At 38.6% G+C, this 115,343-nt stretch carries 103 protein-coding genes, 2 rRNA genes and 3 riboswitches (1 of these 108 running past the window's edge); of the genes, 82 read left to right on the forward strand and 23 right to left on the reverse strand.

Going from position 1 to position 115,343, the window contains the following annotated elements; translation table 11 throughout:
• From LJC66_RS01205 to purD, 15 genes are all read left to right on the forward strand, one after another.
• Window positions 1-99 (forward strand): 23S ribosomal RNA (locus LJC66_RS01205); the annotation flags it as partial.
• A 63-nt stretch (window positions 100-162) separates the two neighbouring features.
• A 5S ribosomal RNA gene (gene rrf, locus LJC66_RS01210) occupies window positions 163-278 on the forward strand.
• Window positions 279-445: 167 nt separating this feature from the next.
• Complete coding sequence (locus tag LJC66_RS01215; RefSeq protein WP_230931665.1) at window positions 446-646, forward strand: NETI motif-containing protein; 201 nt, start codon at window positions 446-448, stop codon at window positions 644-646.
• A gap of 84 nt (window positions 647-730) precedes the next feature.
• A riboswitch (purine riboswitch) is annotated at window positions 731-832 on the forward strand.
• A gap of 128 nt (window positions 833-960) precedes the next feature.
• A complete protein-coding gene (purE, locus tag LJC66_RS01220) occupies window positions 961-1,449 on the forward strand; it encodes a 5-(carboxyamino)imidazole ribonucleotide mutase (RefSeq protein WP_013055034.1) in 489 nt (162 codons plus the stop codon).
• A complete protein-coding gene (gene purK, locus LJC66_RS01225; RefSeq protein ID WP_013081438.1) occupies window positions 1,442-2,587 on the forward strand; it encodes a 5-(carboxyamino)imidazole ribonucleotide synthase in 1,146 nt (381 codons plus the stop codon). Before purE ends, purK begins: the two co-directional genes overlap by 8 nt.
• Window positions 2,584-3,876 (forward strand): adenylosuccinate lyase, encoded by a 1,293-nt coding sequence (gene purB, locus LJC66_RS01230; protein WP_013055036.1) that lies wholly within the window; start codon window positions 2,584-2,586, stop codon window positions 3,874-3,876. Before purK ends, purB begins: the two co-directional genes overlap by 4 nt.
• Before the next feature lie 74 nt (window positions 3,877-3,950).
• A complete protein-coding gene (gene purC / locus LJC66_RS01235; RefSeq protein ID WP_013055037.1) occupies window positions 3,951-4,658 on the forward strand; it encodes a phosphoribosylaminoimidazolesuccinocarboxamide synthase in 708 nt (235 codons plus the stop codon).
• 7 nt (window positions 4,659-4,665) lie between these two features.
• Window positions 4,666-4,917 (forward strand): phosphoribosylformylglycinamidine synthase subunit PurS, encoded by a 252-nt coding sequence (purS, locus tag LJC66_RS01240; RefSeq protein ID WP_013055038.1) that lies wholly within the window; start codon window positions 4,666-4,668, stop codon window positions 4,915-4,917.
• A complete protein-coding gene (gene purQ, locus LJC66_RS01245; RefSeq protein ID WP_013055039.1) occupies window positions 4,914-5,600 on the forward strand; it encodes a phosphoribosylformylglycinamidine synthase subunit PurQ in 687 nt (228 codons plus the stop codon). Before purS ends, purQ begins: the two co-directional genes overlap by 4 nt.
• On the forward strand, window positions 5,584-7,815 hold the full coding sequence (gene purL, locus LJC66_RS01250) for a phosphoribosylformylglycinamidine synthase subunit PurL (RefSeq protein ID WP_195695580.1): 2,232 nt from the start codon (window positions 5,584-5,586) through the stop codon (window positions 7,813-7,815). The genes purQ and purL overlap by 17 nt, the downstream gene beginning before the upstream one ends.
• Window positions 7,791-9,206 (forward strand): amidophosphoribosyltransferase, encoded by a 1,416-nt coding sequence (gene purF / locus LJC66_RS01255; RefSeq protein ID WP_013055041.1) that lies wholly within the window; start codon window positions 7,791-7,793, stop codon window positions 9,204-9,206. The genes purL and purF overlap by 25 nt, the downstream gene beginning before the upstream one ends.
• A gap of 26 nt (window positions 9,207-9,232) precedes the next feature.
• On the forward strand, window positions 9,233-10,270 hold the full coding sequence (purM, locus tag LJC66_RS01260) for a phosphoribosylformylglycinamidine cyclo-ligase (RefSeq protein ID WP_013081441.1): 1,038 nt from the start codon (window positions 9,233-9,235) through the stop codon (window positions 10,268-10,270).
• Window positions 10,267-10,845 carry a phosphoribosylglycinamide formyltransferase gene (gene purN / locus LJC66_RS01265; RefSeq protein ID WP_014461934.1) on the forward strand — a complete coding sequence of 193 codons (579 nt, stop codon included), beginning with the start codon at window positions 10,267-10,269 and terminating at the stop codon, window positions 10,843-10,845. The genes purM and purN overlap by 4 nt, the downstream gene beginning before the upstream one ends.
• Window positions 10,846-10,948: 103 nt before the next feature.
• Window positions 10,949-12,487 carry a bifunctional phosphoribosylaminoimidazolecarboxamide formyltransferase/IMP cyclohydrolase gene (gene purH / locus LJC66_RS01270; RefSeq protein ID WP_230931666.1) on the forward strand — a complete coding sequence of 513 codons (1,539 nt, stop codon included), beginning with the start codon at window positions 10,949-10,951 and terminating at the stop codon, window positions 12,485-12,487.
• Between the two features lie 13 nt (window positions 12,488-12,500).
• Window positions 12,501-13,775: a phosphoribosylamine--glycine ligase gene (gene purD / locus LJC66_RS01275; RefSeq protein ID WP_230931667.1), complete on the forward strand. Its 1,275-nt coding sequence runs from the start codon at window positions 12,501-12,503 to the stop codon at window positions 13,773-13,775.
• 30 nt (window positions 13,776-13,805) lie between these two features.
• Here purD and LJC66_RS01280 read toward each other — a convergent pair whose 3' ends face one another.
• Window positions 13,806-14,063 carry a YgaP family membrane protein gene (locus LJC66_RS01280; protein WP_016762773.1) on the reverse strand — a complete coding sequence of 86 codons (258 nt, stop codon included), beginning with the start codon at window positions 14,061-14,063 and terminating at the stop codon, window positions 13,806-13,808.
• Window positions 14,064-14,165: 102 nt separating this feature from the next.
• Here LJC66_RS01280 and LJC66_RS01285 point away from each other — a divergent pair, with 102 nt between their 5' ends.
• Together LJC66_RS01285 and LJC66_RS01290 are read left to right on the forward strand one after the other, a co-directional pair.
• Complete coding sequence (locus LJC66_RS01285) at window positions 14,166-15,914, forward strand: adenine deaminase C-terminal domain-containing protein (protein WP_230931668.1); 1,749 nt, start codon at window positions 14,166-14,168, stop codon at window positions 15,912-15,914.
• A 147-nt stretch (window positions 15,915-16,061) separates the two neighbouring features.
• Complete coding sequence (locus tag LJC66_RS01290; protein ID WP_013055048.1) at window positions 16,062-16,367, forward strand: YerC/YecD family TrpR-related protein; 306 nt, start codon at window positions 16,062-16,064, stop codon at window positions 16,365-16,367.
• 38 nt (window positions 16,368-16,405) lie between these two features.
• Here the strand turns inward: LJC66_RS01290 and LJC66_RS01295 are convergent, their stop codons facing one another.
• Window positions 16,406-17,788, reverse strand: coding sequence for a glycine--tRNA ligase (locus LJC66_RS01295; protein WP_230931669.1), 1,383 nt, complete (start codon window positions 17,786-17,788; stop codon window positions 16,406-16,408).
• 512 nt (window positions 17,789-18,300) lie between these two features.
• Here LJC66_RS01295 and pcrB point away from each other — a divergent pair.
• From pcrB to LJC66_RS01315, 4 genes are read left to right on the forward strand one after another with little or no spacing between them, the layout of a single operon-like run.
• Complete coding sequence (gene pcrB, locus LJC66_RS01300) at window positions 18,301-18,999, forward strand: heptaprenylglyceryl phosphate synthase (RefSeq protein WP_230931670.1); 699 nt, start codon at window positions 18,301-18,303, stop codon at window positions 18,997-18,999.
• A 28-nt stretch (window positions 19,000-19,027) separates the two neighbouring features.
• Complete coding sequence (pcrA, locus tag LJC66_RS01305; protein WP_269067360.1) at window positions 19,028-21,277, forward strand: DNA helicase PcrA; 2,250 nt, start codon at window positions 19,028-19,030, stop codon at window positions 21,275-21,277.
• 20 nt (window positions 21,278-21,297) lie between these two features.
• The gene (gene ligA, locus LJC66_RS01310) at window positions 21,298-23,304 is read left to right on the forward strand and encodes an NAD-dependent DNA ligase LigA (RefSeq protein ID WP_230931671.1); all 2,007 of its coding nucleotides are present in this window, start codon (window positions 21,298-21,300) and stop codon (window positions 23,302-23,304) included.
• 13 nt (window positions 23,305-23,317) lie between these two features.
• Window positions 23,318-24,511: a CamS family sex pheromone protein gene (locus LJC66_RS01315; RefSeq protein ID WP_098248760.1), complete on the forward strand. Its 1,194-nt coding sequence runs from the start codon at window positions 23,318-23,320 to the stop codon at window positions 24,509-24,511.
• A gap of 54 nt (window positions 24,512-24,565) precedes the next feature.
• On the opposite strand, the gene LJC66_RS01320 is transcribed toward LJC66_RS01315, so the two are convergent.
• Window positions 24,566-25,051: a DUF3920 family protein gene (locus LJC66_RS01320; RefSeq protein WP_050688434.1), complete on the reverse strand. Its 486-nt coding sequence runs from the start codon at window positions 25,049-25,051 to the stop codon at window positions 24,566-24,568.
• Between the two features lie 365 nt (window positions 25,052-25,416).
• On the opposite strand from LJC66_RS01320, the gene gatC reads away from it, so the two are divergent.
• The 10 genes from gatC to LJC66_RS01370 all read left to right on the forward strand — a co-directional run bounded on the left by gatC (window position 25,417) and on the right by LJC66_RS01370 (window position 38,495).
• Complete coding sequence (gene gatC / locus LJC66_RS01325) at window positions 25,417-25,707, forward strand: Asp-tRNA(Asn)/Glu-tRNA(Gln) amidotransferase subunit GatC (RefSeq protein ID WP_013055055.1); 291 nt, start codon at window positions 25,417-25,419, stop codon at window positions 25,705-25,707.
• A gap of 16 nt (window positions 25,708-25,723) precedes the next feature.
• Window positions 25,724-27,181, forward strand: coding sequence for an Asp-tRNA(Asn)/Glu-tRNA(Gln) amidotransferase subunit GatA (gene gatA, locus LJC66_RS01330; RefSeq protein WP_013055056.1), 1,458 nt, complete (start codon window positions 25,724-25,726; stop codon window positions 27,179-27,181).
• Between the two features lie 14 nt (window positions 27,182-27,195).
• Window positions 27,196-28,626, forward strand: a complete 1,431-nt coding sequence (gene gatB / locus LJC66_RS01335; RefSeq protein WP_013055057.1) for an Asp-tRNA(Asn)/Glu-tRNA(Gln) amidotransferase subunit GatB — start codon at window positions 27,196-27,198, stop codon at window positions 28,624-28,626.
• Window positions 28,627-28,860: 234 nt separating this feature from the next.
• Window positions 28,861-29,793 carry a diacylglycerol kinase gene (locus LJC66_RS01340; protein ID WP_016762783.1) on the forward strand — a complete coding sequence of 311 codons (933 nt, stop codon included), beginning with the start codon at window positions 28,861-28,863 and terminating at the stop codon, window positions 29,791-29,793.
• A gap of 95 nt (window positions 29,794-29,888) precedes the next feature.
• A complete protein-coding gene (gene rlmD, locus LJC66_RS01345; RefSeq protein ID WP_195695575.1) occupies window positions 29,889-31,262 on the forward strand; it encodes a 23S rRNA (uracil(1939)-C(5))-methyltransferase RlmD in 1,374 nt (457 codons plus the stop codon).
• A 254-nt stretch (window positions 31,263-31,516) separates the two neighbouring features.
• Window positions 31,517-32,332, forward strand: a complete 816-nt coding sequence (locus LJC66_RS01350) for a YitT family protein (protein WP_013055060.1) — start codon at window positions 31,517-31,519, stop codon at window positions 32,330-32,332.
• A gap of 195 nt (window positions 32,333-32,527) precedes the next feature.
• Complete coding sequence (locus tag LJC66_RS01355; RefSeq protein WP_230931672.1) at window positions 32,528-35,266, forward strand: GTPase domain-containing protein; 2,739 nt, start codon at window positions 32,528-32,530, stop codon at window positions 35,264-35,266.
• Between the two features lie 13 nt (window positions 35,267-35,279).
• A complete protein-coding gene (locus LJC66_RS01360; RefSeq protein ID WP_013055062.1) occupies window positions 35,280-35,510 on the forward strand; it encodes a helix-turn-helix domain-containing protein in 231 nt (76 codons plus the stop codon).
• A 172-nt stretch (window positions 35,511-35,682) separates the two neighbouring features.
• Window positions 35,683-36,666 carry a BMP family ABC transporter substrate-binding protein gene (locus LJC66_RS01365; protein ID WP_230931673.1) on the forward strand — a complete coding sequence of 328 codons (984 nt, stop codon included), beginning with the start codon at window positions 35,683-35,685 and terminating at the stop codon, window positions 36,664-36,666.
• Between the two features lie 23 nt (window positions 36,667-36,689).
• On the forward strand, window positions 36,690-38,495 hold the full coding sequence (locus tag LJC66_RS01370; RefSeq protein WP_230931674.1) for an ATP-binding protein: 1,806 nt from the start codon (window positions 36,690-36,692) through the stop codon (window positions 38,493-38,495).
• Window positions 38,496-38,522: 27 nt separating this feature from the next.
• Here LJC66_RS01370 and map read toward each other — a convergent pair whose 3' ends face one another.
• A complete protein-coding gene (gene map / locus LJC66_RS01375) occupies window positions 38,523-39,269 on the reverse strand; it encodes a type I methionyl aminopeptidase (protein WP_195695572.1) in 747 nt (248 codons plus the stop codon).
• Between the two features lie 333 nt (window positions 39,270-39,602).
• Here map and LJC66_RS01380 point away from each other — a divergent pair, with 333 nt between their 5' ends.
• The 4 genes from LJC66_RS01380 (at window position 39,603) to LJC66_RS01395 (ending at window position 44,124) form a co-directional block, all read left to right on the forward strand.
• Window positions 39,603-40,667 (forward strand): lactonase family protein, encoded by a 1,065-nt coding sequence (locus LJC66_RS01380; protein ID WP_230931675.1) that lies wholly within the window; start codon window positions 39,603-39,605, stop codon window positions 40,665-40,667.
• Window positions 40,668-40,938: 271 nt separating this feature from the next.
• Window positions 40,939-41,955 carry a nitronate monooxygenase gene (locus LJC66_RS01385; protein ID WP_230931676.1) on the forward strand — a complete coding sequence of 339 codons (1,017 nt, stop codon included), beginning with the start codon at window positions 40,939-40,941 and terminating at the stop codon, window positions 41,953-41,955.
• Between the two features lie 59 nt (window positions 41,956-42,014).
• The gene (locus LJC66_RS01390) at window positions 42,015-42,836 is read left to right on the forward strand and encodes a MerR family transcriptional regulator (RefSeq protein ID WP_043975788.1); all 822 of its coding nucleotides are present in this window, start codon (window positions 42,015-42,017) and stop codon (window positions 42,834-42,836) included.
• A gap of 67 nt (window positions 42,837-42,903) precedes the next feature.
• Entirely contained in the window at window positions 42,904-44,124 is a 1,221-nt protein-coding gene (locus LJC66_RS01395; protein WP_195695570.1) for a multidrug effflux MFS transporter, read from the forward strand.
• A 40-nt stretch (window positions 44,125-44,164) separates the two neighbouring features.
• Here LJC66_RS01395 and LJC66_RS01400 read toward each other — a convergent pair whose 3' ends face one another.
• Window positions 44,165-44,959, reverse strand: a complete 795-nt coding sequence (locus LJC66_RS01400) for a hypothetical protein (protein WP_230931677.1) — start codon at window positions 44,957-44,959, stop codon at window positions 44,165-44,167.
• Between the two features lie 214 nt (window positions 44,960-45,173).
• Between LJC66_RS01400 and LJC66_RS01405 the strand changes: the two genes are divergently transcribed.
• The 7 genes from LJC66_RS01405 (at window position 45,174) to LJC66_RS01435 (ending at window position 52,100) form a co-directional block, all read left to right on the forward strand.
• The gene (locus tag LJC66_RS01405; protein WP_195695568.1) at window positions 45,174-45,695 is read left to right on the forward strand and encodes a M15 family metallopeptidase; all 522 of its coding nucleotides are present in this window, start codon (window positions 45,174-45,176) and stop codon (window positions 45,693-45,695) included.
• 476 nt (window positions 45,696-46,171) lie between these two features.
• Complete coding sequence (locus LJC66_RS01410; protein WP_013055072.1) at window positions 46,172-46,900, forward strand: amino acid ABC transporter ATP-binding protein; 729 nt, start codon at window positions 46,172-46,174, stop codon at window positions 46,898-46,900.
• Window positions 46,901-46,921: 21 nt separating this feature from the next.
• The gene (locus LJC66_RS01415; RefSeq protein ID WP_230931678.1) at window positions 46,922-47,737 is read left to right on the forward strand and encodes a transporter substrate-binding domain-containing protein; all 816 of its coding nucleotides are present in this window, start codon (window positions 46,922-46,924) and stop codon (window positions 47,735-47,737) included.
• Window positions 47,738-47,811: 74 nt separating this feature from the next.
• On the forward strand, window positions 47,812-48,450 hold the full coding sequence (locus LJC66_RS01420; RefSeq protein WP_195695565.1) for an amino acid ABC transporter permease: 639 nt from the start codon (window positions 47,812-47,814) through the stop codon (window positions 48,448-48,450).
• 14 nt (window positions 48,451-48,464) lie between these two features.
• The gene (locus LJC66_RS01425; protein ID WP_230931679.1) at window positions 48,465-49,115 is read left to right on the forward strand and encodes an amino acid ABC transporter permease; all 651 of its coding nucleotides are present in this window, start codon (window positions 48,465-48,467) and stop codon (window positions 49,113-49,115) included.
• Window positions 49,116-49,338: 223 nt separating this feature from the next.
• Complete coding sequence (locus tag LJC66_RS01430; protein ID WP_230184672.1) at window positions 49,339-50,694, forward strand: amino acid permease; 1,356 nt, start codon at window positions 49,339-49,341, stop codon at window positions 50,692-50,694.
• A 128-nt stretch (window positions 50,695-50,822) separates the two neighbouring features.
• The gene (locus tag LJC66_RS01435; protein WP_230931680.1) at window positions 50,823-52,100 is read left to right on the forward strand and encodes a DUF445 domain-containing protein; all 1,278 of its coding nucleotides are present in this window, start codon (window positions 50,823-50,825) and stop codon (window positions 52,098-52,100) included.
• A gap of 38 nt (window positions 52,101-52,138) precedes the next feature.
• On the opposite strand, the gene LJC66_RS01440 is transcribed toward LJC66_RS01435, so the two are convergent.
• From LJC66_RS01440 to LJC66_RS01465, 6 genes are all read right to left on the reverse strand, one after another.
• A complete protein-coding gene (locus tag LJC66_RS01440) occupies window positions 52,139-52,678 on the reverse strand; it encodes a PepSY domain-containing protein (RefSeq protein WP_230931681.1) in 540 nt (179 codons plus the stop codon).
• Window positions 52,679-52,811: 133 nt separating this feature from the next.
• Window positions 52,812-53,387 (reverse strand): PepSY domain-containing protein, encoded by a 576-nt coding sequence (locus LJC66_RS01445; RefSeq protein WP_098334534.1) that lies wholly within the window; start codon window positions 53,385-53,387, stop codon window positions 52,812-52,814.
• 72 nt (window positions 53,388-53,459) lie between these two features.
• A complete protein-coding gene (locus LJC66_RS01450; protein WP_195695561.1) occupies window positions 53,460-54,806 on the reverse strand; it encodes a HAMP domain-containing sensor histidine kinase in 1,347 nt (448 codons plus the stop codon).
• A 3-nt stretch (window positions 54,807-54,809) separates the two neighbouring features.
• On the reverse strand, window positions 54,810-55,502 hold the full coding sequence (locus tag LJC66_RS01455; RefSeq protein WP_230931682.1) for a response regulator transcription factor: 693 nt from the start codon (window positions 55,500-55,502) through the stop codon (window positions 54,810-54,812).
• Window positions 55,503-55,583: 81 nt separating this feature from the next.
• Entirely contained in the window at window positions 55,584-57,338 is a 1,755-nt protein-coding gene (locus tag LJC66_RS01460; RefSeq protein ID WP_230931683.1) for a sensor histidine kinase, read from the reverse strand.
• Window positions 57,335-58,060, reverse strand: a complete 726-nt coding sequence (locus LJC66_RS01465) for a response regulator transcription factor (RefSeq protein ID WP_230931684.1) — start codon at window positions 58,058-58,060, stop codon at window positions 57,335-57,337. The genes LJC66_RS01460 and LJC66_RS01465 overlap by 4 nt, the downstream gene beginning before the upstream one ends.
• A gap of 170 nt (window positions 58,061-58,230) precedes the next feature.
• Here LJC66_RS01465 and LJC66_RS01470 point away from each other — a divergent pair, with 170 nt between their 5' ends.
• From LJC66_RS01470 to LJC66_RS01500, 7 genes are all read left to right on the forward strand, one after another.
• The gene (locus LJC66_RS01470; RefSeq protein WP_195695557.1) at window positions 58,231-59,445 is read left to right on the forward strand and encodes a DUF418 domain-containing protein; all 1,215 of its coding nucleotides are present in this window, start codon (window positions 58,231-58,233) and stop codon (window positions 59,443-59,445) included.
• Window positions 59,446-59,472: 27 nt separating this feature from the next.
• Window positions 59,473-60,165: an ABC transporter permease gene (locus LJC66_RS01475; protein WP_308280717.1), complete on the forward strand. Its 693-nt coding sequence runs from the start codon at window positions 59,473-59,475 to the stop codon at window positions 60,163-60,165.
• Between the two features lies 1 nt (window position 60,166).
• Window positions 60,167-61,099 carry an ABC transporter ATP-binding protein gene (locus LJC66_RS01480; RefSeq protein WP_230931686.1) on the forward strand — a complete coding sequence of 311 codons (933 nt, stop codon included), beginning with the start codon at window positions 60,167-60,169 and terminating at the stop codon, window positions 61,097-61,099.
• Between the two features lie 146 nt (window positions 61,100-61,245).
• Entirely contained in the window at window positions 61,246-61,839 is a 594-nt protein-coding gene (locus tag LJC66_RS01485) for an undecaprenyl-diphosphatase (RefSeq protein ID WP_195695555.1), read from the forward strand.
• 152 nt (window positions 61,840-61,991) lie between these two features.
• On the forward strand, window positions 61,992-62,411 hold the full coding sequence (locus LJC66_RS01490; protein ID WP_195695554.1) for an organic hydroperoxide resistance protein: 420 nt from the start codon (window positions 61,992-61,994) through the stop codon (window positions 62,409-62,411).
• Window positions 62,412-62,516: 105 nt separating this feature from the next.
• Window positions 62,517-62,699: riboswitch (cobalamin riboswitch) on the forward strand.
• Between the two features lie 133 nt (window positions 62,700-62,832).
• Window positions 62,833-63,630: a HoxN/HupN/NixA family nickel/cobalt transporter gene (locus LJC66_RS01495; protein ID WP_013055084.1), complete on the forward strand. Its 798-nt coding sequence runs from the start codon at window positions 62,833-62,835 to the stop codon at window positions 63,628-63,630.
• 229 nt (window positions 63,631-63,859) lie between these two features.
• The gene (locus tag LJC66_RS01500) at window positions 63,860-65,023 is read left to right on the forward strand and encodes a M20 family metallopeptidase (protein ID WP_230931687.1); all 1,164 of its coding nucleotides are present in this window, start codon (window positions 63,860-63,862) and stop codon (window positions 65,021-65,023) included.
• Window positions 65,024-65,093: 70 nt separating this feature from the next.
• On the opposite strand, the gene LJC66_RS01505 is transcribed toward LJC66_RS01500, so the two are convergent.
• Window positions 65,094-65,516, reverse strand: coding sequence for a DoxX family protein (locus LJC66_RS01505; protein ID WP_230931688.1), 423 nt, complete (start codon window positions 65,514-65,516; stop codon window positions 65,094-65,096).
• A gap of 306 nt (window positions 65,517-65,822) precedes the next feature.
• Here LJC66_RS01505 and LJC66_RS01510 point away from each other — a divergent pair, with 306 nt between their 5' ends.
• Together LJC66_RS01510 and LJC66_RS01515 are read left to right on the forward strand one after the other, a co-directional pair.
• The gene (locus LJC66_RS01510; protein WP_013055087.1) at window positions 65,823-66,347 is read left to right on the forward strand and encodes a type 1 glutamine amidotransferase domain-containing protein; all 525 of its coding nucleotides are present in this window, start codon (window positions 65,823-65,825) and stop codon (window positions 66,345-66,347) included.
• 796 nt (window positions 66,348-67,143) lie between these two features.
• A complete protein-coding gene (locus tag LJC66_RS01515; RefSeq protein WP_050688463.1) occupies window positions 67,144-67,632 on the forward strand; it encodes a DinB family protein in 489 nt (162 codons plus the stop codon).
• Window positions 67,633-67,658: 26 nt separating this feature from the next.
• Here LJC66_RS01515 and LJC66_RS01520 read toward each other — a convergent pair whose 3' ends face one another.
• Window positions 67,659-68,411 carry a lipase family protein gene (locus tag LJC66_RS01520; protein ID WP_013081488.1) on the reverse strand — a complete coding sequence of 251 codons (753 nt, stop codon included), beginning with the start codon at window positions 68,409-68,411 and terminating at the stop codon, window positions 67,659-67,661.
• Window positions 68,412-68,666: 255 nt separating this feature from the next.
• Here LJC66_RS01520 and LJC66_RS01525 point away from each other — a divergent pair, with 255 nt between their 5' ends.
• Window positions 68,667-70,121: an alanine/glycine:cation symporter family protein gene (locus tag LJC66_RS01525; protein ID WP_028412486.1), complete on the forward strand. Its 1,455-nt coding sequence runs from the start codon at window positions 68,667-68,669 to the stop codon at window positions 70,119-70,121.
• Between the two features lie 32 nt (window positions 70,122-70,153).
• Here LJC66_RS01525 and LJC66_RS01530 read toward each other — a convergent pair whose 3' ends face one another.
• Window positions 70,154-71,209 (reverse strand): aromatic acid exporter family protein, encoded by a 1,056-nt coding sequence (locus LJC66_RS01530; protein WP_230931689.1) that lies wholly within the window; start codon window positions 71,207-71,209, stop codon window positions 70,154-70,156.
• A gap of 143 nt (window positions 71,210-71,352) precedes the next feature.
• Between LJC66_RS01530 and LJC66_RS01535 the strand changes: the two genes are divergently transcribed.
• Window positions 71,353-72,519: a M20 family metallopeptidase gene (locus LJC66_RS01535; protein WP_230931690.1), complete on the forward strand. Its 1,167-nt coding sequence runs from the start codon at window positions 71,353-71,355 to the stop codon at window positions 72,517-72,519.
• A gap of 54 nt (window positions 72,520-72,573) precedes the next feature.
• On the opposite strand, the gene LJC66_RS01540 is transcribed toward LJC66_RS01535, so the two are convergent.
• Entirely contained in the window at window positions 72,574-73,029 is a 456-nt protein-coding gene (locus LJC66_RS01540) for a ferritin-like domain-containing protein (RefSeq protein ID WP_050688467.1), read from the reverse strand.
• A gap of 151 nt (window positions 73,030-73,180) precedes the next feature.
• Here LJC66_RS01540 and corA point away from each other — a divergent pair, with 151 nt between their 5' ends.
• The 16 genes from corA (at window position 73,181) to essA (ending at window position 93,292) form a co-directional block, all read left to right on the forward strand.
• Window positions 73,181-74,146: a magnesium/cobalt transporter CorA gene (corA, locus tag LJC66_RS01545; protein WP_013055095.1), complete on the forward strand. Its 966-nt coding sequence runs from the start codon at window positions 73,181-73,183 to the stop codon at window positions 74,144-74,146.
• Between the two features lie 154 nt (window positions 74,147-74,300).
• Entirely contained in the window at window positions 74,301-75,887 is a 1,587-nt protein-coding gene (gene dcuS, locus LJC66_RS01550; RefSeq protein WP_195697133.1) for a DcuS/MalK family sensor histidine kinase, read from the forward strand.
• Window positions 75,880-76,605, forward strand: coding sequence for a response regulator (locus tag LJC66_RS01555; protein ID WP_230931691.1), 726 nt, complete (start codon window positions 75,880-75,882; stop codon window positions 76,603-76,605). Before dcuS ends, LJC66_RS01555 begins: the two co-directional genes overlap by 8 nt.
• A 142-nt stretch (window positions 76,606-76,747) precedes the next feature.
• Entirely contained in the window at window positions 76,748-77,407 is a 660-nt protein-coding gene (locus tag LJC66_RS01560) for a cobalamin B12-binding domain-containing protein (protein WP_050688468.1), read from the forward strand.
• Window positions 77,394-78,146, forward strand: coding sequence for an STAS domain-containing protein (locus tag LJC66_RS01565; protein ID WP_230931692.1), 753 nt, complete (start codon window positions 77,394-77,396; stop codon window positions 78,144-78,146). Before LJC66_RS01560 ends, LJC66_RS01565 begins: the two co-directional genes overlap by 14 nt.
• Before the next feature lie 293 nt (window positions 78,147-78,439).
• Entirely contained in the window at window positions 78,440-79,534 is a 1,095-nt protein-coding gene (locus tag LJC66_RS01570) for an ATP-binding protein (RefSeq protein WP_225049871.1), read from the forward strand.
• Window positions 79,535-79,899: 365 nt separating this feature from the next.
• Entirely contained in the window at window positions 79,900-81,105 is a 1,206-nt protein-coding gene (locus LJC66_RS01575) for a DEAD/DEAH box helicase (protein WP_230931693.1), read from the forward strand.
• Window positions 81,106-81,357: 252 nt separating this feature from the next.
• Window positions 81,358-81,675, forward strand: coding sequence for a hypothetical protein (locus LJC66_RS01580; protein ID WP_013055102.1), 318 nt, complete (start codon window positions 81,358-81,360; stop codon window positions 81,673-81,675).
• Between the two features lie 109 nt (window positions 81,676-81,784).
• The gene (locus tag LJC66_RS01585; RefSeq protein ID WP_013055103.1) at window positions 81,785-82,384 is read left to right on the forward strand and encodes a WXG100 family type VII secretion target; all 600 of its coding nucleotides are present in this window, start codon (window positions 81,785-81,787) and stop codon (window positions 82,382-82,384) included.
• 61 nt (window positions 82,385-82,445) lie between these two features.
• A complete protein-coding gene (locus LJC66_RS01590) occupies window positions 82,446-82,838 on the forward strand; it encodes an SseB family protein (RefSeq protein ID WP_013055104.1) in 393 nt (130 codons plus the stop codon).
• 372 nt (window positions 82,839-83,210) lie between these two features.
• Entirely contained in the window at window positions 83,211-83,504 is a 294-nt protein-coding gene (locus tag LJC66_RS01595; RefSeq protein WP_028412473.1) for a WXG100 family type VII secretion target, read from the forward strand.
• A gap of 93 nt (window positions 83,505-83,597) precedes the next feature.
• Window positions 83,598-83,837, forward strand: coding sequence for an ESX secretion system protein YukD (gene yukD, locus LJC66_RS01600; RefSeq protein WP_013055106.1), 240 nt, complete (start codon window positions 83,598-83,600; stop codon window positions 83,835-83,837).
• Between the two features lie 14 nt (window positions 83,838-83,851).
• A complete protein-coding gene (essB, locus tag LJC66_RS01605; protein ID WP_230931694.1) occupies window positions 83,852-85,156 on the forward strand; it encodes a type VII secretion protein EssB in 1,305 nt (434 codons plus the stop codon).
• Between the two features lie 12 nt (window positions 85,157-85,168).
• Window positions 85,169-89,647, forward strand: a complete 4,479-nt coding sequence (essC, locus tag LJC66_RS01610; RefSeq protein ID WP_230931695.1) for a type VII secretion protein EssC — start codon at window positions 85,169-85,171, stop codon at window positions 89,645-89,647.
• Window positions 89,644-92,817 carry a type VII secretion protein EsaA gene (esaA, locus tag LJC66_RS01615; protein WP_230931696.1) on the forward strand — a complete coding sequence of 1,058 codons (3,174 nt, stop codon included), beginning with the start codon at window positions 89,644-89,646 and terminating at the stop codon, window positions 92,815-92,817. The genes essC and esaA overlap by 4 nt, the downstream gene beginning before the upstream one ends.
• Window positions 92,795-93,292 carry a type VII secretion protein EssA gene (gene essA, locus LJC66_RS01620; protein WP_230931697.1) on the forward strand — a complete coding sequence of 166 codons (498 nt, stop codon included), beginning with the start codon at window positions 92,795-92,797 and terminating at the stop codon, window positions 93,290-93,292. Before esaA ends, essA begins: the two co-directional genes overlap by 23 nt.
• Before the next feature lie 50 nt (window positions 93,293-93,342).
• Here essA and LJC66_RS01625 read toward each other — a convergent pair whose 3' ends face one another.
• Window positions 93,343-93,819 (reverse strand): hypothetical protein, encoded by a 477-nt coding sequence (locus LJC66_RS01625; RefSeq protein WP_013055111.1) that lies wholly within the window; start codon window positions 93,817-93,819, stop codon window positions 93,343-93,345.
• Between the two features lie 287 nt (window positions 93,820-94,106).
• Between LJC66_RS01625 and LJC66_RS01630 the strand changes: the two genes are divergently transcribed.
• The gene (locus tag LJC66_RS01630; protein ID WP_195695544.1) at window positions 94,107-95,261 is read left to right on the forward strand and encodes an endonuclease; all 1,155 of its coding nucleotides are present in this window, start codon (window positions 94,107-94,109) and stop codon (window positions 95,259-95,261) included.
• Between the two features lie 105 nt (window positions 95,262-95,366).
• A complete protein-coding gene (locus tag LJC66_RS01635) occupies window positions 95,367-97,004 on the forward strand; it encodes a family 14 glycosylhydrolase (protein WP_230931698.1) in 1,638 nt (545 codons plus the stop codon).
• Window positions 97,005-97,053: 49 nt separating this feature from the next.
• On the opposite strand, the gene msrA is transcribed toward LJC66_RS01635, so the two are convergent.
• Window positions 97,054-97,569 carry a peptide-methionine (S)-S-oxide reductase MsrA gene (msrA, locus tag LJC66_RS01640; RefSeq protein ID WP_153252085.1) on the reverse strand — a complete coding sequence of 172 codons (516 nt, stop codon included), beginning with the start codon at window positions 97,567-97,569 and terminating at the stop codon, window positions 97,054-97,056.
• 368 nt (window positions 97,570-97,937) lie between these two features.
• On the opposite strand from msrA, the gene LJC66_RS01645 reads away from it, so the two are divergent.
• On the forward strand, window positions 97,938-99,254 hold the full coding sequence (locus tag LJC66_RS01645) for an ATP-binding protein (RefSeq protein ID WP_230931699.1): 1,317 nt from the start codon (window positions 97,938-97,940) through the stop codon (window positions 99,252-99,254).
• A gap of 163 nt (window positions 99,255-99,417) precedes the next feature.
• Window positions 99,418-100,314, forward strand: coding sequence for an amidase (locus LJC66_RS01650; RefSeq protein WP_230931700.1), 897 nt, complete (start codon window positions 99,418-99,420; stop codon window positions 100,312-100,314).
• 194 nt (window positions 100,315-100,508) lie between these two features.
• Here LJC66_RS01650 and LJC66_RS01655 read toward each other — a convergent pair whose 3' ends face one another.
• Window positions 100,509-102,065, reverse strand: coding sequence for an ABC-F family ATP-binding cassette domain-containing protein (locus tag LJC66_RS01655; protein ID WP_013055117.1), 1,557 nt, complete (start codon window positions 102,063-102,065; stop codon window positions 100,509-100,511).
• Between the two features lie 261 nt (window positions 102,066-102,326).
• On the opposite strand from LJC66_RS01655, the gene LJC66_RS01660 reads away from it, so the two are divergent.
• Complete coding sequence (locus tag LJC66_RS01660) at window positions 102,327-103,259, forward strand: D-2-hydroxyacid dehydrogenase (RefSeq protein ID WP_230931701.1); 933 nt, start codon at window positions 102,327-102,329, stop codon at window positions 103,257-103,259.
• Window positions 103,260-103,358: 99 nt separating this feature from the next.
• Complete coding sequence (locus tag LJC66_RS01665; RefSeq protein WP_230931702.1) at window positions 103,359-104,444, forward strand: nitric oxide synthase oxygenase; 1,086 nt, start codon at window positions 103,359-103,361, stop codon at window positions 104,442-104,444.
• A gap of 48 nt (window positions 104,445-104,492) precedes the next feature.
• On the opposite strand, the gene LJC66_RS01670 is transcribed toward LJC66_RS01665, so the two are convergent.
• Window positions 104,493-104,624, reverse strand: coding sequence for a YflJ family protein (locus tag LJC66_RS01670; protein WP_016762840.1), 132 nt, complete (start codon window positions 104,622-104,624; stop codon window positions 104,493-104,495).
• A gap of 173 nt (window positions 104,625-104,797) precedes the next feature.
• Window positions 104,798-105,247, reverse strand: coding sequence for an Rrf2 family transcriptional regulator (locus tag LJC66_RS01675; RefSeq protein ID WP_028410145.1), 450 nt, complete (start codon window positions 105,245-105,247; stop codon window positions 104,798-104,800).
• Window positions 105,248-105,463: 216 nt separating this feature from the next.
• Between LJC66_RS01675 and hmpA the strand changes: the two genes are divergently transcribed.
• The 4 genes from hmpA to LJC66_RS01695 all read left to right on the forward strand — a co-directional run bounded on the left by hmpA (window position 105,464) and on the right by LJC66_RS01695 (window position 109,769).
• Entirely contained in the window at window positions 105,464-106,645 is a 1,182-nt protein-coding gene (hmpA, locus tag LJC66_RS01680; RefSeq protein WP_195695538.1) for an NO-inducible flavohemoprotein, read from the forward strand.
• 72 nt (window positions 106,646-106,717) lie between these two features.
• Window positions 106,718-108,007, forward strand: a complete 1,290-nt coding sequence (locus LJC66_RS01685) for a lysine N(6)-hydroxylase/L-ornithine N(5)-oxygenase family protein (protein ID WP_230931703.1) — start codon at window positions 106,718-106,720, stop codon at window positions 108,005-108,007.
• 143 nt (window positions 108,008-108,150) lie between these two features.
• Window positions 108,151-108,663 (forward strand): type 1 glutamine amidotransferase domain-containing protein, encoded by a 513-nt coding sequence (locus LJC66_RS01690; RefSeq protein ID WP_013081517.1) that lies wholly within the window; start codon window positions 108,151-108,153, stop codon window positions 108,661-108,663.
• A gap of 359 nt (window positions 108,664-109,022) precedes the next feature.
• Window positions 109,023-109,769, forward strand: coding sequence for a CAP domain-containing protein (locus LJC66_RS01695; protein WP_230931704.1), 747 nt, complete (start codon window positions 109,023-109,025; stop codon window positions 109,767-109,769).
• A gap of 237 nt (window positions 109,770-110,006) precedes the next feature.
• Here LJC66_RS01695 and ade read toward each other — a convergent pair whose 3' ends face one another.
• On the reverse strand, window positions 110,007-111,743 hold the full coding sequence (gene ade, locus LJC66_RS01700; protein WP_195695535.1) for an adenine deaminase: 1,737 nt from the start codon (window positions 111,741-111,743) through the stop codon (window positions 110,007-110,009).
• Window positions 111,744-111,826: 83 nt separating this feature from the next.
• A riboswitch (purine riboswitch) is annotated at window positions 111,827-111,928 on the reverse strand.
• Window positions 111,929-112,110: 182 nt separating this feature from the next.
• On the reverse strand, window positions 112,111-112,338 hold the full coding sequence (locus LJC66_RS01705) for a DUF1128 domain-containing protein (protein WP_013055127.1): 228 nt from the start codon (window positions 112,336-112,338) through the stop codon (window positions 112,111-112,113).
• A gap of 176 nt (window positions 112,339-112,514) precedes the next feature.
• Between LJC66_RS01705 and LJC66_RS01710 the strand changes: the two genes are divergently transcribed.
• From LJC66_RS01710 to LJC66_RS01720, 3 genes are read left to right on the forward strand one after another with little or no spacing between them, the layout of a single operon-like run.
• Window positions 112,515-112,988: a low molecular weight protein-tyrosine-phosphatase gene (locus LJC66_RS01710; protein WP_216143111.1), complete on the forward strand. Its 474-nt coding sequence runs from the start codon at window positions 112,515-112,517 to the stop codon at window positions 112,986-112,988.
• Between the two features lie 39 nt (window positions 112,989-113,027).
• Window positions 113,028-113,366, forward strand: coding sequence for a hypothetical protein (locus tag LJC66_RS01715; protein WP_050688488.1), 339 nt, complete (start codon window positions 113,028-113,030; stop codon window positions 113,364-113,366).
• 14 nt (window positions 113,367-113,380) lie between these two features.
• Window positions 113,381-114,220: a YihY/virulence factor BrkB family protein gene (locus LJC66_RS01720; RefSeq protein ID WP_082178431.1), complete on the forward strand. Its 840-nt coding sequence runs from the start codon at window positions 113,381-113,383 to the stop codon at window positions 114,218-114,220.
• A gap of 230 nt (window positions 114,221-114,450) precedes the next feature.
• On the opposite strand, the gene LJC66_RS01725 is transcribed toward LJC66_RS01720, so the two are convergent.
• Window positions 114,451-115,343 carry the final stretch of a heavy metal translocating P-type ATPase gene (locus LJC66_RS01725; RefSeq protein WP_230931705.1) on the reverse strand. It continues 1,027 nt past the right edge of the window, so 893 of the gene's 1,920 nt are visible here — the last part of the coding sequence; its start codon lies beyond the right edge, outside the window; its stop codon occupies window positions 114,451-114,453.

Here is a 115,343-nt window from a genome sequence, read left to right on the forward strand (position 1 = left end):
TAGTAAGATCCCTGAAAGATGATCAGGTTGATAGGTCAGAGGTGGAAGCGTGGCGACATGTGTAGCTGACTGATACTAATCGATCGAGGACTTAACCAAACTTTTAAAAGCGTAAGCTTTACTCAGCAAACTGTTATCTAGTTTTGAGAGAACAATCTCTTGTTTGGTGGCGATAGCGAAGAGGTCACACCCGTTCCCATACCGAACACGGAAGTTAAGCTCTTTAGCGCCAATGGTAGTTGGGACTTTGTCCCTGTGAGAGTAGGACGTTGCCAGGCCAATAAAAAGACTAGTCATTCAATGACTAGTCTTTTTTTGTTTCTAAAAATTACAGCGTGAATTTAACTTTTAAATTATGTTACACTATAGTGGATTCATTTAATTTTTTATTATAAAAGTTCTTTTTGACGTTGTAAGAAACTTCTTTCAAACTGGAGGCTGCATTTTGGGTAAGAAATCAAAAAAAGTACTATACGAATTACAGGAAAATGAAACAATCGCAAATTGTTTAGATCGGATGAAAAAAGATGGGTATATGCCCGTTCGACGCATGGAAAAGCCTATCTTTGAAGAAAAAGAAATAAATGGTAAAAAAGAGTATGTTCCGGTAAAGCAACAGATTGTTTTCGAAGGGAAAAGTCTCTAAATACGAACATTTTAATGATAAAAATAGTAAACATTCGATTTTTGGGTTGACTTTTTTCTGGTTTGGCTGTTATTATTAAGTTGTCAATTGAGATATCCGAAACCTCATATAATAGTGGGAATATGGCCCACGAGTTTCTACCCGATGACCGTAAATCATTGGACTATGAGGAGAGTACAATTACTAAATAGGTAAACATGATTCCTTTTCAAAAGGAATGTTGATACATGAAACCTAGGGTAGTTGTGGCTTTCCTTTAGTGAGCCATAACGTACCCTAGGTTTTTTTATAACGTGAAAAAGGAGCTTTTATTCATGAATGTAAAAGTTGCTGTTGTAATGGGCAGTCAGTCAGACTGGAGCACTATGAAATATGCGTGTGACATTTTAGATGAATTAAATATTGAATATGAAAAGAAAGTTGTATCAGCACATCGAACGCCGGATTATATGTTTGAGTACGCTGAAACTGCTAAAGAACGAGGGATTAAAGTTATTATTGCTGGCGCTGGTGGCGCTGCTCACTTACCTGGTATGATTGCTGCAAAAACAATTTTACCTGTAATAGGTGTACCGGTTAAATCAAGTAACTTAAATGGTTTAGATTCACTTTTATCGATTGTTCAAATGCCGGGCGGCGTACCGGTAGCTACAGTAGCTATTGGAAAAGCTGGTTCTACGAACGCAGGCCTGCTAGCAGCACAAATCTTAGCAACACAGGATCCAACGTTAAGTGATCAACTTGAAAATCGTAGAGAGTCTATTAAATCATCCGTGTTAGAAAGTAGTGATCAACTTGTCTAATTTACTTATACCTCCTGGTAAAACAATTGGAATCGTAGGCGGTGGACAGCTAGGAAGAATGATTGCACTATCTGCTAAAGAAATGGGTTATTACATTGCAGTGCTTGAACCAACAGAAGATTCTCCTTGCGGTCAAGTAGCAGATATTAAAGTCATTGGCAACTATGATGATAGAAAAGCGGTTGAACAGCTTGCTGAAGTGTCAGATGTCATCACCTATGAATTTGAAAACGTTGATGTTGAGATGATGAAATGGCTAGAAACAAAATGCTACGTGCCACAAGGCAGTCATTTACTAGCCGTTACACAAAATCGTCGTTTAGAAAAAGAAATGATTACAAAGCTTAATCTAGACGTTCCTGATTACGCAATCGTTACGACTGAAGAAGAACTTTTAAAAGCTGTCGAAACAATTGGTTATCCATGTGTCGTAAAAACTTGCCGAGGCGGATATGACGGTAAAGGGCAAGTTCTAGTGAAAAATGAGAATAATATTCGTGAAGCAGCTGAGCTATTAGCACAGTCGGAATGCATTGTAGAACAGTGGATGAACTTAGATAAAGAAGTATCAGTTATTGTACACCGCAATGCAAAAGGCGAAACGGTATGTTTACCAGTAGCTGAGAACATTCATAAGCATCATATTTTGCACCAAACGATTGTTCCGGCACGTATTACAGCAGATCAAGAAGCGAAAGCTCTTCAATATGCGCAAGAAATAGCAAAAGGATTAGATTTAGTTGGTACATTAGCAGTTGAGATGTTCCTAACTGAAGAAGGTCAGCTTTATATAAATGAAATGGCACCTAGACCTCATAATTCAGGTCATTATTCAATCAATGCTTGTGATCTTTCTCAATTTCAGCAGCATGTAAGAGCCATTTGTAACTGGACCCTAGCACAGCCGACTTTATTAAAACCTGCTGTTATGGTTAACCTATTAGGGGAACATATTGAGAACACAATGGCAAAAATCGAATGTTTAGATGATATGCACTTGCATTTGTACGGAAAAAAAGTTGCAAAAGAGAAGAGAAAAATGGGACATATCACGGTATTAGCTGATAAGATAGATGAGGCGATAGAAAAAGCCGAATCTCTAGGAATTTGGGAAAGAACGGAGGAAGTAACAACATGATTGAACGTTATACAAGACCAGAAATGGCAGCTATTTGGACAGAAGAAAATAAATTTAAAGCTTGGTTAGAAGTTGAAATTCTAGCTTGCGAAGCATGGTCAGAATTAGGACATATTCCGAAAGAAGATGTGAAGTTAATTCGTCAAAATGCATCTTTTGATATTAACCGCATCAATGAAATTGAATTAGAAACGCGTCATGACGTAGTAGCTTTCACTCGTGCAGTATCTGAAACGCTTGGTGAAGAGCGCAAGTGGGTACACTACGGTTTGACTTCAACTGACGTAGTTGATACAGCTCTATCTTATTTATTAAAGCAAGCTAATGAAATCTTGCTAAGTGACGTAGAGCGCTTTGTAGAAGTACTAAAGGAAAAAGCTCAAGAACATAAGTATACGGTTATGATGGGACGTACGCACGGTGTACACGCTGAGCCAACGACATTTGGTTTGAAAATGGGATTATGGTACGAAGAAATGAAGCGTAACCTAGAGCGTTTAAAACGTGCTGCAGCTGAAGTGGAATTCGGTAAAATGTCAGGAGCAGTTGGAACGTTCGCTAACATCGATCCTTTCGTTGAAAAATACGTATGTGAGAAGTTAGGAATTTCACCAGCACCAATCTCTACGCAAACATTACAGCGTGACCGTCATGCACACTATATGTCAGTACTAGCGTTGATTGCGACATCTATTGAGAAATTTGCAGTAGAAGTTCGCGGTCTTCAAAAGAGTGAAACACGTGAGGTTGAAGAGTACTTTGCAAAAGGTCAAAAAGGATCATCTGCAATGCCTCATAAACGTAATCCAATCGGTTCTGAGAACGTAACGGGACTTGCTCGCTTAATTCGCGGCTATATGGTTACAGCTTATGATAATGTACCGCTTTGGCATGAGCGTGACATCTCTCATTCATCGGCAGAGCGTGTTATCTTACCTGATGCAACGATTGCTTTAAATTACATGTTAAATCGTTTTGCAAACATTGTTAAAAACTTAACAGTATTCCCTGACAATATGAAGCGCAACATGGATCGTACACTAGGATTAATTTACTCACAGCGTGTGCTGTTAACACTAATCAATAAAGGCATGGTACGCGAAGAAGCATACGACTTAGTACAGCCAAAAGCAATGGAAGCATGGGAAACGCAAGTTCCTTTCCGTTCTTTAATTGAAGGCGAAGAGCGCATTACTCGCCACTTATCACCAGAAGAGATTGAAGATTGCTTCGATCATAAGCACCATTTAAAAAATGTAGATATGATCTTTGAACGTTTAGGTCTTTAATAAAAAAGGCAAGGCACGTCCTTGCCTTTATCTAAGATAGTGTATCTGAATATTCTGTATGTAGAGGTGACAGCATGGAAAAGCAAGAGTTACTTTATGAAGGAAAAGCGAAAAAAATTTACGCTACTGATGAGCAAGATGTATTGTGGGTTGCTTATAAAAATGAAGCTACAGCATTCAACGGTCAGAAAAAAGCGGAGATTAGCGGAAAAGCACAGTTGAACAATCAAATTAGTAGTTTACTATTTTCAATGTTACATGAGCAAGGGATTACAACTCACTTTGTGAAGCAGCTTTCAGATCATGAACAAGCGGTTAAGAAAGTAGAAATTGTCCCGCTTGAAGTTGTTGTACGAAATGCTACAGCAGGAAGCCTTGCGAAGCGAATTGGCGTAGAAGAAGGTATTCGTTTTGAACAGCCAATCGTTGAACTTTATTACAAAGACGATGCGCTTGGTGATCCGTTAATTCTTGCAGAACATGCGATTTTCCTTAAGGCTGCAACTCAAGAAGAGATTGATAGTTTAAAGGCACAAGCACTTCAAATCAACGAAATATTATCGAAATTTTTCAAAGATAAAGATATTTTCTTGGTAGATTTTAAATTAGAATTCGGCCGTACTTCTCAAGGCGACATTATTTTAGCGGATGAAATTTCACCTGACACTTGCCGCTTCTGGGATGTTCATACGAACGAAAAATTAGATAAAGATGTATTCCGCAGAGATTTAGGCGGTTTAACAGAAGCATACGAAAAAATCTTACAGCGAATCGGAGGATAACCCAACCATGTATAAAGTAAAAGTATTTGTCACATTAAGAGAAAGTGTATTAGACCCTCAAGGAGTAGCCGTTAAAAATTCATTGCACCGTATGTCTTATGAAGAAGTAGAAGAAGTACGCATCGGTAAATTTTTAGAGCTAACAATCGACAGCACAGATTCATTAGATGAACGCGTAAAAGAAATGTGTGAAAAGCTTTTAGTTAATACAGTAATTGAAGATTACCGTTACGAGGTTGAGGAGGTTGTCGTACAGTGAAATTTGCTGTAATTGTTTTTCCAGGATCAAACTGTGACGTCGATATGTATCATGCTATCAAAGATGAGCTTGGTGAAGAAGTAGATTACGTTTGGCACGATACAGAATCATTAGATCAATATGATGGTATCTTGCTTCCAGGTGGTTTCTCATATGGAGATTACCTTCGTTCAGGTGCTATCGCTCGCTTCTCAAATGTAATGGACGCTGTAAAAAAAGCAGCAAGCCAAGGAAAGCCAGTACTAGGTGTATGTAATGGATTCCAAATTTTATTAGAAGCAGGATTACTGCCAGGTGCTATGCGCCGTAATGAAAACTTAAAATTCATCTGTAAAACAGTGAATTTGAAAGTAGCTAATAACGAAACAATGTTTACAAATGCTTATGGCAAAGATGAAGTAATTGCTATTCCAGTGGCACACGGTGAAGGCAACTACTATTGTGATGAACACACGTTACAAAAATTGATTGAAAACAACCAGATTCTTTTCCAATACGCAGGTGATAATCCAAACGGAAGTCTTCAAGATATTGCAGGGATTACGAACGAAACAGGCAACGTATTAGGAATGATGCCTCACCCAGAAAGAGCGGTAAGCGATCTTTTAGGAAGCGCGGACGGACTTAAATTATTTCAATCAATCGTAAAGCAGTGGAGGGAACAAAATGTCGTTACTTCTTGAACCAAATGTAGAGCAAATTAAAGAACAAAAGTTATATCGAGACATGGGATTAACAGACGAAGAGTTTGCGAATGTAGAGCAACTGCTTGGTCGTACTCCTAATTATACAGAAACAGGTTTATTCTCCGTTATGTGGTCAGAGCACTGCAGTTATAAAAACTCTAAGCCTGTACTGAAAAAATTCCCTATCACGGGTGAAAAAGTATTACAAGGTCCTGGTGAAGGAGCTGGTATCGTTGATATTGGTGACAACCAAGCCGTTGTATTTAAAATCGAAAGTCATAACCATCCATCAGCGATTGAACCTTATCAAGGAGCAGCAACTGGTGTAGGTGGTATCATTCGTGACGTCTTTTCAATGGGAGCAAGACCGATTGCACTTTTAAACTCTTTGCGTTTTGGTGAATTAACATCTCCAAAGGTTCGTCATTTGTTTGAGGAAGTAGTAGCGGGAATCGCAGGTTACGGTAACTGTGTAGGAATCCCAACAGTAGGCGGAGAAATTCAGTTTGAAGCTTCATATGAAGGAAATCCACTTGTTAACGCTATGTGTGTGGGTTTAATTAATCACGAAGACATTCAAAAAGGTCAAGCTAAAGGCGTTGGCAACACGGTTATGTACGTAGGAGCAAAAACAGGCCGCGACGGCATCCACGGCGCAACATTTGCTTCTGAAGAATTATCTGATCAGTCAGATGAAAAACGTCCTGCTGTACAAGTAGGAGATCCATTTATGGAAAAACTTCTTCTTGAAGCTTGCTTAGAACTTATCAAGTGTGACGCTTTAGTCGGTATTCAAGATATGGGTGCTGCGGGCTTAACAAGTTCTTCAGCAGAGATGGCAAGTAAAGCAGGTTCTGGTATTGAAATGAACCTTGATCTTGTACCTCAGCGTGAAACAGGTATGACACCATATGAAATGATGCTTTCAGAATCTCAAGAGCGCATGCTCATCGTTGTTGAAAAAGGCCGTGAAAACGAAATTGTAGAAATCGTAGAAAAATACGGATTAGAAGCTGTTTCAGTTGGTCACGTAACCGACGATAAGCGCCTTCGTTTAACTCATAACGGAGAAGTAGTAGCAGATGTTCCTGTAGATGCATTAGCAGAAGATGCACCGGTATACCATAAGCCATCTCAAGAGCCAGCATACTATCGTGAGTTCCAAGAGCAGTCAGCATATGCTCCTACTGTTGAAAATCACAGTGATATGTTAGTAACACTTTTAAAACAGCCTACTATTGCAAACAAAGAGTGGGTTTACAACCAATATGACTATCAAGTACGTACAAACACAGTTGTATCTCCTGGATCTGACGCGGCGGTTGTTCGTGTACGTGATACAAATAAAGCATTAGCGATGACAACAGACTGTAACTCTCGCTATTTATACCTAGACCCAGAAGTAGGCGGCCGTATTGCAGTAGCAGAAGCTGCTCGTAACCTTGTATGTTCAGGTGCACAGCCTCTTGCAATTACAGACTGCTTAAACTTCGGTAACCCTGAAAAACCAGAAATCTTCTGGCAAATTGAAAAAGCAACAGACGGTATGAGCGACGCTTGCCGTGAGCTATCGACTCCGGTTATCGGCGGTAACGTATCTCTTTACAATGAAACAAAAGGTGAAGCAATTTACCCAACTCCTGTTATCGGAATGGTTGGTTTGATCGACGATATCAACCATATTACAACTCAATATGCGAAGCAAAAAGATGACTTAATCTATGTTATTGGTAAAGCAGAAGCAGAATTCGCAGGTACTGAGCTTCAAAAAGTACTAGAAAACGGTACGGTATTTGGGCATTCACCTAAATTAGATTTAGCAGTTGAAAAAACACGTCAAGATCAGCTTCTTCAAGCAATTCGTGAAGGTGCAGTTCAATCTGCTCACGATATTGCAGAAGGAGGATTCGCGGTAGCCCTAGCTGAAAAAGTGATGAACGGCAGCGGATTAGGTATAGACGTAACGGTAGACGGCGAAGCAACAGCAGAGCTATTCAGTGAAACACAATCGCGTTTTATCGTAACGGTTTCTCCAGAGAATAAAGAAAAATTCGAAATGCTTGTACAAGATGTAACATTAGTAGGACGCGTAACAGAAGACGCAACATTAACTGTTAAACATCAAGAAAATGTTCTTGTTCAATTATCAGTTGAAGAATTAACTACTGCTTGGAAAGGAGCGCTTCCATGCTTGCTGAAATCAAAGGCTTAAACGAAGAATGTGGCGTATTCGGTGTATGGGGACATGAAAATGCAAGCCAGATTGCTTATTACGGTTTGCATAGCTTGCAGCACCGCGGACAAGAAGGCGCTGGTATTGCTGTAACAGACGGAGAAAAAGTGACAGTAATGAAAGGCGTCGGTCTTGTTAACGAAGTATTTGGCCACGGAGAGTTAGAGCAACTAAACGGTAAAGCAGCAATTGGACACGTTCGTTATGCAACAGCTGGAGGCGGAGGGTTTGAAAATGTTCAACCCCTTCACTTCCGCTCTCATAGCGGAAGCCTTGCGTTAGCTCATAATGGAAACTTGGTTAATGCAAATGCATTAAAGCATCAGCTGGAAAACCAAGGGAGTATTTTTCAATCAACATCAGATACAGAAGTACTTGCTCATTTAATTAAACGAAGCGGCTATGAAGATATGAAAGATAAAGTAAAAAATGCTTTATCCATGGTTAAAGGCGCATACGCATTCGTTATCTTAACAGAAGATACGATGATGGTTGCACTTGACCCTCACGGATTGCGTCCGTTATCAATTGGACGATTAGGTGATGCTTATGTAGTAGCTTCTGAAACATGTGCGTTCGATATTGTTGGAGCAGTTCATGAGCGTGATGTAGAGCCGGGTGAATTACTCATTATTAACGATGAAGGTATTCAATCAGAACGTTTCACATTAAACGTAAACCGCGCAATTTGCAGTATGGAATATATTTATTTCTCAAGACCAGATAGCAATATTGATGGAATCAATGTTCACTCTGCTCGTAAAAACCTTGGGAAACAACTTGCAGTTGAGTCACCGATTGAAGCAGACGTTGTAACAGGCGTTCCCGATTCAAGTATTTCAGCAGCGATTGGTTTTGCAGAACAGTCAGGAATTCCATACGAATTAGGTTTAATTAAGAATCGATACGTAGGCCGTACGTTCATTCAGCCTTCACAAGAATTGCGTGAACAAGGTGTAAAAATGAAGCTGTCTCCTGTACGTAAAATTGTAGAGGGTAAACGTGTTGTCATGGTAGATGATTCTATCGTTCGCGGCACAACAAGCCGTCGCATTGTTCGTATGCTTCGAGAAGCAGGAGCAACTGAAGTACATGTACGCATCAGTTCACCACCTATCAAAAATCCATGTTTTTATGGAATTGACACGTCGTCATCCTCTGAGCTAATTGCTGCTACGCGCTCTGTTGAAGAAATTCGTGAATTGATTGAAGCTGATTCACTTGTTTTCTTAAGCAACGAAGGGTTAGTAGATGCAATCGGCAGACAGTATGAAGGCAACGGCGGACAGTGTATGGCATGTTTCACTGGAAAGTATCCAACTGAAATTTATCCAGATACTGTACACCCTCATGAAAAGGTAACTTGTTAGTTTTAACGTAAAAAAGGAGTGACAACATGTCATATTCATATAAACAAGCTGGAGTTGACTTAGAAGCAGGATATGAAGCTGTTTCACGTATTAAAAAGCACGTAGAACGCACTGCTCGTGCAGGTATTATGGGAACAGTCGGCGGCTTTGGCGGAATGTTCGATTTATCTACATTGAATTTAAAAGAGCCTGTTCTTGTTTCTGGTACAGATGGAGTAGGAACAAAATTGAAACTTGCTTTTCAGATGGATAAGCATGACACAATCGGTGTGGATGCAGTGGCCATGTGTGTAAACGACGTTTTAGCACAAGGAGCAGAGCCTCTTTACTTCTTAGATTATATTGCTTGCGGGAAAGCAGTTCCTGAAAAAATTGAATCGATTGTAAAAGGAATTGCAGACGGCTGTGAACAATCTAACTGTGCGTTAATTGGCGGAGAAACAGCTGAAATGCCAGGTTTATACGAAGAAGATGAATATGATCTTGCAGGGTTTACAGTAGGAGCAGTAGAAAAGTCAGAAATTATTACTGGAGATGAGATTAAAGCTGGACAGCTGTTGATCGGTATTTCATCTAGCGGTATTCACAGCAATGGCTACTCTCTTGTACGTAAAATCGTTGATGATCAAGGATTAAATCTTCAAGAAACTTACGCTGGTTTTAACGAAAAGCTTGGAGTTGAGTTATTAACGCCAACAAAAATATACGTGAAGCCTGTCCTAAAAGCATTACATGCAGCTAAGATTGCAGGTATGGCTCATATTACTGGAGGCGGGTTTGTTGAAAATATCCCTCGTATGCTTCCTGAAGGTTTAGGTGTAGAAATTGATTACGGTTCTTGGCCAATTCCATACGTGTTTGATTTCCTTGAAGAGCAAGGCAAGCTGGACCGTAAAGAAATGTTCGAAGTATTCAACATGGGAATCGGATTTGTTTTAGCTGTTGAACCTGAAGATATGAATAAAGTCATTGAAGCAATTGAAAACGAAGGCGAAAAAGCATTTGTTATCGGACGTGTAAAAGAAGGAACAGGTGTTGAATTTGCTGGAGGGACGTTTGCATGATAAATATTGCAGTGTTTGCTTCTGGAAACGGCAGTAACTTTCAATCCATCTACGAAGCAACTCAGTCAGGTCGATTAAAAGCAAATATTGCGCTTGTTGTTTGCAATAAACCCGATGCATACGTAATTGAACGAGCAAAAGCATGTGGAATACCATGCTTTGTTTGTTCGCCTAAAAACTATGAAAATAAAGAAGCGTATGAAGCAGCAATTCTTGCAGAGCTTACATCAGCTAAAGTAGAATTTCTTGTTTTAGCAGGATATATGCGATTAGTTGGTTCGACGTTGCTTAAGCCATACAAAAATCGTATTGTTAATATTCATCCGTCGCTTTTACCTGCATTTCCTGGGATTGATGCTATTGGTCAAGCTTTTGATGCAGGAGTAAAAGTGATTGGAATTACCGTGCATTTTGTAGATGAAGGAATGGATACAGGACCAATTATTGATCAGCAGGCTATTCGCATTGAAAAAGGCGATACAAGAGAAACCGTTGAGGCCCGCATTCATGAAATTGAACATCAATTTTATCCCGCGGTACTAAATGAATTATTTGAACAAGCCGCAGTTAAATAAATAGGATGTAACCTTGTCAAAAAAGTTTTAATCCTTTACTATGGTAGAGTAGTAGTGAAAGAAAGATTTTAAATGAGAGATCGGATCAGGAGGAGTTTACAAAATGACAGCAAAACGCGCACTTATTAGCGTATCTGATAAAGAAGGTATTGTTTCATTTGCACAAGAATTAAAGGACTTAGGAGTAGAAATTATTTCAACTGGCGGTACAAAGCGTACTCTAGAAGAAAACGGCATTGACGTTATCGGAATTTCTGAAGTAACTGATTTCCCAGAAATCTTAGACGGTCGTTTAAAAACATTGCATCCTAACGTTCACGGTGCCTTATTAGCGTTACGCGATAATGAAGAGCATCAAGCACAAATGAAAGAGCATAATATCTCGCCAATCGACTTTGTAGTTGTAAACTTATATCCATTTAAAAAGACAATTGAAAAAGAGGATGTAACGCTTGCTGAAGCGATTGAGAATATTGACATCGGTGGACCTACAATGCTTCGTTCAGCTGCGAAAAACTATCGTTCTGTCTCAGTTGTAGTAGATCCAAGCGATTACGCAACCGTAGTAGAAGAGTTAAAAGCTGATGGCAATGTTTCATTTGAAACCAATCAACGATTAGCAGCAAAAGTATTCCGTCATACGGCAGCTTATGATGCATTAATCGCTGAATACTTAACAAACATTACAGGTGAAACAACTCCTGAGAAATTAACAGTAACGTATGAGCGTGTTCAAGGCTTACGATACGGAGAAAATCCTCACCAACAAGCTTCTTTCTATAAAAAGCCGTTAACACAAAAAGGTTCTATTGCAACAGCTACGCAGCTGCATGGAAAAGAGTTATCATACAATAATATCAACGATGCAAATGCAGCTCTTCAAATCGTAAAAGAATTCAAAGAGCCGGCTATCGTAGCGATTAAACATATGAATCCTTGCGGTGTAGGTGTGGGTGAAACAATTGCTCAAGCTTATCAAAAAGCATACGAAGCGGATCCTACATCTATCTTTGGCGGTATCGTAGCAGCTAACCGTCCTATCGACCGTGAAACGGCTATTCAGTTAAAAGAAATTTTCTTAGAAATCATCATTGCTCCTGCGTTCGATCAAGAAGCATTAGATGTATTAACAGCTAAGAAAAACCTTCGTTTACTAACGATCGAACTTGATGAAAAGGCAGAAAAAGAAGCTTTCTTAACATCTGTAAAAGGCGGCGTGCTTGTTCAGGATGAAGATGTATTCGGATTTGATGATGCAACGATTACTGTTTCAACGAAACGCGAGCCAACAGAAAAAGAGTGGGCAGATTTAAAATTAGCATGGAAAGTTGTTAAAAATGTTAAGTCTAATGCTATTGTACTTGCAAAAGATGACATGACAATCGGCGTAGGGGCTGGTCAAATGAATCGCGTAGGCGCTGCAAAAATTGCGATTGAACAAGCTGGTGAAAAAGCACAAGGTTCAGCTTTAGGTTCAGATGCGTTCTTCCCAATGGGCGATACAGTAGAAGAAGCAGCTAAAGCAGGAATCACAGCTATTATTCAGCCAGGCGGATCAATTCGTGATGAAGAGTCAATTGCAAAAGCAGATGAATACGGCATTGCAATGGTATTTACAGGCGTAAGACATTTTAAACATTAATGAGGTGAAGAACGTGAATGTTTTAGTTATTGGAAAAGGCGGAAGAGAGCATACAATTGCATGGAAAGCTTCAAAAAGTCCACTTGTTAACGAAGTGTTTGTAGCACCAGGAAATCCGGGCATGAGAGATGTGGCAACGATTGTACCAATCGATGAAAGCAGCCAAGAAGAGCTTGTGCTATTTGCAAAAGAAAACAAGATTGGATTAACAATTGTTGGACCAGAAAATCCGCTAATTGAAGGCATTGTTGATCGATTTGAACAAGAAGGTCTTCCAGTCTTTGGACCGCGCAAACAAGCAGCGATGATTGAAGGAAGCAAAAGCTTTGCAAAAGAGCTCATGAAAAAGTATGATATTCCAACCGCAGCGTATGAAACATTTACGTCTTACGAGGAAGCAAAAGCATATGTGGAAAAGCAAGGCGCTCCAATTGTTATTAAAGCAGACGGCTTAGCGGCTGGTAAAGGTGTAACTGTTGCTTTAACAGTGGAAGAAGCTGTAGATACATTACGTGATTTTCTAGTTGACCAAAAATTTAAAGAAGCAAGTGCAAAAGTAGTTGTAGAAGAATTTTTGGATGGTGAAGAATTTTCATTAATGGCATTTGTACGCGGTACAAATGTATATCCAATGGTAATTGCACAAGATCATAAGCGTGCTTTTGACGGCGATCAAGGTCCGAACACAGGAGGCATGGGAGCTTACTCTCCTGTTCCGCAAATCAGTGATGCAGAAGTACAAGAGGCTGTAGAAAACATCTTACTTCCAATGGCTAAAGGATTAGCTGAAGAAGGCTGTGAGTATACAGGAATTCTATATGCTGGTCTGATTCAAACACAAAAAGGACCAAAAGTTATTGAATTTAATGCGCGTTTTGGAGATCCTGAAACACAGGTCGTACTGCCGCGTATGAAAAGCGATTTAGTCGACGTGCTTCTTCGCATTTTGAAAGAAGAAAAAGTAGAAATTGAATGGGATGATGAAGCGGCTATCGGAATCGTATTAGCAGCAGCAGGCTACCCAGAAGATTATCAAAAGGGTGCGCCAATTAACGGTTTGGATGCGATTAGTGAAGACGCGCTTGTTTTCCACGCTGGTACAGCTTTAGAAAACGACACATACGTTTCAAACGGCGGCCGTGTTCTATTAGTAGGTGCTAAAGGAGCAACTCTTCAAGAAGCGCAGCAAGAAGTATACAAGCAAATGGCTCATATCGATGTAGAAAAAGGCTTTTTCTACCGCAGAGACATCGGCCATCGTGCATTAACAAAAGCAGCTTTAAAATAAAAAAGGAGAGCTTAGGCTCTCCTTTTTACCTTATGAAGGATTATACGTTTCTTCATTTCCATTTGGATGGTGTTCATGTTCATCATGTTTTTGACATGAATCATATGCGTACGTAAGAGGGCAAAAACGCGTGATGCCTTCTGCAACTTTTAAAGCTCCCATTAACCCTAAGAAGATGTATGAATCTTTGTACGGTCTGCGAGATAAACGAGATGTTGTCCAAGAAAGAAGGGTAAAGCCCAGTGTAAGTCGAATTAATGCGTTAACAATACCGATATTTGGTTTCATGTTTTATCACCTTTATTCATAAAATTAATAACAGTTTCTGAATGCGTTTACATCACGGATGTGTTACGATAAAAATACATAGTAAATTAGGGGGAATTTAGTATGCCGGAACAAAGATACCGCTGGAAAAGCAAACATATTAGACAGCAGCTCTTAGTATTAAACGGTCAAAAAGCACCAACTATTGTCTTAAAAGATGCAACATATTTGAACGCTCGAATGAAGCAGTGGAAAAAAGCACATATTTGGGTTTACCAAGATCGTATTGTATACGTTGGCTCAGAGATGCCTAAGCACACAGACGCTTCTACAGAGATTATAGACTGCAGTGATAAATATGTGGTTCCTGGGTATATTGAGCCGCATGTTCACCCGTTTCAGTTATATAATCCCCAGACTTTTTCCCAATATGCAGCTAAGCACGGAACAACGACTTTATTTAATGATAATTTAATTCTCGCTTTACAGCTTGAACAAAAAACGGCATTTTCATTGATTGAAGAAATGAAAACGTTACCACAATCGCTGTACTGGTGGTGCAGATTTGATTCGCAGACGGAAATTGATGAAGAGGCTGACATCTTCTCACATACGAACATTACTTCTTGGCTACAAAATGAAGCTGTCTTACAAGGAGGCGAACTGACAAGTTGGCCGAAGCTTTTAGACGGAGATGATTTAATGCTTCACTGGGTTCAAGAGACAAAACGGATGAGAAAGCACATTGAAGGACATTTCCCGGGGGCGTCAGCATTTACCTTGGCAAAAATGAAATTGCTCGGGGCAGACAGCGATCATGAGTCTATGACGGGGGAAGATGTTGTTGCTCGGTTAACACAAGGCTATGACGTTGCTTTGCGCCACTCTTCAATTCGGCCGGATTTGCCAAAATTGCTGCAGGAGTTAAAAGAGCTGCAGGTAGATTATTTTGACCATATTACGATGAATACAGACGGTTCTCCGCCGTCTTTTTACCAAAATGGCGTGTCAGATATGTTAATTACATTAGCTATTTCAGAAGGGGTTCCCCTGTTAGATGCTTATAATATGGTGTCTGTAAATATTGCTCGCTATTATAACATGGAACATTTGCACGGGCATGTAGCAACAGGCTGTGTGGCTAATATTAATATTTTAGAAGATCCTATGCGACCTACTCCGGTCTCTGTGCTAGCAAAAGGAAAGTGGATGAAAAAAGAAGGCAAAGAACAAGCATTAGCCTCAGCAGAATTTCCTTGGGAAAAGTTTGGTTTTTCACCGTTAAAGTTGGACTTTGATTTAACGATGGACGATTTTCAATTTTCAATGCCAGTAGGCGTAAAAATGAAAAATGCTGTTATTATGGAGCCGTATTCAATTCACTTGAATGTGAGCGGAGATGTATTAGCCTCTGATCATGATGAAAGTTTTTTAGTGCTGGTGGACCGAGAAGGCAAGTGGCGGATCAATACGCTGTTAAAAGGATTTGCCACAAATGTATCGGGACTGGCGAGTTCATTTTCAAATACAGGTGATTGTATTTTAATTGGAAAATCGAAAAAAGATATGATGTGTGCATTTAAACGTATGAAAGAAATTGGAGGGGGTATTGTCATTACCGAAGGTGAGAAAGTAGTATACGAACTGGATCTTCCGTTAAAAGGAGTCATGTCGAATCTGCCGATGGAGGAGTTAAGTAAACGAGAGGTAGAACTCAAGAAAGTGCTGGGTGAGCGAGGATACCAGCACGATGATCCTGTCTATTCACTGCTGTTCTTTTCGTCTACACATTTGCCTTATATTCGTATCACGCCAGTAGGAATTTATGACGTTATGAATAAAAAAGTACTTTTTCCGTCTATAATGCGTTAAAATATAAAAGTATCAAAGGAATTTGAAATTTGTATGAAATTGGCTGTCTTCATACAGAATGAATGTATGTGCAAATAAATATAGAAACTGTATTTTATAGATAGAAACAACTAGTAAAGAAAGCCAATGATAAAGGAGTTCGATACGATGCAAATCAACAAACTACGAGGAAAAGAATTAGATCAGCTATTTCAAGCGATTTTATCATTAGAAAACATTGAAGAATGCTATCAATTTTTTGATGACCTATGTACAGTTAATGAAATTCAATCATTAGCACAGCGCTTAGAAGTGGCAAGAATGCTAAGAGAAGGCAACACGTACCATAAAATTGAGACGGAAACTGGAGCAAGCACAGCGACTATTTCCCGTGTTAAACGCTGCTTGAATTATGGAAGCGATGCGTATCAAATGGTGCTAGAACGCCTTCAAGAAGATTCAAATCAAAAGTAAAGCGTATGGCTGAAGCAGCCATACGCTTATTTTTTTAATTAAAATTGAGTTGCTTCTTCAATGATATTTTTAAGATCGCTAATTGCTACACGTTTTTGTTCCATTGTGTCGCGGTTACGGATTGTTACTTGATTGTCTTCTAATGAATCGAAATCGAATGTAATACAGAACGGCGTACCGATTTCATCATGGCGACGGTAACGTTTACCGATTGAACCAGCATCATCATAGTCAATCATAAAGTATTTTGCTAAATCTTCAAAGACAGCGCGAGCTTCGTTAGAAAGCTTTTTAGAGAGTGGCAATACAGCAGCTTTAAATGGTGCTAAAGCAGGGTGAAGCTGCATAACTGTACGAGAAGAGCCATCTTCTAACGTTTCTTCTTCATATGCATCAATCATATAAGCTAATGTTACACGGTCAGCGCCTAAAGAAGGCTCGATGCAGTAAGGTACATAGCGTTCGTTTGTTTCTTGATCAACATATTGGAAGTCTTCTCCAGAGTGTTTCATATGCTGTTTTAAGTCATAGTCTGTACGAGAAGCTACGCCCCATAGTTCGCCCCAGCCGAATGGGAACTTGTATTCAAAGTCTGTTGTTGCATTACTGTAGTGAGAAAGTTCATCATCATCATGGTCGCGAAGACGAACGTTTTCTTCTTTCATACCAAGAGAAAGAAGCCATTTGTTACATGTTTCTTTCCAGTAGTTAAACCACTCTAATTCAGTGCCTGGTTTACAGAAGAATTCAAGTTCCATTTGTTCAAATTCACGCGTACGGAATGTGAAGTTACCAGGTGTAATTTCGTTACGGAAGCTTTTACCCACTTGGCCGATACCGAACGGAAGCTTTTTACGCATTGAGCGCTGAACGTTTTTAAAGTTTACGAAAATACCTTGAGCTGTTTCAGGACGAAGGTAAATTTCATTTGTTGATGTTTCAGTAACACCTTGGTGCGTTTTGAACATTAAGTTAAATTGACGAATTTCAGTGAAGTTAGCTGAACCACACTCAGGACATGTAATTTCATGTTCTTTAATTAAGTCAGCCATTGCATCAAATGAAAGGCCGTCTACGATCATTTCAATGCCTTTTTCTTGAAGTTTTTCTTCAATTAATTTATCGGCACGATGACGAGCTTTACAATCCTTGCAGTCGATCATTGGGTCATTAAAGTTTCCTAAGTGACCAGAAGCTTCCCATGTTTTTGGATTCATTAAAATCGCAGCGTCTAAACCAACGTTGTATGGAGATTCTTGAATGAATTTTTTCCACCATGCTTTTTTAATATTGTTTTTTAATTCTACGCCAAGCGGGCCGTAATCCCATGTATTTGCAAGACCGCCGTAAATTTCAGATCCTTGAAATACAAAGCCGCGGTGTTTAGCGTGAGATACGATTTGATCCATTGTTTTTGACATTCTAATTCCTCCTGTAAATGGTAGTAATTCAAGCGAAACAAAAAGAGCGGGTACAAAAAAACTCTCGTCCCTGGGCATATCAACAATATGCCCAGGGACGAGAGTTTTTCCCGCGGTTCCACCCTGGTTGATACAAAATGTATCCACCTTCGTCTGTATATACTCCAGATTGCCTTTTCCTTAAACCATTCTCTAGGCTCCCACCGTCCCTAGTTCGCTTTGTGAAGAGGATTTAAGTACTATTGATCCTTCAGCGTATATCATATGAATTTTAGTAGCTATATATTAGCATATCCTATGCAGAGAAACAATAACCTTGTGGAAAATGGGCTTTTTTTGTGATGTTTTCTTCCGGAATTTGAGGATAAAACCATATCTTTTATACATATTTTTTGAAAACAAAAAACGTGATGAAAAGTTCGGTTTTCCTTTCATTTCACCCTCTTAGTTTTGTTATAATGAACAAATGGACGAGCGCGAACTTTTAAGTGTAAAGAAATGGAGGAACATATATGTATGATATTAAAGAGTGGAGACATGTCTTTAAATTAGATCCTAATAAAGAGATTTCAGATGCAGATTTAGAGAAAATTTGCGAATCCGGCACGGATGCGGTTCTTGTCGGAGGATCTGATGGAGTGACTCTAGACAATGTGCTGCAGCTGTTAATGCGAATTCGCCGCTACACGGTGCCGTGTGCGCTTGAAGTATCAACAATTGACTCTGTAACACCTGGTTTTGATTCTTATTTTATTCCGACCGTTTTAAACAGCAAGGATCCAAAGTGGATTGTTGATTTACATCACGCGGCGATGAAGGAATACGGAGAGATCATGGACTGGGATGAAATTTTTGTAGAAGGATACTGCGTACTTAACCCCGAAGCAAAAGTAGCTGCGCTAACGGAAGCGAAAACAGATTTGGATGCAGAAGACGTTGTAGCATATGCTCGTATGGCTGAACGCATGTTTCATTTGCCCGTTTTCTATCTAGAATATAGCGGAACGTATGGAGATCCTGAATTAGTGGCAGAAGTGAAAAATTCGCTAAATGAGACGAAGTTATTTTACGGCGGAGGTATTGAGACAAAAGAGCAAGCGAGTGAGATGGGAAATCTAGCCGATACGGTGATTGTAGGAAATGTTATTTATACAAATTTATCGGAAGCGTTAAAAACTGTAAAAGCAGTAAAAAAGAATATTGCACAGTGAAAAATAAATAAAGTAGAATAGAGAATATATGTTCGATATAGGCGGTGAAAACGTGAATTTTTTAAGTGAAAAATTATTAACAGGATTAAACCCTCAGCAACAAGAGGCAGTTAAAACAACAGACGGACCACTATTACTTATGGCCGGTGCAGGAAGTGGAAAAACACGTGTATTAACGCATCGAATTGCGTTTTTAATGGCAGAAAAAGAAGTTGCACCTTGGAATATTTTAGCCATTACTTTTACAAACAAAGCAGCTCGTGAAATGAGAGAGCGTGTGGCAAGTATCGTTGGCGGAGTGGCAGAAGATATCTGGATTTCAACGTTCCACTCGATGTGCGTGCGTATTTTACGAAGAGATATTGATCGTATTGGCTTTAATCGTAACTTTACGATTTTAGATTCAACGGATCAGCTGTCCGTTATTAAAAATATTTTAAAAGATCAAAACATCGATCCAAAAAAATTCGATCCGCGCTCATTATTAGGAAGCATTAGTTCAGCTAAAAATGAACTGAAGGTAGCGGAAGAATTTGATAAAACAGCAGCGGGACCATATGAAGAAATCGTAAGCAAAGTTTACAAAGAGTATGAAAAGCGTTTAAAGAAAAACCAAGCGCTCGATTTTGATGATTTGATTATGACAACGATTCAGCTATTTAAACGAGTTCCTGAAGTGTTAACTTACTATCAGCGCAAGTTTCAATATATTCATGTGGACGAGTATCAAGATACAAACCATGCACAGTATATGCTGGTTCGCTTGCTAGCCGCAAGATTTGAAAATGTATGCGTAGTAGGGGATTCAGATCAGTCTATTTACCGCTGGCGCGGGGCTGATATTACAAATATCTTGTCATTTGAAAAAGATTACCCAAAAGCTAAAACCATTTTGCTTGAACAAAATTATCGTTCAACAAAAACGATTTTAGCTGCGGCAAACGGTGTCATTGCAAACAATATGAATCGTAAAGTGAAAAACTTATGGACGGAAAACGATGAAGGCCAGAAGATTTATCATTATCAAGCAATGAGTGAGCATGATGAGGCACAGTTTGTAGCACGTAAAATTAAAGAAGCAGTAGACAGCGGAAAGCGTAAATACAGTGATTTTGCCATTTTGTATCGTACAAATGCACAGTCTCGTGTGATGGAGGAAGTGCTGTTAAAATCCAATATTAATTATACAATTGTCGGCGGCATTAAGTTCTACGACCGCAAAGAGATTAAAGATTTGCTTGCGTACTTGCGCTTAATTGCCAACCAAGATGATGACATTAGCTTAGCTCGTATTGTGAATGTTCCAAAGCGCGGAGTGGGAGCTACTTCAGTCGATAAAGTGGCCAATTACGGAAACGTTCATGACATTTCGATTTTCAAAGCGCTTGACGAAGTAGAATTAATGGGGTTAACAGGCAAAGCAACAAAAGCCCTTCGTGATTTCCAATCGATGATTTCGAACTTAGCTCAAATGCAAGACTACATGTCGGTTACAGAGCTTGTGGAACAAGTATTAGAAAGAACAGGATACCGTGAAGCGCTTAAAGTGGAAAAAACAATTGAAGCACAAAGCCGCTTAGAGAATATTGATGAGTTTTTATCTGTCACAAAAACGTTTGAAGAAGCAAGTGAAGATAAAAGTTTGGTAGCATTTTTAACCGATTTAGCACTTGTTGCTGATATCGATAAGCTTGACGATGAGGAAGAAGAAGAGAACGAACAAGTGATTCTGATGACGCTTCACTCAGCAAAAGGTCTAGAGTTCCCGGTTGTTTTCCTAATGGGTATGGAAGAAGGCGTATTCCCTCATAGCCGATCATTATTCGAAGATAATGAAATGGAAGAAGAGCGACGCTTAGCCTACGTAGGGATTACGCGTGCTGAACAAGAATTGTATTTATTAAATGCTCAAATGCGTACACTATTTGGTAAAACAAACGTTAATCCAAAATCGCGCTTCATTGGAGAAATCCCAAGCGAGCTTGTGGAATCTTTAAATGAAGCAATGCGCAAACCTGCTGCTGGTCGTTCAGGGGCTTCAGCTTCGCCTTTTGCAGCGCGCCGACAAGCGGCCGTGGCAAAAACGAAGCTTGTGTCAACAGGCAGTGAATCAATTGGATGGAGCGTTGGAGACAAGGCCGAGCATAAAAAATGGGGAATTGGTACAGTTGTAAGTGTAAAAGGAGAAGGAGATTCAAAAGAATTAGACATTGCTTTTCCTAGTCCTACAGGTGTAAAAAGACTGCTTGCTAAATTTGCCCCGGTTACGAAAGTGTAATCGTGAAAAGGAGCTAGAATATGGAGTTTGAGACAGCAAAATCACGCGTTCAAGAATTACGCGACTTATTAAATCAATATGGCTATGAATATTATGTGTTAGATCAGCCATCTGTTCCAGATGCAGAATACGATAAATTAATGAATGAGTTAATTGAGATAGAAGAATCATTTCCAGAGTTAAAAACAGCTGACTCACCTACTCAGCGCATCGGCGGCCAAGTGCTCGATGCGTTTGAGAAGGTTCAGCATCAAACGTCTATGCTAAGTTTGGGAAATGCATTTAATGAAGAAGACCTTCGGGATTTTGATCGCCGAGTGCGCCAAGCCGTTGGAGATGAGTTTTCTTATGTATGCGAACTTAAAATTGACGGCCTTGCTGTATCTCTTCGCTATGAAGATGGATACTTAGTGCTGGGAGCTACGCGCGGAGACGGTACAACTGGTGAAAATATTACTGAAAACTTAAAAACAATTCGCTCTATTCCACTTCGAATTAAAGAACCGTTATCAATGGAAGTTCGCGGAGAAGCATTTATGCCGAGAAAATCATTCGAAGCACTTAATGAAGCAAAAATGGAAAGGGATGAAGTTCCGTTTGCTAACCCGCGTAACGCAGCTGCAGGCTCACTGCGTCAGTTAGATCCTAAAATTGCGGCAAAACGTAATTTAGATATCTTTGTATATGCCATGACTGATACGGGAGAATTAGAAATCGACTCTCACAGCGAAAGTTTGAATTTACTCGATGAGCTTGGTTTTAAAACAAATAAAGAAAGACAGACGTGTGAAACCATTGATGATGTGATTGCTTACATCGAAAGCTGGCAAACGCAACGTCCAGAACTATCTTATGATATTGATGGCATTGTTGTAAAAGTAGATTCATTTGATCAGCAGGTTGACCTTGGAACAACGGCCAAAAGTCCACGCTGGGCTATTGCTTATAAGTTTCCTGCTGAAGAAGTTGTAACCAAGCTTGTAAATATTGAGCTGACGGTAGGCCGAACAGGTGTCATTACGCCAACAGCTATTTTGGAGCCTGTTCAAGTAGCAGGTACGACGGTACAGCGTGCGTCTCTTCACAATGAAGATTTGATTCGTGAAAAAGACATTCGCATCGGAGATTATGTCGTAGTGAAAAAAGCAGGAGATATTATTCCTGAAGTAGTGAATGTGATTGAAGAGAAGCGAACGGGAGAAGAGCAAGAGTTTACGATGCCTACTCACTGCCCGGAATGTGAAAGTGAACTGGTGCGTTTAGAAGGAGAAGTTGCGCTTCGCTGCATTAATCCAAGCTGTCCTGCTCAAATTCGTGAAGGACTTATTCATTTCGTGTCCCGCAATGCGATGAACATTGATGGACTTGGTGAAAAAGTTATATCGCAATTATTTCGCGAACAGTTAATTAAAGACGTAGCGGATATTTATACGCTGACAAAACAGCAGTTAATCGAGCTTGAGCGCATGGGTGAGAAATCTGCGGATAATTTGATTGCAGCCATCGAAGCCTCGAAAGAAAATTCACTTGAGCGTTTGCTTTTTGGTTTGGGCATTCGCCATGTCGGAGCAAAAGCTGCAAAGACGTTAGCTCAGCACTTTGAAACCATAGACAAGTTAACAAAAGCAACGTATGATGAATTAGTGGCAATTAATGAAATTGGTGCCAAAATGGCTGATGCTATTGTCGCTTACTTTACACAAGAAGAGGTTCAAGAACTTATACATGAATTAAAAGAGTATGGAGTAAACCTTACATACAAAGGACCCAAGCTTGTAAGTGTAGAAAATGTAGATTCCGTTTTTGCTGGTAAAACCGTTGTATTAACAGGTAAGCTTGAACAGCTATCTCGCAATGAGGCAAAAGCACAAATTGAAGCACTTGGCGGTAAAGTAACAGGAAGCGTAAGTAAAAAGACAGACCTTGTTGTGGCAGGGGAAGAGGCTGGTTCCAAACTGACAAAAGCTAACGAGCTTGAAATTGAAGTATGGGATGAGGCAAGGCTACTTACGGAATTAAATAAATAAGAGGTGTGTGTAGTTGAAAAAGATATTGTTACTTTCTCTTGCGGTCATGCTTGTAACTTCAGCGTGTGCACCGAACCTTTCGGACGATAAAGAGACTGTTCAACAAACCAACAACAAGAAAGAAAAAGCAGTCATTCCGAAGTATAGTATTTCAGATGATTATTACCGAACAATTCTTCCATTTAAAGCGGGAGTGGCAAGAGGCTTAGTCGCAGCAAACTTAAACAACCGCTTGGATGCGCAAGAATTTGAAACAGGCTTAATGCGCTTATCGACAGATAGCTATTCTCCGAAAAAATATGTGTATCAAGAAGGCCAGTACCTTGATAAAGATACTATTCGCTCATGGTTAAGCCGTAAGCTGAGTGATAAACAGTTTAAAGATCTTCAAAGCAAAGCAAAAGATGATACGGCGAAAAAGAAGCTTAAAAACACTGGGTTAAACCCAATTGATACAGAAAAAGGCGATTTGAAAACTCGTAACGAAACAAGTCCAATGTACTTAGCGAACATTACTGAGCAAGATTACCTTATTCAAGACGGAGATGACAAGGTAAAACTTGGAGGCGTCACAATTGGCCTGGCGATGAATTCCGTTCATTATTATACGGAAGAAAATGGCTATGCCCGTGAAGTGAAGCTTACAAATAAAGAGATTGAAGCCCAAGGAAAGCAAATGGCAGATGAGATTGTTAAGCGTATGCGCGATATCAAAGGCTTAGAAAATGTGCCAGTTCGAGTAGCGCTATTCAAACAAAGTGCTAAGTCCTCTTTAACACCAGGTAACTTTATAGCTGTCGGAAATGCAGGTTCAAATGATACAGCCGTTGGCAGCTGGGATAATTTAGACGAGCAATATTATTTATTCCCATCATCAGATGCAACAAAAGATCACCGAGATGATGCGATGAAATTTGATGAGTTCAAAGCGCAAATCGAAGACTACTTCCCGAACTTTACAAGCGTAGTAGGGAAAGGGTATTACAAAGATGGACAGCTCCAAAAAATGACGATTGATATTCCCGTACAATTTTACGGAAAAGGTGAAATTGTAGGATTTACTCAGTACGTTGCTGGTTTAATGCTTGATCATTTCCCTTCATATATGGAAACGAGTATCTCTATTAACTCAGTAAGCGGACCGGAAGCTCTCATTGTTAGAAAAGCAGATGAAGACAAGCCGTTCGTTCATATTTACGAAGAGTAAGCAAAAAAGACACTGCTCAAGCAGTGTCTTTTTCTAATTCTATGAAATTGCCTCCTATGAAGAAATGGCGTGAGAATTTTGTCTTGTAAATTTAGCAAGATAATAAGCAGCAAATGCAAATGCATCTTGTTCGGTTGTCCGCTCTTCATACGGGCGCTTTTTATCCAGCTCAAATTCTTTCTGATAATAAGGGATGTGATCTTGAATATAGTGGCGCAGCTCGTGAAAGATCGTTTCAATGAGTGGAAGATAGTCATCAAATTTAAAAATAAATATAATGCCTACTTCTCGCCAGTAAACGCCTGATGCAAACTGCAGGTATTCTGTTTCTTCTTCTCCAAGGGCAGAGACAATTTTATTGGCTTCGCACGAATCACAAAAAATGATAGGAATATGAAAGGCTTTATTTAAACAAGCAAAAACATCTTTTTGCAAGGTGGGCAAATCCCACTTGAATTCTTCATCTAATACAAACCATCTTCCGCTTTGCTGGTACACAGGGCGCTGGTGGATGACTGACTGTATAAGTATTTTATTCAATTTTTATAGCACCTCTTTTACGGTAAAGTAGTTATTCGTTTTCTTTACTTTCCCAAAGACTAGTGAAATTAAAACATGGCGGTGTGTTCATCTGAAGCATGTTTCTCTTTCTATCTATCTTTTCTAAAAAGAAGGTTATTTTATACCTATGCAAGAGAGAAATATTTTATGACGAAGGAAAAGTATGGAATGTTGTTTGAATGAAATAGATTTGGTATAAAATAGAAGTGATAAATGTAAGCCCTGTCTTGTCTGGCGGGGTTTTTAATATTTTAGGAACTAGTCTCAGAAATGTTGCCTGTTGCTAGTGAAGTTTGGTATTATCAGTATATTGTAGTGGGACGAATATTCGGAGGTGAAGGAACATGTCAAGAATTTCTGTTGATCAAGTAAAACACGTTGCAAACTTAGCGAGACTTGCGGTGACGGATGACGAAGCAGAACTATTCACAAAACAATTAGATGCTATTATTACATATGCAGAGCAATTAGATGAGTTAGATACTACAAATGTAAAACCGACTTCTCACGTATTGGATATGAAAAACGTAATGCGTGAAGATAAGCCAGCTAAAGGCTTACCAATCGAAGACGTAGTAAAAAACGCGCCAGACCACAAGGATGGCTACATTCGAGTACCAACTATTTTAGAATAAGGAAGGAGGCTTTACGATGTCTTTATTCGATCGTAAACTTTCAGAACTACATAGCCTTTTACACAAGAAAGAAGTACGTGTACAAGATTTAGTAGACGAATCATACAAACGTATTAATGAAGTAGATGATAAAGTAGGTGCGTTCTTAGCGCTTAATGAAGACAATGCTCGTGCTTATGCAAAAGAGCTAGATGAAGCACTACAAACAAAAGATGAATTTGGCCTATTATTTGGTATGCCAATCGGTGTAAAAGATAATATTGTCACAAAAGATTTACGTACAACTTGCTCTAGTAAAATTCTAGCAAACTTTGATCCGATTTATGATGCAACAGTTGTTCAAAAATTACAGGCAGCTGAAGCGGTAACAATCGGTAAATTAAATATGGATGAATTCGCAATGGGTTCTTCAACTGAAAACTCAGGTCTTCAGTTAACGCGCAACCCATGGAACCTAGATTACGTACCAGGTGGATCTAGCGGTGGTTCAGCTGCAGCTGTAGCAGCAGGCGAAGTTCCGTTTTCTTTAGGTTCTGATACAGGTGGTTCAATTCGTCAGCCAGCTGCTTATTGCGGTGTTGTCGGATTAAAACCAACGTATGGTCGCGTATCTCGTTACGGATTAGTGGCATTTGCATCTTCTTTAGATCAAATCGGACCAATCACAAATTCTGTTGAAGATAATGCATACTTACTTCAAGCAATTTCAGGCGTAGACCCAATGGATTCTACTTCTGCTAATGTTGATGTACCGGATTATGTATCTGCTTTAACAGGTGACGTAAAAGGTCTTAAAATTGCTGTTCCAAAAGAATACTTAGGTGAAGGTGTGGGCGAAGAAGCTCGCCAGTCTGTTTTAGATGCACTAAAAGTGTTAGAAGGACTAGGAGCAACTTGGGAAGAAGTATCGCTTCCACACTCTAAATACGCATTAGCTACGTATTATCTATTATCTTCTTCTGAAGCGTCTGCTAACTTATCTCGTTTTGATGGCGTTCGCTACGGATACCGTACAGATAATGCTGAGAACTTAATCGAAATGTACAAGCAGTCTCGAAGCGAAGGCTTTGGAAACGAAGTAAAACGCCGTATCATGCTTGGAACATTTGCGTTAAGCTCTGGTTATTATGATGCTTACTACAAAAAAGCACAGCAAGTACGTACGTTAATCAAGCAAGACTTTGAGTCTGTATTTGAAAACTATGACGTTATCATTGGACCAACTACACCAACTCCATCATTCAAAATTGGTGAGAAAACAGACGATCCATTAACAATGTATGCAAACGATATTTTAACAATCCCAGTAAACCTTGCTGGAGTACCTGGTATTTCTGTGCCTTGCGGCTTATCAAATGGATTGCCATTAGGATTACAAATTATCGGTAAGCATTTCGACGAAAGCACAATCTATCGTGTTGCTCATGCATTCGAACAAGCAACTGAGCATCATAAAGCGAAACCAGCACTGTAAGGGGTGAGATAAAGATGAACTTTGAAACGATTATTGGTCTTGAAGTACACGTTGAGCTTAAGACAAAATCTAAAATTTTCTCAGCAAGTCCAAACGCATTTGGTGCGGCTCCAAATGCTAACACAAGTGTAATTGACTTAGGTTATCCTGGCGTATTACCTGTGTTAAACAAAGAAGCAGTTGATTTTGCAATGAAAGCAGCGCTTGCGCTAAACTGTGAAATCGCAACAGATACAAAGTTTGACCGTAAAAACTATTTCTATCCGGATAACCCAAAAGCTTATCAAATCTCTCAATTTGATAAACCAATTGGCGAGAACGGTTGGATTGAAGTAGAAGTTAAAGGTGAAACGAAGCGTATTCGTATCAACCGACTTCATTTAGAAGAAGATGCTGGTAAGCTAACGCATACAGGCGATGGCTATTCACTAGTAGACTTTAACCGTCAAGGTACACCTCTGATTGAGATTGTATCAGAAGCAGATATGCGTTCTCCTGAAGAAGCATATGCTTATTTAGAAAAATTAAAATCAATTATTCAATATACAGGCGTATCTGATTGTAAAATGGAAGAAGGTTCACTTCGCTGTGATGCCAATATTTCTTTACGTCCAGTTGGACAAGAAGAGTTCGGTACAAAAGCTGAGTTAAAGAACTTAAACTCATTTAACTATGTGCGCCGCGGTCTTGAACACGAAGAAATTCGTCAAGAAAAAGTGTTATTGTCTGGTGGCTTAATCGAGCAGGAAACACGCCGTTTTGACGAGTCTACGGGCGAAACCATTCTGATGCGTGTAAAAGAAGGGTCTGACGACTACCGCTACTTCCCAGAGCCTGACTTATTAGAATTACACATCGACGAAGAATGGAAAGAACGTGTTCGTGCTTCGATTCCTGAACTTCCAGATGCTCGTAAAAAGCGCTATGTAGAAGAGCTTGGCTTACCTGCTTATGATGCAATGGTATTAACGCTAACAAAAGAAATGTCTGATTTCTTTGAAGCAACACTTGCTGCAGGCGGAGACGCGAAGCTATCTTCTAACTGGTTAATGGGTGAAGTTTCTGCTTACTTAAACTCAAACCAAAAAGAACTTTCAGATGTAGCTTTAACACCTGAAGGCCTAGCTGGTATGATTCAATTAATTCAAGAAGGTACGATTTCGTCTAAAATTGCGAAAAAAGTATTCAAAGAATTAATTGAAAATGGCGGAGATGCAAAGAAAATTGTAAAAGAAAAAGGTCTTGTACAAATTTCTGATGATGCAACTTTACGCAAATTCGTAACAGATGCATTAGATGCAAACCCTCAATCTATTGAAGATTTCAAAAACGGTAAGGATCGTGCCATTGGCTTCTTAGTTGGTCAAATTATGAAAGCTTCAAAAGGCCAAGCGAACCCACCGATGGTTAATAAAATTCTTTTAGAAGAAATTAATAAACGCTAAATTTGATAACTAAATGTGAGGTGGGTTTCCATCTCACATTTATTATGAGTAAGGGCGATCGCGCTGAAGGTATGAATAAAAACGGAAACGTGAATATTGTATATCAAGGTTAATTTCTTTATAATATGTTTGTTCATGCCCCCTCTTGTTGATGATGTAATGTGAGGGGGCATTCTTTCACTGATAAAAGTAGGCAAAGATTTGTGACAAATTATCATTATTAGGATGATGAATATGAAAAGAGCGAGAATTATTTATAACCCGACATCGGGCCGTGAAATTTTTAAGAAAAACTTACCGGAAGTTTTGCAAAAGCTAGAGCAAGCAGGCTATGAAACCTCTTGTCATGCTACAACTTGCGCTGGTGATGCAACAGAAGCTGCTAAAGTAGCAGTAGAACGTCGCTTTGACGTTGTAATTGCAGCTGGTGGAGACGGTACCATCAATGAAGTCGTAAACGGTATCGCTGGACAAGACTACCGTCCGCAGCTAGGTATTATTCCTGTTGGAACAACCAATGACTTTGCTCGTGCCATTAATGTGCCGCGTACGATTGAAGGCGCTATTGATGTCATTGTAGAAGGCGTAACAAAGCCAATTGACTTGGGCTGTGTAACAAACGATGGAGAAACGCATTACTTTGTAAATATCGCCGGAGGCGGCCGTTTAACTGAATTAACATATGAAGTGCCAAGCAAGTTAAAAACAATGCTTGGACAGCTAGCTTACTATTTAAAAGGCATGGAAATGCTTCCTTCTATTAAACCAACATCTGTTGAAATTGAGTATGACGGAAAATTCTTTGGCGGCGAGATTATGTTCTTCCTTGTTTCCTTAACGAACTCAGTCGGCGGTTTTGAAAAGCTGGCGCCAGATTCCTCTTTAGATGACGGGATGTTTGATTTAATTATTTTAAAGAAAGCAAATTTAGCTGAATTTATTCGAATTGCGACACTTGCGCTGCGAGGGGAACACATCAATGATCCTCATATTATTTATACAAAAGCGAACCGTGTTAAAATTCATACAAATGATAAAATGCAGTTAAATCTAGATGGCGAGTACGGCGGATTATTGCCTGGGGAATTTGTAAACTTATATCGCCATGTAGAAATCTTTGTTCCAAAAGCAACAGCTGAATTGATGGAAAAAAATGAGATCGCCTAATTGCGATCTTTTTTCATGCTTTTCTTTGTTTGGCTTTGGCTCTTATGGTACAATCAGTTCAGCATTTTCAAATGACTAAAAGGATGTAACGATAAATGGAAAAATTAAAACCACCTGTAGAAAAAAATGAATATATAGATGTTGCGTTTGAAGATTTAACGCATGACGGAGCGGGTGTAGCCAAAGTGAACGGATTTCCTATTTTCGTTCAAAATGCGCTGCCCGGCGAAAGCGGCCAAGTAAAAGTCATTAAAGTAAAAAAAGGCTATGCGTTTGGCAAGCTTATCAAGCACCATACAATTAGTGAACAGCGTGTTGAAGCACCCTGTCCGGTCTACAAGCAGTGCGGAGGCTGTCAGCTGCAGCATGTAAGCTATGAAGGACAGCTGCAATTTAAGCAAAAGCAAGTAAAAGACGTCATGGCGCGAATTGGCCATTTACCTGACGTTCCGGTACATTCGACGCTAGGAATGAAAGATCCTTGGCGCTATCGAAACAAAGCTCAAGTTCCCGTAGCAGAACGAGAAGGCGGTTTGGTCGCTGGGTTTTACCAGCAGCGAAGCCACGACATCATTAACATGGATGCCTGTTTGATTCAGCAGCAGGCAAATGATGATGTTGTTCAAGCTGTCAAATCAATCTGTGAAAAGCATGGCGTTTCTGCTTATCAAGAACAAAAACATAAAGGCTCGCTTCGTCATATCGTGGCGCGCTACGGACTTGTAACGGGTGAAATCATGGTTGTCATTGTGACTCGTACAGCTGAGCTGCCAAACAAAAAGCGTATTATAGAAGACATTATCGAAGCCGTGCCGAACGTGAAATCAATTGTTCAAAACGTAAACAGCAAGCGCACAAACGTCATTTTAGGGAACCAAACGAACGTACTTTGGGGAGAAGAATATATTTACGATTATATCGGCGACGTTAAATTTGCCATTTCAGCAAAATCATTCTACCAAGTAAACCCTAAGCAAACGAAAGTGCTTTATGACAAAGCGCTTGAGTATGCAGATTTAACAGGAGAAGAAACGGTCATTGACGCCTACTGTGGAATCGGAACAATCTCGTTATTTCTCGCTCAAAAAGCGAAAAAAGTATATGGCGTTGAAATCGTGCCTGAAGCGATTGAAGATGCAAAGCGCAACGCTGAGCTAAACGGTATTCACAATGCTGAATTTGAAGTAGGCGAAGCAGAAGTCGTCATTCCAAACTGGTACAAACAAGGCATCAAAGCGGACGTCATCGTCGTAGATCCGCCGCGAAAAGGATGCGATGAAGCTCTATTGAATACCATCATTGACATGAAGCCAAAAAAAGTTGTCTATGTTTCATGCGGACCAGCAACTCTCGCACGTGACCTAGCTATTTTAGAAAAAGGCGGATATGAGACGGTTAAAGTTCAGCCTGTTGATATGTTTCCGCATACGACGCATGTGGAGAATGTGGCGGTATTAAAATTAAAATAACTCTTCATTAAAGCTGCTATCTTAGTAAAGGTAGGAGCTTTTTTGCTTAAATAAGTACGAAAAAAGTAAAGTCCGAATTTCTATATTAAAAGCATTAACTGCTTATATGTCCGTTTTATTTGGCCTTTTGTCCATCCCACCAACACAGCAAATTTCTGAATATACTTTTTTTAAGGTTTTCAATATTTTAGGAATTATAATAAAGAAGCAATAAATGAAAACATTATATTTGTGGTAAGAGGTGAAGGGACATCATGTATAGAGCAATTGCTATTATAGCAGGTTCTGTGTTAATTGGATTTGCATACAATTGGTTTTTAATCCCCCATAAAGTGCTAAGCAGCGGCATTAGCGGTATTGCTATGATTATAGGGATTTTAACGCCTGCAAGCACGGGAACAATGAATTTTTTGTTGAATTTACCCCTTTTAATTATTGGTTTTATGAAGTTAGGAAAGCGGTTTGTTTTACATACCCTGCTGTCCGTTGTGGCTTTATCAATTGCTTTATACGTGATTCCCTTGAGAGCTGTTAGTACAGATCCTATTCTGTCAGCTGTTTTTGGAGGAGTTTTAACTGGAATTGGCGTAGGATTTGTTTTTCGTCAGTCAGCTTCGACAGGTGGATTTGATATTATTGCGATGCTTCTTACGCATAAAAAAGAATTTCCACTTGGCGCTATATTATCAGCGATGAATGCCGTGGTTGTATTTGTTTCAGGTTTTTTTGTGAATTGGGACGCGGCTTTATATACGATGCTTTCGATTTTCGTCACAGGAAAAGTAGTGGATGCGATTCATACTCGCCATATTAAGCTCACGTTAACCATTATTACGAGAAAAGGCGAAGAAATGAAGCAGCAGCTTCTTACGAATTTGGTGCGCGGCGTGACGTTAATGAACGGTGAAGGAGCTTATTCAAGAGAAGACCGTAAAATATTAATGACGGTAATCTCACGCTATGAGCTTGCAAACCTCAAGCAGTTAATTCAATCCGTGGATCCTGAGGCTTTCGTAAATATTACGGAAACGGTAGAAGTAATGGGGCTGTTTCGACGGGATGCCTATTAATATATTTGTTATTTCAGCGCCGATTTATGATGAATAGCCATTTTTATAGTATAAAAGTTATAAAAAAAGCCTTAAGAGTAGTTCTTGAGGCTTTTTTTGCGTAAAATATGAGTAAGAAAATATCGTGTATGAAAAGTATAAAAAAGGGAATTTGATAGAGTACATAAAATATTGACATCAAAAAGGAGAGACTATATGACGGTAGAATATCAGTTAACGAAAAAGAAATATTACGAAACGTTTATGCAAGAAAATGAAAATCAGCCGCCTGTAAAAGTCCTTGGACAAGCTTATTACGAAGAGCAGCAAAAAGAGTGGTACGACTTATCGCTCATTCGCTTAGCTCAGGGAGAAGTGTACTTCCATAATCAAGATTTTGAGTCCGCGATTTTTAAGTGGGAGAATGTAAATGGCGAGTTTAAGCTGTGGGCGAAGAAAAATACAGCCGACGCACATTATGAATTGGGGTTGTCTACGCTTGCTGAAGAGCTTTACCTATCCATCGAAACGGATTCAAAAGTATTAAAAGCTGAAATAGCGCTAAAGCTGTTTTCGCTGTATACGGACCATAACAATATTGAACGAGCTTATGAAGTCATTAACGAGCTGGTTGCTTCTCAGCCGGATTATCCAAACGTCACGGCGATTGCACGCAGATTTTATGAAGAGCAAGAAGACTTTAACAGCGCAGTAGAGCTTGCGGTAGATGAGTGTATTCGAACGGAATCGTTAAATTGGTTTGCGGTATTAAAGACTTACGTAGATAAAGGATATACAGCAAATTTTATCCCTAACTATTTTTATCAAGTGATGATTTCATTTTACAAAGTGGACCAAGTATATTTCAAACAGCTTGTCTCAGCTTTATGGAAACAATATAAGAGTCAGCCTCCTTATCTTGCTTGGATTAAAACCATCAATGATATTTTCTTGAATATTGAAGTGGGTCTCTACGATTATTGGCAAGAGATTTCAACTCTTTATCAAGAGACGTACACTGACTTAATGGAAAGTGATCATTCTGTAAAGGAATTGCATGAAGTCATTCCGAACGTATTAACAAACTGGCTTAAAATTACTAATAAGTCACGTGCGTTATTTCCGTCTGCGGCCGTGCTTTCATGGAATGAAAAGTTTCCGTCAACTATTGATACCATTACAATCGAAAATGCAGGCAGATTAATTTTTGAGGCGCGTAACGACATTGATGGTCTTGAATATCACTACAAGCTTTGCCATGGCATTATTAAATGGGCTAATGAAAATGGTTTAGAAGTGGGGCATACTTTTAAATGGTGGGTAGACTTTTTATTAGATGCTCATACGACACACTTATTAATTACAGGAACAAATGCTGCAACGTCTTCATTTGTGGGATCGATTACAGAAGAAAAGGTACCGCAAAATCACGAAACAACCTTTGTGTTCATTCATGATGAGGAAGAATCTATCCAGCAAATCGCTGATCAAGAAATCACTCCGATGGAAACGATTGACGGAGCGGAGCAATCTCCTCACAAGGCGCTTGTAGAAGTGAAAAAACCTTTTGCGTTCCTTGATAAGCATAATTGTTCATGCATTGTTACGCCAAGCTTTACAGAACAAGAGGCGCGTGAGCAGGATGCATTTAAATATGCGCCTTTAGCAGATGGTTTACTGTTTGTGCTTGATGCAAAAGAATCGCTGCTTGATGAAGAAAGAGAATTATTGCTTGAGATTAAAGAGCATGCGCCAAATACGCCAGTTCATTTTGTCATCAACAATATGGACAGTCTTTATAATCAAGAAACGATTGAGCGAATCACAAAAGAATTTGAAGCAAGCATTGGAGCTGATTTCCCGCAGGCGCATGTATTAGCCTATACGCCTCACTACGTATCGAGTCAGCACCACGGAGACTTGGCCCAGTTTATTAAAGCTAATTTCTATTACGATCCAAACAACGTTGGAGTAGAAGAGCGTGCGCGCAGACTGCTGTTCTTCATTCAAAGCATGTTAAAGAACTTAGTGGAGAAGAGAAATCAAACAGAAAATCATTTGATTGAAAGCATTAAATGGAACGAAGATATGCTTGTGCGATTAAATGGCTTCTTGCATCGAGTGGATGACTTAGAACAAGAAAAAGCGAGTAGTATTGTTTCGGCTTATCACGGCATCAAAGAGGATATTAGCAAAAAGTTAAAAAATAAAATTCCTCGTTTACTCAAAAAGTCTTCAGAATTAGTGAAGGAAGACAGTGATTTTAGCACGGTTCATATTGAGCTGAATAAACAAATGAATATGCGCGTGGAAGAGCACTTGCAGCAAGATGTACTACCTAAGTTCCGTATTTCTTTAAAGGACTGGATTGCTACATCAAATGAAGAGCTGATTGCGAGTCAAGTAGATATTGAAGAAGTAGCAGAGTCATTAAATAAGATGTACAATGAGCAAAAATTAACGTTAGCCTGCGATTTTAAAGTGCTGGATGACTGGCGCCGCGACGTTAATCGTATGGCTAATCGGGTTCAGCTGGATGAAGAAAATATTTTACTTCGCGTTAATCCAACGCAGCTCTTGTTAAAAGGAGCAGGAAAGCTGTTTTCTTCCATTCTTCAAAATCAAACGCTGCTTTATAATCAATATAAAAAGTACATTGAAAGTCAAGACTATCAAGATATCACAGAATCTATGCTGGCAAAGTTTTTTATGCAATTTAATTTATTTGAGAAAAATTTAGAAGTTGATATTGAACTATTCTTTGAAAAGCCAAAAGAGGTTTTAAAAGAAACGATTGAAGAAACACAGGCGCATATTAATGAAAATCAAGACGTTTTAAGTCATATGAAAGCCAATCCTGAAGCTTACTATGATCCGTTAACATTATTCCAGCTTCGCTTGCGTCAGTATGAGTTAATGGTTAAAGCTACAGAAGAAGTACACTATAACGTATAAAAGGTGGAGCAGGATGTATTTAACGATAAAAGAAGCAGCAGAGTATCTATCTTTTCCTGAAGAATATGTACAGAAATTGATTCAAGAAGGAAAAGTACGGGCTATATTTGATGGTGAAAACTACTTATTAAATAAAGAGCAGTTTAACACCCATTTAGAGCAAATGGAAAAGTACAAAAAACAAATTGAAGAATACTTAAATGAGCCTATCCCTGAAGATATGGATGTAAAAGATGAAGATTGAAGGCAGAAGCAGAAAACAGATGTTTTCTGCTTTTTTCTTTTGGAATGAAAGTGTTAAAAAAGGTAAGATATGAAAGAAATGTCGAAAAAAGTTGGAATTTCGTTAAAGATGTAGTCTTTTTAGATGCTTTTTTTATATAATGAAAGTATGCTAAACAAAAAGGAGAAGGCCTATGCAACGATCAAGACAGTTAAGGCTGATTTTATTGCTTGCCCTGATTGTTGTCGCTTCGTTTTTAATTATTATTATTTCGAAAACACAAGGGATTATAAGTCAGCAAACGACAAAAAAAGTAGAAAACACAAGCGTTGCAATTCTCACCTCTGATGTACTGACAGATCAAAGCTGGGGCAGTCTAGCTTATAAAGGAAAAATCAACATCGAGCAGCAGTACCCTGTTTCGGGTCAAGTTATTAGCGAAGTAAATACGAACCAAAAAATGAAGGAAGCTGCTGAAAAAGTTATTCAAAATGGAACAAAAGTCGTAATTGGACATGGAAGAGAATTTTCTACCGTTTTTACAGAACTCGCTCCTAAGTATCCTCATGTTCATTTCGTCACCATTCACGGTACTTCAACTTATAAAAACCAAACGGTATATACATTTGATCAAACCAAAATAGAGTATCTGGCAGGTACGGCAGCTGCCATGAAGACACGAACGAAAAAAATTGGATTAATTGATACATTTGCCAAAGAAAAGAATCTAGGGTTTGAACAAGGAATCAAAGCGTATAATCCATCGATTGCTTTTTATTATCGAGTTGTAAACAGCCGAGACGATGGAGCAAAAGCAGTAAAGCTGCTCCGTGAGTTAAAAGATGAAGGCGTCGATATCGTCTATGCTAAAGGAAATTCGTATAATCAAGAAGTTATTCAAGAAGCGAAAGTACAAGGAATGTACGTAATAGGATATTTAGATGATCAGGCGTACATGGGTAGGTCTGTTATTTTAACAAGTGTGATCAATGATGTTCCTCAAGCTTACAACGTGATTATGAAAGACTATTTCAGTAAAAAGGGTCTTCCAATTGGAGAAGTCAAACTTGACGCCAGAGACGGTGTTTATAAACTAGCGCCTTTTGGACCGATGTACAGTAAACGGGAAAAACAAATTTTATATTCGAAAGTTAGAATGTCTACACAGCCGAAGTAACTATGAAAAAGAAAGAGATGATTATGAATCAATTATTTCGCAACATGTCATTCCGTAGCCAAATATTAACGATTCTTCTTTTGATTACATTCATGTTAAGCGGGTTCTCTTTAGTTTTAGTGCATGCCGTTGATAAAATGAATCATGTAAGCAACGAAATTAAAGATGAAGATGTTCCTGAAATGGTGTGGCTTTCTTATTGGGAAGAGCAGCTGAACATAAAAGAATACATTGTGAAAAATAATCTAAAGAACCCCACTGTCTCTTTGATAGAAGAATATCAATCATATGATACACGAGTTATCGAAAATAATGAAAGATATAAGCAGCCTGTGCCAAAATCGTTGATTCCACTGAAAGAAAAAATTGAGCTGCTGGATTTTAAGATCTCTAATAACGTGCAAGGACTGCTGAAGTATGGAGATATAGAGGGAGCAAAAGAGTATCTTAAGGGAAATTATTTGCCGGATTTGCATCAGATAAAAAAAGATATTAATAGTTCAAAAGAGGAGACGGTTGATTCACTCGATACACTATCAGATACACTGTCTGTCATTATTAAGGATTCATTAATTTTATTATTAATTTTAACAGTAAGTGCTATTTTGGCTTCTCTCTATGCTTCATATCGCATGAGTGCGAGTCTTACGAAACCAATTGAACAAATGATTGAAAAAGTGAATGACATTGCAGACGGAGAATACGGTCTTGTTCTTCAAGACACAAAGCAAATTGAGCTGAAGCAGCTTTCGGCTTCTATCAATCAAATGTCGGTTAGTTTAGAAGATTCATTTTGGAAAATCATTAAAGATAAAGCGTATCGCCAGCAGATCTTAAATTCACTGCCTGTTGGAATTATTACAATGGAAGATGAGACAAATAGTATATTTGCCAATACCTCAGCAAAGCAGTTTTTAGATCTCGATGAAAAGGATATTTGCGGGTACATGGAGGAATGTCCTGAATATAATACTGAATTTTGGAGAATGTTGAATTCCGGAGAAATTCACGAAAATAAAAAAGTATTATTTGGAACAAAAAAGACGTGCTATTGCTTTTTAGCCTCTCAAACGCAGCTGTTTAACGAGAAGAACGAGAGCATTGGAAGGATTTTTTATTTCATTGATATATCGGATACCGAAGAATTAGAAAAGCGAATGCATCAGTCTGAGAAACTTGCTCTGGTGGGAGAAGTGGCAGCCGGAGCTGCTCATGAGATTCGTAATCCTCTTGCCGTGATTCATGGATTTATATCTCTTATGAATCAGTCTCTTTCTGATGAGGAGAAAAAGCGTTTTTACCTGCCTCTGCTTATGAAAGAGCTAGAGAGGATTAATTACATCATTGAAGAAATGCTGTTGTTATCAAAACCAGGGACTCCGGTGATGAAAAAAGTCAGCATGCAGGAGATTATTAATGAGCTATTGCCTTTGATTACTCACTCAAGCAAATTCACAGAAAAAGATAAGCTTATCTTCGATGTGAAACTGCAGCCGTATATATTAAAGGTAGATGAAAAACAAATCAAACAAGTTCTTCATAATTTAATTCGAAACAGTATGGAAGCCATGGATGGAGAAGGAGTCATTACAATCTACTCGCAGGTTCATGAAGATAGCTACTGTCTATACATTGAAGATACTGGAAAAGGCATTCCTTTGCATATGCAGCATTCTCTGTACCAGCCGTTTTCCACTTCAAAAGATAGCGGAACAGGTCTTGGTCTGCCCATTGCTCAGCGTATTCTAGAAAGCCACGGAGGACAGATTAAATTATTATCTACTTCTTCCCGCGGCACAGTTTTTGTTATTAAATTTCCTCTACATTAAGAAAACAGCCTCAAAAGGGCTGTTTTCTTAATGTGCTGTTAAAATAAGAGGACCGTTTTTCGTAATCGCAAGCGTATGTTCAAATTGAGCGGATAATTTACCGTCTGTTGTACGAGCCGTCCAACCGTTTTTATCCATTTTAGAATGCCATGTACCAGCGTTTACCATTGGCTCAATTGTAATCACCATACCTTCTTTTAAACGTGTACCTTTGCCAGCTTTTCCGTAGTGAAGAATGGTAGGCGCTTCGTGCATGGTATTTCCAATTCCGTGTCCTGTGAAGTCGCGTACCACAGAGAATTTTTCGCCTTCTACATAGCTTTGAATAGCGTGGCCAATGTCACCTGTGCGATTTCCTGGCTGTGCTTGCTCGATTCCTCTTAAAAGCGCTTCGTATGTAACATCTACTAGACGCTGCGCTTCGTCTGAAATGTCTCCAACGGTATGAGTCCATGCGGAATCTGCTAAGCCTCCGTTTAAATTTACAACCATATCAATGGTTACGATATCACCGTCTTTTAACGGTTTAGTTGTTGGAAAACCGTGGCAAATTTCATCATTTAAAGAAGCGCACGTTGCATATTGATATCCTTTGTATCCTTTTTGTTCCGGCGTTGCTCCGTGCTTTGCTAAGTACTCTTCAACAAATTTATCAATTTGCATTGTTGTTATGCCTGGTTTGATCATTTTAGCGATTTCTTTATGACAAGAAGCTAATAATTTACCTGCTTCGTGCATTAAATTAATTTCGCGTTCACTTTTTAATGTGATCATTGTTGTTCACTCCTTTTTTGATGTAACTTTACGAAAAAAGTTGGGCAGCGGTTATAGCCATGAAAGTCGACTATTCATCAGTTCATTTTTCTTTATTTGAAAATCCAAGAAATACAGAAGCCGTCTGCTATGGGGCGATATAAAATCATCCTTAATCATAACGCCCAATGGTAGGGAAATGCAAGATGCAGGCTTAAAAAGGAAGGGTTTGACGATAGGCATGTAGGGAAAACTGATAAATGAACGTTGAATTGGAGCATTCTCTATAACAAATGCGGTATGATATAGTAAAATAAATGAAACAAAACAATTCTTTAGGAGGGGTATAGGAAAATGAGTGAACATGGAAAATTTATTGGATTTGCAGGTACATATACAAAAGCAGGCAGTGAAGGTGTCTATACATTTACGTTAGATACAAAGGCTAAAAAGATTGTAGAAGTAAAAGCCGTGGCTAAAATTGAAAATCCTACATACTTAAATGCAAGCAAAGACAACGAACATCTTTATACAGTTATTAAAGAAGGAGAAAAAGGCGGAGTAGCTGCTTTTAAGATTGATCCAAACACGGGGCAACTAAAGTTTGTAAACAAACAGCTGCTAGACGGCGCGCCTCCTTGCTATGTTTCAGTGAATGAAGATAATACGCTTGTTTTATCTGCTAACTTTCATAAAGGGAGCGTTGAGACGTATTCTGTTAATGAAGAAACAGGGGAAATTGAATATGTAGCATCTGTAGTGGAACATCCTCATTCAGACCTCAAAAAAGGACAAAAAGGAAAACCACACGTACACTATGCCGATTTTACTCCTGGAGAAAAGCACGTGGCTGTTGTGGACTTAGGTATCGATGAAATCGTGACATATGAAGTGGAAGAGAATAAATTGAAGGAACTCAACAGTCTTTCTACATCTGTTGGTTCGGGTCCTAGACATTTAACGTTCCATCCAAATGGCCGCTATGCCTATGCAATGACAGAATTCAGCTCTGAAGTTTTATTTTTAACTTATGACGAAAGCAAAGGAAGCTTTACTCAACAACAAGCTACTTTAGCGATCCCGGCTGATTTTACAGAAAATAATCAAGGGAGTGCGATCCACATTTCTTCAGATGGCCGCTTTGTCTATGCAGGGAACCGCGGACATAACTCGATTGCAACATTCAAAGTAGATCAGGATTCTGGACAGTTAACATTCGTAGAATGGACAGGCACTGAAGGCGACTGGCCGCGCGATTTTGTTTTGGATCCAACGGAACAATTTATTGTAGCGTCTAATCAAGAAACAGGAAACTTGGTACTGTTTGAAAGAGACCAAGAAAGTGGAAAGCTAACGCTTCTTCAATCTAACGTTACGGTTCCAGAAGCTGTGTGCGTAAAGTTCCTCCATTATAAGTAATCGATGTAGACAATAAAGCATAATCAAAGAACGATTATGCTTTATTGTCTAGACCTAAGCGCCTGTCACTCCCCTTGCGGGGTTAGTGCCATCCGCATAGGTGAACCTTTGAGGGAATAGTCAGGTAGTGTGCGTTCTTTAGTATGATTTATGATTGCGATTTTTGAAATGAGCATAACCTATATGTGGAAAAAAGCCCTTTTGGAGGGCTTTTTTTTCTGGGGTTGTAGTAGAATGAATAGAGAACGCATGAAAGGCTGAGGTGAGAAGTATGGAAGATATTTGTAAATATCCAATTGTACAAGCTCCCATGGCAGGAGGAGTTTCGACGCCTAAACTAGCTGCAGCAGTATCTAATAGCGGAGGGCTAGGGTTTTTAGCTGCGGGATATAAAAGTGTGGGTGAATTGGAGCAGGAAATTATAGAAATGCACTCACTTACGAAAAAACCTTTTGGAGTGAATCTGTTTGTTCCGACAAATGAAAAAGTAGCAGTTGATGCACTTGATTGTTATCAAAAAGAACTGTCAAAAGCAGCTGAATATTTGGAGTGTCAAGTTGGTATACCAAAGAATGATGATGATGAATGGAGTGCCAAGCTCGACATCATTCAAAAACATCGAGTACCTGCTGTGAGCTTTACATTTGGGTGCCCGGATCGAGAGATTGTAGCAAGTTTAAAAGGAATTGGAAGCCGAGTTTTTGTTACGATTACAACACCTCAAGAAGCCGAAGTGGCTTTGAAAGCAGGAGCGGATGCGCTATGTTTGCAAGGCATTGAAGCCGGCGGCCATCGATCTACTTTTTTAGAGGATTCGGTGGATTACCCGCTTATGAAGTTGCTGAAAGAAGTTCGCTCAATCACCAAAAAGCCATTGATTGCTGCGGGAGGGTTAATGACGGGGTCTGACATCAAACGTGTGTTACAAGAAGGAGCTTCTGCTGCTCAGTTAGGTACGGCTTTTATTTGTTGTCCCGAAAGCGGAGCGAGTGCTCTTCATAAAGAAAGCATTCTTCAAAAGCGTTTTAATGAAACAGGTGTCACCCGAGCTTTTACAGGGAAACGCGCTAGAGGATTTGTGAATGTCTTTTTTATTTCCTATGATAAATCGGCACCCTCCGCCTACCCTCATATTCATTACATGACAAAGCCTATTCGCTCAAAAGCTACACAAATGAAGAATCCAGAGTACGCTTCTTTGTGGGCAGGAACTGGATTTACGCTGGCAAAAGAACTGCCTGCACATCTTATTGTGGAAGAGCTTGTACAAGAACTAAATGAACGATGAGAATTACGCTGTTGCTTGCTTTAAGTGCAAGCAGCTTTACATAAAGAAGGTGAACTCATATGCAAAACAAATTTACGATTGGGCAAATGGCCAGACTGCATGATATTCCGGTTAAAACACTTCGCTATTATGATGAAATTGGTCTATTTGAGCCTTACGAAGTTGATCCACAAACGGGATATCGTTACTATACGTTAGAACAATTTAAGAAATTAGATATCATTGTCTATTTAAAGCTGATGGGAGTTCCGTTAAAAGAAATTAAAAGAAAGATGGAGCACAGCAGCTTGGATGAATTTATTGAAACTTTAGCGGAATATCAGCAGGTAACAAAAGAAAAAATTCGTCACCTTCAAAGAGTGAATGCGCAGTTAACAACTCGAATGAAGGAATTAGAACAGACGAGACATATTAACCAAATAGGTGCCCCGTTCATCAAACACCTTTCCTCTCGTGAGGTTGTTCAAGTAAAAGCGGAGGTAGGCACGTTAGACGGGACTGAAAGTGTTCTGCGTGATTTAAAAAAGAAAATCAGCCATATTACCCCGATTATGATTGGGAAAGTAGGATTTATGCTATCGGTAGAAAACACGAAAAAACAACAATTTACAGATTACGATGGCATTTTTTTATTGGTCGAAAGTGATGTTTCTTTTCAGCATGAGCTCGTTACGTTAATACCTGAAGGCGATTACGCATCTATTTATATGAGAGAAAAGAGAGATACCACAGGAGTCTATTACGATGCGTTACTGAACTTTATTAAAGCCGAAGGATACAAAGCCGAAGGTCCTTTCTTAATTCGGCGGATTGTAGATTCCTTTATTTCTCATCATGAAGAAGAGCGGCTGACGGAAATTCAAATTCGAATTACGTCTTGACTATCCAGTAGCTGGAGGGTTTAAGATGAGACTATTGTAAAACTGCTGAAGGGAGAGACAACAATAGATGAATCAGCAAAGTATTTCCCAAGGGATGTCTTTAAGCCGAGGAAATCGCATTTTATTTATTTTAATTTTGGGTTCACTGAGCGCATTTGGACCATTATCAATCGATATGTATTTGCCAGCGCTGCCGACGCTTGCTAAAGAATTGCATACTTCCGCTTCTTTAGCGCAGGTCAGTCTGACAGCTTGCTTATTGGGCTTAGCATTTGGGCAAGTGGTCATGGGGCCATTCAGTGATATTCGCGGAAGAAAAAAGCCGCTTGTAGCAGCATTAATCACCTATGCAGCTGCATCTGTTTTATGCGTGTTTGCACCTTCTATTTGGATTTTTATCGTTTTGCGATTTATTCAAGGAATGGCAGGAGCAGCAGGAATGGTTATTTCAAGAGCGAGCGTGCGGGACTTATTTTCGGGTTCGGATTTAACAAAGTTTTTCTCTATGCTTATGCTCGTAAATGGGTTAGCTCCTATTTTGGCTCCGGTTGCTGGTGGACAGCTGCTGACGATTATGTCGTGGCGAGGAGTATTTGGTGTGCTAGCGGTGATTGGTGCACTAATGTTTTTTGCCGTTTTATTTGGTTTAAAAGAAACGCTTCCGCTCGAACGCCGTAAAGAAGGTGGATTAACAGAAGTACTGCGTACGTTTGGCGTATTGCTAAAAGATGGTGTCTTTGTGGGATATGCGCTGGCGCAAGGTTTTATTATGAGTGCCATGTTTGCTTATATTTCAGGTTCTACATTTGTCCTTCAAGACATTTATGGCCTGTCTCCGCAGATGTTTAGCTTTATTTTTGCGATTAACGGTTTTGGATTAATCATAGCTACTCAAGTGACAGGACGTTTAGCGGGTAAAATAAAAGAAGCTACTCTTCTTATGTATGGATTGCTTCAAGCAGCTGTTGGAAGCGTGCTTTTAGTGGCCGTGATTGCTACTCACATGTCTGTTATTTTGGTCTGCATCTTGCTTTTCTTTGTAGTATCGAGCGTAGGAATTGTGAACACAACCGTTTTCTCACTCGCTATGGAAAATCAAGCTTCGAACGCGGGAAGTGCTTCAGCGCTTCTAGGGTTGCTTCCGTTCTTGCTCGGAGCAGCCGTAGCTCCTCTTGTTGGTCTTGGAGGAGGGCAAAATGCTCTGCCGATGGGCATTGTGATTATGGTCTGTGATTTATTAGCATTAGGTGTGTACATGACGTTAGTGAGAAGGAAAACTGCATCATAAAAAAGCTACTTGGTTCTCAGCAGCCAAGTAGCTTTTTTAGTTATTGAGCTTTGTGCTCGTGATTTTCAAAGGGCATTGTAACGCCAAGCTTTTGAATTTCTTTTTTTGCATTTTCCAAAATGGTTTCAGCTTTCGCTTTTGTTTCAGCATCTACCCCGCTTAGAAACTCTTTCTTTTTAGCAGGAAAATTCACGCCCAGTTCTTTTAATTTGGCTTCCGCTTGTTCCTTAGTTAGGGTGCCATCGCGCAACTGATCCATGATAGCTTCAGCTTTTTTCTTCGTATCCGCATCTAAATTGTTAAAAGGGCCGCCTTTATGTTCAGGAAAATTCACGCCCAGTTCTTTTAATTTGGCTTCCGCTTGTTCTTTAGTCAGCGTGCCGTCGCGCAACTGATCCATAATAGCTTTCGCTTTTTTCTTTGTAGCCGCATCTAAATTGTTAAAAGGACCGCCTTTATGTTCAGGCAAGTTCACGCCCAGTTCCTTTAATTTGGCTTCCGCTTGTTCCTTAGTCAGCGTGCCGTCGCGCAACTGATTCATGATAGCTTTGGCTTTTTCTCTAGTAGCTGCATCTAGATTGCTGAAGGGGCCTTCTTTGTGCTGAGGCAAGCTTACGCCGAGCTTCTGTAATTTTTCCTGTGCTTTTTTCATAATATCATCAACTTTTTGTTGTGTTGCATCATCCGTATTTGTTGTACTGCCATTTGTTCGCTCTACAACTGTTGAAGAGCTTGTTTCATCTTTGCTTGCTGCAAATGCCGTGGAATTTGCAACGGCCATAACTCCTAGTGTTAAACCGCTTGCCATGATATAACCGAATAGTTTCTTTTTCATGCTATTGTCACTCCTTAAAAGTTATAGGGGTGTGGTACAGAGCTGTCCACAATTGTTAATGTAACCACCAATAGTGAAAAAATGGTGAAAATAGATAAAAAACGAAAAAATATAGACGTTTGTTGAACAATACAGCTCTTTTATTGGATAACAAAATGAAATTCGATATGATTTTATCTAAACAGCAGCAAAAAAGAATGGAGACTTTATATAGATGAACGTTCTTAAAAAATTGGGAATAGCTTTGATAGTTGCGATAGCGGTAAGCTTGGTATTTTTGTTTCGCGATGAGTTAAAGCCTGGTCCAAGGCTAGAAGATTTTTCAGGAGCAACTGAGTTGCATCCTGTCGTAGAAGAAAAGAAAAATAAACTTGTTCAACAAGCAAGTGAACAAGGAATCTCGATTGTCATTACGGAAGGTTTCCGTTCAAAAGAAGAACAAGATAAGCTTTATGCAAAAGGCAGGACGGAAGAAGGCAACATTGTTACCTATTCAAAGGGCGGCCAGTCTTATCACAATTACGGATTAGCTATTGATTTTGCTATTCAGTTAAAAGACGGACAAGTTATTTGGGACATGGAATATGACGGTAATAACAACACTCAGTCTGATTGGATGGAGGTTGTAGATATCGCAAAAAAATTAGGATTCGAATGGGGAGGAGACTGGCAAGGTTTTAAAGACTATCCGCATTTTCAAATGAGTCCGGAAAATATAAAAGACCACACACGCTAATAAAGCGTGTGTTTTTTAGAGGGATAATACAATTTTACTATATCTATGTCAGAACCTCTAACACGAATAGAAGCTTGTAGTTTCTTTTTTTATTAATTTACTGTTAAGGTAATTATATATATTAATATAATAAAAATATAGATGGATAATTAGAAAGAGGGGTGGTTAGGGAGAACTGCCCCATAAAAATGAAAGACAATTCGTATAAAGATATGCGTTAACTAATATAATCTACTGATTAAGCTTATACAAGTACCTTCAGCCTAGCGAACGTATGCTTACATATCGGCAAATGCCAACAAAGTCTTTTATTTTTCTAACATATTTTATTTGAAGATAGTTCATTTTGATTACAAAAAAGAGATAATTTGTCAACTGTTGACTTTGCTTTAAGGGTAAGAATATAATTTTTAACATATTTTAAATATTTTAAAAATTTAAATATTTATTGTTGTTCGCAGATTAGGAGGGGGAAAATGATTGTTTTTGACGGAGTGAATAAATATTACGGTGATTTTCACGTATTAAAAGATATCAATTTAACAATTGAAAAAGGTGAAGTTGTCGTCGTAATTGGACCTTCGGGTTCAGGTAAAAGCACGATGCTGCGATGCATAAATTATTTAGAAACAATATCTAACGGACAGTTAACGGTAAATAATATATTGGTCGCGGATAAAAAAACAAATATTAATAAACTGCGCCGCAATATAGGTATGGTGTTTCAGCATTTTTATTTATATCCGCATAAAACGGTTTTAGAAAATATCACGTTAGCACCTATGAAAGTATTGGGACAGTCGTCAGAAGAAGCTAAGAAAACAGCTCTATACTATTTAGATAAAGTAGGAATCGGTGAAAAAGCTAACGCCTACCCGTCCCAGCTTTCAGGCGGCCAGCAGCAGCGTGTAGCTATTGCGAGGGGACTTGCGATGAAGCCAGAGATTATGCTTTTTGATGAACCTACCTCTGCTCTTGATCCAGAAATGATTGGAGAAGTGCTGGATGTCATGAAAACATTGGCTAAAGAAGGAATGACCATGGTAGTTGTAACTCATGAAATGGGGTTTGCAAAAGAAGTAGCGGATCGCATTGTATTTATGGATCAAGGAAAAATCTTGGAAGAGGCAACTCCGGCTGAGTTTTACGAAAACCCGCAAGAAGAAAGGGCACGTTTATTTCTTAGCCGTATTTTAAATCATTAATTGTTTAATAGGGGGAGTAATATGAAAAAATCAAAAACGTTTTTAAAGGCAGCTGTGCTTTCATTAGCAGCGGCTATGATGTTAGCAGCTTGTGGAGGGGAAAGTGAAGAAACGAGTGGATCATCAGCTAAAAAAGATGCGCTCACTGAAATCAAAGACCGAGGGAAAATCGTCATCGGAGTTAAAAATGATACGCGTTTGTTTGGCTTAAAGAATCCAAAGACGGGTGAAGTAGAAGGTTTTGATGTTGATATTTCTAAGCAGCTGGCTAAAGAGATTTTAGGCGATGAAAACAAGGTGGAATTTAAAGAAGTTACGTCCAAAACAAGGGTTCCTCTTCTTCAAAAAGGAGATATTGACGCTGTTGTTGCGACAATGACTATTACAGACGAACGTAAAAAAGAAGTAGATTTTACGGATGTATATTTCCAAGCCGGACAGTCTCTTCTTGTGAAAAAAGGCAGTAAAATTAAAAGCGTTGATGATTTGAAGAAAGGTACTAAAGTGTTGGCTGTTAAAGGATCAACTTCAGCTATTAATATTCGCGAAAAAGCAACAGAGACAACGGTATTAGAGTTTGAAAACTATGCAGAAGCATTTACAGCTTTAAAATCTAAGCAAGGAGATGCTTTAACAACTGATGATGCGATTCTTTATGGAATGGCTGATGAAGATCCTTCTTATGAGTTAGTAGGAAAGCCGTTCACAGAAGAGCCTTATGGCATTGCTGTGAAAAAAGGAAACAAAGAGCTTGTAGATGCATTAAACGATGCGCTTAAAAAGATGAAAGACTCTGGAAAATATGATGAAATTCACGATAAGTGGATCAAACAATAAGCGTACAGTTTTCTTTTCTCAGGATGAGCAGCATTATGCTCATCCTGCTTGTTTAGTTGAAAGGAGGAAGAAAATTGTTGGATTTTTCAATTCTGACTAACAATATGGATCTTTATTTAGAAGGTTTTAAGTACACCATTATCGCCAGTCTGAGTGCTTTAGTGGCCAGTTTTGTACTTGGTACGATCATTGCGGTAATGCGAATAGCTCCTCTCAAAATAGTAAATGTAATTGGTACGGTCTATGTAGAGTTCATTCGCAATATTCCCCTTGTGGTTATCGTCTTTTTTATTTTTATTGTGGCGGGAATCAGCGGTACAGCGGCCGGAGTGCTGGGATTAACTATTTATACGGCAGCTTTTATAGCCGAAGCCATACGAGCGGGAATTATGGCAGTTCCAAAAGGGCAGCTTGAAGCGGCACGTTCATCCGGCCTTACGTACGGTCAGGCGATGCGGTTCATTGTATTGCCTCAAGCCATTAAAATCGTCATTCCTCCTCTTGGGAATCAATTCATTAATTTAGTCAAAAACTCATCCGTGTTAGGGATTGTTGCTGGTTTTGATTTAATGTATCAGGCGGATCTTGTTTCCTCTCAAACATACGTAGTGTTTGATGTGTATATTTTTGTGGCTCTGTTCTATTTAGTTCTAACCATTCCGTTGAGCTTAGGAGTTGGTTATCTTGAGAAACGTCTTGGTAAAACAAGCTGAAAGGAGTGAAAGTGATGGATTTTATGGGTGCTTATTCTCCTGATCACCTTTCCTTCTTAATGGAAGGATTTTGGGTCACTTTAAAAGTAGCATTCATTTCGATTGTATTAAGTTTTCTTATTGGAAGTATTGTAGGTATTTTAAGGTATGCCCGTATTCCAGTTCTGTCTCATGTACTCGCTTTTATCGTAGAAATTATCCGGAATTTGCCGCTGCTTTTAATCATCTTTTTTACATACTTTGCTTTACCTGAAATCGGAATTGATATGGAAATTACGTCAGCAGCAATTGTGGCCCTCACTGTATTTGAATCTGCTATGATTTCAGAGATTATCCGAAGCGGATTAAAATCAATTGAAAGAGGACAAATCGAAGCGGCGCGTTCATCAGGTTTAAACTATTATCAAACGCTTCGTTTCGTTGTGCTGCCCCAAGCTTTGCGGAGAATGGTACCTCCTTTAGTTAGTCAATTTATTTCCTTATTAAAAGATACGTCGCTTGCAGTAGTGATCGCACTTCCTGATTTGCTGCATAACGCTCAAATCATATACGGACAGAAACAAAGTTACGTGGTCCCAATGTTTTTGATCATCTCGATGATGTATTTTATTGTAAACTATGCTTTATCCATCATTGCAAGAAGACTAGAAGTCAAAAGGGTGTAGATACTCTTTTGACTTTATTTTTGGAAAATAAATAACATTGACAATGTATTAATTCAACGCATAAAATGACTAAAGTAACAGTGGTAAAATCAGATCATTTTCATTCATCATAGAGAAGAAAAACAGTGTTGGTTCACCCCCTACTGAATATCCGGTAGGGGTTTTTGCGCAAGAAGTGATTTGGTTAAACTAACACGTAAAATGAACAGAAGGGACGGGCATCATGGAAAAACAAGATCAAAATTTAAAAAAAGGTCTGTTGCCTCGTCATGTGCAGCTCATTGCGCTTGCCGGTATGATTGGGACAGGCATTTTTAAAGGTAGTGCTGATACGCTAGGTATTGCAGGACCAAGTGTTGTACTGGCGTATTTATTTGGCGGTCTTATCTTATTTATTGTAATGACAGCATTGGCGGAGATGGCAATTGTCTATCCAAATATGAACGTACAAAATTTAGTTCATAAGGCATTCGGTACACAAACCTCTTTTATTGTAGGGTGGCTGTACTGGGTGAACTGGATTGTCGTGACAGTTGTTGAACTGCTTGCGGGAGGAAGCTTTTTGAAGTTTTGGTTCCCTTCTGTACCTCTTTGGCTCTTAAGCTTTCTCTGTGCAGTGCTGATTGTAGGGATGAATTTATTTCAAGTGAAGTATTACGGAGAAATTGAGTTTTGGTTTGCCGGTATTAAAGTAATTGCTCTTACTGCTTTTATCATTTTGGGAGCTTTTATTTTATTCGGTGTGATTCCAAGTGATGTGCAAAACCCCTGGGCAAATTATACGGCTCATGGAGGCTTTTTCCCTCACGGCATGAGCGGTGTGCTGAGTGCCTTTTTAATTGTGATGTTCTCTTACGGCGGAGCTGAATTAATTGGTGTAGCCGTAACGGAAACAAAAGATGTGAAAAACGTGTTACCGAAAGTGATCAAAGGCACAGTATGGCGAGTGATTGGCTTTTATATTTTGCCTATTTTAATTATTTGCGGCCTTATGCCTTGGAATTCTGTATCAGGACAAGACAGTCCATTTGTGCAAGTGTTTAGTATCACCGGACTGCCGGGTGCGGCTCATATTATGAACTTCGTTTTATTGACGGCCGTTTTATCAGCAGCGAATTCAGGGATGTATGCAACTTCGCGTACGCTCTATGCTATGGCTCAAAGCGGAGAAGCATCAAAGCGCTTTTTGAAAGTTTCGAAAAACGGTATTCCGATTAATGGTTTAATGATTACGGCTGTTTGTATTTTAATGGGTGTGTTTTTAGCTTATAAAACACCGGATAATGTAATTAGTTATTTAATGACTATTCCGGGCTTCACGATTATTCTTATTTGGGTAAGCATTTGTTTAGCTCAATTAAAGCTGCGTAAAGGGTATAAAGAAAAGCCGTTTTTCGCATTAAAGTGGTTTCCTTATACAACGCTTTTTGCAACAGCAGCACTGCTTGTTATTTTTGTATCATTTATGTTTAATAAAAACAATGTGATTGGATCCAGCGTATGTGCGGTTATCTTGGTCTTACTCCTCATTTTTTCATTTATTAATAAAAGTCGAAAAGAAAAAAAGTTTGAAGTATAGCAAAAAGGCAATATACTAGAAAGACGAGGGTAAAAGCTTGTCTTTCTTTTTTTTGCGGAAATTTCTGTATCACGTTACATATTTCTAGATGAAATGTTTAGTTAAATAAATAAAGGATGAGGACTACAATGGAATCAAATAATGTATTTACAACAAACCCAAAGAAGAAATCAAAGCACTTGGCCGTGATTTCTTTAGCGATTATGGGAGTGGGCTTCGTTGCCACAATGCCTTTTGGTGATTCAATTTGGGCTCGGTTGCTTCAAGGTGGGTTCGAAGCTGGATTAGTCGGCGGATTAGCGGATTGGTTTGCCGTTACGGCTCTTTTTCGTCACCCTTTAGGCATTCCTATTCCACACACTGCGCTGCTTCCTAAAAACAGACAGCGTATTACAAGAGGGCTAGTCTCAACGCTTGAAAACGACTGGCTGTCAAAAGAAAGTATTCAAGAAAAAGTAAAAAGAATTGCATTTACAAAGCGTTTGCTTCCGATTGTTCGAAAAGGTGTTCATTCGGAAACAATTCAACAAAAAGGAACAGCACTGCTTGTTGATGCGATTAATCGTGTGGATACAGAGAAAGTCGTTCCTATTATTGAAAAAGAGCTCAAGTCATCGCTTTCAGCAATAGAGTTAAAGCCTATTGTGCATTCGATTGTTGGAGAAGTGGTAAAAAATCAGTATGATGAAAAAGCCCTTGATGTTCTTTTAAAGAAAGGGGAGAGCTGGATTAAAAAAGAAGAAACGCAGTATCAGCTCGGAAGTATTGCTAAAAATGCGCTTGATAATATTGAGCTTGATGGTATTTTACAATTTGCTCTCAAATCATTTCAAAGCATGATTAATGAAGAGAAGCTAGGGTCTATTTTGCAAAATTTATTGCTTTCTATTACGGGGCGTCTTCGTAAAGAAGATGATGAATACCGCCTTGCTTTGGTAAATGGAATTAGAAAAGAGCTGCAAGGCTTGGAGCAGAATGAAGAACTTCTTGAAAAATTAGAAGCATGGAAACAAAAAACGATTCATGAATTAAATGTAACGAATAAATTAACAGAAATCGTCGATAAAATGAAAGTGAAAGTGACAGCATTCATTGAAAGCCCTGAATTTATGAAAAGCTACGCCGTTCCTTACGTAGAGAGCTGGCTGAATGCTCTTGAAGAGGATGCACAGCGTCAAGAAGCAATTGATACGGCTATTCAAAAGCAAATCATGAGCTTTGTAGAAGAGAATCATTCAAAAATTGGACAGCTTGTGCAAGAAAACTTAGATAAATTAGATGATGAAACGCTTGTGGATATGATGGAAAACAATGTCGGAAAAGATTTGCAGTGGATTCGAGTGAACGGAGCCCTATGTGGATTCTTGATTGGTATTGTATTAACGGTTATTAAATTAGCGGTATAAAAAAAGAAGCACGCTCCTTTTGGAGTGTGCTTTTTCTATTAATCATCTATTTCTACACTGATCACGCCGCCGTTTTTGGCATCTACTGAAACAGTTGCTTCACGTTTATCGGCTGTGTCAATTTCAATTTCATATACTAAACGGTTGTTTTCTTGGTCTAGATCCGTTTCATTGACCGTTCCTTTAGCACTCTTTAAAGCTGTTTTTATCGCTTGATCTAATGAAATAGCAGGGGAAACGTTTTGAAGTTTCTCTTCTTTCTCATCTTCATCGTCTTTTTGCTCTTCATCAAATTCAATGATTTTACCGCTGCTGCTGTCAATGTCTAGATCGTATTCTTTATTACCTTTTGTGATGTCTACTTCATATTGTTTAACGCCATCATCTATGGCTAATTGGATATTTGTAATGTCGCCGCCGTCTGTTTTTTGAAGGGCGATGTCTTTTGCCTTTGCTTCTTCAATCGTTGTGGTTTGCTTCTTATCATTGCTTTTGGACTGGTCTGTCATTGCATATGCGCTTGCACCTAATCCACCGACTAGTACTGCACTGGCTAAAACGGTTGTAATAACTTTCATATGTTATGGCCTCCTCGATTTGTTGTTAAGATTATCTTAGCCAATGAACTTTAAAGGAAAAGAAGAAGAAGTTTAAAATTTTCTTAGAAATAAATAAAAATGGATAAAAAAAGCACAGCTTTCCGCTGTACTTTTAATCATCGTCATTTTCATAGGTGATGGAATCTACATGTCCAGAGTAAGCATTGATCATCACCTTAGCTTCTCTTGTTTTAGACTGATCAATTTCGACTTCGTAGAAGGTTTGGCCTTCTTCCTCTTCTATTTCAACTGAGGAAAACGTTCCTTTTACTTTTTGTAAAGCAATGTCTCTTGCTTGTTCCATTGAAATGAGAGGCTCGTCGGATGTAGGAGAAACTGGTGGCTGCTCGCTCTTTTTTTGCTCTTCTTCTATATTATTTTTAGTTTGAGTAGACGTTTGTTTCTCTACTTTTTGTTTGATTAATGACTGGACTTCTCCATTTTCTCCATTTACTGTGATGTGGTATGGAATATCATTTTTAAGCAAAGTGATTCGATAAATCGGTTCATCATCTTTTTGAGAAAAGCTTGCATTTTCAATAGTGCCGCCATATTTTTGCTGAATCATACTGCTGACGTCCGATTCCGATAAAATTGTATCAGGCCGATTCACTGCTTTTGCTATTCCGTAAAAGCAAGCTGAACCAACAGCAAGAAAAATAAGTATAAAAAGCACCGTTTTCTTCATACATTCACCTCCAGTATCTTAAAAAGTAGTATAGCAGGCAATTCTTAAAAATCTCTAAGAAAAGGCGAGAAATCAAAGAGGAAAGCAAACTGTTACTGATGTCCCTTTTCCTTCTTGGCTGTTAATCTCAATACGCCCGCTATGAGCTTCTACAATCTTTCGAGCAATGGATAATCCAAGTCCAGAACCACCGGTTTCTCGATTTCTTGCTTTATCTACGCGAAAAAAGCGTTCATACACGTTTGATAAGTCTTCTTTTGGAATACCAATTCCTTGATCTGTGACCGTAATCATAAAGCTTTCGCTTCTTGTTATGGTTACCTCTACCGCTTTTTCACTATATTTAATGGCATTATCTAAGAGGATGTACAGCAGCTGCTTTAAGCGTTTTTCATCCGCTGTTACGACGGGATGATTCGTTTTTATATTTAAATAAATGGTTCGTTCAAAGGCTTGTTCTAGATGTTTGATTGTTTGTCTGCAGACGGCCGCCGCATCTACGTGTTCCATGTGAAGCTCTCGCTGCGACTCATCTTTCGCAAGCACCAGCATTTGAGACGTAAGCTGTTTCATGCGTAAAGACTCAGAGTGAATGGCTTCGATGGCTTCTTCTAAAATATCAGGCCGCTTCATTCCCCATCGTTTTAGCATATTGGCATAGCTTTCTACGACGGTCAGGGGCGTTTTTAATTCATGAGAAGCATCGGATACGAACTGCTCTTGCTTTTTATAGTTTTCCTCTAATAAATCCATCATATTATTGAAGGTGTTGGCCATTTGATCTAACTCATCTTTAGAAGAAGAAGAGAGGTCGATTTTTTTAAATGTGCGAGACACTTGAATTTCTTCCATGGTTTGAATAAGAGACTTGATAGGCCGCAAAATAATTTTACTTAAAAGCCGTCCAGCAAATATAGTTGGAATTAATATAACAAGAGAGGCAATGAGCAAGATAAATTTTAATGTCTGCAAAGATTGTTCCACATCTGTCAGTTGTTCCGTGACTTCCAAAGAAACAACTTCACCGTTCGTCCAAATGACGGGGGTGTGTGAAATTGCGTATAGGTGGCCGTCATCTTCTTTGATGGTTGTTTGTTCGTTTGAATAATAGGAATAAGGTAAGTCCTGAAGCTCTTTCGTTTGATCCGTAACGGATACAACTAAAGGACTGCCGGATTTAGGTAAAATACGAATCATTCCGTTAGGAGGCAAATAGGCACGAAGCAAATTGGCTTGTTTAACCGTCGCATTCGTTTGCTTTAGCCCATTTGTTACATTGCTTGTTTCTACTTGCAAACGTTCAATGGCGTTGTCTTCCATGGTCTTCTTGAAAATGAAGTAAATCGAACTGTTTGCAATTACTAGCAGAATAAAAAGCAGCGCAGTTGATGTAAGAATAATCTTTGTTTGTAGTTTCATAAGCTACTCCTTCAGCATGTAGCCAACGCCGCGCACTGTTTGAATGTACGGAGTTGAAAATGCAGCATCAATCTTTTTACGTAAATAACGAATGTATACGTATACAATATTTGTGTCTCCGTAATAATCAAATCCCCAAACGTTTGTAAGAAGCTGTTCAAAGCTCAGCACTTGATTTTTGTTTTGAAGCATATAGATAAGTAAATCATATTCTTTAGGAGTCAGCTCAATAGCTTCATTTTCACGCGTAACTTCTCGCGTTTTTTCGTTAACGACTAAATTCCCTAGTTGAAGAGTGGCTGCTTCTTGTTCAGCAGTCGATGTTGATGCGGGATGGCGAAGCCATACGCGAATGCGTGCAAAAAGCTCTTCAATTTGAAAAGGCTTTGTAATGTAGTCGTTTGCTCCTAAATCTAGTCCGCTTACCTTATCAGGAAGGGCGTCTCGAGCTGTTAATAAGATAACGGGCGTTTGATCATCATTTGCTCGAATGCGACGAAGTACTTCGAGTCCGCTCAGTTCAGGAAGCATCACATCTAAAAGCAGCAAATCCCAATCGTGTTCTTGAAACTCTGCCAATCCTTCTGTCCCCGTATAAGCCATGCCCGTTTCGTACCCTTCATGTTCAAGCTCGAGCTCAATTAAACGAGCAATTTTGCGTTCATCTTCTACTATTAAAATTCTGCCTTTACTCAACAAAAATTCCCCCTTGTGTCTATGTATAGTTGCGTACATTATAGCACGGAGAGATTGGAGGTGTATAAAAACAACCGGAGGTTAGTCCGGCTGCTGATCTGCTGAAAGAGGAAGGTGCAAGATAATGGCAGTGCCTTCGTGAAGAGTAGATCTTACTTTGATATGGCCTTTATGAAGTTCACAAATAGCTTTTGCAATGCTCATGCCAAGTCCAGCACCCTCTGTTTTTTCGGTTGTATTTGTGCCGCGGTAATAGCGGTCAAATAAATTTTTCTGCGTTTCTTCATCCATTCCAATTCCATCATCTTGAATCGTAATCAAGACGCGGTCACTTTTTATCGCGGTCGAAATTGTAATGGTAGTGTTCTTAGGGTTATGTTTAATAGCATTAAAAATTAAATTATCAAGCATTCGTTCAAACCAGCGCGGGTCAGCTTGAATAAAAGGTTGAAGATGAGCGGGCACATAAGAGAAATGAACATTTTCAATGGTTCTATCGTTAACGAATTTTAAAACAATATGCTGAAGTAGTGGATGAACGTCCACTTTTTTTGTTTCTAAAACAACCACGTTATTTTTAAGCTTAAAGGCCAATGAAAAATCCTCTACAAGCTCCACCATGTACTCACTTTTATCACGCAGCGTTTGGCCAATTTCTTTTAACTCTTCTTCGTTCCAATTGTAATGGCCGCTTTCAAGCATATGGCCATACCCTTGAATCGTCGAAAGAGGTGTCCGCAAATCATGTGATATTCCCGTCATCCATTCTTCGCGAGTGGATTCGAGCTGCTTTCGTTCTTTTTCAGCTAAGCTAAGCTGCTCCGCCATCTCATAAAAAGCTGTGATTACTTCTGAATACAGGCGATATTGAAAGCGTACTTTTCCATTCTTCCGAAAGACGCGCTTTCGCTCTTTTTCTGTTAGCACTTCTGAATAGTTTCCGCTTCCCATGCGCCCGAGCCAGCTGGTGAACAGAAGTAAGGGGCCACCGTAGCGAAAGGCGTTCCAGATGGAGAAAGCGATGGTGGCTATAAGAACGGAAACAGCCACGATGATGGAGATCATCCAAGCTTTTCGAATAATAGATTCATCGGTTATACTGTGGTAATTATTAGGAGTGTAAAAAACCCATGAAACTTTCTTCTTCGAGTCATGGAATACAGTAGCCGTTGAATCATATTTATCTTGTTCAATTTTTCGGGAAATAATTTCTAAAGGATCGTAACGTGTTTTGTCTTTAGACATTCTAATGGAAGCTAAGATATCACCTTTCTCATTTAAAATTTGAAGCGAAGCATCTTTTTCTTTTAACGCCTTTTTGATAAGAGGGATATCGCTTTTAGGAGGCACACTTTGTTTATTATATTTAACATACAAAGCATATAGCTGGTCTTTTAAATCACTTTTATAGCCCAAAATATAATAAGTAGGTGTAGTCAAAAAGGTATCAAGTTCTGTTACTACACTATAGCCTTTAAATTTCTTGGTTTTATCCATTTCCAATAACTCCGAAAGACCGTAGTGCTTAGGTAAGTCTTTTGGGGAGTTAATTTCTCCAATTACTTTTCCTTGTTTGTTCAGCACTTGGTACCATAGTCCTTCTTGTTTAAGCTGTTTTGCTAAATCACCTGAAACGGTTGCTTTTCCACCTTCAACTGTTGTAGCCCCGCTTAATACGCTAAGTGATCCAGAAGGTAAGTCTCTTTTTATATCTTGCTTTGAAAGGTAATAAGCTAGAAACATTAAAGCGCAAAAAAGAACGCAGCAAACACATGCAATAATCGCAATAAACTGAAATGAAAAATGAAAGGTCAACCTTCTTTTAATTGATTTCATATCGCTTTTCCGTTCACTAATTTATACCCAAGCCCTCGTACCGTAACTAAATGTTTTGGGTTGCTAGGATTATCTTCAATTCGTTCTCGAATTCTTCGAATATGCACGGTTACTGTATTGTCGTCTACAAACTGATTATATCCCCAGACGGCTTCAAGCAGCTGTGATTTAGAAAGAACAATATTCATATTTTTACAAAAGTGAAGAAGCAATAAAAACACTTGTGCGGGGCAAGAAACCGTTTGACCGTGCACAATGAGTTCTCCTGCCGATTCATCTACAGTAAAACGATCAAACTCATAGCGATTTGACGATTGTGGTTCCGTTCTTATAGAAGTTCCTTCAGTCAGCGCTTGCTTTCTGCGCAGTCGTGCTTTAATTCGTGCTGCAATTTCTAAAGGATTAAACGGCTTAGTTACGTAGTCGTCCCCTCCCATGGCGAAACCCGTTAGTACATCCAGGTCCGATACTTTGGCTGTTATGAATAAAATATACGCGTTTGAGAGTTCACGAATTTTAGGACAGATATCAAATCCGCTTTGATCGGGAAGCATTACGTCCAACAAAATAATATCAATTGTTTGATTATGTAAAACATCCAGCGCTTCTTGAGCGGTGTGAGCTTTATAAATTTTGTTGAATCCTTCTTTTTTTAATACTGTCTCCAGCATTTTGACGATGGCAATTTCATCATCAACTAGCAATATAGACGCATCTTCCAACGTAAATCACCTCTGTTTTATTTCATACGTATTCGATTTTAGCATAAGAACATTACGAAAAGATTAACAAAATTGGAAAATGTTAAGGAAAAGATAATCTCCTGGTTATTTTCTTGAAAACTTCATTTCATATACTAAATGCACAGACACATAGTAAAGGAGTTAAAAGGATGAGTAATGATTTTAGGCGGGTTAAAGTAATTGATAGTATGAGAGGATTCAGCTTGTTTGGTATTTTACTAGCAAATATGCTGATTTTTCAATATGGCATTTACGGAAAGGATATGATTCATCTCTTCTCGCTATCACCAAGTGATTCAGCAGCCTATGTCTTTTTAAAAGTCGCGGTAGAAGAAAGTTTTATGCCGATTTTCACCTTTTTATTTGGCTATTCAATGGTGAAGATGAAAGAAAGCTTAGAAAGAAGGCAGCTAGGCGTGAAAAGGCATTTCTTTCGCCGTTTTCTTCTGCTTCTAGGGTTTGGCCTACTGCATGGAGTGTTTTTATGGGAAGGAGATATTCTTACGTTTTACGGAATGATGGGAGTATTTTTACTACTTTTCTTTTTAAACCGTAAAGTCAAAACACTATTGGTGTGGGCATCGATTTTGCTGATTCTTACAGGAGCAGCCGGATACGGTTCATTAAACGATAATATGTATCTTCTTAGCGATAAACAAACGCTTACGACATATGTAAAAGATACAATTCACGTGTATGGAAGCGGAACTTATGAACAGATTAAAGACCATCGCAACAATGTTGATCCGATGAATATAGCAGGATATAAATTTGCTTTTGCCTTTTTGTTTACGCCATTTATAATGGGCGCTTTGTTTTTATTTGGTATGTATGCAGGAAAGAAAAAGTGGTTTTACGATGTTTCAGCTAATCAAAAACAGTATGGCCGTTGGGCGGCCGCGCTGATTCCGCTTGGCTTGCTGTTAAAAGGAACTATGTACGTGTGGCCGGATGCTAATTGGGCTGGTTCTACACATATGTTAGGGGGAAGTCTTCTATCTCTTGGTTATATTGCAGGCTTTGCTTGGCTATATGCGAAATGTGAAAAGTCATTTTTGATGAAGGCTTTTGAAAGCGTAGGAAGAATATCACTTAGCAATTATTTAATGCAAACGGTTATATGCACGACGATTTTTTATGGCTATGGCTTAGGCTATTTCGGAAAGCTTGGCATGATTTCAGGAATTTTTGTCTGTATCGGTATTTACGGAATTCAGCTTATCGGCAGTTATATGTACGTGCAAAAATTTAAAACTGGACCGGTGGAAAAGCTGCTGCGCATATGGACAAATTTTTCTTGGAGTGGAAAGCCAAAAGAGAAAAAAGCTTTACCGACAGAAGTAAATCATCCTTTTGTTGGATGATAGCGATCAAACTTATGTAAAAAGGAGATTTTAAAAATGTGGGCCATTAGTATAAAAGAGTTTCAAAGCTTATTTAAAAGTATTAAATCAATTATTGTTATTTTAATCGTATGCGGTGCTTCCTATGGAATAGCTTATGTAGTTAGCCAATTTGGAGGTCAATTGACAAGTGCACAAATTCAAGATGGAGCTAACGGTGGAATTTTGCTGATGCTTCTCGGGTTCGGACCTTTATTTATTTCAAGTCTTTCTCATAATGTTATTAATCAAGAAATTAAAGCAAGAACAGCTAGATTTTTAGTTACCAAAACATCAAGAGATCGTATTGTATTAGGAAAATTCTTAGGTATTTGTTGTTTCTGGCTTGTTTGTATCTCTATTTCATTTCTACTGATTGCGTTTATTTCGCATCATTTTTCTTTTTTTACATTTTTAGAGTGCCTACTATTCACTATGTGTATGATTTCGTTTGTATTAATGCTTTCAGCTTTGATGCCAAATCCAACTCATACTATGTTTTTATCAATTATTTTATCGTTTGTTCTACCGGTACTGAGCGTGTGGAGCATATTTTCATCAAAAGCGTACATTGCATGGTTTAAGTATGTGACACCCTACTACTATTTAAAGTTGGAGAAAGGGTATCTACCAGTTCTTCTTATTTTTGCAGCATGTTGTTTATATACGGCACTTTGGAGTTTTAAAAGGAGAGAAGTATAATATGTATGCTATTGAAATAAGTAAATTAACTAAAAAGTATGGATCTAAAACAGTTGTTAACGGTATTAATTTACAGGTGCCACAAGGAGAAATTTACGGGTTTTTAGGAAGAAACGGAGCAGGAAAGTCTACCTTTATTAATATGCTTACCGGCGTTTCATTTCCTTCAGCAGGAGAATTTACGCTGCTGGGACAGAGTGATATTGATTTAGAGCTTCAGAAGAAAATAGGTGTGCTTCCTGACTATGCTAACTTTTATGATGAGATGACAGCGCTCAATCACTTGCGCTATTTTTTAAAGATAAATGGCCATCGCTTTTCCAAAGAGCACTGTAGTGATGTACTGAAGAAAGTAGGATTAGAAGGACATCAGCATCAGAAAGTTGGAAAATTTTCATTTGGAATGAAAAAGAAGTTAGGAATCGCTCAAGCAATTGTAGCAGACCCAGATCTTATCTTTTTAGATGAACCAACTTCTGGAGTAGATGTTGAATCTGCTCTCCACATTCATGAACTAATAAGAGAACTCCAAAATCAAGGCAAGACGATTTTTATGACGTCTCATAATTTAAATGAAGTCGAGAAGATTTGTACACGTGTAGCAATTATGAAAAATGGGGTCATTTTAATAGAAGGTACAATGGAAGAGCTGCGCTTTCAATATCAAGCGAAAAAAACGGTGATGATCAAACATGATCCTTATCCAAACAGTCACAAAGAATACATTCAACAGTTTTTCCGTACGTTGAGTCCCGAAGTTGAATACCATCACATGTACACAAAAGTGATGCTTCAAAAAGAAAGAAATATTCCTCTTATTATTCGCGAATTGATTCAATGCGGCATCGACATTTATCAAGTTCACGTCGAAGAACCTTCTTTAGAAGAAATCTTTTTGCAAAAAAATATTGTGGATCACTCACAGGTGAGTTAATGGGCGAAAGGCCTTTGGTTTACTACTAAGCCTGAATACATTATTTATAAATACCAGTTAGGAAGCTTCTGACAAAAACATGTTCATTTTCTCAAGAAACTGATAAGATAGCTAATGACATTTAAAAATAAGAAAGGATTTCGATTATGTTATCAGCTATCAATTCAGTAGATTATACTATCTTCCACGCGGTGAATCAGTATGCCTCACACGTAAAACCTCTAGATTCGCTGATGGTATTCTTTGCAGATTATGCCCAGTATGTACTTATCGTTTTACTCGGCTTGTTTTTACTTATTAATAAAAACGGCAGCCGTGTTGTAGCATTTCAAGCTTTGTGTGCTTGTGCCACAGGAGTCATTATCAATAAAGTGATTAGTTTATTTGCTTATCGAGATCGTCCGTTTATCTCTCACCACGTGAATCAGCTTATTGATCACGCCGCAAATTCTTCATTTCCAAGCGATCATGCTACATCTGCATTAGTTATCACTTTTACCATTTGGCTGCATTTCAAACGTTCAGGGCGCATGTGGGTTGTCATGGGCGTACTCATTGCCTTTTCACGCGTATGGGTTGGCGTTCATTATCCATTCGATGTGTTAACAGGAGCCATTTTAGGCTGCGTGCTGGCGCTGTTTATTCATTATGTTATTTTTAATATGAAACTGATGAGGGCTATTACCGACTTGTCTATTTTTCGAAAATCAGCTTATGACGAACAGTCTCAATATTATTAAGAAAAAGTCGCAAATACGCGGCTTTTTTTATTGGGAAATTTTTAATGTATTTAATACTTGTTTTTTAAAATTAAATTGTGTAAAATTAAATTACAGAAACGATAAATGAAAAACTTTTAATAAAATTAATGAAAAAGAGGAGAGGTTTATACATGAAAGCTTTATATGAAACAACAGTCGTTAACACAGGTGGAAGAACAGGAGAAGTTCACTCTTTAGATAACATCTTTAACTTAGACGTTGCAACACCTCCAGCGCTTGGTGGAGAAGCAACAACAGCAACAAACCCAGAGCAGCTGTTTGCAGCTGGATACAGCGCTTGTTTCAACAGCGCGTTAGAATTTATGTTGACAAAACATAACGTAGAAATCAAAAGCAGTGAAGTAAAAGCTACTGTTCAGCTGCTTCCTGATAAAGCTGATCAAGGAGTGAAAATTGGAGTAGCGCTTGAAGCTCATATCGAAGGCTTAGATTTAGAAACAGCGAAAAAATATGTAGACCTAGCTCACTCATACTGCCCGTATTCAAAAGCAATCAGCGGTAATGTAGAGGTAACGGTAGAAGTAGTTTAATTGCTTTAAAAAGCCCTGCTAAGCATGTAAAGCTTAGCAGGGCTTTTTTATTTGAATTTTTTCTATTCATTTGTAAGCTGTACTAGTATAATGAGGAAGAAAATGAATCGTTCGCACAGTTTAGGTGCTCTTACATAGCGTAAGAGGTAACAGGGAATCGAGTGCAAATCTCGAGCGGTCCAGCCACTGTAAGCAGGGAGTTTTCTATCTTATCGTCACTCAAAATGGGGAAGGCGGTAGAAAATGATGATCTCAAGCCAGGAGACCTACCTATTCTGTACACTTGACTCTTCTAGGAAAGAGGCGGTGTATCAAGGTACGCAGTGAGCAATTGCTGTTTATTTTCATATGCCGACACATCCTCAATTTCTATAGAATTGAGGCTTTTTTACGTTTTATTTTAAAAAAAGGAGTGTAGGAAATGGAAGGTTTATCAGTTTTTTTACTTGTCTTTTTATTAGGAATCAGGCACGGATTGGATGCAGATCACTTAGCTTTTATTGATGGCCAGACCCGATATAATTGGCGAATGGGCAGCCGTTTTGCCCCGTGGGTCGGAACGCTGTTTTCACTAGGTCACGGAGGAATGGTGGCCGTCACGGCCGGGGTGCTGGGCGTGGTGATGAAGAATTTTACGTTTCCATCATATTTCGATCATTTTGCATCTTGGGTATCCATTATCTCTCTCTTTCTGATTGGGACATTAAACACATATCATTTGCTTCGAACTAAAAATAAAGAAGAAGAGTTTCAGCTGAGCGGATTAAAAGGGAAGTTTATTCCGAAAATCGCAAAAGGAACAACGAATCCTTTTTTAATTATTCTTGTAGGAGCATTGTTCGCTTTAGCAGCTGAAACGGTCAGTCAAACGGCCGTGTGGTCTCTAGCTGTAGGGAACGCAGGCAAGTATACGCCACTTTTGTTAGGACTAGTGTTTATGTTTGGCATGATGCTTACAGATACAATCGATTCGATGATTGTACATAAAATGGTGAATGAATCGAGTAAATTTGGACAATCTGCTTCCCGCTTGATGGGCTGGGTTATTGTTGTCCTCGCGTATGGTGTGTCGTTCTATTTAGCATTCACTTTCTTTAACCCATGGGCCGAAGTAAACTTTGAAATGGTTGGCGTTATTCTGTTTATTTTTTTAGTGTCTATGTTTGTTTTTGTGAGTGTGAAGTCAAAAGGGAAAAATATTAAAATAAATGTCAATTAGTCAAACGAAAGCTTTAATCTGTTGAAGATTGAAGCTTTTTTGTATGAATTTGTTGAAGTTTATGGCTATTTTCGGTCGGTTATGAATAAGTTAAAGTATTATCTGTATTTAAAGGATGGAAAATTGTCTGAAAACCATTATAATTAAGGATAATTTAAGGTCGTTATGTGAAACGTAGAACATAGTTATACGTACGATAAATAAAAGCATTTAATGCAAGCAGCAGGGGTTGTTTGGAGGAGGAATTGATTTGAGTCAGGTAATGGTAGAACAAAGCGTGTTTAGTTATTTAAAAGAACACGAACAAGAGATGCTTGAAGATTTAGTTGGATTTGTGAAAAAAGAGTCACCGTCCTACAGTAAAGAGTTAGTAGATCAGTGTGGAAAGTATTTAACGCAGCTGTTTCAAAAGCGGTTAGGGGTAGGATACGAAATCATAGAAGAAAAAGAAGTAGGAAACCACTTGAAATTTACCATTGGAGAAGGAGAAAAGCAGCTTTTAATTATCGGTCATTTTGACACGGTATGGGAAAAGGGAAGGCTGAGTCTAAGAACAGAGGGAAACAAGCTGTATGGTCCGGGAATTTTAGACATGAAAGGCGGCATTATACAATCTATATGGGCGATTAAAGCGATTCAAGAGCTTGGCTTATCGCTGGATAAAAAAATTGTGTTTTTCTGCAATTCGGATGAAGAGATTGGATCAATTTCTTCTAAAAAATACATTGAAGAAGAAGCACAAAGAAGTGAAGCAGTGCTAGTAGCGGAACCGGCGGTGGCGGGTTCAGGTGCGTTAAAAACGTCGCGCAAAGGAGCGGGGATTTTTAACGTAAAAGTATGGGGACGAGCAGCACACGCGGGTAATCACCATAAAGAAGGAATCAATGCGATTGAAGAGCTGGCGCGCCAAGTGATTTTCTTGCAGAGCTTAACAGATTATGAAAAAGGTACAACGGTGAACGTTGGGACATTTACTGGAGGCAGCGGTACAAATGTAGTGCCGGAATATGCAGAAGCGCACGTGGATTTACGTGTTTCTACAGAAGAAGAAGCAAAACGCATGACGGATATTATTTTGAATTTAACACCCATTTTAAAAGGGATTAAGCTCAAAGTAACGGGAGGCATGAATCGTCCTCCGATGGTCAAGTCTAAACAAACGGAAGAGTTATTTGAATGCGCTCAGTCAATCGCGGCCAAACTGGGTATGAAATTAGAAGAAGCAGCTGTTGGAGGAGGAAGTGATGGCAATTTTACAGCGGCCATTGGCGTTCCCACGTTGGATGGGTTAGGAGCATGCGGAAAAGGAATACATGCGGAATATGAACATATTCAAATTGATACGTTATCCGAGCGCTCTTCTTTATTTGCGAATTTGCTGCTGCAAATATAAAAAAAGCCCGCCTCAAACGGCGGGAACTAATCTGAAAGCTTATATTGGGAGAGTATAAGCTTTCTTTTTTTTATTTACTGCTTTCTTCTTGAAGAGAAAACGCAGTTTCTTTCTTTTTGAATACCACTGCATCAAGAGCAAGGAACTGGCTTCCTGCAAGAAATAAGTGAGCAGACATGGCAATTAAGGCAATATCAAACTCAAACCCGCCAACAAATCCGCTTTTAAGCTTGGCTGTAAAAATGGCGCCAAGCATAACTGCCACAAATAAAGCAGCTACGACTCTTGTTGCTAGACCAAGAATAATAAGAACCCCACCTACAAGTTCAATGGTTGCAACAATATATGCCATGAAACCAGGGATTCCTAAGCTATCGAAGAACCCTACTGTATTTTCAATCCCGCCTTGCCATTTTTGAAAGCCGTGCACTAAAAATGTAAAACCTAATACTAAACGAATAATAAATGAACCAATTTCAACGTTTTTATTCACTTTACTTCCTCCTTTAAGTGTATTTGAAAAACACTACATTATGTAGTGTGAAAGCCCGAAAAAAAGAAATGTAGCAATTAAATCAGAAAGTCTTTCTTATTTGGATAATTTTACAACATTATGAACATCACACTACACATTGTAGTGTGATGTTTGTCCCCAGTCAAGTGAAAATATAAAATTAGACCATTTGGCATACAAAAATTTTCTGAAGGTAACTTGAAAAATCCTTTAATTATGTACAAGTTAGTCCCGTATTTTCAATCTTATTCTCCAACATGCTATACTGATGGCGGAGGTGTTACGATGCGCTTAGAAAATAAAAGAGTTATTGCGCTTGTTAGTGCAGACTTTGAAGATCTAGAACTATGGTATCCAGTGATGCGTCTTCGAGAAGAAGGAGCAGAAGTACATTTAGTTGGAGAAAAAGCAAACGAAACGTACATGGGGAAATACGGTGTTCCAGCCGTATCGGACTACGCGTTTAAAGATGTTGATCCAGCTGAATATGACGCTATTTTAGTACCTGGAGGCTGGGCGCCGGATAAACTGCGCCGCTACCCTGAAGTAATTGAAATGGTTCGTCATATGGATGAACAGCAAAAGCCAATCGGCCAAATCTGCCATGCAGGATGGGTATTAATCTCTGCAAAAATCTTAGATGGCCGAAACGTAACAAGTACACCAGGAATCAAAGATGATATGGAAAATGCGGGAGCTATTTGGCATGATGAAGCAGTCGTAATCGACGGCCACATCATTTCAAGCCGCCGTCCGCCAGACCTTCCTCCTTATGCAAAAGCATTTGCTGATGTACTAGCAGAGCAATAAGAAAAAAAGCCGAAACCACATGGGTTTCGGCTTTTTTGTGTAAGGTGTTTCCAATTTAGAGAGTGTTGGGTATATGAGACTAAAGGTTATGAAAAAAATTACATTGATTTAAACGAATCATATACAAATAGTGTAAAAGACCGTAAGGATGACCTGTTTATTGGTAAATAATAGGTCGTGTATGATGGAAGGTGGGTCAATTTATGAGGCAGTAGCTTCAAATAAAGGGAGAAATTAATGTATTAAAAAAGCGAGCAGATGCATCTGCTCGCTTTTGTTCGTGTTTCTTATCAGTAACTTGCTTTCTGCAAGTGTAAAAACAAAATGATTACTTTCTTTATAAAATCCATGATTACGGTTTTTGTATGTTTCGTTGTTGTTAGGGCACAATTAGCATTGATTGTGCTTGCATGGATTTCATCCATTGCCGCGGTTTGTTTTTCCACATGATCGATTAACCTAAACGACGCAAGCCCTACCTCTCTTGCATCCTTACGGCTCCGAAGCCGATCCAGTGTGAATAAGTTTTGTTCAAAGACATGTGTCGAATGCCAGTATTTTTACCTTGCATTGTACGATACATCCTTTCAAGTTACTTTCACTATGTCCAGCTCTTAAAGAAAAGCCAGAAATCTAAATATAACACCTCAGTTGATCTATGTCAAATAGAAAATTTGATTTTTTCACGTGAAACAATTAATTATAGCTAAAACATGGTTAAATAAAGGGATATCTTTTTTATATGGAAGAGTTTTTTGATACGATAAGCTAGAGGAATCCTAGAGGAGGATGAAAAATGAATAAAAATGAACAGTTTCGAAATGATGTATTGAGCAGTGTAGAATCATTAACATATGAACAATTAAATCAACAGCCAGCATCTAATACATGGAGCGTTATGCAGGTATTAGAACATTTATATTTGATGGAGCGCATGATTGTTTCACGTGTAAAGGATCAGTTAGAAAACGGTGTGGATCAGCCAACTGAAGATAAGCCGTTTCATTTAGCGGTAGACCGTTCACGAAAAGTAGATGCACCGGCTCAAGTTACGCCTTCTAATGAAAAGCAGACATTAGAAGAAATGAAGAGTAAGCTGGCAGAATCAAGAGCGGCTTTAATAGAGCTAGAAGAAACAGCAAGTGAAGACAAGCTAAAGCAAAAATCATTTCCACACCCTGTGTTTGGGTTAATGGATTTAAAGCAGTGGATTGATTTTATTGGCTATCATGAAAAGCGTCATCAAGAACAAATAGAAGAAATCAAAACAGCAATTGGTGCATAAAAAAAACAGGCAGTCCGCCTGTTTTTTTATTTTTGGACCAAAATAGGATAGTCCGACATCATCCAAATACCAACACTATATGTTTGGGGATTATGGTTCCCTACGGTAGAGCCTGTTTGAATGGTAAACGAGAGTTGCAGAGGATCTTGATCGTAATAAATTGTTTGCTTGGTGGAAGGGGAATAAAGGCGCTTCGGAGGGATTTTAGGAACCGTATCCGTCGTATTAACAAAACAGCGGCTATTTGAAACAAGATTTGTGTATGTTTGAACGAATTGAGGATCACCTACTCGAGGAGCTCCGTAGTTGTACATTGTAACTTCTGGAAAAGATGCGTTTGTGGCGACATCTAAGGCATGAAGAGCAGCAAGTGCACCACCTAGGCTATGCCCTGTTATATAAAGTGGCTTGGGGGTAAGGGACTGATACGTTTCAAAAATTTCATCACGGCATGATTCGTAAACGGCTAAAAAACCTTCGTGAACGAGACCAGCTTGTTGATTGTATGGATAAGGGCGTTGCCTAATGCGAGCATCAGCAATCCAGTCTGCCTCAGATTGAGTTCCTCGAAAGGCAATTACGATAGAGTCATCAGATTCTAAAATAAAACCAAACCATTCTTGCACCCCTACGGCAGAAGCTTTAAACGATTTAATAAGCCGGTAGCCTTCAGGTACATCAAATGTGCCTCCCTGTGCGTATTGCTTATAAGCTAAGACGCACGCATAAAGAAGGTCTAGAGCTAAAGGACGATAAAATAAAGGCTCTATTCTCATCATTGTTTTTCACACCTTCTAATAGAAAATAACTCCTATAGCCTATGTGTTCCTGAGAAGAAAGGTGCAGATATCTCTCTTTTGAAAGCGATAATTATGGAATGTAAACGGTTTATCATTGGATGTTTTTGAGGATTTTATAAGTTTTTTTGTGTATTTTAACTAAAAACGAGTTTTAATTTAGAGTTTTATTGTTAAAATTTATAATTTAACTTATAATTTAAAATAGTCTGAATAAAAAAATAAGGGGGTTATCGTTTGGAGCAATTTGTAACGAGTTTGAATAATGTGCTATGGAGCACACCTGTTATTTATGGGTGTCTTGCGATTGGCCTGTTTTTCTCAATTTTAACGAGGTTTTTGCAGGTACGACACTTAAAAGACATGGTTATGCTGATGTTTCAGGGTAAAAGCTCAGAAGCAGGAGTTTCTTCCTTCCAGGCACTGTCTTTAGCGCTGTCGGGACGAGTTGGAACAGGAAACATTGCTGGAGTTGCAACAGCTATCGCTTTTGGAGGTCCAGGAGCTGTATTTTGGATGTGGGCAGTTGCTTTTATTGGTGCTTCTAGTGCATTCATCGAATCAACACTTGCTCAAATTTATAAAGTTAAACAAGATGGCCAATATCGAGGTGGTCCAGCGTACTACATTGAAAAAGGAACAGGGATGAAATGGTATGGCATTTTATTTGCTATTGCAGCACTTGTTGCGATGAGTATCTTAATGCCGGGCGTTCAGTCTAACTCCATCGCGCTTGGCATCGACAACGCATTCGGCGTTAGTCCAACGGTTACAGCAGTAGGATTAGTTATTATTCTTGCTTTTATTATCTTTGGAGGCGTTAAGCGTATTGCAGGAGTGGCCCAATTCGTTGTACCTTTTATGGCACTTGGGTATATTATTTTAGCTCTTATTATTATTGCCATGAACATTTCCGAGTTGCCGGGAGTTATCGCTCTTATTTTTAAAAGTGCTTTTGCATTAGATTCTGCTTTTGGAGGAATCGTTGGTTTAGCTGTTTCTTGGGGAGTTAAGCGCGGCATTTATTCAAACGAAGCAGGACAAGGAACAGGACCTCACGCAGCAGCTGCAGCAGAAGTTTCACATCCGGCGAAACAAGGCCTTGTACAAGCTTTTTCGGTTTATATTGATACACTGTTCGTTTGTTCAGCAACAGCGTTTATGATTTTATTCACAGGCATGTACAACACGGAAGGACCAGGCGGTTCATTTATTATTTCAAATTTACCAGGTGTAGAAGCAGGGCCTGGATTTACACAAGCTGCTATTGAAACAGTGTTGCCAGGGTTCGGAGCTGGCTTCGTGGCAGTAGCCCTATTCTTTTTCGCGTTTACAACGATCATGGCTTATTATTACATTGCTGAAACAAATATTGCTTACCTAACTCGCGGCAAGAACGGAAAGTGGGCTATGTTTGCATTAAAGCTTGTCCTTCTAGGAGCTACGTTCTACGGGTCAGTTAAACAAGCATCACTAGCTTGGGCGTTAGGTGATGCTGGACTTGGTATCATGGTATGGCTAAATTTAATTGCTATCTTAATTTTAGCTAAGCCTGCGTTAGTTGCATTAAAAGACTATGAAGCTCAGAAAAAACAAGGGGTAGACCCTGTGTTTGATCCTGTTAAGCTAGGAATTAAAAATGCAGACTACTGGGAGAAAGAATATAAGAAAGATGAGTCACAGGTTTCGTAAACAAGAAAATCCTCACATATGTGAGGATTTTTTTATGAAGAAAGTGAGACAGATGAGTTATTTAAGTTATATCGATCCTTCAAACAATGAATACGGTGCAGTTCTTCAAGCAGATGGTGAATTGCAAGCAGTTCGTACAGCATTGTTGTTTCTGTTGAAAAAGGCTGATCCGCTCTGTTTTCCTCCTGCTTATGTGCCCAAAACCTTTGTTTTAAAGTCAAAACAAGCATTTGATGCTGCAAAGAGCTTTTATATTGTTCATTTTGTAAGACGTTATGAAAGGAAGTGAAAGTATCCCATATTACTTGATGTCTTGCACTTTGCAGCTGATGAGCAGGCAAATAAATTAAATTACCAATATGGTAGAGAAGCTGTCTCATAAGAGAAAGTTTCTTATATTCATAGTGAAATTTTCTCATAGCTGTACGAGTGAAATGGTGAAACTTCCATTCTTTGCGCTGATACTCACAAAGCGTCTCAATTTTTTCAATTTCAGCAGAAAGCTGCTGAAATTGAAACTTTGTTTGTTTATGACAAGCGTGTACTTGGGAAAGCTCGCTGCCTCTTTGCTGTAAGACGCCGCCCATTTGTTTTGAGAGATTTTGAATTTTCCTCGTAATAATCGGTGTATAATTAGGAGGAAGAACGATGATATTCACAAGTGAAGAAGTGAGCAGCCCAATACTGGTGGTCGCTAAGCGAATTAAAAACGAGATAAAATAATGGTCATGCACAATCGTCAGCATAGCCACTCCTGTTAGCGTGGCAACGAGTGTTCCCGCATGCAAACGCAATTTAGAACAGGATATAATAGTAGAAACGGCAACAAGCATATAGGTAAGCGGCGTTACCCCTAATAGAAATGTGTAAAGCATGGCAAAAGCGGCTCCGATTGCTGAAGCAGGAAAGCGGATGAATGCTTTTTTGATAGAATCGGCAGCGGTTGGTTCAATCGTAACAATAGCTGTAATAACAGCGAGCATATAAGGCCAGCCAATGGCCTGACAAATGAGCGCAGTTAAAAAAACGGCAATGCCTGTTTTAATAATACGACCGCCTAAAAAATTGAATTTTTTTACGTTAATCATTATGCATAACTTCTTTAAAACAGTTAGTAAGTTAATTATAAGGCATATTAAGGTGATAGGAAAACCCGTCTTTAAAACTAGCTTTCAAAAAACGAATAAATATACTATAATTTGTTTAAATATTAAAAAGAGGAGTACAACTAATGAAACAATTAATAAATGAAACAATCAATAAATTAAAGGATACATTTTATGATGTAAGCAAATATATTGGGCAAAACCCTGAGCTTGGTCACGAAGAATTCAAAGCTTGCAAAGCATTAACGGATGTTTTAAAAGAACAAGGCTTCACAGTTGAAAGTGGTACATGTGACTTACCAACGGCTTTTACCGCTGTTTATGACAGTCAAAAGCCAGGTCCGTCGATTGGGTTTATGGCTGAGTACGATGCTTTGCCGGATCTCGGACATGCATGCGGACATAACTTAATTGGAACCATGTCCATTGCAGCTGGTATTGGTCTTAGTAAAGCAGTTGCAGAAACAGGCGGCAAAGTATACGTATACGGCACGCCTGCAGAGGAAACACGAGGCGGTAAAGTAACGATGGCCGAGCAAGGTATTTTTAATCATTTAGACGTAGCTATGATGGTACATCCTTATTACTGCCACCAAAAAAGCGGACGTTCTCTTGCGATGGATGCCATTCAGTTTGAGTTCTTCGGAAAATCCGCGCACGCAGCTGCTGCTCCTCATGAAGGAATCAATGCGTTAGACGGCGTATTACAAACGTTCAACAGTATTAATGCGCTTCGCCAGCATGTGAAGCCGGATGTACGAATTCATGGAGTGATTACAGAGGGAGGTAAAGCCGCCAACGTTGTGCCTGATTATGCAGTAGCGCAATTTTATGTCCGTGCTTCAACTCGTGCATATGTAGATAAAGTGACAGAAAAAGTAAAGGCATGTGCAAATGGTGCTGCTTTAGCCACGGGAACAAAATTAAAAATCTCAAACTATGAGTTTTCTTATGATGATATGCAAACGAATCAAACATTATCCGATGTCTATACAAATAATCTCATCTCATTAGGCGTAAGTGAACAAAGCATTACAGAAGACCAAGGCGATCATGGATCTTTAGATATGGGGAATGTAAGCCAAGTTGTTCCGGCTATTCATCCGTATATTCAAATTTGTGATGATTATTTTGTTTGTCATACGCACGAATTTAGAGAAGCAGCTTTAAGTGAGCAAGGAAGAGAAGCAATGATACTCGGGGCACAAACAATGGCATTAACAGGGTATGACGTATTAACAAATCAAGCGTTGCTCCAAAAAATCAAAGAAGAATTTAATGCTACAAAGTAAGAGATAATGATAAAACCATACTAAATAATACGCTTGCGACTGCAAGCGTATTATTTAGTATGAGAAGTGGGACTGAAGGGTTCGGAAAATTTGACCGTGGCGCTGTTCATCGCTCGCAGCTCGAACAATGCGGCTTTGAATTCGAGCATTTGTGATTCTTCTAGCGATTGATTGATAAAATGGAACCGTTTCTACTTCATCTTTAATGGATTCAGAGACCCCTTCTTGAAAAGTATTTGGCAGTTTTATGTTTAATGAAATCTGTGGGTAGCTGCCTGATAAATCATAATAGGCTTTAGAAAACCAGTCAAAGTGTTTAATTTCATCCTGCCGAATACCTGATATAGCTTGTTGAAATTGATTATTAGGAGCCAGCTCTGCTAGGCGTGTATAGTAGTGAATAGCGGAAAACTCATCGTTTACAGCTTTGTTTATATCTCTTAGAAGCTGTTCATCTAGTCTTGTATCATCTTCCCAATATTCTTCATGCCGGGAGTAAAATTCATACATATGGATATACCTCCTCACCGTTTTTTTCTCTTGTCGTCACCATCATCGTATGTGTAGACAAGAAAAGACGTACATTAAAAGAAAAAAGTTTAACAAAATGGTAAAAAGGGTATGTGCAGAGAATAGTATCAAAAAAGACAGAGGTTATCTTATGATTAAAATTGTAGCTAAAACCAAAGAAGGAGCTATTAAAGAAATAGAAATGAATGAGATTCGTTCAAGCCATGACTTTCAATGGTATTGGGTTGATTTTTACAATCCCACCGAGGAAGAAAAAAAGCAGCTTGAACAATTTAATTTTCATCCTTTAGCAGTTGAGGACTGTTTAAATCAAGGTCAGCGGGCTAAATTTGAGTTGTATGATGAGCATTATTTTTTAGTCTATTATGCCCTTCATAAAGAAGAGCTTGAGCACTTAGAAGTATCTGCGTTTGTAGGAGATAACTTTTTAGTCACTTACCATATGGATAAGCTAACGAGCGTGGCTAGGGTGTGGGAGCTTATCAAAAAAGACCCTGAGGCTACCGAAGATGGAACATGGGATATCATGTATGAACTCTTAGATCATACCGTTGACGAATACTTCCCTGTGCTTTATAAATTTGAAGATCACATAGACGACATTGAAGACAATGCAAAAGACGAACCTATGGATGAATTAATGAGGCAGCTTTATGACATCCGAAGTGATTTGTCACGAATGCGCCGCATTTTAAACCCTATGAGAGATTTAATGTATCGTATTATGTCAACGAATGCGTTAAAAGCAAAAGAGCAGGTTCGCTATTTTAATGATATTTATGACCACCTATTAAATATGATTGAAATTATGCAAGCAAGCAGGGATTTGTCAAATGACATCCGAGAAAGCTTTATGTCCATTAACTCGGATCGTATGAACTCGATCATGTTTACGCTCACGCTTATGTCAGCTATTTTCTTACCGTTGACGTTTATTGCTGGCCTCTATGGCATGAACTTTTCATATATGCCGGAACTGACGGGGAAATATAATTATTTTATTGTACTTGGCATTATGATTGGGCTTGTAGGCGTAATGGTCTTTGCCTTTTATAAAATGGGATGGTTCAAATATCGAAAAGGACCTAAACTATAAAGTAGATTGTTAACCTTCCTGTATAAATGTTAATCAACTCAGTAAAAATGAAATTAAATAAGCGAAGATCTTATCTGACTCTAGATAAGATCTTTTTCTTGTGCTATAAACAAGAAAAGCAGGGAAGCGAGGGAAGAATGTGAAACACGGAAGAATGGGGCTGCGAAGCATCACGGTGCTGCTTGTATGCATGGTGGTGATTCTATCGCTATTGTTAACGGATTTATTAGTTAGCAGTTCAATTGGAAAAAATATTCGGGATCAACAGGCTGAAAAAGCTCGGACTATTGCGACGATTATTTCAGAATCAACGAACGTGAAAGAAGGACTAGAGACAAAAACACCTCAGTCAATTCAAGAATTTACTAAACGAATTCGTGAAAAATCAAGCGTCTTGTTTATCGTTGTTATGGATATGAATGGAATTCGCCAATCTCACCCAGATCCTAAAAAGATAGGAAAGAGGTTTGCCGGAGGCGATGAGCAAAAATCATTGCACGGGAAATCTTATGTATCTGTATCAAAAGGAACGCTTGATAAATCTCTGCGCGCTTTTGCACCTATTTATAATGAGAAAAATCAGCAAATTGGCGCAGTAGCCGTGGGGATTTCTTTGAATAATGTAAATGAAGCAATTAGAGATGGGCATCGTCGAATTGTTTTAGGTTCATTAATTGGTTTACTTGTAGGCGTTCTTGGTGCTATTTTATTAGCGAATTACATAAAGAAAATTTTATTTGGCTTGGAACCTTCTGAAATTGCTAAAATTCTAGAAGAGAGAAGCACCATGCTACAGTCGGTTCGTGAAGGAGTGATAGCTGTTGATAAAGAAGGCAATATTACACTTGCTAATCGTTCTGCACGCCGCTTATTTGTTAAAGCAGGGTTAGCAGCAGAGCCAATCGGTTTGTCTATTCGAGAATATATGCCCACCTCCAGGTTGGACGACGTTTTGTCTACGGGGGAATCTCATTATGATGAAGAGCAAGTCATAAATGGAGTAGCCATTGTGGTTAATAGGGTTCCGCTAGTAGTAAACGAAGAGATTGTAGGGGCACTTTCTACGTTTCGGGATAAAACAGAAGTTAATATCTTAGCAGAACAGCTAACAGGTGTTAAAATGTATGTGGAAGCGCTTCGAGCACAATCGCATGAATTTATGAATAAACTTCATGTGATTTTAGGAATGGTGCAGATGAATTATTATGATGAGCTAAAAACGTATATTCATCAGCTTGTTAATCACCGTGTCGATGAATCTAGTTCAGTGACTAAATCGATTAAAGATCATGCGTTGGCAGGGTTTCTCATGGGCAAAATGAGTTATGCCAGAGAGGAAAGCGTAGAACTGACGTTTTCCGCTGATGAAGTTATTCCAGAACCTTCAGATCCACATGTTACTCATCATCTCATTACCATTATTGGAAATTTAATTGATAATGCAATTGATTCAGTTTGTCATCAACCCTCTAAAAAAGTGTCCGTTATGCTTGTGTATAAAAACAATAAGCTTACGATTCAAGTCACGGATACAGGCTGTGGCATTCCTTCCGATACAATGAATCAGATTTTCAAGAAAGGCTTTTCTACAAAAGGAACGAGCAGAGGGTTTGGGCTGCATTTAGTGAAGCAAACGATTGATGAACTAGGTGGCCAAATCGTCATTGACTCATTTATAAATAGCGGTACCACATTCTATATTGATATTCCGTACGAAACAAGGAGAGATCAAGTTGATTAAAGTATTAATTGTTGAAGATGACCCAATGGTTGCTCAGTTTAATCAAAAGTACATTGAAGAGATAGAGGGGTTTACAGTAGTCGCTGTTGCTCATTCGGGTCATGAAGCCTTGGTGAAGGTAAATGAATATCAAGTTGATTTAGTGCTGCTTGATATCTTTATGCCTGGGCAAAATGGTTTGAGAGTTTTACAAGAGATTCGAACAAAACAAGAGGAAATAGATGTCATTTTTATCACCGCTGCTTCAGATGCCCAAACGATTCAGCGAGCTTTACGCTACGGAGCGATTGATTATTTGATTAAGCCTTTTACATTTGAACGCTTTTATCAAGCACTTTCGGCTTACAAACAAACATTTCGTACGTTAAAACAGCAACCTCAGCTTAATCAACAGGAATTAGACGGGCTACTGTCTAATAAAAAAATAAAAGAAGCTCCTGTAGAGCCGTTGCCTAAGGGTTTAACGACAGGAACATTAGAAGTTATCGTAGAAGCCATTGAGCATCTTAAAGATCACCCTTTTTCGACCGATGATGTAGCTGAAAAAACGGGAATTTCAAGAGTGTCTATTCGGAAATATTTAAAATTTCTAACAGATATAGGTCTTCTTGGAGAAAGAATGACTTACGGCACAATAGGACGTCCTGTGTATGCGTACTTATACAATGAACAAAACCGTCACTTGCTGCATCACTACCTCGTTGATTTTGAAAAATAAAGAGATTGACCTGTCAGAGACGTCCGGTGCTATTTTGTTGGTGTGAGAATATTTTACTGTAGAGTGCCGGTGAGTTAAGTGGTATGGTTGATAATAACAAAGGAAAAAAACAAGTCGTTTGACTGAAAAAAGAGGTGGTTTCTTGATTGGAAGCATAGAACGCTTGACTGAATTACTGTTATCAGGGAATCAAGATGAAGCTTGGAATATTGTGTGGAAAAAAAGACAGCAGGGTTTCGATACATTTTATATTTTTCAGCAATTCATTTCAGTGTCAATGGCTCAAATCGGTATGATGTGGGAAGAAGATGAAATTTCAGTGGCTGATGAACATTTAGCTACTACTACCTGTGACTATGTTTTGTCACGCTATCAATTGTGTATAAGACAAGAAGTTATTAAAAATGAAAAAAAAGGTCTGTTTTTGTGTATAGAAAATGAGCAGCATTTTTTAGGGTTAAAAATGATTTCCATTCTCTTTGAAGAGCACGGATGGCAGACGAAACTTTTAGGAGCAGATTCTCCGCTTTTACATGCAACGCACGCTGTTGAACAATGGAAACCTGATTTAGTAGGAATCTCGTTCAGTTTAACTCATCATATAGAAAAAGCAAACGAATATATAGAAGGCTTACAAAAGACAAAACATCAGCCGCTTATTTTAGTTGGAGGCCGAGTAGTTTCAAACTATAAGTTTCCTCTTGTTCAAACAAATCAAGTTCGATTTATTGCACAGTTAGAGGAGTTGAAAGAGTTTTTTCATTATCAATCAATTAGGGGGATTAAGGTTGTCGACTATTAAATATGCTCCGCTTCCTGTTTTTATTATGGATGAGGAAATGAATATTCTAGCGCAATCTGATGAAGCAGCCGCTTTATTCGGAGAGGTTCAACATTTTTTAGAAATTGTTGACGAAGATAGTCAGATCAAAGCTAGAAAACGATTAGGGCAGAAGAAAAAAATAAAAACAGAATTAGTCATGCATTCGTGCAAAGCTAAGATGTCTCTTTATACCGTGAATTGCAAATGGGAGCAAGATAAGGCGCATGTAATATGTGTAGAGGAAGATTCTCAAATTAGAATTCTTTCAGAAAAAATCCAACAACATACAGCGCGTTTATCTGAAACAGACTTAGAACTGCTGTTGCAAAAAGAACGATTAGAAAAAGCAATGAACCGAGTTATAGAACTGTCGGGACCGTTTATTCATTTATCGAACAACATGGTGCTTATACCTCTGTTTGGCGATTTATTTGAGGAAGTCATCATGAAAAATGAACATCGGCTGCTCAGACAAATAGATGAGGAAACGGTTGATCGAGTTATCATTGACTTTAATGGAATAGGTCAAATTGATGAACGAGGTGTTGCAGCCCTAGAACATTTAATATGGGAATTTCAGCTAATGGGTGTACAGGTTTATTTAACAGGTGTCACACCCGATCATAGTCAATGGCTTCACCAGTATCATTTTCAAGCAAATATAAAATCTATTAGTAACTTAGGTCAGGCCATTCATCAATTTTTTACAACGGCATGAAATGGCTACAAAAAGTGAACACTTCATATAAAGACAATAAGACAGGGGATCAATATTGATAAACAGGTGATTAAAATTTGGTGAAACACGCGCGTAAAGTAGCTTTAAGAATTTCAATTATATATATCATTATTGGCGCTGTATGGATCTTGATATCTGATAATATATCTAGAACATTAGCGCAAGGTCGTTTTGAAGTATATATTTTTTTTCAACAATACAAAGGTTGGTTTTTTATTTTAGCTACCGGTATTATTTTGTATGGGTTGGTATATAGGAGAGCTTATAAACTAGTGGAGTCCCAGCAAGAGCTCGTAGTGAAAGAACACGAACTTCAAACGAGCAACCAGCATTATCAATCTTTATTCAAACATAATCCCGATGGCGTTTTTGAAATAAGTAAAACGGGTGAAGTTCTTCTTGCTAATCCAGAAGGTGAAGCAATCGTTGGATACTCAAGTGAAGAATTGCAAAAGATGAAACCTTCAGCTCTTATCGCAGCTGAAGAGTTTGATATGTGTAAAGAGTATTTTAAAGAAGTGCTGAATGGAAAAGGTGCTAAGTTCGAAATGAATGTGATCAATAGAAAGAGAGAAAGACGGTTGCTGAGGTGTTCTTTGCTTCCCATTATCGTTCATAAGCAGGTAGTAGGTGTATTTATGATTGCACGCGATATTACTACATACCGTCAAGATGAAGAGCTTATGATAACCTCGGAAAAAATGTCGGTTATTGGACAAATGGCAGGTGCCGTCGCACATGAAATTAGAAACCCGCTTACTTCTTTAAAAGGTTTTGTACAGGTTATGCAAGCCTCTAAGGAAACAAATGACACATATTTAGATATCATGATGTCTGAAATCGACCGCATCAACTTAATCTCCAGTGAAATGCTCATTCTTGGAAAAAAGCAGCATGTATCTTTTGAAAAGACCAATTTATGCGAGATTTTAAAACAAGTTATTACCCTAATGGAAGCGCAGGCCAATTTAAATAATGTTTCTATTTTATTGAAAGAAACAACAAAAAGGCCTATTTATGTTTCGGCTGATGCAAATCAGTTGAAACAAGTGTTCATCAATGTGATCAAAAACGGTGTAGAAGCTATTATGGAGAAAGGTCATATTACAATAACAGTTGAAGAAAAAGATACACGAGCATTGATTCACTTTGAAGACAATGGAATTGGAATGAGTCAAGAGAGGATTGAACAAGTAGGAACGCCGTTTTATTCTACAAAAGAAGCTGGCACCGGCTTAGGGCTGGCCGTGTGTTACAAAATCATGGAGCGTCATCAAGGTACCATGCATTTCAAAAGCGGTAAAGGAAAAGGGACAACGGTTACTATTGATATGCCAATTATAGAACGAAACAGCCGCCTCTCGTAGTTCAGAGAGGCGGCTGTTTTCGTGAAAAAGAGAAAGTAAGCAGCTGAGCCCTTTGCGTCTGGATCCATATAGGACATAAAACCTCCTTCTTATACAAGTTTTCGTCCATAATAAAGAGGATCATATTGTTTTCTATAGAAGCAATAGTGTATCATAGTTGAAGCTATGTTTATTGATGTAGAAAAGTTAAGGTAACAACCGATTTTTCTACTGACGGATTGACAGGGTCCCTTGGGATAAGAAAGGTTTATTTATAAATAGAAATTAAGGTCAGTATTAACGCACATGACCACTGATACATTCGTTTAATTGAAATGAAAAAAATCGTTTATAATATCGAGAAAAGCATGGAAAAGGAGATAGATATGAGTCAGTTTATAGAGACTTTACAGCCTTTTTTACAAGAGGCGTGGAAAAAAGCAGGGTTCAATGAGCCTACTGCCATTCAAACGAAAGCTATTTCAGAGATTTTAGCTAATAAAGATGTAATAGGAGAATCCCCAACGGGAACAGGAAAGACGCTGGCATATTTGTTGCCCGTCTTACATCGCATTCAGCCGGGACCATCTCATATTCAAGCAGTTATTTTAGCATCTTCCCATGAATTAGTTATGCAAATTCACGGTGAAATTCAAACTTGGTCGCAGGGAAGCGGTATTTCAAGCGCTGCGTTTATTGGCGGAGCAAATATGAAACGGCAATTAGAAAAACTCAAAAAACGTCCTAATATTATTGTTGGTACCCCAGGACGTTTGAACGAGTTAATTAAAATGAAGAAATTAAAAATGCACGAAGTCAAAACAATTGTGATTGATGAAGCGGATCAATTGTTTGTACCTGAGCATGTTCAAACGGTTCAACAGATTGTGAAAATGGCGTTAAGTGATCGTCAAATCCTAGTCTTCTCAGCTACTGTATCAGAACGTACCAAATCGCTAGCGAAAGATATGATGAACCACCCTCTTGAAATAGAGGTAGGAAGAGATGAACTGCCGGCTTCGAAGGTAGAGCATGTATACATCAAAAGTGAAGCTAGAGATAAAGTGGACGTGCTTAGAAAACTAGTTCGTCAAGAACAAATGAAAGCTTTAGCCTTTTTTAAAGGAATTGATACTCTAATCGAGTTTGAAGAAAAATTAACATTTAAGCGTGTAGAGGCAGGCTCTTTACACAGTGAAACGAAAAAAGAAGATCGTGCTACGACGATTAAAGGGTTTCGAAAAGGAGATTTCCCTGTCTTATTAGCAACGGATGTCGCAGCTAGAGGATTAGACATTAAGGGATTGACGCATGTAATTCACATCGATGTTCCTCAAGATGCAGATCAATACGTACATCGCTCAGGTAGAACAGGCAGATCGGGAGCAGAAGGTACAGTCATTTCTCTTGTGACTGAACGTGAAGAGCGAAATTTAAAACAAATCGCCCGTGAACTTAAACTTTCATTAGCGAAAAAAGAGCTTTATATGGGTGAAATCGTGGATGAAGGAACAAAAGAGCAGTCCCGTACAGCTAAAAAACCTTCAAAAAAGCCATTTAACAAGAAAAAGAAACAAAAAGGTCGAATTTAAACTAAGTATTCTTCCTTTTTATAACAGCAGTGTCACAACCTAAAAAACAACGTCTACTGCTTTATTACAGCAGCCTGGCGTTGTTTATTTTCTCTATTTTCCCTGTATAAATAAGTAAAAAAAGAGAAATGTAGATATTTTTTCCTAGGTATGAAAATAGTTTGAATGATGGATTTTGTTTTTTGTAACCTTATTTTAACATTACTTTAAGAGACTTCTAATAAAAGAGGAAGAAGGACGTGGGGACATTTTATGGATGCAATTGATGATCTCTTTGACGACATAGAGCGAAGAAGAAAAAGTAAAGAATATAGTCGAGATGCAGATCAATTAGAATCATATTTACATGAAGTTCAACGTATCATGGAATTTCTTGAAGAGGGTATCTATCTGTTTCAAAATTCGCACCAACAATATGCGTCAGATTGGTCAGGGCGTTCTAAGAGCTCATATGAGGATATTTATAATGATATTACGCAATCTACTTTTCATCTGTACGACGTAAGGGATGAATTGTTTCAAACTTTACGCTTAGAAATTTCACGACTAAGAGAGTTAGCATCGGCGTAATAAATAACATTATCGACTCACTCCTTTAGAAAGTGAGTCTTTCCGTATAGGCTTAAAAAATGTTTAGATGATGACTGAAGGCTTACAAGAGATAGGGGGACGGACATACATGGAGATAAAAGTAAATCCAGAGGTGCTGCAGACATTTGCAGAGCGAATTCAGCAGTCTCATTCACAGACGGCTGATGCACTTCAAAAACTAAGCTGGGAAGCTACAAATCTACATTTCTTGTCTGTTGCAGATATTGATAAAGTGCTGGACTTGCAGGAAGAGTTACAGCATATGATTCGCAAACTTGATTCGCTGACGGAAAACGCACATTTATTAGTAAAAGATACTGCAGAACAAATGAGAAAAGCAGATGGAGAGCTAGAAGGCTCTTCAGGCTGGACGGAGTTTTGGTCGAGCGTCTGGAGTGATGGGAGCACCCATTCACAAGATACGTGGAATGATATAAAGAACTTAAAAGAATGGAATACGTATGACAATATGCATAGAACGATTGAAAAACCTTTAGGTACTCTTAATGTTATGTGGAATTCGCTTTCTATGTCTTGGGAAGAAAAAGTAGTGAATGGTTCTACATGCAGTCGAACGGAATTTTTTACTTATGGCGTTATTCAAATGGGGTTGGGTATTTTAAGTCAGGAAATGAATCCTTCAAACATTATGTTTAGTGACAGCACAGAGGAAGTGAAGAGAGAATGAATGAAGTATATAATGGCGCTGGAAGTGAAATGGTACAGTTCCTTACAGGGTTGTCTCGGCAATGAAATATACATTTAACTTATTAGAAAAATCATTAATTGAAGCAATGAAAGATAATAAGAAAATTGCTCAATTTTATAAAACTTTAATGAATAGTAATTTATGGCTAGTTGTTAGTTCAGAGCATGGAGCATCAGATATATTGATTGCAGAGCACTACGTTCAGACGATGAAAAGCGCAGCGTACCGATATTTACCTGTTTTTTCGTCAAAATATCCGATTGAACAGATGCTGAAAGATGAAAAGACCGTATGCGTATCATTTAAGGATATGCTGCCTGTATTAAATGAAGAAATAGCGATATTGCTTAACCCTGACACGCCTCTCTCAAAATTATTCATCCCCGAAGAAATAAGGATGTTAAAAGAAGATCAAAATTATTTTAAGCAGTAGCCCAAAAATAAAAAGCGCATGTGCTTTTTCCAAGCATGTCTGAATCTTAAATAAATATAAGATATATAAAGAGGCAGGGCCTTAAATAGGCTGCTGCTTTTTTATTACTAGTAAATAGTTCTATAGATAATGAACAAAAATGTAATTTAATAGTCTTATAGTTTTTATTTTCCTTTAAATAGGTACCTATAGATCAGATGGAAAAGGTTTAAATGAGAACAAAATCTTGGTTGTTTAGGTTTTATTTGCATTTTTTAGGGGTATTTGTAGATACATATTCTCATTTTTGGAGGCTTTTGCAAGTAACCTTTGACCTTATCACTAGAGTTTCTTACAATAATAGTAAATATATAAACCGAAGGAGAGATATGTATGTCAGGAATTATTCGCGTAACACCAGCAGAGCTTCGCGACATGTCAGGTCGCTACACTAACGAAAGCGGTCAAGTTCAAGAATTAGTAAGCCGTCTTGATACAATGAAAAATCAACTTCAAGATATGTGGGAAGGTGCTTCAAGCGAAGCGTTTGCTGCTCAATACGAAGAACTAAAGCCTTCTTTCGTTGAAATGTCTAACCTACTTACAAAAATTGCTAAGCAATTAGACGACTCTGCAAACGTTCTTGAAGATACAGATAACCAAATCGCTAGCCAAATCCGCGGTTAACTTCATCTAATAATCTAAGTGAAGTAATAAAAGGAGCGCCCTATTCTCAAAAGATGAAGGCGCTTTTTCTATGTTTTGAGGTGATGAAACCCTATGTATATAGAAGTAACAGTAGACTTAAAGCACTATACAGGTGATCGGTTCGATTTGCGACTATCAAACTATCATTCACTCAAAAAAGTAGTCGAGATCGTTTGGCAAGCTAAAAAGATTACTCAATCACCAAAGGACGGTGCGTGGATACGTGTTTCAAATAAAAATCTTATTTTCTCGGGAAATGAGACGATGATTAACTGCGGAATTACCACAGGTGATTGTATCGAAATTCTCTAAAGGAGTCTATTAGAATGTCAGAGAAGAAACCGACTTACTTAGAAGAACAGCTCGAAGCTGTAATGACACGTCATAATAATGAATATACATTTGTTTTTCAAAAAGAAAAAATTCGACTTAATCGTTCTGTTGAAATTGAAATGTTAAAGGATGTAAATACGGCTTTTCAAAAAGAAATCATGATGAGCGATGATGAACTTAAAATAACAATTAAGCCTACCTCTGAATTTCAACCTTTTACGGCATTAAGAGGAAAAGAAGAACAGCAAAAGTGGCTGTTTGCAGATCAGCTTATCAAACAGGTAAAGCAGCATTCTTTTTCAAGGCTGCATTTGTTGATTTGTCCAGAAAATATCATTTTTGATAAAAGTTTAAGTCCGGCTTTTTTACACTATGGAGTGAAAGAAAGTTTACCTCCTTATGAGTCTAACGAGGAACAAAGCTTTCAAGAGTTAAAGGCTACGATAGCAGCGGCCGTTGACTCATCACATACATTTGAACAGTATTTTAAGTTATATGAGACCTTGCAATTAAAAGAAGACGCTAAAAAAATAATGCATATCAGCAATGAGGAAGAGTTGAGTCAATTTGTTCAGCATAAGCTAACTCAAATTGAAAAGCATCAAAAGACACTCGTTCAACTTCCTCAAAAACGCTGGACCATTTTTAAGTTTTCATCTGTGGGTATACTTGTCTTATTAATTCCAGCTCTTATTTATACTTTTTACTCTTACTTTTTTGCTCAGCCGAAACAAGAAGCATTTGTAGAAAGCAACGAATACTTTCTTGAAAAAAACTACAGCAAAGTAGTCGACACACTTGAAGATTATGACATTGAAAGCATGCCTAAAATTGTGCAATACGAAATAGCAACTTCCTATCTTGTTAATGAAAAGTTAGGGGAGGAGCAAAAAGCAAATGCTTTAAAGACTATTACGCTTCAGTCAGATCCTCAGTATTTTGCCTATTGGTTTTACATTGGCCGAGGAGACAACAAAAAAGCGCTAGAAGTCAGCAGGTTGTTAGAAGAACGTTCGTTAATTATCTATGCACTAATGAAATACGAAGGTCAGCTAAAGACAGACAACGATTTAGCGGCTGATAAAAAGCAAGAGGAGCTTGATAAAGTAGCGAACGAACTTGAAGAATTTAAGAAAGAAAATGATCAGCAAGAAGCGGAAGCAGCCAAGCAGCAAGAAGAGAAACAAACTGAGGAAGCACAGGCGGCCAAGCAGCAGGAAGAAGAACAGAAAGCTGCAGAAGCCGAGAAAAAGAAACAAGAAGAGCAGAAAAAACAGCAGGAAGATCAATCGAAGTAGGGAGGTAGTTGTATGAATATGCTTTGGGTAGTTAGTGGGCAAACGTATCAGCAGCTGCCTGTAGATTTTAAAACCTTTCGCCAAGCAACGGTAGGAAACACTCAGCATCAAACTTTTACGTTTTCCTATCCGTTTGAGAAAGGGCAAATCACGCTGTCATCTGAAAAGAACGGACGGCTCTTGATTTCCTACGGAGAAGAAAGGATAGCAGAGCTATCTGTTTCTGAGTCGTTTGTATGGCGAGAACAAGGACATGCTTTAACCTTTGTCCTTACAGAGAAGGCTGTTAAAGAAGCTGTCTATTATATTGATTACGGATCAGAAGTCTCGTTTTCCACAAGTGATGAAGCAGCTGATGTGTATCAGCAGAAAGAAAAGTGTGTAATAGAGCCAAAAGAAGGATTTTACTTATCAAAGATACACGGGAAGTGGAAGGTCTTTTATAACCAAGAACCGCTTTATCTTAACGGACACCGACTAGAAGAGAATACGAACCTTCAGCCTGGAGATCTTATTTTATGGTCTTCTATGACGATTCAATTGATCGAAAAAGATTTGCTGAAGATTCAAAGCTGCTATGATTATGCATCTAAGCTTCCAGCTACGGCACAGCCTATTTCTGAAATGAAAAAGAAGTACCCGGTTTATAGACGGACACCGCGCATGATATATGATTTGCCTAATGATAAGGTGAGCTTGTCCTTTCCTTCGCAAGACAATGATGAAAATAACCGAAGCTTATGGCTTACTATTTTACCGCCATTAGTCATGCTTTTAGTCATGGGTACGGTCTCGATTATTCAGCCTAGGGGAATTTTTATTATTATATCTGTCATGATGTTTACGACCACGCTGATTGTATCTACTGTTCAATATTTTAAAGATAAAAAACAGCGCAAGAAGCGGCAGGAGCGTCGTCGTCGAATTTATACAAAGTATTTAGAGAACAAGCGCGAGGAATTACAAGAACTAGTATCAGTTCAACGAGATGTATTATCTTATCATTTTCCGACGTTTGAACGAATGAAATATTTAACAGAACAGATTTCTGATCGAATTTGGGAACGAACTGTAGAAAGCAGTGATTTTTTACAGGTGCGCCTTGGAACAGGAACAGTTCCTGGAAGCTACCAAATTTCTTTGAATAGCGGAGATATGGCTAATCGAGAAATTGATGATTTGCTTGAGCAGTCTCAGCACATGGAAAAGGTCTATCGAGAAGTGAAAAATGCCCCTGTTACTGCTCATTTAGGTTTAGGCTCTATCGGTCTGGTAGGAAAGATGAAAACGGTGAAGAATGAACTGCATCAGCTTGTAGGACAGCTGGCATTTTCCCACAGTTATCATGACGTAAGATTCGTATTCATTTTTGATGAAGAAGAATATAAGGAGTGGGAATGGATGAAATGGCTTCCTCATTTTCAGCTTCCCCATTCTTTTGCGAAAGGTTTCATTTATAATGAACAAACGAGAGATCAGCTTTTATCTTCTATTTATGAAATGCTGAGAGAACGCGATTTAGATGAAGCAAAAGGAGAAGGGGTTTTCTTGCCTCACTTTGTTTTTATTATTACGAATCAGCAGTTAATTGCAGATCACGTTATCTTAGAGTATTTAGAAGGATATCACCCTCACCTCGGGTTTTCTACGATATTTGCGGCAGAGACAAAGGAAAGCTTAACGGAGCATGTTCACACACTCGTTCGTTATATTAACGAATCCGAGGGAGATATATTAATTCAAAAGCAAAAAGCTGTGAATATTCCATTTCAGCTTGATAAACACACGCTTGATTATAATGAAAAATTTTCAAGGATGCTGCGGACATTGGATCACCAAGTTGGCATGACCAACTCAATTCCAAATAGCGTTTCATTCTTAGAATTATTTAAAGCAAGAGAAATTGGTGAGTTGGATATCGTACAAAGGTGGCAAAGCAATGAATCAGCTAAGTCGCTAGCAGTTCCTATTGGGTTAAAAGGAAAAGAAGATATTGTTGAACTAAATCTTCACGAAAAAGCTCACGGCCCTCATGGATTACTTGCAGGTACGACGGGGTCAGGGAAAAGTGAATTCTTACAAACGTATATTCTTTCGCTAGCGGTTAATTTCCACCCACATGAAGTCGCGTTTTTATTGATTGACTATAAGGGCGGAGGAATGGCTCAGCCGTTTAAAAACATGCCTCATCTGCTTGGAACCATTACAAACATTGAAGGAAGTAAGAATTTTAGTACAAGAGCCTTAGCTTCTATTAAAAGTGAATTAAAGCGACGCCAACGCTTGTTTGATAGATATGAAGTCAATCATATTAATGATTATACAGATTTATATAAGCAAGGTATGGCAGAAGAACCTCTCCCTCACTTATTCTTAATCTCGGATGAATTTGCTGAGTTAAAAAGTGAAGAACCAGAGTTCATTCGCGAATTAGTCAGCGCGGCGCGCATTGGACGTAGTCTAGGCGTTCATTTAATTTTAGCAACACAAAAGCCAGGCGGTGTTATTGACGATCAAATTTGGAGTAATGCGCGCTTTAAAGTAGCTTTAAAAGTCCAAGATGCCGCTGACAGTAAAGAAATCTTAAAAAATGCGGACGCTGCTTCTATTACGGTGACGGGTCGAGGCTATCTGCAGGTTGGAAATAATGAAGTGTATGAACTGTTTCAGTCAGCTTGGAGCGGCGCGCCGTACATGGAAGATACGTATGGGGCTGAAGATGAAGTCGCCATTGTCACAGATCTCGGGTTGATTCCTTTATCTGATGTATCTACTCAGCAGACGTCATCTAAACAAGCGGAAGCAGAAATTGATGTTGTGGTGCAAAAAATTGAAAAAACGCAGCAGGAATTAGGTATCAAAAAATTAAATAGTCCATGGCTGCCGCCTCTTAAAGAGAGATTGCTTCGCAGTGAGTACAAAGAGAAGCGAGACGGCGTATTCCCAATTGGCTTGATTGATGAACCAGAAAAGCAAAGTCAAACGGTATACAATTATCAGCTGATGGATGATGGAAACATTGGTATATTTGGTTCGTCAGGATACGGTAAATCGTTTACAGTCATGATGTTGCTTCTTAGTCTAGCTGAAAGACAGAGCCCGGAGCAGCTTCATTATTACATTTTTGACTTTGGAAACGGCACGCTGCTGCCGCTTCGTCAGCTGCCTCATACGGCGGATTATTTCTTAATGGATCAAATGCGTAAAATTGAAAAATTCATGACGATTATCAAACAAGAAATCGCAAGGCGGAAGCAGTTATTTCAACAGCAGGAAGTTAGCAATATCAAAATGTATAATGCTCTAAGTTCAGAAGAGCTTCCTCTAATTTTTATCACGATTGATAATTTTGATCTGGTCAAAGAAGAAATGCAAGATCTAGAAATGCAGTTCACACAGCTTGTGCGTGACGGCCAGTCTTTAGGAATTTATATGATCTTTACCGCGACGCGCGTGAATTCTATTCGTCAGTCACTTATGAATAACCTGAAAACGAAAGTGGTTCATTATTTAATGGATCATTCAGAAGCGTATTCTATTTTAGGACGTACGCCGTATGCGCTAGAGTCTATTCCAGGCCGGGCTATTATCAAAACGGATCAACCTTATTTTGCGCAGCTGTTTTTACCTGCGGAAGGAAAAGATGATTTTGAAATTTTTGATGCAGTTAAGCTGCAAATTCAACGATTAAAGAATCAATATGCTGATGCTATTCTTCCGGAGCCGGTGCCAATGCTGTCATCGAAACTTGTGCTTGCCGAGTTTATGACGGACAGAAGAGTTATTCGGGAAAAAGGAGTTATTCCTCTTGGGTTGGATGAAGAGTTTGTTCGACCGGTGCATATGAACTTTACGAAAAATAAGCATTGTATCGTCATGGGGCAGACGCAAAAAGGAAAGACAAATGTAGTGAAAGTCATACTGCAAACAGCGCTTGAACAAGGCGTGAAGCAAATCGGACTATTTGATTCGGTTGACCGCGGTTTATCAAGCTATGCAGCTGAAGATGAAGTTGTTTACATGGAAACAAAAGAACAGATTATCGACTGGCTTGATTTAACTGAAGAACGGTTGCAGCGACGTGAAAATAAGTATTTGGAAGCAGTGCAGGCAGGAACGGTACACAGTCTTTCATTTGCCCCGATCATGCTTGTAGTAGACGGATTTGTACGATTCCAGCAAAACTTAGACAGCGTCCTGCAGGATCGTATTACAAAATTGATGAAAAATTATAGCCACCTGGGCTTTAACTTGATTGTTGCTGGGAACAACAATGAGTTTTCAAAAGGATTTGACGCGTTAACAACAGAAGTGAAGCAAATTGGCCAAGCCGTGCTGCTGATGAAGAAAACAGAGCAAAGCTTATTTACACTTCCTTATGACCGAAAAGAAGCCGACGTTAATCCTGGCTTCGGTTATTATATTAAAAGTGGAAAAGAAACAAGAATTCAAATCCCGCTATGTGTAAGTGAAAGGAAGATCTTAACATGACCGAACAGCGTAAGTATACACTTAAAGTCATATTAGCTGTTGTTTTAATTTTGGCTCTTCCTTCTTTCTTTTTCCAGTATATTGGAGACAACCCGCTGCAAGTCACAGAAAACTCAACAAGAACGATTGCGGTTGTTAACGAAGATAATGGAGTAAAAGAAAATAGTGAAAAAGCGATAGAATTTGGAGAAAAAGTGACTCCTCTTTTACAGGAGGGGTCGGATTATCAATGGACCGTGCTTGGACGAAGCGCAGCTACAAGCGGTTTACAGAATGGAAAATATGATGCGGTTATCTATATTCCCTCGACTTTCTCACAAAATATTTTATCGTATCAGGAAAAAAAGCCAGAAAAAGCTACTTTGGAATACAAAGTTCAAAGTCAGCTTAACGCAGTTAATAAGGAAAAAGTAGTAGGGGAATTAGAAGATGCTACTACAAAGGTTAATAATGAAATGTCCTCTTTGTACTGGAGTTATGTATCACAGGAAGTGGATAAGGTACGCGGACAGTTCGATAAAATTCTAAATAAAGAAATCGCCTTTCAAAAAACAATGGTCGCTTTTTATAAACCGAATTCAAAAGATTTAGCAGGTGAATTAAATGATCAAAAGAAAATTCTTCAGCAAATCCAAGATAATGTAAATAAAGCGGAAAAAGGTTCTAGCGACAGACAAGGTGACGTAGAACAGGTTGAAAAGAATTTAAACAGCTTCATTGAATATGTAAATCAATATCAAACATATCAAGAAACACAGAAACAAATGCTTGAAAAAACGCAGGCTCAAAGCGTCGCTGCGATTCAACAAGGGTTGTCTTCCCTTGAATCTAATCAGCCAAGCGCTAAGCAAAATTTTAATGAACAGGCCAATCAAGTGTTTAGTGGCTTATCTTCCATTCAACAGCAGCTGGATCAAAACCAAAAAGCCGTTGGAGAACTTGGAGACCAACAAGCAGATAACGTCAGTGAACAAGAAAAAGCTCTGCAAGATTTGAACGGCCAAATAGTCAGTTCATATAAACAGCAGTCTGAGCAAACAACCCTAAATCAAATTGAAAGTAAGCTAAAGCCGCTTCGTGCGCAGCTAGAGACAGCTTCATCAAATGAAGGTGGCGGAGGCTCAACGGATCCAGGGGAAAGTGATGGAACTCAGCCAGACCCTAATCAAGGCGGAGAGACGCCAACGGACCCTGGAGAAGGTGGCGGAACTCAGCCAGATCCGAATCAAGGTGGAGAGACGCCGACGGATCCTGGAGAAGATGATGGAACTCAGCCAGATGCTGGTCAAGGCGAAGAAACCTCAGAACCAATTCAAGTGGATTTATCTCAGCAAACAGCAAAGCTTGATGATATATCAAAAGGGCTTGAAGACTTAGAACAGCAGCTCCAAGGAATGGTGAACGAAACACCTGAAGCACCTGAAGTACCTGAGACATCTGAGGGAACGGAAACGACTGAAACACCGGACACACCGGACACATCAGGTACATCCGATGCTGTGAAAAGTGCGCTTGAAAAAGTGGCTAATCTGAAAACACAGGTACAAGCAGTCAAAGATGAGCTGCAAAATGTAACAGTTCAGCCGAAAGCTTCAGGAGAAAATACGGATGAGCTGAAGCAGAAAATTGCGAGTTTGGAAGCAGACGTTAAGTCTTTGACAGCACAGAAAAACAAAGCAGAGAAAGACTTAGAAGAAGCGACCAAGTCGTCGAGCAGTCAAATTGCTAAGCTTCAAGAAGAAAATGAACGATTAAAAAAAGAGAATGAAAAGTTGAAAGAAGACGGCAAAAAGCCTTCTAAAGGTAGTGTGAATGTAGACAATCTCATTACGATGATTACAAACAAAGAAGATAAAATTTTATCTTCTCCAAACCTTTCAGCTTCTCGCAAGGAAAAGTTGAGCAATACATTTTCAGGTAAGATTCAAAGCAGCAGTGCAGAAGATCTGCTAAAGTACTACGGTGATTTATCGCAGTATGATTTGACTTTAGCTCAGGTAGGAAATACAGACATACAGAACAGCGTCCTTAACAATGACTCTATTAAAGGAAGTTTGCAGCAGGCATTAGCTGGCACCGTCTCTTCTCAAGATGCACGTAAGCAAATCCAACAAAACCTGTCTCTAACAAAAGAAGAGTTAGCACAGTTCCAAAGTTCAGTGCAAGATTTTGCTGATCAATATGGACAAACAGTTGATGCTGAACAAGCATCTATTATGGAAGAGCTATCAGCTATTCAAGAAAAAGCAAATGCAATGAATCAAGAGCTTCAATCTAGCGCAGGTGAAGATCAAGCATTAGAAAAGAAAGAAGCTCCGGACGTCACGGGCTTAATGACGCTTCAGCAAAGCATGGGTCAAGAGTTGAAGGGAATGAACGAACTCATTTCATCTTTAGGTGAAAGACAAGCAAATGTTGTCACATACACAGATGAATTGCAGAAGCGTGTAAATGAAGTCCAGGATAAAGCTGACACGCTTAACAGCAAGTGGGCCCAAAACGTGGATTCGACGAAGTTGGTTCGCGGCCAGGTATACCGTTTGTTAAATAATACATTAGTAGATGGACAGAATAATGATTACGTTTATCATTATTTAGCCAATCCTCTTCAAGTAAGCGGTGAAGTGCCGGCTGAAAAAGTAAAAGAGGTTCCACCAGTTGTCATTTTGGTTATTATCTTAATCAGCAGCTTACTAATTGGCTATTTCAGTCAATACTACCGACATGCACCTATGCTTGTGAAAGGTACGCTGTTTGGGTTATTGAATTTAATTGTAGGGTTAATGGTAAGTATCTTTAGCCTTAATATTTATTCGTTATCGGGAGACCGGGCAATGGAATGGTCAATCTTTACGATTGTCTTATTGCTTGCTACATCTACACTCGTACGTATTGCTTTCTTATTAGGGAGCTTCGCTGGATGGGTGACGACAGTAGGGTTGATTTTATTTTATATTACCCCGCTTCTTAACTTATCTATGCCAAACTTTAATTATGAAGATCCAGTATCTAAAGTATATATGTCAATTCAATATGATACGCAGTCTCTGTTTGGACAGGCGCTTATTGTATTACTGGGAATGACTGCCGTTTTAAGTGTTCTGCCATCTATTATTCGTGCTTTAAAGACGACTAAAGAGGTTGAAAATGATGAAACCTATAGTGCTTAATAAGAAGATTGGAAGTATTGTTCTTATTTTTTCACTTCTTTGTTTCCCTATAGCAGCAGCGGCTGAAGCTGATGACGGAAACGTTGAAGAGATTAAACCAAATGTATATAAGGATGATCCGATTAACTTGGACCCCGAATCTTTGCTAGAAAATAAAAAAGAAGTAGGAAATATTCCGGAGGAAATAAAGGATCTTACATTTGAAAAAGAGGAAGATGCAGAGAAAGAGAGCTTAAAAGAAAGTCTTTTTGCGAACGCATCAGCTGAAGATAATACGATTTCTGCGAAAGCAAAAGAATATAACTTGTTTTCTTCTAAAAACACTTCCTACAAGAAAGATCGAACAGAACAAACTGCTTCTGAAAAGTCATCAGACCTACAATGGTTTTATTTATTATTGATTGGTGTGGGGGTTGTTGTATTATTTGTGGTTTTAATACCGCGCATTAGCCCTCAGCCTTCTGTGAAAAAATGAAAAAACCTCGCTGTTAATCAACAGCGAGGTTTTTGCGTATAGAAGCAAGCTTATAGGCGGCGGAAGCCCTCTTCAAACAAATAATCTTCGGCTTCTTCGTAAGATAGAAATGCTGCCTCTAAATTCAAGCCAGAATAAACATTCCACAGATCATCTTCATGAACAAGTAAAAGCGTTGCATTGTCTGGGCCGTTCCAGCGCTGTTCATTTCCATTCCCTACAATAGCTTCTTCTCTAGCTGTATCAGGAAGGGTAGACAAAGATTCAATAGAAGCTTCAATAATTGAGCGAAGCTCTTCTTCTGTATAATCACGGATGTTTACAAGACCTTTGTCATTTGTTTCATATCCTTTTAAAAACCCTGCATATACAAATCCATTTCCGTTAGGGTGCAGATGATGCACAACAACCGTTTTATCGTACACGCTCTCTTCATAATGAAAGTTCACGCGTCCTAAAGATACATCTTTTCGATGCAGCTCTGGAAACGATGAAATAATAGCTAATTTTTCGTCAAAACTAAGCATAGACAATCCTCATTTCTATTTAAATCATTTCATTTTCTGAAATGGTATAAGCTCTTTTACGATTCGGTTGATTATACCATATATAAAGAAAGACACATAATGCTTTTTCCAATGTGGACTTTTGAAAATATAACCCTTCGCATAAAGTGGCTGTCACTGTAAAGAAGAATACATCTTTTTCACTATAAAACTTAACAAAAAATAGGCAGGGAATTCACAGTGAAAAAATAATATAAAGAGGTGGAAGAAAACTAGTTTTCAAACCTATCATAAGGAGGAATAAAAAAGTGAAATTATACGCTCTGTGTAAAAAAACATGGGCACTATCCCTGCTTGTTTTTGTTCTTTTAGTAAGCTTAACTCCTGTTAGTCAAGCAGCCGCATTTTTATCTGTTGCACAAGCTCTTGAGAATCAAAACAATAGTGTACAAACGGTTAAAGGATATGTAGTAGGTCAACCTACAGGCACATCTACGGTTATTACGAGCAATTACCCAAACGATTATGCACTTGCTCTTGCTGATAGTGCAAATGAAACCAATACAGACGAGATGGTGTACGTTCAAATTCCTTCAAATTTGCGAAGTACATTTGGACTTCAAAGTCACTCGGAGTTAAAAGGGAAAAGTCTTACTGTTAAGGGCACACTCACTCCTTATTTTTCACACCCAGGAATAAAATCAGTTACTTCTATCAGTACAGAAACAGGAGGAACTGATCCGACTCCAGATCCCACAGAGCCAACCGTTCCAGTAGAAGACTATTATCGTACCGCAGCTGGAAAAACAGGAAATACCTTAAAGACAGAGCTTCATAACATTATTGATCATCACACAGAACTGTCGTATTCAGCCGTATGGGAAGCTTTAAAGAAAACGGATGAAGATCCAGCTAACGCAAATAACGTTATTTTGCTCTATACGGGGCGTTCACAGGCTAAGAGTACAAATGGAGGCGGAGTGGACGATTGGAATCGTGAGCACGTCTGGGCAAAGTCTCACGGGGATTTTGGAACAGCTATGGGACCTGGAACAGATCTTCATCACTTACGTCCAACCGATGTGTCTGTAAACAGTACGAGAGGAAACTTAGATTTTGATAACGGAGGGACGGAACATAGCGAAGCACTCCGAAATTATTTTGACAGTGATTCTTGGGAACCTCGAGATGAAGTAAAAGGCGACGTGGCTCGTATGTTGTTTTATATGGCCGTGCGCTATGAAGGCGATATAAGTGATGAACCTGATTTAGAACTTAATAACACAGTAAATAATGGCACTGCTCCTTATCACGGGAAATTATCTGTGCTTCTTCAATGGAACGCCCAAGATCCAGTAGATGATCGAGAACGACGTAGAAATGACATTATTTATTCAGACTATCAGCATAATCGCAACCCGTTTATTGACCATCCTGAATGGGTGAATGAGATTTGGAACTAATGAAGGAGGCGTCCTGACAGGGCGTCTTTTTTTTATAAAAGAAAAAGGAAAAAACTAAAATCCGCCGAATACCTATAGGTGATTTTGAAAAAATGGAGGGAAGCTATGAAACAGCTATGTAAAAAAGGATTGGCTTTTATTTTAGTGCTTATTTTTGTTAACGCTTTCATTTTGAATCCACTTAACGGAGCGGCTGCCGTAGATGGAAAATCAATGAATCCAGGTTACAAAACCTATTTAATGGCGCCTTTAAAAAAGGTAACAGACTATACGACATGGGAAGCGTTTGAGAACGATTTACGCAAAGCGAAACAAAATGGATTTTATGCAGTGACAGTAGACTTCTGGTGGGGAGATATGGAGAAAAACGGCGATCAGCAGTTCGATTTTTCTTATGCTCAGCGCTTTGCTCAAGCAGCTCGTAACGCGGGTATAAAGATCGTTCCAATTATTTCTACTCATCAGTGCGGCGGCAATGTAGGAGATGATTGTAACGTTCCGCTTCCATCTTGGGTATGGAACTTAAAAAGCGATGATAGCCTTTACTTTAAATCTGAAACGGGAACGATAAATAAAGAAACGCTAAGCCCGCTTGCAACAGACGTTATTTCTAAGCAATACGGAGAGCTCTATACGGCATTTGCGCAAGCGTTAGCACCTTATAAAGACGTGATTGCTAAAATCTATTTATCAGGAGGCCCTGCAGGTGAAATTCGTTATCCGTCTTATACAGCAGCAGACGGAACCGGCTATCCGTCTAGAGGGAAATTTCAAGTGTATACGAACTTCGCCAAAAGCAAGTTTCAATCATATGCTTTGACTAAATACGGTTCACTCGCCGGTATTAATCAAGCATGGGGAACCAATTTAACGTCTGCATCACAAATTTTACCGCCATCAGATGGCTATCAGTTCTTAAAAGATGGTTATTCAACAGCTTATGGAAAAGATTTCTTAGCATGGTATCAAGGAGCTTTGGAAGATCACACAAAACGTATTGGACAGTTAGCTCATCAGGCTTTTGATTCCACCTTTAACGTACCAATCGGTGCAAAAGTGGCGGGAATTCATTGGCAGTATAACAATCCTATGATTCCTCATGCTGCAGAAAAACCTGCTGGATATAATGATTACAACGCGCTTTTAGATGCGTTTAAAACAGCTAAATTAGATATAACGTTTACGTGCTTAGAAATGACGGACAGCGGAAGTTATCCAGAATATTCTATGCCAAAGACACTTGTACGCCAGGTAGCAGGTATTGCGAATGCAAAAGGAGTTGTTTTAAACGGGGAAAATGCTTTAACTATAGGCAGTGAAGATCAATATAAAAAAGCAGCTGAAATGGCCTTTAACTATAATTTTGCAGGATTTACTTTGCTTCGTTTCTACGATGTTATTAACAATGATACGCTGATGGGGCAATTTAAAAATACGTTGGGCGTTACACCAGTTGCGCAAACGGTTGTAGTAAAAAATGCGCCAACCGCATTAGGAGAAACGGTTTATATCGTTGGAGACAGAGCTGAGCTAGGTCAGTGGGATACGTCCATTTATCCAATTAAATTAACATACAATTCATCTACAGCTGATTGGAGAGGCACTGTCTATTTTCCTGCGAGTCAAAATGTTCAATTTAAAGCAATTGTGAAGAGAGCTGATGGATCGTTAAAAGCATGGCAGCCTTCGCAGCAATATTGGAGCGTACCGTCAACAACAACGACTTATACAGATAATTGGTAAAACAAAGCCGCATAGCACTTGCTATGCGGCTTTGTTTGGAACACAAGAATTATTTCCAGTTCGCTTGAATAAATTCATCTCGACCGGACTTAGCTCGGTCTTCTTTATAATGCTTTGGATTTTTCTTATGGAAATCTTGGTGATACTCTTCGGCTTCATAAAACGTAGAGGCAGGAAGAATGCTTGTCACGATTGGTTTTTTAAAACGTCCGCTTTCTGCGACCTCTAGCTTCGTCTCTTCAGCTGCTTGTTTTTGGCTGTCGTTATGGTAAAAAATTGCTGTTCGATACTGCGAGCCGCGATCTTGGAATTGACCTCCATCATCTGTTGGATCAATTTGCGGCCAATAAAGATCTAATAAACGTTTATACGGAAACACTTTAGGATCAAATGTGATTTGAACCACTTCGTAATAACCGCTTGTCCCAGATTTTACTTGCTCATAAGTAGGGTTATCCACAGTTCCCCCCATATATCCTGATACAATGCCGTGAATACCTTCTAGCTCTTCAAAAGGTGTAACCATACACCAGAAACATCCACCTGCAAATGTAGCTTTTTCCATACGTAATCCCTCACTTAATCCGTTGTTATGAAGGGTATTATAACAAATTTATATTGAAACAGCTAGAAAAGGGTTTGTAGTCTGTGTAAAAGCTGTGGATATTTATCTTTATCCACAGCTTTTACACAATAAACTCGACTGTTTTGAAGATTGAAAAATGAAGGAGAGAATAAAGAAAAAATGATAGAATAGATAAGATGTATAGATCGATTTAGAAGAAATTGCACAGCAGAAGTACAATCTACGGACTAGACTTTGGTGTACTGATGGCATCTAGATAAATAAAGTTAGTACGTTAGTAACAAGAGGTAAGAAACAGCATATTCGCGCTGTTGAATAAATATACAAAGATAATAGGAGAGTTGAATATGTTACAAGATAATCTCATCCTAGAGCACTATGGATTAAACGAATTAAATTTTGATACGATCAAAAGCTACCGGGATCGGTTTGCTGAAGTAAAACCAGCTCATCCTTGGAATGCACTTGAAACAAAGGAGTTTTTATACAAAGTAGGAGCTTGGGGAAAGGTTAGAGATACCCATAAAGAAGGAGTCACACTCGCAGGCCTGCTTTTATTCAGTGAAGAACGGATTATCACAGAAGTTTTACCACAATACTTTTTAGAATACCGGGAAAGTAAAGGGAACGAAGAATGGACAGAGCGCTTTACCTCTCAAGACGGGACGTGGTCAGGAAATATTTTTGATTTTTATTTTCATATTCATGAAATTGTTCGTAATAGCGAACCTCAGCCGTCAATCGCTTCCTCTTTAACAGAAGTTTTGATTAATATGCTTATTCATGCAGATTATAATGGCGAGGGCGGCGTTATTTTAGAAAAGCAACCTTCTCATTACGTTTTTTCTAATCCAGGTCTTTTGTTAGTACCTACAGATTCAGTTTTTAGCAATACCGTTAGTCAGCTTCGAAACCCAAATATCGTTAAGCTATTTAGTTTACTAGGGCTATGTGAACGTTCGGGCTCTGGTTTGAAAAAAGTAAAGCAAAATTGGAACCTGCATCATTATAAAACGCCGGTTATTGATCAAGATGTTTCTATGCATCGTACAGTGGTTATGTTATCTCTGTCCACTCAAGAAAGACAGGTAAGTTCTTCTGAAAAAGACACTTATAACACGTCTATAGATGATTCGGGAAATAATTTTAAAGATGTCGAAAAATATCAAAATACACCTAAAAACGATGTCGAAACAGACTCCTATAATAAAAACGATTACTCCTATAATAAAGAATTAATAGAGGAGTTAAAGTCATATAATAACGATGTTTACTCCTTTAATAAGGAAGATAACTCCTATAATAACGATGTTAACTCCTATAATAAAAATTATAACTCCTGTAATAATGAACAAGGAGAGAATTCTTCTAATTTGGTAAATGCAGAGAATATTGATACGAAGCTATGGGATATTGCAGCGCTGGCTCGTGAAAAAAAACGGCTTTCGCCGAATCAGATGGAACATATTATTCTGGAGTTATGTAAAGAAAAACCGCTCATGCTTAAAGAGTTTGCTTATTTACTAGAAAGAACGCCGGATGGAGTACGTAATAATTATTTAACAAAGCTATTACGAAAAGGACAATTACAGTTGAAATATCCAAATCAGCCAAACCATCCAAAACAGGCATATTTATTTAATAAGAAAGATATAGAGAAATAAATCAAGCAACCGATAGAACATATAGAGATTAAGCTGCAAAAAAATGATAAGGAGGACCTTGCTAAAAGCTACAGATTTAAGGGGGAAATTCACCATAAAGTTGTGCCAAGCTGTCAGACTCTCTTTATATGAGTTCTGGCTCGTATAAAGGAGGAAAAAGAGTGTGAAAAGCAAGTGCGTTCTTATTTTTCTGGTGGTTGTATGGCTGTTTAATATGGGGAAAGGAATAGGATGTGGATCAAAGGTGAATGCAGAGATGAATATATCGCTGTCGACGTGGGTGTGGGATACAAAGAAATGGATGCTGAACCAAGAAGCTATCCTCGAAAAGCTTCAAGAAAAAAAGGTGACAAACGTTTATTTACAAATTGATACTCATCTTTTACCTTCCGTATATAGACATTTTATCCAACAAGCACAAGCCAAGGGCATAAGTGTTTACGCACTTGACGGCGCTCCTTATTGGATAGGGTCTTCTGGTATAGAAGAGCAGGAAGCATTTTTTAATTGGATAACAGCTTACCAAGCAGAAGCAGACGAGCAACAGCAATTTTCAGGGGTTCATTTGGATGTAGAGCCTTATTTGTATAAAAGTTGGGAAAGTAATCGCGCGAAAAGTATTCTGCAGTATCAATATGTTATTTCTCAAGCCGCTGTACACTCTCATGAGTTACACTTGCCGCTTGCTGTAGATATACCGTTTTGGTTTGACGAAGTTCCATTCAAAAATAGCAATGGTTCCGGTTCGCTGGGGCAGTGGGTTATTCAGTACGCTGATGAAGTCACAATTATGGCGTACCGAAACCACGCGGATAAAGAAAATGGCATTGCTGACATAACAGAAAATGAACGCAAGTGGGGACGTGTACTATCCACTCCGATTGAAATAGGGGTAGAAACGATGGCTTCGGATGAAGGAGAATACATTTCTTTCTCTGCTAAAGGAGAAGAAAAGATGATGCAAGAGCTGGGTATGTTGCTTACGGAGTGTCAAGCTCAAAATCCTCCAAGCAGTATAGCTGTTCATCATTTTGATAGCTGGCTACAGATGAAGCCATGACAATGAAAAGACCGCTGCATCGCTGCAGCGGTCTTTTTGGGTTTAGGGAGTATAGATACAATATAGCCATTTTATTAAAGGACTATACATAAAAAAAGTAACCATTTAAAAAATGGCTACTCACACAAAGGGGGGGAACTTAATCTTATCATTCCCACTTTTTCTAAAAGATATGCCTCTTTTAACCCGTTTTTTTAAAATAATTTAGTCGTCCAAGATTCGCAGTTCCACACATCTGTGACAACATCTTGATAAAATTCAGGTTCGTGGCAAATAATTAAGATACTTCCTTTGTATTCTTTTAAGGCTCGTTTTAATTCATCTTTTGCATCTACATCTAAGTGGTTTGTAGGCTCATCCAGTACAAGAATGTTGGTTTCGTTGTTAATCAGCTTACATAGACGAACTTTTGCTTTTTCTCCACCGCTTAGAACTTCTACTTTACTTTCAATATGTTTTGTTGTTAAGCCGCATTTAGCTAGAGCTGCACGAATCTCGTATTGGGTAAAGTGAGGAAACTCATTCCATACTTCTTCAATACACGTATTGTAATTAGCCGTTTTGATTTCTTGTTCAAAATAGCCAATATGCTGGTAATCTCCTTTTTCTACAGAGCCTGAAATCGGTTTGATTTCTCCTAAAATACTTTTTAAAAGAGTTGTTTTCCCAATTCCATTTGCTCCTACAAGGGCAATCTTTTGACCTCGCTCCATTTTTAAATTCAGTGGCTTAGAAAGCGGCTCTTCATATCCAATGACTAAATCAGATGTTTCAAAAATTAATTTGCTTGAAGTACGAGCACCCTTAAAGTTAAACTCTGGTTTTGGACGCTCCTGAGCTAGTTCAATTACTTCCATTTTATCGAGCTTTTTTTGACGGGACATGGCCATATTTCGTGTCGACACACGGGCTTTGTTTCTCGCTACGAAATCTTTTAAATCTGCCATTTCTTGCTGTTGTTTTTTATAAGCTGCTTCAAGCTGCTGTTTTTTCATCTCATATACTTTCATAAAATCGTCGTAGTCTCCTACATAGCGATTTAACTCTTGGTTTTCCATATGATAAATTAAATTGATCACGCTATTTAAAAATGGAAGATCGTGAGAAATTAAAATAAAGGCATTTTCATATTCTTGCAAGTAGCGTCGCAGCCACTCAATATGCTGTTCATCCAAGTAGTTTGTAGGCTCATCAAGTAAAAGAATTTCTGGTTTTTCAAGCAGCAGTTTAGCTAATAATACTTTCGTACGCTGTCCGCCGCTTAAATCCTGTACATCGCGATCTAAGCCGATATCTTCTAATCCTAATCCGCGTGCAATTTCTTCGACTTTCGCATCAATAACGTAAAAGTCATTGTTTGTTAAGAGGTCTTGAAGCGTACCGACTTCTTCTAATAGTTTTTCGAGTTCTTCTGGTGATACCTCCGCCATTTTCTCATAGAGGCCATTCATTTGAGCTTCTAAATCAAATAAGTATTGAAAAGCACTTTTTAGTACATCACGAATAGAAAGGCCGCGCTCTAATGCTGTGTGCTGATCTAAATAGCCAACGCGCACTTTTTTAGACCATTCTACTTTTCCAGCATCCGGTTCTAGCTTGCCTGTAATGATGTTCATAAATGTTGATTTACCTTCGCCGTTTGCTCCAATTAAGCCGACGTGTTCACCTTTTAACAATCGAAATGATACATCGTTAAAAATCGCACGGTCACCAAAACCATGGCTTAGATTTTTTACGTTTAATACACTCATGCTGACACACCTTTTCTTTTAAAATATCTATCGTACGTTTCGTTATAAACAAATTGATTCATAACGATTATAGCGAACTTATATACATAAATCCATATGAGTTTTCCAGCCTTGAAAGTCATATAAAATTCACTCGCGTCTTCCTTTCACTTCATTCATACTATATATATCAATGTAGAAAATCCTTCATGACGAAGGGACGGTTATGTCGAATCATTCAAATAGAGTATATAAAAGAATAAAAAGGCAGGGGGAAAAGAAATGAACATTCATACGATACTAGTGGCAGGAAGAATGCATAAAGAGCTGGAGGAGATAATCAAACAAAAGCAGCTGTCTCAGACGTTTCGATTTATGGAAGAGCAAGACGTTACAATGGAAGATTTAAACTGGGCTGACGCGCTTTTATCCTTCGGTCCAACGAACTGCTTTGAAGATCATAGCTTTAAATGGATTCATTCTCTCGGCGCAGGAGTCGATCGGTTCTTAGAAAGTGGGAACTGGAAAAAGAGTGTGATGTTAACACGTACGGTTTGTTCATTCGGTCAGCGAATCAGTGAATATTGTCTTAGCTATATGCTAGCTGAGCTTCAATACCACGCAGAGTTTCAGCATCAGCAAAAACAAAAGCAGTGGAAAGTGGTAGAGCCTAAGCAGCTTTCTACTCAAACGGTCATAATTTACGGAACAGGTGAAATCGGCGGGCGTCTTGCAGCCGTTTTAAAATCTTTTGGTGTACGAGTAATGGGTGTATCTAAAAGTGGAAATGAAAAGCCGTCATTTGATCAAGTGGTCTTGATTTCGAAGGAAAAAGAATTGCTAAAAGAAGCCGATTGGATTATTAGTACAATGCCTCTAACACATGAAACAAAAAGCTACTTTGATTCAAAATGGATGAATGTAGTTGAAAATGCATACTTTATAAATGTCGGACGAGGAGCAACTGTAGATGAACATGCGTTAGTAGCGGCTGTTGAGCAAAAGCGTATTCGAAAAGCATACATAGACGTATTTGAGCATGAGCCGTTAACGAAAGAATCTGCTTGGTGGGATCATTCAAACATCATCATAACACCTCATATTTCAGCGGTGACTACGCCTGAAGAAGCCGTCGAGTGCTTTGTTGAAACGCTGCAAAAAGTTGAGCAAGGCGAATTGCCTTCTAACTTGGTTAATATTGAAAGAGGCTATTAAAGCATTATGATGCGCGTTTCCGCTATAAGAATGGTATACTGAAACTTGCTTTTCTTGAACGAAAAGAATGAAATCTGTTCTTCTAGGGGGGAACAAACGTTGAAGCAAGAAGAATTATTTGAACAAGCACGTGTATTTATAGAGACGTGTTACGCTGAACTTGAAAAAAGCGAAGCGGATAAAAACAAGCGGTTAAAAGAAATCCATCAGCAAATTATGTCACTCGGACATTATGATCATACATTTGAAGAGTTAGAGCACGGAGCTCGTATGGCTTGGAGAAACAGCAATAAATGTATTGGACGATTATTTTGGCACTCGCTCAATGTATTTGATAAGCGAGATGCAAGCACAGTTGAAGAGGTAAGAGACGCCCTGTTTCACCATATTGAATATGCAACAAATGACGGGAAAATCCGGCCTACTATTACGGTGTTTAAACCGAAAATGAAAGAAAAAGAGCCGGTTAGAATATGGAATCACCAGCTAATCCGCTATGCAGGGTATGAGACGGAATACGGTACGGCAGGAGATCCTGATTCTGTTGCGTTCACGGAGGTTTGCCGAAATTTTGGGTGGGAAGGTGAGAAAACGCATTTTGATGTCCTTCCTCTGGTACTGCAAGTGAATGAAGAGTCGCCTCGATATTTTGAGATTCCAAAACATTTAGTGAAAGAAGTAGCTATTACGCATCCAGAACTTCCTGAATTTGAAGACTTACAGTTAAAATGGTACGCTGTCCCGATGATTTCAGATATGAAGCTAGAAATTGGAGGGATTGATTACGTCGCAGCACCGTTTAATGGATGGTACATGGGGACTGAGATTGGGGCGCGAAATTTAGCGGATACGTATCGATATAATCAACTTCCAAAAATAGCTTCTATGATGGGATTGAACATGGATTACAACGCGACGCTTTGGAAGGACAAAGCTCTTGTTGAATTAAACGTTGCGGTGCTTTCTTCTTTTAAACGAGAAGGCGTTAGCATTGTAGACCATCACACTGCTGCTCAGCAATTTCACTTGTTTGAAGAAAGAGAGCAAAAAAATGGCCGCGAAGTGACTGGGAACTGGACGTGGTTGATTCCACCGGTTTCGCCAGCTACCACGCATATTTTTCATAAGCCTTATAAAAATAAAGTATTATCACCAAATTATTTTTATCAAGACGCTGCTTATTAAATGAACAAAAAAGAGAGTACGCATTTGTACTCTCTTATTACACGTTAATTAATTTTTGTGTTTATCAAGTAAGTTAGCAAGTACATATGTTTTGTACTTTTCTACTTTGCGGCCTTCGTGGTTGCGAACTCCTCGTTTTTTAAGTTCCTCAACATACCAACCTTTGCTTCCTACGTGCATACTCAAACACCCTTTCGTCATTTTTTTAGGATGAACAGAATGAGGTTCATTGTCTGCTCGAATGGAGACATCTTGTCTTTCCAATACGTGCCTCATTGTAACATCTTTTATTTTATGATGAAAGGGAAAAAGGTTAAAAAAACGAGAATGATTTCAAGTGAATGTTAGTTTACTCATTCCTCGTTTTTTTGAGATAGAAGGAGGAGGTTTAATTCATCTTTATTTTGAATTAGATCTTCTAGCGTATATTGATCTAACACCTTAATGAAGGCTTGCATGGCTTCATGTAAAACACTTTTTAACTTGCAGACGGGGCTAATAATGCAGAAGTTTCCTTCACGATCAAAACATTCAACGATATGAAAATCTTCTTCTGTTTGACGTACCACTTTTCCAATATTAATGTCTTTTGGAAGCTGAGCTAAACGAATACCGCCGTTTCGTCCTCGGATCGTTTCAATTAAGCCAAGTTTTCCAAGCTCGTGAATGATTTTCATAAGATGGTTTTTTGAAATATTATACGCTTCAGCAATTTCTTTTATATTGCTTAGTTTATTATTATCGCGAACGCCTAAATATAATAAAACTCGCAGTGAGTAATCTGTATATTGTGTGAGCCTCATCTTTTTACCTCTTCTCTTATCAGCAGCTGATATATCTATAATAGCATGTCTATATCTAAGAAATACAGAAAGAATGCTCACATTTTTGACGAGGTGAATTTGTGAACATTTCTTTAAATATGTATATAAAATATATCTTTTTAAGTAGGATATGAGTATTATAAAGATGTATTAAAAATATATCTTTTAAAAATGAATCTTTCGGAGGCGAAAGTTATGAAACAAACAACTATTTCTATTGTAAAAAGTACAGTTCCTGTTTTAGAACAGCATGGTCAAGCAATTACAACTCGTTTTTATGAGATGCTTTTTGAACAGTATCCTTCTTTAAAAAATGTATTCAACCAAACAAATCAAAAAACAGGCCGTCAGCAAATGGCGTTAGCTAATACAGTTTATGCCGCTGCGCAGTACATCGATCGTCTTGAAACGCTGCTTCCAGTTGTAAAGCAAATCGCTCATAAACACCGCAGTATCGGCGTAAAAGCAGAGCACTATCCAATTGTCGGAGAGTTCTTATTAAAAGCAATTAAAGATGTTTTAAAAGAAGCTGCGACCGATGAGATTATGGAAGCTTGGAAAGAAGCATACGGTGCCATTGCGGACGTATTCATAAGTGTGGAGAAAGAATTATATGAAGAAGCCGAAGAAAAAGGATGGAAAGATTATAAAAAACTAATGGTCCATAAAAAAGTAAAAGAAGCAGAAGACGTGTACTCGTTTTATTTAGTATCACCTGATCAAAAAGCGCTGCCTGCTTTTCTGCCAGGTCAGTATGTGAGTGTACGAATTCCTGGTCAAGAGTATTTATCCATTCGTCAGTACAGCTTATCTGGCTATCCAAACCAACCATACTATAAAATTACGGTGAAAAAAGAAAAGCAAATGGAAGACGGGGTCGTGTCAACTTATTTACATGACCAATTGAAAGAAGGAGACTTGCTTGAAGTCAGCGTTCCAGCAGGAGATTTTGTCTTAAAAGAAAATAGTAAATCAGTATTTATCAGCGGAGGTGTAGGAATTACTCCAATGATGTCAATGCTTCATCAAGCACTAGAAAACAATCAAGAAGTAACATTTATTCACAGTGCTAAAAATGAGCAGTTTCATGCAATGAAACGAGAGCTTCAATCGTTGTCAGAGACATATACGTTTGAACAACACGTTTTCTATAGTCAAGCGCAAACAGCTCAGCATGATGAACATATAACGTATGGTCGCTTAACTAAAAAAGAGCTAGCTAAATATGCAGGCGATAAACATGCATATTATTATGTTTGTGGATCTTCTTCATTTACGCAAATGGTGTTAGAAGGCCTAGCTGAAATGGGTATTTCCCAAGAAAATATCATGTATGAATCGTTTGGCCCGAAAATGAGTATGACTCCTTCCGCATAAATGTATGGAAAAAGGGTAAAAAGCTAACAGTAGACAATACTGTTAGCTTTTTTTATGAAAGGGAGTTTAAAGATGACAAATACGCAGTATGACATGGTGGGAATAGGAATAGGACCTTTTAATTTAGGCTTAGCGGCCCTTGCTGAGCCTCTTGATGAAATTGATGCCATCTTCTTTGATAAAGAAGAGAAATTTGAATGGCATCCGGGCATGTTAATTGACGGCACGGACTTGCAGATTCCATTTCTAGCAGACTTAGTTACATTTGCGAATCCAACAAGCCCCTATTCTTTTCTAAATTACATTCACAAGCAAAAACGCTTGTATCCGTTCTTTTTCTTTAATCGTTTTGACATTCCGCGTCAAGAATACAACGAGTACGCAAAATGGGTAGCGGAGCAGCTATCTTCCTGTCACTTTTCTTCAAAAGTTGTGGACGTGATACCGAAAAATGAAGAAGAGTATTATGAAGTAAAGGTAGAAACACCTGAGGGAATTCAAACGGTAAATGCTAAACACGTTGTAATGGGAACAGGAAGCATTCCACTTGTACCTCCGGCTTTTGAAGAAAAGCTGAATGAGCATATTTTACACAGCAGCGGCTATTTACATAAAAAAGAAGAGATTCAAAAAGGAAAGCATGTAACGATCGTTGGTTCAGGGCAAAGCGCTGCAGAGATTTTTCTTGATTTACTAGAAGAACAGACTGAACATCATTACCACCTTACATGGTTTACAAGATCCTCTAATTTTTTTCAGCTTGATCAATCCAAGCTTGCTCAAGAGTTATTTTCGCCAGACTATGTAGATTATTTTCATTCGCTAGCTTTTGAGGAACGTACAAGCACGGTAGAAGATTTAAATCCTTTACGTCACGGAATTGAATCTTCTACCTTAACGAAAATCTATGATTTACTTTATCATCGTTCACTTAAAGGAAAAGTACCCGTTACGATTCAAGCTTCGACTGAAGTAAGTGATATTCATAAAAAAGGAAGTGGATATGAGCTGGAGTGCAAACAATTAAAAGCTGAACGCTCTTTTCAATACGAAGCGGATCGTTTGATATTGTCCACGGGCTATAAGCCAAAAATTTCGCCGTTCATCGAACGAATAAAAGATGATATCGAATGGGAAGATGACAAGCGTTTTAAAGTCACAAAAGATTACCGGCTTGTCTTTAAACAACCTCGTAACCACCACTTTTTTACGTTAACCAATATTGAACATTCACATGGATCTGGCGCAACAAATCTTGGTTTATCCGTTCAGCGCAATCAGCGTATTCTGAACGTGATTGCAGGGAGAGACGTGTACCCAGTTCCAGAAGAGACGACGTTCCAGAAATTTAATTTGTTTTGAATTTCTTCTTTATAAAAATCTTCAATGTGGTTTTTGATTATTGTAGAAAAGTTTTTTACCCATAAACTATGTTTAAAAGAATAGTGTACGGGTATTTTATTTATAGAACATTAGTACACAAATCAATTAAGGAGTTGCTTAGAATGAGTAAGAAAATTGCAGTATTAGTAACAGATTTATTTGAAGATGTGGAATATACAGATCCAGCCAAAGCCTTTGAAGAAGAAGGCCATACGCTAACAAAAATCGATGTTAAAACAGGTGAAGTAACAGGTAAACAAGGCGAAACAACATTAACAATTGATAAAGCAATTGCGGATGTAAAACCAGAAGATTTTGACGCATTGTTTTTACCGGGAGGTTTCTCACCAGATATCTTACGTGCGGACGATCAAGTCGTAGCTTTCACAAAATCATTTATGGATGAAGGCAAACCGGTTATGGCTATCTGTCACGGACCACAGCTGCTAATCAATGCTGAAACATTAAAAGGACGTGACGTAACTGGTTTCAAATCAATTGCTATTGATTTGAAAAATGCAGGTGCAAACTTCCATGACAAAGAAGTGGTGGTATGCGGTAATCAACTAGTTACAAGCCGTACACCAGACGATATGGAAGCATTCGTACGTGAATCAGTAAATGTCTTAAAATGAGTAAATAATATTAGTAAAACTTTCTGTAAAAGGCGATAACAGGGTGGTTTACCACTCTGCTGTCGCCTTTTTTGTATGTAACGATTTTGACGAGGAATTTACAGTTATATTACTGCATTGGATGAAGCGGTTTCTAAAAGAATATGAAAACCTTTTACTATCAATAGATGAAAGCCACGTAACACAATCGAAACATTTTTTACATAAATGAAAGTATAATTTTGGTAGCTTAAAAGACGTTGCGAGTTTCATAGTTTTCATGCAACAATGAGGGTGCATCACGAGATTGGCTTGCTACAAGCTTAGATGCGTTGCGGTTTTACAAAAAAACTTTATTATCACATAGGAGGATTTCAAACATGAAGAAAAGGTTTCGTATTGCCACTGTCGCAGGTGCCGTATCATTAGGATTACTAACAGCAGGACAAGCAAATGCAGCAGCTCCTGATTGCAACACTCCAAAACAAATTACTATTAAAGATGCTCAAGCAGCACAAAACATAAATGTAGATGAGCTATTAAAGAAATTTAACGCTCAAGGACAATCTGCTCAAGCAGCAGCTCCACAACAAGAAACAAAAGCACCAGAGCAAGCTGAAGCAGCCCCACAGGAACAAGCACAAGCACCAGAGCAAAGTGAAGAAGCAAAAGCTCCAGAGCAAACACAGCAAAACACAAAAGCTCAACAATCAGAAAATACTGATAAAGCAGAACAAACAAAAGATGCTAGTCAATTCGAACAAAAGGTCGTAGATTTAGTGAACCAAGAGCGTGAAAAACAAGGTTTAAAACCTCTAACACTTAACAAAAAATTAAGTGACGTTGCACGCACTAAATCAAAAGATATGATGGACAAAGGGTACTTTGACCACAATTCACCAACATATGGTTCACCATTTGATATGATGAAACAATTCGGCATTGAATATACAACTGCAGGTGAAAACATTGCAAAAGGTCAGCAATCTCCTGAAGATGTAATGAATGCTTGGATGAACAGTGACGGTCACCGCAAAAACATTCTAAACCCTGATTTCACTGAAATTGGTGTTGGATACGTAAAAGGTGATACTACGTACTGGACTCAACAATTTATCGGTAAGTAATACAAAAAGAGCAGGATATACCTGCTCTTTTTTGCGTTTTTAGCTGTCCAATTTGGGTATAGTAAAGTAAGAACACGTAAAGGAGTGCCTTAAATTGGGACGTATATTTAAAAAAATTCTAGTCGCTGTTTTTCCTATCCTTTTAAAAGAAGGATATCGTCATTATAAAAATCGTAAAACTCGAACTGCGCCGTCTAAAGGATATAAATAAAAGGACTCGAAAGAGTCCTTTTTATTTTATGCTTGAACGGTGATATGCTTAAATTCTTTTACGTTAAACAATCCTTTGTCGGTTAATTTTAGACATGGGATAACAGGCAAGCTTAAGAAAGATAATGTCAGCAGCGGGTTGAATTTCTTTGAAATATCAAGCTCATGAAGAGCCCCGTGAAGCTGCTTAAGTAAGCTGTTTACTTCATTGTAAGGGTGAGGTGACATTAATCCTCCAATGGAAAGAGGGAGGGAGCCAATCACTTCACTGCCTTTTACAATAACAATACCTCCGCCGATTTCTTCAATTGCCGCAATTGCTTTTGCTAAATCTTCATCATTTGTTCCTACGGCTACGATATTATGTGAATCGTGAGCAATCGTGGTAGCAATCGCTCCGTCTTTTAACTGAAAACCTTTTACAATTCCAAGACCAATATTCCCTGTTAGATGATGACGCTCAACAACAGCCATTTTCAGCTGATCGTTTTCTACAGAAGACTGAAATTCGTTTTGCTTCACTTGAACTTCTTCTACGATATGATTTGTAATCAGGCTGTTTGGATTAATTTCAATAATATTAGCGCGATTGTGCTGAAGTGGTATCGTAAGTCTGTTAATAGAGAACTCTTTCAAATGAACAGAATTCATTAGTTCTGTTGGAAGATCAATTTGTTCTTCTTGAACAGAAAGCATCTCTCCATTTTTAGCAATAAGCTCTCCGTTTTGATAGACATGTGCTGCAGATATATCGGTTAAGTCGTCTAATAGAATAAAATCCGCTTTGTAACCAGGAGCAACCGCACCTCTATCTTTTAACCCGTAGCATTCAGCGGCATTTAACGAAGCCATTTGAATCGCAATTAACGGATCCAGCCCGAGTTCAATAGCAAAACGAACATTATAATCAATAGAACCTTCCGTTAATAAATCATCTAGGTGTTTGTCATCTGTACAGAATAAAAATCTGCGCGCGTTGCGTTCATTTACAGCAGGTAATAATTGTTTTAAATCTTTAGCGACAGAACCTTGGCGGATCAGAACATACATCCCGCGCTGAATACGTTCAATTGCTTCTTCTGCTGTTACGCATTCATGGTCTGTTGAAATGTTAGCGGTACGATAAATATTAACGCCCGTGGCATCTAGCCCTGAGCCGTGCCCATCAATTACGCCGTTTGCATCGTTAGCTGCTTGTAATTTATCGAGCATATCGTCATCTCCATCTCGAACAGCAGGGAAATCCATCACTTCTGCTAATCCAAGCACGCGAGGGTGAGAGAAAAATGGCGCTAAGTCAACTGCTTTTAAGACGGCTCCAGAGCTTTCAAAAGGAGTTGCTGGCACGCTTGAAGGTAAGTTTACAAATACGTCTAAAGGAATGGAATCCGAGTTTTGAAGCATAAATTCAATGCCAGATTTCCCTGAAACATTCGCAATTTCATGAGGGTCCGTTACGACAGTTGTGACGCCTCTAGGTACAAGAAGTTTTGAGAACTCTTTAGGTGTAACCATTGATGATTCAATGTGAACGTGTCCATCAATGAATGTAGGAGAAATGTATTTTCCTTTTGCATCCACAACGTTATTCCCATCGTATTGACCTATTCCAACGATCACTCCATCAGCAATCGCAATATCAGCTTCAATGATGGAAAGCGTAAAGACATCGATAATTTTCCCGTTTTTCACTACAAGATCTGCAGGTATTTTTTTATTGGCAACAGCAAGCTGTTTTTTTAAGGTTGTTTTTGTATTTGACATGAATGTGACTCCTCTCATTGTATAACTGAATAACAATGAAGGACTATGTAAGGGAGAACATAAAGAAGAATAAAAATGCAGCATGAATGATGTTCAACCCTCGTAGTCCAACTATTTACGGTAGTTCGGTAGAAACTCTTGGACCCTATTTCCAAGACTATACGAGCTTTAGGTATTTCGATACATTCTATAGACAAATAATAAAAACGTCAATTCCTAATAAAAAAGAAAGATTTTTGGGAATATTTCATCTATGTGTATGTAAACGATTTAACTCTTATTTGCTCGCTAAAAGGCGCAGCATTCATGTGTAGAAAAAAATGTAGAAAAAACCGTCAATGGCTATTAGTCATTGACGGAGTTGTCATTAAGCTTGTTTACGCAGTGTACCTAATTCTTCTGCGATCGCTTGCATTTCACTTGGGCTAAAAGAATCTTTTCTCATTACCATATCGTATAAGTACTTTAAGTCTTCATACATTTCTTCGTCAAAAGCTTCAGCTTTAATTGCTCCGATATTTAGCATGCGCAGTTTTTCACTAATGCTATCGACCATATGTTTAATATTCTCTGGAGATTTTACTGATAAATCCACTTTGTTCATCCTTCCAGTTGCGTTTTTTTTATTGTAACATGTTTTTATCGTGTGAACACTTTTATGTCAGGTTCTTATCCACAGAAGAGTGGAAACGATATAAATAAAAGAAAACTATTTTTTAGTTTAAAAATGATTGTATATAATGTTTGTAATAAGGGAAAGGAGTCGAGACTATGATTAACGTATTATTCGTTTGTTTAGGAAATATTTGTCGTTCACCCATGGCAGAAGCGGTCTTTAAAGATATGGTGAAGAAAAAAGGGCTGGAAGGAAAAATTCACGTAGATTCTGCAGGCACAGGAGGCTGGCACAAAGGCAATCCTCCTCATGAAGGGACGCAATCTATTTTAACGAAAAACAACATTGATTTTAAAGGGCAAACAGCAAGACAAGTGATTCAAGAGGATGTAGCTAAATTTCATTATATTATTGGAATGGATGTCGAAAATGTAGGAAATCTGAGAAGGATGGCTGGACATACTAAAACAGGTTATATTGCAAGGCTTTTGGATTTTGTGCCCGATTTACATATTGAAGATGTGCCTGATCCTTATTTCACGGGAAATTTTGACGAAGTATATGACTTAGTTCAAGAAGGATGCAAGGCTCTTTTAGACGAAATTATAGAGAAGCATTTCTCGGAATAAGCGATACTTAAAAAATAAAAAACGGAGGAGAAACGACAAATGGGTAAACGCAATAAGCTAGTAGAAGGTATTGTCATTGGAGCAATTATAGGAGGAGCTGTTTCTTTATTTGATAAAGAAACAAGAAGATCCGTCATTCAAGGAAGTAAAAAACTGAAAGACAAAACAACAAATCTTATTCAGCACCCTGAACTTGTAACGGATACTGTCAAAGAGAAATACGAAACCATTCGCACGACCATTGAGCAAGTTTCTGAAGATGTATCATTTGTAGCAGGAAAAGTAGAAAAGTTAAAAGAAACAACGCCTCAGGTGATGGAAATTGTAAACGATACAAAAGAAGCATTTGTGGAGAAGTATGGTGATGAACAAAAATAAATAAGGAGGCACATATGGCTGGAATGTACATAAATAACATCGTAAGGTTTGGCAAAGAACTGATGGGCCGCATTCATCGAGATGAGCTGCCCAGTTTATCAGCTGAATTGGCTTATTATTTGCTGCTCTCGCTATTTCCTTTTTTAATTTTCTTAATTACACTGATTGGATTTTTGCCATTGGAATCAACAGACCTGCTTGACTTGGTCGAAAATGTAGCGCCACAGCAAACGCTGCACATGATTGAAAGCAACGTTTCCCATATCATTGGTTCTCATAATGAAAAGCTATTGTCCTTTGGTATCATTGCGACGATGTGGTCTGCTTCAAATGGAATTAATGCGATTGTAAGAGCATTTAACCGAGCGTATCACGTACAAGAAAATCGGCCTTTTTTAGTGGCGAGAGGTATGGCAGTTCTCCTTACTTTTGCGATGATATTTGTTATTATTGTAGCGCTTTTACTTCCTGTTTTCGGTCATATGATTGGTCTTTATTTATCGTCTACGTTTGGGTTTTCAGAAACCTTTCTCGCTTTATGGTCTGCTTCCCGCTGGATTATCAGCGGTCTCATTTTGTTTACTGTTTTTACGGGGTTATATTACTTTGCTCCTAATAAAAAGCTGCTGATTCGAAATGTGGTAAAAGGAGCGGCTTTTGCTACGGTCGGATGGACAGTGGTATCGATGCTGTTTGCATATTACGTAAATCATTTCAATAACTATACAGCTACATATGGAAGCTTGGGCGGAATTATTATCCTGCTTATTTGGCTGTACCTATCGGGGATGATTATCGTTATTGGAGGAGAAATTAACGCTATTTTCTACGACCGTCGGTTTAAATCTTCATAGTCACAAATTGGGATGAAATCATTCGCAAGATATGAGCATACTAACAAAGTGAAAGGGAGGTTTTACATCATGACAAAGCATACAAAAAAAGACGGAAGCAATACAAAGCAAAATAAAAAGAGCCAGCCAAAGCATAAAACAAGCAACAGCCAAAATGGACAAAACGGTTACCATTAAGGCATTGATTTCCATAATAAAAAGCCTAACAAATACGTTAGGCTTTTTTTTCGTTAAGATTTTAGCAAGCGAAGGCCGTTTAAGATAACTAAAATGGTGCTGCCTTCGTGACCTATAACACCAAATGGCATATCAAGCACTTGGAAAAAATTTGAACAAATTAATAAAAAGATGACGGCAATAGAAAAAATAACGTTTTGCTTCACAATTGAGTTCATTCTTCTGGAAAGAGCTACTGCATCCGAAATTTTTGATAGATCATTTTTCATTAAAACGATATCCGCTGTTTCAAGTGCCACATCCGTTCCTTCTCCCATGGCTACTCCAACGTTAGCAGTAGCAAGAGCAGGTGCATCGTTAATGCCATCTCCTACCATTGAAACGGTAGGGAATTTTTCTTTTAACGCTTTAATTTTATCTACTTTCGCTTCAGGCAAACATTCTGCAATGTATTCATCAACTGCACATTCTTTTGAAATGGCTTCGGCTGTTTTTTCGCTGTCTCCTGTAATCATGACGGTATGAATACCCTGCTCTTTAAGAGATTTAACAGCATCTACAGCTTCTGTTCGTACAACGTCTTTTAGCGCAAGCAATCCCACAATACCATGCTGGTCTTTTGCGTACACAATCGTTTTTCCTTCACTGGCAAGCGCAGATGAAATCCCATTTTCAAATTCACCTGCATCTTCTTTACCTACAAAATCTGCTTTTCCTATCTTCCACGTATTTCCTTGAAGAGACCCAATGACACCATATCCGGGAACGTCTTCAAGCGAATCTGGCTGAACGAGGATCAATTCCTGCTTGTTTTTCACAAAGTCAACAATGGATTGAGCAAGGGGATGATTGGACTGACGTTCAATTGATGCGATTTTAACAAGAAATTCCTGTTCGTTCATATCAGAACGGACAATGACATTTGTCACTTCTGGCTTTCCTTTTG

Origin of the sequence: Priestia sp. TSO9, assembly GCF_021029645.1 — a bacterium.
Taxonomy (GTDB): domain Bacteria; phylum Bacillota; class Bacilli; order Bacillales; family Bacillaceae_H; genus Priestia; species Priestia megaterium_E.

What these genes read in the sequence shown, in the direction of transcription:
- purE (WP_013055034.1), top strand. Translation starts at nt 961, where the DNA reads ATGAATGTAAAAGTTGCTGTTGTAATGGGCAGTCAGTCAGACTGGAGC.
- purB (WP_013055036.1), top strand. Translation starts at nt 2,584, where the DNA reads ATGATTGAACGTTATACAAGACCAGAAATGGCAGCTATTTGGACAGAA.
- purC (WP_013055037.1), top strand. Translation starts at nt 3,951, where the DNA reads ATGGAAAAGCAAGAGTTACTTTATGAAGGAAAAGCGAAAAAAATTTAC.
- purS (WP_013055038.1), top strand. Translation starts at nt 4,666, where the DNA reads ATGTATAAAGTAAAAGTATTTGTCACATTAAGAGAAAGTGTATTAGAC.
- purL (WP_195695580.1), top strand. Translation starts at nt 5,584, where the DNA reads ATGTCGTTACTTCTTGAACCAAATGTAGAGCAAATTAAAGAACAAAAG.
- purF (WP_013055041.1), top strand. Translation starts at nt 7,791, where the DNA reads ATGCTTGCTGAAATCAAAGGCTTAAACGAAGAATGTGGCGTATTCGGT.
- purM (WP_013081441.1), top strand. Translation starts at nt 9,233, where the DNA reads ATGTCATATTCATATAAACAAGCTGGAGTTGACTTAGAAGCAGGATAT.
- purN (WP_014461934.1), top strand. Translation starts at nt 10,267, where the DNA reads ATGATAAATATTGCAGTGTTTGCTTCTGGAAACGGCAGTAACTTTCAA.
- purH (WP_230931666.1), top strand. Translation starts at nt 10,949, where the DNA reads ATGACAGCAAAACGCGCACTTATTAGCGTATCTGATAAAGAAGGTATT.
- LJC66_RS01280 (WP_016762773.1), bottom strand. Translation starts at nt 14,063, where the DNA reads ATGAAACCAAATATCGGTATTGTTAACGCATTAATTCGACTTACACTG.
- LJC66_RS01285 (WP_230931668.1), top strand. Translation starts at nt 14,166, where the DNA reads ATGCCGGAACAAAGATACCGCTGGAAAAGCAAACATATTAGACAGCAG.
- LJC66_RS01290 (WP_013055048.1), top strand. Translation starts at nt 16,062, where the DNA reads ATGCAAATCAACAAACTACGAGGAAAAGAATTAGATCAGCTATTTCAA.
- LJC66_RS01295 (WP_230931669.1), bottom strand. Translation starts at nt 17,788, where the DNA reads ATGTCAAAAACAATGGATCAAATCGTATCTCACGCTAAACACCGCGGC.
- pcrB (WP_230931670.1), top strand. Translation starts at nt 18,301, where the DNA reads ATGTATGATATTAAAGAGTGGAGACATGTCTTTAAATTAGATCCTAAT.
- pcrA (WP_269067360.1), top strand. Translation starts at nt 19,028, where the DNA reads ATGTTCGATATAGGCGGTGAAAACGTGAATTTTTTAAGTGAAAAATTA.
- ligA (WP_230931671.1), top strand. Translation starts at nt 21,298, where the DNA reads ATGGAGTTTGAGACAGCAAAATCACGCGTTCAAGAATTACGCGACTTA.
- gatC (WP_013055055.1), top strand. Translation starts at nt 25,417, where the DNA reads ATGTCAAGAATTTCTGTTGATCAAGTAAAACACGTTGCAAACTTAGCG.
- gatA (WP_013055056.1), top strand. Translation starts at nt 25,724, where the DNA reads ATGTCTTTATTCGATCGTAAACTTTCAGAACTACATAGCCTTTTACAC.
- gatB (WP_013055057.1), top strand. Translation starts at nt 27,196, where the DNA reads ATGAACTTTGAAACGATTATTGGTCTTGAAGTACACGTTGAGCTTAAG.
- LJC66_RS01340 (WP_016762783.1), top strand. Translation starts at nt 28,861, where the DNA reads ATGAAAAGAGCGAGAATTATTTATAACCCGACATCGGGCCGTGAAATT.
- rlmD (WP_195695575.1), top strand. Translation starts at nt 29,889, where the DNA reads ATGGAAAAATTAAAACCACCTGTAGAAAAAAATGAATATATAGATGTT.
- LJC66_RS01350 (WP_013055060.1), top strand. Translation starts at nt 31,517, where the DNA reads ATGTATAGAGCAATTGCTATTATAGCAGGTTCTGTGTTAATTGGATTT.
- LJC66_RS01355 (WP_230931672.1), top strand. Translation starts at nt 32,528, where the DNA reads ATGACGGTAGAATATCAGTTAACGAAAAAGAAATATTACGAAACGTTT.
- LJC66_RS01360 (WP_013055062.1), top strand. Translation starts at nt 35,280, where the DNA reads ATGTATTTAACGATAAAAGAAGCAGCAGAGTATCTATCTTTTCCTGAA.
- LJC66_RS01365 (WP_230931673.1), top strand. Translation starts at nt 35,683, where the DNA reads ATGCAACGATCAAGACAGTTAAGGCTGATTTTATTGCTTGCCCTGATT.
- LJC66_RS01370 (WP_230931674.1), top strand. Translation starts at nt 36,690, where the DNA reads ATGAATCAATTATTTCGCAACATGTCATTCCGTAGCCAAATATTAACG.
- map (WP_195695572.1), bottom strand. Translation starts at nt 39,269, where the DNA reads ATGATCACATTAAAAAGTGAACGCGAAATTAATTTAATGCACGAAGCA.
- LJC66_RS01380 (WP_230931675.1), top strand. Translation starts at nt 39,603, where the DNA reads ATGAGTGAACATGGAAAATTTATTGGATTTGCAGGTACATATACAAAA.
- LJC66_RS01385 (WP_230931676.1), top strand. Translation starts at nt 40,939, where the DNA reads ATGGAAGATATTTGTAAATATCCAATTGTACAAGCTCCCATGGCAGGA.
- LJC66_RS01390 (WP_043975788.1), top strand. Translation starts at nt 42,015, where the DNA reads ATGCAAAACAAATTTACGATTGGGCAAATGGCCAGACTGCATGATATT.
- LJC66_RS01395 (WP_195695570.1), top strand. Translation starts at nt 42,904, where the DNA reads ATGAATCAGCAAAGTATTTCCCAAGGGATGTCTTTAAGCCGAGGAAAT.
- LJC66_RS01400 (WP_230931677.1), bottom strand. Translation starts at nt 44,959, where the DNA reads ATGAAAAAGAAACTATTCGGTTATATCATGGCAAGCGGTTTAACACTA.
- LJC66_RS01405 (WP_195695568.1), top strand. Translation starts at nt 45,174, where the DNA reads ATGAACGTTCTTAAAAAATTGGGAATAGCTTTGATAGTTGCGATAGCG.
- LJC66_RS01410 (WP_013055072.1), top strand. Translation starts at nt 46,172, where the DNA reads ATGATTGTTTTTGACGGAGTGAATAAATATTACGGTGATTTTCACGTA.
- LJC66_RS01415 (WP_230931678.1), top strand. Translation starts at nt 46,922, where the DNA reads ATGAAAAAATCAAAAACGTTTTTAAAGGCAGCTGTGCTTTCATTAGCA.
- LJC66_RS01425 (WP_230931679.1), top strand. Translation starts at nt 48,465, where the DNA reads ATGGATTTTATGGGTGCTTATTCTCCTGATCACCTTTCCTTCTTAATG.
- LJC66_RS01430 (WP_230184672.1), top strand. Translation starts at nt 49,339, where the DNA reads ATGGAAAAACAAGATCAAAATTTAAAAAAAGGTCTGTTGCCTCGTCAT.
- LJC66_RS01435 (WP_230931680.1), top strand. Translation starts at nt 50,823, where the DNA reads ATGGAATCAAATAATGTATTTACAACAAACCCAAAGAAGAAATCAAAG.
- LJC66_RS01440 (WP_230931681.1), bottom strand. Translation starts at nt 52,678, where the DNA reads ATGAAAGTTATTACAACCGTTTTAGCCAGTGCAGTACTAGTCGGTGGA.
- LJC66_RS01445 (WP_098334534.1), bottom strand. Translation starts at nt 53,387, where the DNA reads ATGAAGAAAACGGTGCTTTTTATACTTATTTTTCTTGCTGTTGGTTCA.
- LJC66_RS01450 (WP_195695561.1), bottom strand. Translation starts at nt 54,806, where the DNA reads ATGAAACTACAAACAAAGATTATTCTTACATCAACTGCGCTGCTTTTT.
- LJC66_RS01460 (WP_230931683.1), bottom strand. Translation starts at nt 57,338, where the DNA reads ATGAAATCAATTAAAAGAAGGTTGACCTTTCATTTTTCATTTCAGTTT.
- LJC66_RS01470 (WP_195695557.1), top strand. Translation starts at nt 58,231, where the DNA reads ATGAGTAATGATTTTAGGCGGGTTAAAGTAATTGATAGTATGAGAGGA.
- LJC66_RS01480 (WP_230931686.1), top strand. Translation starts at nt 60,167, where the DNA reads ATGTATGCTATTGAAATAAGTAAATTAACTAAAAAGTATGGATCTAAA.
- LJC66_RS01485 (WP_195695555.1), top strand. Translation starts at nt 61,246, where the DNA reads ATGTTATCAGCTATCAATTCAGTAGATTATACTATCTTCCACGCGGTG.
- LJC66_RS01490 (WP_195695554.1), top strand. Translation starts at nt 61,992, where the DNA reads ATGAAAGCTTTATATGAAACAACAGTCGTTAACACAGGTGGAAGAACA.
- LJC66_RS01495 (WP_013055084.1), top strand. Translation starts at nt 62,833, where the DNA reads ATGGAAGGTTTATCAGTTTTTTTACTTGTCTTTTTATTAGGAATCAGG.
- LJC66_RS01510 (WP_013055087.1), top strand. Translation starts at nt 65,823, where the DNA reads ATGCGCTTAGAAAATAAAAGAGTTATTGCGCTTGTTAGTGCAGACTTT.
- LJC66_RS01515 (WP_050688463.1), top strand. Translation starts at nt 67,144, where the DNA reads ATGAATAAAAATGAACAGTTTCGAAATGATGTATTGAGCAGTGTAGAA.
- LJC66_RS01520 (WP_013081488.1), bottom strand. Translation starts at nt 68,411, where the DNA reads ATGATGAGAATAGAGCCTTTATTTTATCGTCCTTTAGCTCTAGACCTT.
- LJC66_RS01530 (WP_230931689.1), bottom strand. Translation starts at nt 71,209, where the DNA reads ATGATTAACGTAAAAAAATTCAATTTTTTAGGCGGTCGTATTATTAAA.
- LJC66_RS01535 (WP_230931690.1), top strand. Translation starts at nt 71,353, where the DNA reads ATGAAACAATTAATAAATGAAACAATCAATAAATTAAAGGATACATTT.
- LJC66_RS01540 (WP_050688467.1), bottom strand. Translation starts at nt 73,029, where the DNA reads ATGTATGAATTTTACTCCCGGCATGAAGAATATTGGGAAGATGATACA.
- corA (WP_013055095.1), top strand. Translation starts at nt 73,181, where the DNA reads ATGATTAAAATTGTAGCTAAAACCAAAGAAGGAGCTATTAAAGAAATA.
- dcuS (WP_195697133.1), top strand. Translation starts at nt 74,301, where the DNA reads ATGGGGCTGCGAAGCATCACGGTGCTGCTTGTATGCATGGTGGTGATT.
- LJC66_RS01575 (WP_230931693.1), top strand. Translation starts at nt 79,900, where the DNA reads ATGAGTCAGTTTATAGAGACTTTACAGCCTTTTTTACAAGAGGCGTGG.
- LJC66_RS01580 (WP_013055102.1), top strand. Translation starts at nt 81,358, where the DNA reads ATGGATGCAATTGATGATCTCTTTGACGACATAGAGCGAAGAAGAAAA.
- LJC66_RS01585 (WP_013055103.1), top strand. Translation starts at nt 81,785, where the DNA reads ATGGAGATAAAAGTAAATCCAGAGGTGCTGCAGACATTTGCAGAGCGA.
- LJC66_RS01590 (WP_013055104.1), top strand. Translation starts at nt 82,446, where the DNA reads ATGAAATATACATTTAACTTATTAGAAAAATCATTAATTGAAGCAATG.
- LJC66_RS01595 (WP_028412473.1), top strand. Translation starts at nt 83,211, where the DNA reads ATGTCAGGAATTATTCGCGTAACACCAGCAGAGCTTCGCGACATGTCA.
- yukD (WP_013055106.1), top strand. Translation starts at nt 83,598, where the DNA reads ATGTATATAGAAGTAACAGTAGACTTAAAGCACTATACAGGTGATCGG.
- essB (WP_230931694.1), top strand. Translation starts at nt 83,852, where the DNA reads ATGTCAGAGAAGAAACCGACTTACTTAGAAGAACAGCTCGAAGCTGTA.
- essC (WP_230931695.1), top strand. Translation starts at nt 85,169, where the DNA reads ATGAATATGCTTTGGGTAGTTAGTGGGCAAACGTATCAGCAGCTGCCT.
- esaA (WP_230931696.1), top strand. Translation starts at nt 89,644, where the DNA reads ATGACCGAACAGCGTAAGTATACACTTAAAGTCATATTAGCTGTTGTT.
- essA (WP_230931697.1), top strand. Translation starts at nt 92,795, where the DNA reads ATGATGAAACCTATAGTGCTTAATAAGAAGATTGGAAGTATTGTTCTT.
- LJC66_RS01625 (WP_013055111.1), bottom strand. Translation starts at nt 93,819, where the DNA reads ATGCTTAGTTTTGACGAAAAATTAGCTATTATTTCATCGTTTCCAGAG.
- LJC66_RS01635 (WP_230931698.1), top strand. Translation starts at nt 95,367, where the DNA reads ATGAAACAGCTATGTAAAAAAGGATTGGCTTTTATTTTAGTGCTTATT.
- msrA (WP_153252085.1), bottom strand. Translation starts at nt 97,569, where the DNA reads ATGGAAAAAGCTACATTTGCAGGTGGATGTTTCTGGTGTATGGTTACA.
- LJC66_RS01645 (WP_230931699.1), top strand. Translation starts at nt 97,938, where the DNA reads ATGTTACAAGATAATCTCATCCTAGAGCACTATGGATTAAACGAATTA.
- LJC66_RS01655 (WP_013055117.1), bottom strand. Translation starts at nt 102,065, where the DNA reads ATGAGTGTATTAAACGTAAAAAATCTAAGCCATGGTTTTGGTGACCGT.
- LJC66_RS01660 (WP_230931701.1), top strand. Translation starts at nt 102,327, where the DNA reads ATGAACATTCATACGATACTAGTGGCAGGAAGAATGCATAAAGAGCTG.
- LJC66_RS01670 (WP_016762840.1), bottom strand. Translation starts at nt 104,624, where the DNA reads ATGCACGTAGGAAGCAAAGGTTGGTATGTTGAGGAACTTAAAAAACGA.
- LJC66_RS01675 (WP_028410145.1), bottom strand. Translation starts at nt 105,247, where the DNA reads ATGAGGCTCACACAATATACAGATTACTCACTGCGAGTTTTATTATAT.
- hmpA (WP_195695538.1), top strand. Translation starts at nt 105,464, where the DNA reads ATGAAACAAACAACTATTTCTATTGTAAAAAGTACAGTTCCTGTTTTA.
- LJC66_RS01685 (WP_230931703.1), top strand. Translation starts at nt 106,718, where the DNA reads ATGACAAATACGCAGTATGACATGGTGGGAATAGGAATAGGACCTTTT.
- LJC66_RS01690 (WP_013081517.1), top strand. Translation starts at nt 108,151, where the DNA reads ATGAGTAAGAAAATTGCAGTATTAGTAACAGATTTATTTGAAGATGTG.
- LJC66_RS01695 (WP_230931704.1), top strand. Translation starts at nt 109,023, where the DNA reads ATGAAGAAAAGGTTTCGTATTGCCACTGTCGCAGGTGCCGTATCATTA.
- ade (WP_195695535.1), bottom strand. Translation starts at nt 111,743, where the DNA reads ATGTCAAATACAAAAACAACCTTAAAAAAACAGCTTGCTGTTGCCAAT.
- LJC66_RS01710 (WP_216143111.1), top strand. Translation starts at nt 112,515, where the DNA reads ATGATTAACGTATTATTCGTTTGTTTAGGAAATATTTGTCGTTCACCC.
- LJC66_RS01715 (WP_050688488.1), top strand. Translation starts at nt 113,028, where the DNA reads ATGGGTAAACGCAATAAGCTAGTAGAAGGTATTGTCATTGGAGCAATT.
- LJC66_RS01720 (WP_082178431.1), top strand. Translation starts at nt 113,381, where the DNA reads ATGGCTGGAATGTACATAAATAACATCGTAAGGTTTGGCAAAGAACTG.